At 68.6% G+C, this 108,797-nt stretch carries 131 protein-coding genes, 1 tRNA gene, 4 pseudogenes and 1 riboswitch (2 of these 137 only partly in view); of the genes and pseudogenes, 98 read left to right on the top strand and 38 right to left on the bottom strand.

Features of this window, described 5'->3' with window-relative positions:
• The 3 genes from OC490_RS22650 to OC490_RS22640 all read left to right on the top strand — a co-directional run.
• Window positions 1-1,112 carry the 3' portion of a sensor histidine kinase gene (locus OC490_RS22650; RefSeq protein WP_262059798.1) on the top strand. 79 nt of this gene lie to the left of the window's left edge, so 1,112 of the gene's 1,191 nt are visible here — the last part of the coding sequence; its start codon lies off the left edge, out of view; the stop codon is at window positions 1,110-1,112.
• Entirely contained in the window at window positions 1,109-1,774 is a 666-nt protein-coding gene (locus tag OC490_RS22645) for a response regulator (RefSeq protein WP_262059797.1), read from the top strand. Before OC490_RS22650 ends, OC490_RS22645 begins: the two co-directional genes overlap by 4 nt.
• Before the next feature lie 87 nt (window positions 1,775-1,861).
• A complete protein-coding gene (locus tag OC490_RS22640) occupies window positions 1,862-2,068 on the top strand; it encodes a hypothetical protein (protein WP_262059831.1) in 207 nt (68 codons plus the stop codon).
• 291 nt (window positions 2,069-2,359) lie between these two features.
• Here OC490_RS22640 and add read toward each other — a convergent pair whose 3' ends face one another.
• From add to OC490_RS22620, 4 genes are all read right to left on the bottom strand, one after another.
• Entirely contained in the window at window positions 2,360-3,370 is a 1,011-nt protein-coding gene (gene add / locus OC490_RS22635) for an adenosine deaminase (RefSeq protein ID WP_262059796.1), read from the bottom strand.
• 62 nt (window positions 3,371-3,432) lie between these two features.
• Entirely contained in the window at window positions 3,433-4,386 is a 954-nt protein-coding gene (locus OC490_RS22630) for a nucleoside hydrolase (protein WP_262059795.1), read from the bottom strand.
• Between the two features lie 84 nt (window positions 4,387-4,470).
• Window positions 4,471-4,851, bottom strand: a complete 381-nt coding sequence (locus tag OC490_RS22625) for a hypothetical protein (protein WP_262059794.1) — start codon at window positions 4,849-4,851, stop codon at window positions 4,471-4,473.
• A 358-nt stretch (window positions 4,852-5,209) separates the two neighbouring features.
• A complete protein-coding gene (locus OC490_RS22620; protein WP_262059793.1) occupies window positions 5,210-6,598 on the bottom strand; it encodes an MFS transporter in 1,389 nt (462 codons plus the stop codon).
• 172 nt (window positions 6,599-6,770) lie between these two features.
• Here OC490_RS22620 and OC490_RS22615 point away from each other — a divergent pair, with 172 nt between their 5' ends.
• Window positions 6,771-7,580, top strand: coding sequence for a GntR family transcriptional regulator (locus OC490_RS22615; protein ID WP_262059792.1), 810 nt, complete (start codon window positions 6,771-6,773; stop codon window positions 7,578-7,580).
• Between the two features lie 230 nt (window positions 7,581-7,810).
• On the opposite strand, the gene OC490_RS22610 is transcribed toward OC490_RS22615, so the two are convergent.
• Window positions 7,811-8,062, bottom strand: coding sequence for a pectinesterase family protein (locus tag OC490_RS22610; RefSeq protein ID WP_262059791.1), 252 nt, complete (start codon window positions 8,060-8,062; stop codon window positions 7,811-7,813).
• A 329-nt stretch (window positions 8,063-8,391) separates the two neighbouring features.
• Window positions 8,392-9,051: a TetR/AcrR family transcriptional regulator C-terminal domain-containing protein gene (locus OC490_RS22605; RefSeq protein ID WP_262059790.1), complete on the bottom strand. Its 660-nt coding sequence runs from the start codon at window positions 9,049-9,051 to the stop codon at window positions 8,392-8,394.
• Window positions 9,052-9,576: 525 nt separating this feature from the next.
• Here OC490_RS22605 and OC490_RS22600 point away from each other — a divergent pair.
• Window positions 9,577-10,854 (top strand): SNG1 family protein, encoded by a 1,278-nt coding sequence (locus tag OC490_RS22600; RefSeq protein ID WP_262059789.1) that lies wholly within the window; start codon window positions 9,577-9,579, stop codon window positions 10,852-10,854.
• Between the two features lie 351 nt (window positions 10,855-11,205).
• On the opposite strand, the gene OC490_RS22595 is transcribed toward OC490_RS22600, so the two are convergent.
• The 3 genes from OC490_RS22595 to OC490_RS22585 all read right to left on the bottom strand — a co-directional run bounded on the left by OC490_RS22595 (window position 11,206) and on the right by OC490_RS22585 (window position 14,140).
• A complete protein-coding gene (locus OC490_RS22595; RefSeq protein WP_262059788.1) occupies window positions 11,206-12,156 on the bottom strand; it encodes an ornithine cyclodeaminase family protein in 951 nt (316 codons plus the stop codon).
• A 713-nt stretch (window positions 12,157-12,869) separates the two neighbouring features.
• On the bottom strand, window positions 12,870-13,280 hold the full coding sequence (locus OC490_RS22590) for a RidA family protein (RefSeq protein ID WP_262059787.1): 411 nt from the start codon (window positions 13,278-13,280) through the stop codon (window positions 12,870-12,872).
• A complete protein-coding gene (locus OC490_RS22585; RefSeq protein WP_262059786.1) occupies window positions 13,277-14,140 on the bottom strand; it encodes a pyrroline-5-carboxylate reductase family protein in 864 nt (287 codons plus the stop codon). Before OC490_RS22585 ends, OC490_RS22590 begins: the two co-directional genes overlap by 4 nt.
• Window positions 14,141-14,315: 175 nt before the next feature.
• Between OC490_RS22585 and OC490_RS22580 the strand changes: the two genes are divergently transcribed.
• The 4 genes from OC490_RS22580 (at window position 14,316) to OC490_RS22565 (ending at window position 19,128) form a co-directional block, all read left to right on the top strand.
• Entirely contained in the window at window positions 14,316-14,771 is a 456-nt protein-coding gene (locus OC490_RS22580; RefSeq protein WP_262059785.1) for a nuclear transport factor 2 family protein, read from the top strand.
• Window positions 14,768-16,051: a metal-dependent hydrolase family protein gene (locus OC490_RS22575; protein ID WP_262059784.1), complete on the top strand. Its 1,284-nt coding sequence runs from the start codon at window positions 14,768-14,770 to the stop codon at window positions 16,049-16,051. The genes OC490_RS22580 and OC490_RS22575 overlap by 4 nt, the downstream gene beginning before the upstream one ends.
• Complete coding sequence (locus tag OC490_RS22570) at window positions 16,048-17,175, top strand: mandelate racemase/muconate lactonizing enzyme family protein (protein WP_262059783.1); 1,128 nt, start codon at window positions 16,048-16,050, stop codon at window positions 17,173-17,175. Before OC490_RS22575 ends, OC490_RS22570 begins: the two co-directional genes overlap by 4 nt.
• Window positions 17,176-18,372: 1,197 nt before the next feature.
• Window positions 18,373-19,128: an SDR family NAD(P)-dependent oxidoreductase gene (locus tag OC490_RS22565; RefSeq protein WP_262059782.1), complete on the top strand. Its 756-nt coding sequence runs from the start codon at window positions 18,373-18,375 to the stop codon at window positions 19,126-19,128.
• Window positions 19,129-19,237: 109 nt separating this feature from the next.
• Here OC490_RS22565 and OC490_RS22560 read toward each other — a convergent pair whose 3' ends face one another.
• Both OC490_RS22560 and OC490_RS22555 read right to left on the bottom strand, forming a co-directional pair.
• Window positions 19,238-19,780 carry a transposase gene (locus tag OC490_RS22560; RefSeq protein ID WP_262059829.1) on the bottom strand — a complete coding sequence of 181 codons (543 nt, stop codon included), beginning with the start codon at window positions 19,778-19,780 and terminating at the stop codon, window positions 19,238-19,240.
• 53 nt (window positions 19,781-19,833) lie between these two features.
• Window positions 19,834-20,196 (bottom strand): helix-turn-helix domain-containing protein, encoded by a 363-nt coding sequence (locus OC490_RS22555; RefSeq protein WP_262059828.1) that lies wholly within the window; start codon window positions 20,194-20,196, stop codon window positions 19,834-19,836.
• 823 nt (window positions 20,197-21,019) lie between these two features.
• On the opposite strand from OC490_RS22555, the gene OC490_RS22550 reads away from it, so the two are divergent.
• Entirely contained in the window at window positions 21,020-21,781 is a 762-nt protein-coding gene (locus OC490_RS22550) for an SGNH/GDSL hydrolase family protein (protein ID WP_262059781.1), read from the top strand.
• A 128-nt stretch (window positions 21,782-21,909) separates the two neighbouring features.
• Here the strand turns inward: OC490_RS22550 and OC490_RS49570 are convergent, their stop codons facing one another.
• On the bottom strand, window positions 21,910-22,095 hold the full coding sequence (locus tag OC490_RS49570) for a DUF4334 domain-containing protein (RefSeq protein WP_410098836.1): 186 nt from the start codon (window positions 22,093-22,095) through the stop codon (window positions 21,910-21,912).
• Window positions 22,058-22,366 (bottom strand): GXWXG domain-containing protein, encoded by a 309-nt coding sequence (locus tag OC490_RS49565; protein ID WP_410098847.1) that lies wholly within the window; start codon window positions 22,364-22,366, stop codon window positions 22,058-22,060. The genes OC490_RS49570 and OC490_RS49565 overlap by 38 nt, the downstream gene beginning before the upstream one ends.
• Before the next feature lie 323 nt (window positions 22,367-22,689).
• Between OC490_RS49565 and OC490_RS22535 the strand changes: the two genes are divergently transcribed.
• Both OC490_RS22535 and OC490_RS22530 read left to right on the top strand, forming a co-directional pair.
• Window positions 22,690-23,418: a hypothetical protein gene (locus OC490_RS22535; RefSeq protein ID WP_262059780.1), complete on the top strand. Its 729-nt coding sequence runs from the start codon at window positions 22,690-22,692 to the stop codon at window positions 23,416-23,418.
• Window positions 23,419-23,459: 41 nt separating this feature from the next.
• On the top strand, window positions 23,460-23,675 hold the full coding sequence (locus OC490_RS22530; protein ID WP_262059830.1) for a hypothetical protein: 216 nt from the start codon (window positions 23,460-23,462) through the stop codon (window positions 23,673-23,675).
• Here OC490_RS22530 and OC490_RS22525 read toward each other — a convergent pair.
• Window positions 23,659-23,805, bottom strand: a pseudogene (locus OC490_RS22525) (dihydrodipicolinate synthase family protein); the annotation flags it as partial. The gene OC490_RS22530 and the pseudogene OC490_RS22525 sit on opposite strands and share 17 nt — an antisense overlap.
• Before the next feature lie 202 nt (window positions 23,806-24,007).
• Here OC490_RS22525 and OC490_RS22520 point away from each other — a divergent pair.
• Entirely contained in the window at window positions 24,008-24,985 is a 978-nt protein-coding gene (locus OC490_RS22520) for an ornithine cyclodeaminase family protein (protein WP_262059779.1), read from the top strand.
• 622 nt (window positions 24,986-25,607) lie between these two features.
• Here OC490_RS22520 and OC490_RS22515 read toward each other — a convergent pair.
• The gene (locus OC490_RS22515) at window positions 25,608-26,081 is read right to left on the bottom strand and encodes a hypothetical protein (protein ID WP_262059778.1); all 474 of its coding nucleotides are present in this window, start codon (window positions 26,079-26,081) and stop codon (window positions 25,608-25,610) included.
• A 781-nt stretch (window positions 26,082-26,862) separates the two neighbouring features.
• Between OC490_RS22515 and OC490_RS22510 the strand changes: the two genes are divergently transcribed.
• From OC490_RS22510 to OC490_RS22460, 11 genes and pseudogenes are all read left to right on the top strand, one after another.
• Window positions 26,863-28,425, top strand: coding sequence for an ABC transporter substrate-binding protein (locus tag OC490_RS22510; protein WP_262059777.1), 1,563 nt, complete (start codon window positions 26,863-26,865; stop codon window positions 28,423-28,425).
• Window positions 28,388-29,464, top strand: a complete 1,077-nt coding sequence (locus OC490_RS22505) for an ABC transporter permease (protein WP_315986693.1) — start codon at window positions 28,388-28,390, stop codon at window positions 29,462-29,464. The genes OC490_RS22510 and OC490_RS22505 overlap by 38 nt, the downstream gene beginning before the upstream one ends.
• 62 nt (window positions 29,465-29,526) lie before the next feature.
• Window positions 29,527-30,333, top strand: coding sequence for an ABC transporter permease (locus OC490_RS22500; RefSeq protein WP_262059775.1), 807 nt, complete (start codon window positions 29,527-29,529; stop codon window positions 30,331-30,333).
• A 1-nt stretch (window position 30,334) separates the two neighbouring features.
• A complete protein-coding gene (locus OC490_RS22495) occupies window positions 30,335-32,110 on the top strand; it encodes an ABC transporter ATP-binding protein (protein ID WP_262059774.1) in 1,776 nt (591 codons plus the stop codon).
• 8 nt (window positions 32,111-32,118) lie between these two features.
• Window positions 32,119-34,302 carry a hydantoinase/oxoprolinase family protein gene (locus OC490_RS22490; protein ID WP_262059773.1) on the top strand — a complete coding sequence of 728 codons (2,184 nt, stop codon included), beginning with the start codon at window positions 32,119-32,121 and terminating at the stop codon, window positions 34,300-34,302.
• Between the two features lies 1 nt (window position 34,303).
• Entirely contained in the window at window positions 34,304-36,181 is a 1,878-nt protein-coding gene (locus OC490_RS22485; RefSeq protein ID WP_315986692.1) for a hydantoinase B/oxoprolinase family protein, read from the top strand.
• Window positions 36,171-36,755, top strand: coding sequence for a TetR/AcrR family transcriptional regulator (locus OC490_RS22480; protein ID WP_262059772.1), 585 nt, complete (start codon window positions 36,171-36,173; stop codon window positions 36,753-36,755). Before OC490_RS22485 ends, OC490_RS22480 begins: the two co-directional genes overlap by 11 nt.
• A gap of 779 nt (window positions 36,756-37,534) precedes the next feature.
• A pseudogene (locus OC490_RS22475) lies at window positions 37,535-38,647 on the top strand (tyrosine-type recombinase/integrase).
• A complete protein-coding gene (locus OC490_RS22470) occupies window positions 38,644-38,970 on the top strand; it encodes a helix-turn-helix domain-containing protein (protein WP_016325359.1) in 327 nt (108 codons plus the stop codon). Before OC490_RS22475 ends, OC490_RS22470 begins: the two are co-directional and overlap by 4 nt.
• Entirely contained in the window at window positions 38,967-41,057 is a 2,091-nt protein-coding gene (locus tag OC490_RS22465) for an XRE family transcriptional regulator (protein ID WP_262059771.1), read from the top strand. Before OC490_RS22470 ends, OC490_RS22465 begins: the two co-directional genes overlap by 4 nt.
• Window positions 41,058-41,124: 67 nt before the next feature.
• Window positions 41,125-41,256, top strand: a complete 132-nt coding sequence (locus tag OC490_RS22460) for a hypothetical protein (RefSeq protein ID WP_262059770.1) — start codon at window positions 41,125-41,127, stop codon at window positions 41,254-41,256.
• 102 nt (window positions 41,257-41,358) lie between these two features.
• Here OC490_RS22460 and OC490_RS22455 read toward each other — a convergent pair whose 3' ends face one another.
• Window positions 41,359-41,691 (bottom strand): ArsR/SmtB family transcription factor, encoded by a 333-nt coding sequence (locus OC490_RS22455; RefSeq protein WP_262059769.1) that lies wholly within the window; start codon window positions 41,689-41,691, stop codon window positions 41,359-41,361.
• Window positions 41,692-41,790: 99 nt separating this feature from the next.
• Window positions 41,791-42,132: a hypothetical protein gene (locus OC490_RS22450; protein WP_262059768.1), complete on the bottom strand. Its 342-nt coding sequence runs from the start codon at window positions 42,130-42,132 to the stop codon at window positions 41,791-41,793.
• Window positions 42,133-42,729: 597 nt separating this feature from the next.
• Between OC490_RS22450 and OC490_RS22445 the strand changes: the two genes are divergently transcribed.
• The 4 genes from OC490_RS22445 (at window position 42,730) to OC490_RS22430 (ending at window position 47,786) form a co-directional block, all read left to right on the top strand.
• Window positions 42,730-43,767 (top strand): LLM class flavin-dependent oxidoreductase, encoded by a 1,038-nt coding sequence (locus OC490_RS22445; RefSeq protein ID WP_262059767.1) that lies wholly within the window; start codon window positions 42,730-42,732, stop codon window positions 43,765-43,767.
• Between the two features lie 181 nt (window positions 43,768-43,948).
• Window positions 43,949-45,094: an FAD-dependent monooxygenase gene (locus OC490_RS22440; RefSeq protein WP_262059766.1), complete on the top strand. Its 1,146-nt coding sequence runs from the start codon at window positions 43,949-43,951 to the stop codon at window positions 45,092-45,094.
• A 485-nt stretch (window positions 45,095-45,579) separates the two neighbouring features.
• Window positions 45,580-46,935 (top strand): MFS transporter, encoded by a 1,356-nt coding sequence (locus OC490_RS22435; RefSeq protein WP_262059765.1) that lies wholly within the window; start codon window positions 45,580-45,582, stop codon window positions 46,933-46,935.
• A 218-nt stretch (window positions 46,936-47,153) separates the two neighbouring features.
• Window positions 47,154-47,786 (top strand): ester cyclase, encoded by a 633-nt coding sequence (locus tag OC490_RS22430; RefSeq protein WP_262059764.1) that lies wholly within the window; start codon window positions 47,154-47,156, stop codon window positions 47,784-47,786.
• Window positions 47,787-47,986: 200 nt separating this feature from the next.
• Here the strand turns inward: OC490_RS22430 and OC490_RS22425 are convergent, their stop codons facing one another.
• Both OC490_RS22425 and OC490_RS22420 read right to left on the bottom strand, forming a co-directional pair.
• Entirely contained in the window at window positions 47,987-48,307 is a 321-nt protein-coding gene (locus OC490_RS22425; protein ID WP_262059826.1) for a TetR-like C-terminal domain-containing protein, read from the bottom strand.
• Window positions 48,308-48,646 carry a TetR/AcrR family transcriptional regulator gene (locus OC490_RS22420; RefSeq protein WP_262059763.1) on the bottom strand — a complete coding sequence of 113 codons (339 nt, stop codon included), beginning with the start codon at window positions 48,644-48,646 and terminating at the stop codon, window positions 48,308-48,310.
• 88 nt (window positions 48,647-48,734) lie between these two features.
• On the opposite strand from OC490_RS22420, the gene OC490_RS22415 reads away from it, so the two are divergent.
• Both OC490_RS22415 and OC490_RS22410 read left to right on the top strand, forming a co-directional pair.
• Window positions 48,735-49,031 carry a hypothetical protein gene (locus tag OC490_RS22415; RefSeq protein WP_262059762.1) on the top strand — a complete coding sequence of 99 codons (297 nt, stop codon included), beginning with the start codon at window positions 48,735-48,737 and terminating at the stop codon, window positions 49,029-49,031.
• A complete protein-coding gene (locus OC490_RS22410) occupies window positions 48,931-49,548 on the top strand; it encodes a GntR family transcriptional regulator (protein ID WP_262059825.1) in 618 nt (205 codons plus the stop codon). Before OC490_RS22415 ends, OC490_RS22410 begins: the two co-directional genes overlap by 101 nt.
• A gap of 61 nt (window positions 49,549-49,609) precedes the next feature.
• Here OC490_RS22410 and OC490_RS22405 read toward each other — a convergent pair whose 3' ends face one another.
• Window positions 49,610-50,851 (bottom strand): FAD-dependent monooxygenase, encoded by a 1,242-nt coding sequence (locus OC490_RS22405; RefSeq protein ID WP_262059761.1) that lies wholly within the window; start codon window positions 50,849-50,851, stop codon window positions 49,610-49,612.
• Window positions 50,852-51,022: 171 nt separating this feature from the next.
• Between OC490_RS22405 and OC490_RS22400 the strand changes: the two genes are divergently transcribed.
• On the top strand, window positions 51,023-51,358 hold the full coding sequence (locus tag OC490_RS22400) for an ArsR/SmtB family transcription factor (protein WP_262059760.1): 336 nt from the start codon (window positions 51,023-51,025) through the stop codon (window positions 51,356-51,358).
• Window positions 51,359-51,650: 292 nt separating this feature from the next.
• Here OC490_RS22400 and OC490_RS22390 read toward each other — a convergent pair whose 3' ends face one another.
• Window positions 51,651-52,046, bottom strand: a complete 396-nt coding sequence (locus OC490_RS22390; RefSeq protein WP_262059759.1) for a substrate-binding domain-containing protein — start codon at window positions 52,044-52,046, stop codon at window positions 51,651-51,653.
• A gap of 47 nt (window positions 52,047-52,093) precedes the next feature.
• On the opposite strand from OC490_RS22390, the gene OC490_RS22385 reads away from it, so the two are divergent.
• From OC490_RS22385 to OC490_RS22365, 5 genes and pseudogenes are all read left to right on the top strand, one after another.
• Window positions 52,094-53,185 (top strand): integrase core domain-containing protein, encoded by a 1,092-nt coding sequence (locus OC490_RS22385; protein ID WP_262059758.1) that lies wholly within the window; start codon window positions 52,094-52,096, stop codon window positions 53,183-53,185.
• 41 nt (window positions 53,186-53,226) lie between these two features.
• Complete coding sequence (locus tag OC490_RS22380; RefSeq protein ID WP_262059757.1) at window positions 53,227-53,907, top strand: ATP-binding protein; 681 nt, start codon at window positions 53,227-53,229, stop codon at window positions 53,905-53,907.
• Window positions 53,825-54,544 carry a transposase domain-containing protein gene (locus OC490_RS22375; RefSeq protein ID WP_315986691.1) on the top strand — a complete coding sequence of 240 codons (720 nt, stop codon included), beginning with the start codon at window positions 53,825-53,827 and terminating at the stop codon, window positions 54,542-54,544. The genes OC490_RS22380 and OC490_RS22375 overlap by 83 nt, the downstream gene beginning before the upstream one ends.
• Window positions 54,499-55,086 (top strand): annotated as a pseudogene (locus OC490_RS22370) (IS3 family transposase); the annotation flags it as partial. The gene OC490_RS22375 and the pseudogene OC490_RS22370, both read left to right, overlap by 46 nt.
• Window positions 55,087-55,613: 527 nt before the next feature.
• Complete coding sequence (locus OC490_RS22365; RefSeq protein ID WP_262059755.1) at window positions 55,614-57,623, top strand: recombinase family protein; 2,010 nt, start codon at window positions 55,614-55,616, stop codon at window positions 57,621-57,623.
• Here OC490_RS22365 and OC490_RS22360 read toward each other — a convergent pair.
• Both OC490_RS22360 and OC490_RS22355 read right to left on the bottom strand, forming a co-directional pair.
• Window positions 57,592-58,413 (bottom strand): annotated as a pseudogene (locus tag OC490_RS22360) (ABC transporter permease); the annotation flags it as partial. The gene OC490_RS22365 and the pseudogene OC490_RS22360 sit on opposite strands and share 32 nt — an antisense overlap.
• 4 nt (window positions 58,414-58,417) lie before the next feature.
• Window positions 58,418-59,278 carry an ABC transporter ATP-binding protein gene (locus tag OC490_RS22355; protein ID WP_262059754.1) on the bottom strand — a complete coding sequence of 287 codons (861 nt, stop codon included), beginning with the start codon at window positions 59,276-59,278 and terminating at the stop codon, window positions 58,418-58,420.
• Between the two features lie 209 nt (window positions 59,279-59,487).
• Between OC490_RS22355 and OC490_RS22350 the strand changes: the two genes are divergently transcribed.
• Together OC490_RS22350 and OC490_RS22345 are read left to right on the top strand one after the other, a co-directional pair.
• Window positions 59,488-59,727, top strand: coding sequence for a hypothetical protein (locus OC490_RS22350; RefSeq protein WP_033278219.1), 240 nt, complete (start codon window positions 59,488-59,490; stop codon window positions 59,725-59,727).
• A 4-nt stretch (window positions 59,728-59,731) separates the two neighbouring features.
• Entirely contained in the window at window positions 59,732-60,106 is a 375-nt protein-coding gene (locus OC490_RS22345; RefSeq protein ID WP_019070960.1) for a hypothetical protein, read from the top strand.
• Here the strand turns inward: OC490_RS22345 and OC490_RS22340 are convergent, their stop codons facing one another.
• Window positions 60,107-60,802, bottom strand: a complete 696-nt coding sequence (locus tag OC490_RS22340) for a class I SAM-dependent methyltransferase (RefSeq protein ID WP_262059753.1) — start codon at window positions 60,800-60,802, stop codon at window positions 60,107-60,109.
• Window positions 60,803-60,907: 105 nt separating this feature from the next.
• The gene (locus tag OC490_RS22335) at window positions 60,908-61,594 is read right to left on the bottom strand and encodes an esterase/lipase family protein (protein WP_262059752.1); all 687 of its coding nucleotides are present in this window, start codon (window positions 61,592-61,594) and stop codon (window positions 60,908-60,910) included.
• A gap of 117 nt (window positions 61,595-61,711) precedes the next feature.
• Between OC490_RS22335 and OC490_RS22330 the strand changes: the two genes are divergently transcribed.
• Window positions 61,712-63,982 carry a LuxR C-terminal-related transcriptional regulator gene (locus OC490_RS22330; RefSeq protein WP_410098845.1) on the top strand — a complete coding sequence of 757 codons (2,271 nt, stop codon included), beginning with the start codon at window positions 61,712-61,714 and terminating at the stop codon, window positions 63,980-63,982.
• Here the strand turns inward: OC490_RS22330 and bioD are convergent.
• Genes bioD through bioB form a run of 3 tightly spaced genes read right to left on the bottom strand, consistent with a single transcriptional unit; the run spans window position 63,979 to window position 67,211 of the window.
• Window positions 63,979-64,719 (bottom strand): dethiobiotin synthase, encoded by a 741-nt coding sequence (gene bioD, locus OC490_RS22325; RefSeq protein ID WP_262059751.1) that lies wholly within the window; start codon window positions 64,717-64,719, stop codon window positions 63,979-63,981. The genes OC490_RS22330 and bioD overlap by 4 nt on opposite strands.
• Before the next feature lies 1 nt (window position 64,720).
• The gene (locus OC490_RS22320) at window positions 64,721-66,010 is read right to left on the bottom strand and encodes an adenosylmethionine--8-amino-7-oxononanoate transaminase (protein ID WP_262059750.1); all 1,290 of its coding nucleotides are present in this window, start codon (window positions 66,008-66,010) and stop codon (window positions 64,721-64,723) included.
• Window positions 66,003-67,211 (bottom strand): biotin synthase BioB, encoded by a 1,209-nt coding sequence (gene bioB, locus OC490_RS22315; protein WP_262059749.1) that lies wholly within the window; start codon window positions 67,209-67,211, stop codon window positions 66,003-66,005. The genes OC490_RS22320 and bioB overlap by 8 nt, the downstream gene beginning before the upstream one ends.
• A 146-nt stretch (window positions 67,212-67,357) precedes the next feature.
• Between bioB and OC490_RS22310 the strand changes: the two genes are divergently transcribed.
• The gene (locus OC490_RS22310) at window positions 67,358-68,485 is read left to right on the top strand and encodes an 8-amino-7-oxononanoate synthase (RefSeq protein WP_262059748.1); all 1,128 of its coding nucleotides are present in this window, start codon (window positions 67,358-67,360) and stop codon (window positions 68,483-68,485) included.
• A gap of 42 nt (window positions 68,486-68,527) precedes the next feature.
• Here the strand turns inward: OC490_RS22310 and OC490_RS22305 are convergent, their stop codons facing one another.
• Together OC490_RS22305 and OC490_RS22300 are read right to left on the bottom strand one after the other, a co-directional pair.
• Window positions 68,528-68,752: a DUF397 domain-containing protein gene (locus OC490_RS22305; RefSeq protein ID WP_019070950.1), complete on the bottom strand. Its 225-nt coding sequence runs from the start codon at window positions 68,750-68,752 to the stop codon at window positions 68,528-68,530.
• Between the two features lie 9 nt (window positions 68,753-68,761).
• Window positions 68,762-69,631, bottom strand: coding sequence for a helix-turn-helix domain-containing protein (locus OC490_RS22300; RefSeq protein WP_262059747.1), 870 nt, complete (start codon window positions 69,629-69,631; stop codon window positions 68,762-68,764).
• Between the two features lie 212 nt (window positions 69,632-69,843).
• On the opposite strand from OC490_RS22300, the gene OC490_RS22295 reads away from it, so the two are divergent.
• The gene (locus tag OC490_RS22295; RefSeq protein WP_262059746.1) at window positions 69,844-70,302 is read left to right on the top strand and encodes an ATP-binding protein; all 459 of its coding nucleotides are present in this window, start codon (window positions 69,844-69,846) and stop codon (window positions 70,300-70,302) included.
• Between the two features lie 82 nt (window positions 70,303-70,384).
• Here OC490_RS22295 and OC490_RS22290 read toward each other — a convergent pair whose 3' ends face one another.
• From OC490_RS22290 to OC490_RS22265, 6 genes are all read right to left on the bottom strand, one after another.
• Entirely contained in the window at window positions 70,385-70,858 is a 474-nt protein-coding gene (locus tag OC490_RS22290; protein WP_200716611.1) for a C40 family peptidase, read from the bottom strand.
• A gap of 3 nt (window positions 70,859-70,861) precedes the next feature.
• Window positions 70,862-71,063: riboswitch (cyclic di-AMP (ydaO/yuaA leader) on the bottom strand.
• A gap of 316 nt (window positions 71,064-71,379) precedes the next feature.
• The gene (locus OC490_RS22285) at window positions 71,380-71,688 is read right to left on the bottom strand and encodes a hypothetical protein (RefSeq protein WP_262059745.1); all 309 of its coding nucleotides are present in this window, start codon (window positions 71,686-71,688) and stop codon (window positions 71,380-71,382) included.
• A 7-nt stretch (window positions 71,689-71,695) separates the two neighbouring features.
• Complete coding sequence (locus OC490_RS22280) at window positions 71,696-72,331, bottom strand: ATP-dependent Clp protease proteolytic subunit (RefSeq protein WP_262059744.1); 636 nt, start codon at window positions 72,329-72,331, stop codon at window positions 71,696-71,698.
• A 153-nt stretch (window positions 72,332-72,484) separates the two neighbouring features.
• Window positions 72,485-73,723: a tyrosine-type recombinase/integrase gene (locus tag OC490_RS22275; RefSeq protein ID WP_262059743.1), complete on the bottom strand. Its 1,239-nt coding sequence runs from the start codon at window positions 73,721-73,723 to the stop codon at window positions 72,485-72,487.
• A gap of 20 nt (window positions 73,724-73,743) precedes the next feature.
• Window positions 73,744-74,583 (bottom strand): hypothetical protein, encoded by an 840-nt coding sequence (locus tag OC490_RS22270; protein ID WP_262059742.1) that lies wholly within the window; start codon window positions 74,581-74,583, stop codon window positions 73,744-73,746.
• Between the two features lie 137 nt (window positions 74,584-74,720).
• Window positions 74,721-75,257, bottom strand: coding sequence for a helix-turn-helix domain-containing protein (locus tag OC490_RS22265; RefSeq protein ID WP_262059741.1), 537 nt, complete (start codon window positions 75,255-75,257; stop codon window positions 74,721-74,723).
• Between the two features lie 170 nt (window positions 75,258-75,427).
• Between OC490_RS22265 and OC490_RS22260 the strand changes: the two genes are divergently transcribed.
• From OC490_RS22260 to OC490_RS22100, 33 genes are all read left to right on the top strand, one after another.
• Complete coding sequence (locus OC490_RS22260; protein ID WP_262059740.1) at window positions 75,428-75,649, top strand: helix-turn-helix domain-containing protein; 222 nt, start codon at window positions 75,428-75,430, stop codon at window positions 75,647-75,649.
• Window positions 75,649-75,867: a DNA-binding protein gene (locus tag OC490_RS22255; protein WP_262059739.1), complete on the top strand. Its 219-nt coding sequence runs from the start codon at window positions 75,649-75,651 to the stop codon at window positions 75,865-75,867. Before OC490_RS22260 ends, OC490_RS22255 begins: the two co-directional genes overlap by 1 nt.
• Before the next feature lie 187 nt (window positions 75,868-76,054).
• Window positions 76,055-76,423 (top strand): hypothetical protein, encoded by a 369-nt coding sequence (locus OC490_RS22250; protein ID WP_262059738.1) that lies wholly within the window; start codon window positions 76,055-76,057, stop codon window positions 76,421-76,423.
• Complete coding sequence (locus tag OC490_RS22245; RefSeq protein ID WP_262059737.1) at window positions 76,416-76,718, top strand: hypothetical protein; 303 nt, start codon at window positions 76,416-76,418, stop codon at window positions 76,716-76,718. The genes OC490_RS22250 and OC490_RS22245 overlap by 8 nt, the downstream gene beginning before the upstream one ends.
• A complete protein-coding gene (locus tag OC490_RS22240) occupies window positions 76,711-77,478 on the top strand; it encodes a helix-turn-helix transcriptional regulator (RefSeq protein ID WP_262059736.1) in 768 nt (255 codons plus the stop codon). The genes OC490_RS22245 and OC490_RS22240 overlap by 8 nt, the downstream gene beginning before the upstream one ends.
• Entirely contained in the window at window positions 77,478-77,954 is a 477-nt protein-coding gene (locus OC490_RS22235; protein ID WP_262059735.1) for a hypothetical protein, read from the top strand. Before OC490_RS22240 ends, OC490_RS22235 begins: the two co-directional genes overlap by 1 nt.
• Before the next feature lie 89 nt (window positions 77,955-78,043).
• Complete coding sequence (locus tag OC490_RS22230; RefSeq protein WP_262059734.1) at window positions 78,044-79,153, top strand: YqaJ viral recombinase family protein; 1,110 nt, start codon at window positions 78,044-78,046, stop codon at window positions 79,151-79,153.
• Window positions 79,154-79,155: 2 nt separating this feature from the next.
• Window positions 79,156-80,049 carry a RecT family recombinase gene (locus OC490_RS22225; RefSeq protein WP_262059733.1) on the top strand — a complete coding sequence of 298 codons (894 nt, stop codon included), beginning with the start codon at window positions 79,156-79,158 and terminating at the stop codon, window positions 80,047-80,049.
• The gene (locus OC490_RS22220) at window positions 80,046-80,405 is read left to right on the top strand and encodes a hypothetical protein (RefSeq protein ID WP_262059732.1); all 360 of its coding nucleotides are present in this window, start codon (window positions 80,046-80,048) and stop codon (window positions 80,403-80,405) included. The genes OC490_RS22225 and OC490_RS22220 overlap by 4 nt, the downstream gene beginning before the upstream one ends.
• Entirely contained in the window at window positions 80,402-80,920 is a 519-nt protein-coding gene (locus OC490_RS22215) for a hypothetical protein (RefSeq protein ID WP_262059731.1), read from the top strand. Before OC490_RS22220 ends, OC490_RS22215 begins: the two co-directional genes overlap by 4 nt.
• Window positions 80,921-80,987: 67 nt before the next feature.
• Window positions 80,988-82,160: a hypothetical protein gene (locus OC490_RS22210; protein WP_262059730.1), complete on the top strand. Its 1,173-nt coding sequence runs from the start codon at window positions 80,988-80,990 to the stop codon at window positions 82,158-82,160.
• On the top strand, window positions 82,157-82,462 hold the full coding sequence (locus OC490_RS22205; protein WP_262059729.1) for a hypothetical protein: 306 nt from the start codon (window positions 82,157-82,159) through the stop codon (window positions 82,460-82,462). Before OC490_RS22210 ends, OC490_RS22205 begins: the two co-directional genes overlap by 4 nt.
• A gap of 21 nt (window positions 82,463-82,483) precedes the next feature.
• The gene (locus tag OC490_RS22200; RefSeq protein WP_262059728.1) at window positions 82,484-82,900 is read left to right on the top strand and encodes a hypothetical protein; all 417 of its coding nucleotides are present in this window, start codon (window positions 82,484-82,486) and stop codon (window positions 82,898-82,900) included.
• Window positions 82,897-83,244 carry a hypothetical protein gene (locus tag OC490_RS22195; protein ID WP_262059727.1) on the top strand — a complete coding sequence of 116 codons (348 nt, stop codon included), beginning with the start codon at window positions 82,897-82,899 and terminating at the stop codon, window positions 83,242-83,244. The genes OC490_RS22200 and OC490_RS22195 overlap by 4 nt, the downstream gene beginning before the upstream one ends.
• The gene (locus tag OC490_RS22190; RefSeq protein ID WP_262059726.1) at window positions 83,238-83,489 is read left to right on the top strand and encodes a hypothetical protein; all 252 of its coding nucleotides are present in this window, start codon (window positions 83,238-83,240) and stop codon (window positions 83,487-83,489) included. Before OC490_RS22195 ends, OC490_RS22190 begins: the two co-directional genes overlap by 7 nt.
• Entirely contained in the window at window positions 83,489-83,938 is a 450-nt protein-coding gene (locus OC490_RS22185) for a hypothetical protein (RefSeq protein WP_262059725.1), read from the top strand. Before OC490_RS22190 ends, OC490_RS22185 begins: the two co-directional genes overlap by 1 nt.
• 85 nt (window positions 83,939-84,023) lie before the next feature.
• Window positions 84,024-84,590: a TerD family protein gene (locus tag OC490_RS22180; protein ID WP_262059724.1), complete on the top strand. Its 567-nt coding sequence runs from the start codon at window positions 84,024-84,026 to the stop codon at window positions 84,588-84,590.
• A gap of 139 nt (window positions 84,591-84,729) precedes the next feature.
• Complete coding sequence (locus OC490_RS22175) at window positions 84,730-85,113, top strand: HU family DNA-binding protein (protein ID WP_262059723.1); 384 nt, start codon at window positions 84,730-84,732, stop codon at window positions 85,111-85,113.
• Between the two features lie 57 nt (window positions 85,114-85,170).
• Window positions 85,171-85,794 (top strand): WhiB family transcriptional regulator, encoded by a 624-nt coding sequence (locus OC490_RS22170; RefSeq protein WP_262059823.1) that lies wholly within the window; start codon window positions 85,171-85,173, stop codon window positions 85,792-85,794.
• A complete protein-coding gene (locus OC490_RS22165; protein WP_262059722.1) occupies window positions 85,791-86,807 on the top strand; it encodes a hypothetical protein in 1,017 nt (338 codons plus the stop codon). The genes OC490_RS22170 and OC490_RS22165 overlap by 4 nt, the downstream gene beginning before the upstream one ends.
• Window positions 86,808-86,870: 63 nt before the next feature.
• The gene (locus OC490_RS22160; protein ID WP_262059721.1) at window positions 86,871-87,113 is read left to right on the top strand and encodes a hypothetical protein; all 243 of its coding nucleotides are present in this window, start codon (window positions 86,871-86,873) and stop codon (window positions 87,111-87,113) included.
• The gene (locus OC490_RS22155) at window positions 87,110-87,319 is read left to right on the top strand and encodes a hypothetical protein (RefSeq protein ID WP_262059720.1); all 210 of its coding nucleotides are present in this window, start codon (window positions 87,110-87,112) and stop codon (window positions 87,317-87,319) included. The genes OC490_RS22160 and OC490_RS22155 overlap by 4 nt, the downstream gene beginning before the upstream one ends.
• A 4-nt stretch (window positions 87,320-87,323) precedes the next feature.
• Entirely contained in the window at window positions 87,324-87,497 is a 174-nt protein-coding gene (locus tag OC490_RS22150) for a DUF4381 domain-containing protein (protein WP_262059719.1), read from the top strand.
• A gap of 38 nt (window positions 87,498-87,535) precedes the next feature.
• Window positions 87,536-89,041, top strand: a complete 1,506-nt coding sequence (locus OC490_RS22145) for a glycosyltransferase family 2 protein (RefSeq protein WP_262059718.1) — start codon at window positions 87,536-87,538, stop codon at window positions 89,039-89,041.
• A complete protein-coding gene (locus OC490_RS22140; protein ID WP_262059717.1) occupies window positions 89,038-90,333 on the top strand; it encodes a hypothetical protein in 1,296 nt (431 codons plus the stop codon). The genes OC490_RS22145 and OC490_RS22140 overlap by 4 nt, the downstream gene beginning before the upstream one ends.
• 104 nt (window positions 90,334-90,437) lie before the next feature.
• Window positions 90,438-90,803 (top strand): hypothetical protein, encoded by a 366-nt coding sequence (locus OC490_RS22135; RefSeq protein ID WP_262059716.1) that lies wholly within the window; start codon window positions 90,438-90,440, stop codon window positions 90,801-90,803.
• The gene (locus OC490_RS22130) at window positions 90,803-91,372 is read left to right on the top strand and encodes a hypothetical protein (protein ID WP_262059715.1); all 570 of its coding nucleotides are present in this window, start codon (window positions 90,803-90,805) and stop codon (window positions 91,370-91,372) included. Before OC490_RS22135 ends, OC490_RS22130 begins: the two co-directional genes overlap by 1 nt.
• 2 nt (window positions 91,373-91,374) lie before the next feature.
• Window positions 91,375-91,641: a hypothetical protein gene (locus OC490_RS22125; protein ID WP_262059714.1), complete on the top strand. Its 267-nt coding sequence runs from the start codon at window positions 91,375-91,377 to the stop codon at window positions 91,639-91,641.
• Window positions 91,638-91,841: a hypothetical protein gene (locus OC490_RS22120; protein ID WP_262059713.1), complete on the top strand. Its 204-nt coding sequence runs from the start codon at window positions 91,638-91,640 to the stop codon at window positions 91,839-91,841. The genes OC490_RS22125 and OC490_RS22120 overlap by 4 nt, the downstream gene beginning before the upstream one ends.
• 84 nt (window positions 91,842-91,925) lie before the next feature.
• The gene (locus OC490_RS22115) at window positions 91,926-92,075 is read left to right on the top strand and encodes a hypothetical protein (protein WP_262059712.1); all 150 of its coding nucleotides are present in this window, start codon (window positions 91,926-91,928) and stop codon (window positions 92,073-92,075) included.
• On the top strand, window positions 92,072-92,533 hold the full coding sequence (locus OC490_RS22110) for a hypothetical protein (protein ID WP_262059711.1): 462 nt from the start codon (window positions 92,072-92,074) through the stop codon (window positions 92,531-92,533). Before OC490_RS22115 ends, OC490_RS22110 begins: the two co-directional genes overlap by 4 nt.
• The gene (locus OC490_RS22105; RefSeq protein ID WP_262059710.1) at window positions 92,526-93,044 is read left to right on the top strand and encodes a hypothetical protein; all 519 of its coding nucleotides are present in this window, start codon (window positions 92,526-92,528) and stop codon (window positions 93,042-93,044) included. The genes OC490_RS22110 and OC490_RS22105 overlap by 8 nt, the downstream gene beginning before the upstream one ends.
• Window positions 93,041-93,613 (top strand): hypothetical protein, encoded by a 573-nt coding sequence (locus tag OC490_RS22100; RefSeq protein WP_262059709.1) that lies wholly within the window; start codon window positions 93,041-93,043, stop codon window positions 93,611-93,613. Before OC490_RS22105 ends, OC490_RS22100 begins: the two co-directional genes overlap by 4 nt.
• Here the strand turns inward: OC490_RS22100 and OC490_RS22095 are convergent.
• Complete coding sequence (locus tag OC490_RS22095; protein WP_262059708.1) at window positions 93,600-93,857, bottom strand: hypothetical protein; 258 nt, start codon at window positions 93,855-93,857, stop codon at window positions 93,600-93,602. The two genes, OC490_RS22100 and OC490_RS22095, sit on opposite strands and share 14 nt — an antisense overlap.
• A gap of 180 nt (window positions 93,858-94,037) precedes the next feature.
• Between OC490_RS22095 and OC490_RS22090 the strand changes: the two genes are divergently transcribed.
• The 17 genes from OC490_RS22090 to OC490_RS22010 all read left to right on the top strand — a co-directional run bounded on the left by OC490_RS22090 (window position 94,038) and on the right by OC490_RS22010 (window position 103,446).
• The gene (locus OC490_RS22090; protein ID WP_262059707.1) at window positions 94,038-95,246 is read left to right on the top strand and encodes a DUF932 domain-containing protein; all 1,209 of its coding nucleotides are present in this window, start codon (window positions 94,038-94,040) and stop codon (window positions 95,244-95,246) included.
• Between the two features lie 111 nt (window positions 95,247-95,357).
• A tRNA-Ile gene (locus OC490_RS22085) sits at window positions 95,358-95,430 on the top strand.
• A gap of 33 nt (window positions 95,431-95,463) precedes the next feature.
• On the top strand, window positions 95,464-95,970 hold the full coding sequence (locus OC490_RS22080; RefSeq protein WP_262059706.1) for a hypothetical protein: 507 nt from the start codon (window positions 95,464-95,466) through the stop codon (window positions 95,968-95,970).
• Between the two features lie 90 nt (window positions 95,971-96,060).
• On the top strand, window positions 96,061-96,435 hold the full coding sequence (locus tag OC490_RS22075; protein ID WP_262059705.1) for a hypothetical protein: 375 nt from the start codon (window positions 96,061-96,063) through the stop codon (window positions 96,433-96,435).
• Window positions 96,436-96,469: 34 nt separating this feature from the next.
• On the top strand, window positions 96,470-97,024 hold the full coding sequence (locus tag OC490_RS22070; RefSeq protein WP_262059704.1) for a hypothetical protein: 555 nt from the start codon (window positions 96,470-96,472) through the stop codon (window positions 97,022-97,024).
• A complete protein-coding gene (locus OC490_RS22065) occupies window positions 97,024-97,287 on the top strand; it encodes a hypothetical protein (protein WP_262059703.1) in 264 nt (87 codons plus the stop codon). Before OC490_RS22070 ends, OC490_RS22065 begins: the two co-directional genes overlap by 1 nt.
• Window positions 97,287-97,718 carry a hypothetical protein gene (locus tag OC490_RS22060; protein WP_262059702.1) on the top strand — a complete coding sequence of 144 codons (432 nt, stop codon included), beginning with the start codon at window positions 97,287-97,289 and terminating at the stop codon, window positions 97,716-97,718. The genes OC490_RS22065 and OC490_RS22060 overlap by 1 nt, the downstream gene beginning before the upstream one ends.
• Window positions 97,718-98,272, top strand: coding sequence for a hypothetical protein (locus OC490_RS22055; RefSeq protein ID WP_262059701.1), 555 nt, complete (start codon window positions 97,718-97,720; stop codon window positions 98,270-98,272). The genes OC490_RS22060 and OC490_RS22055 overlap by 1 nt, the downstream gene beginning before the upstream one ends.
• A 14-nt stretch (window positions 98,273-98,286) precedes the next feature.
• Entirely contained in the window at window positions 98,287-98,742 is a 456-nt protein-coding gene (locus OC490_RS22050; protein WP_262059700.1) for a helix-turn-helix domain-containing protein, read from the top strand.
• Window positions 98,739-99,362: a hypothetical protein gene (locus OC490_RS22045; protein WP_262059699.1), complete on the top strand. Its 624-nt coding sequence runs from the start codon at window positions 98,739-98,741 to the stop codon at window positions 99,360-99,362. The genes OC490_RS22050 and OC490_RS22045 overlap by 4 nt, the downstream gene beginning before the upstream one ends.
• Complete coding sequence (locus OC490_RS22040) at window positions 99,359-99,712, top strand: hypothetical protein (protein ID WP_262059698.1); 354 nt, start codon at window positions 99,359-99,361, stop codon at window positions 99,710-99,712. Before OC490_RS22045 ends, OC490_RS22040 begins: the two co-directional genes overlap by 4 nt.
• Entirely contained in the window at window positions 99,709-100,479 is a 771-nt protein-coding gene (locus OC490_RS22035; RefSeq protein ID WP_262059697.1) for a hypothetical protein, read from the top strand. Before OC490_RS22040 ends, OC490_RS22035 begins: the two co-directional genes overlap by 4 nt.
• Window positions 100,476-100,691, top strand: a complete 216-nt coding sequence (locus tag OC490_RS22030) for a hypothetical protein (RefSeq protein ID WP_262059696.1) — start codon at window positions 100,476-100,478, stop codon at window positions 100,689-100,691. Before OC490_RS22035 ends, OC490_RS22030 begins: the two co-directional genes overlap by 4 nt.
• A gap of 328 nt (window positions 100,692-101,019) precedes the next feature.
• Window positions 101,020-101,241 (top strand): hypothetical protein, encoded by a 222-nt coding sequence (locus OC490_RS22025; RefSeq protein ID WP_262059695.1) that lies wholly within the window; start codon window positions 101,020-101,022, stop codon window positions 101,239-101,241.
• Complete coding sequence (locus OC490_RS22020; protein WP_262059694.1) at window positions 101,238-101,657, top strand: hypothetical protein; 420 nt, start codon at window positions 101,238-101,240, stop codon at window positions 101,655-101,657. Before OC490_RS22025 ends, OC490_RS22020 begins: the two co-directional genes overlap by 4 nt.
• A complete protein-coding gene (locus OC490_RS22015; RefSeq protein ID WP_262059693.1) occupies window positions 101,654-102,358 on the top strand; it encodes a nucleotidyltransferase domain-containing protein in 705 nt (234 codons plus the stop codon). Before OC490_RS22020 ends, OC490_RS22015 begins: the two co-directional genes overlap by 4 nt.
• Window positions 102,358-103,446: a hypothetical protein gene (locus OC490_RS22010; protein WP_262059692.1), complete on the top strand. Its 1,089-nt coding sequence runs from the start codon at window positions 102,358-102,360 to the stop codon at window positions 103,444-103,446. The genes OC490_RS22015 and OC490_RS22010 overlap by 1 nt, the downstream gene beginning before the upstream one ends.
• A gap of 6 nt (window positions 103,447-103,452) precedes the next feature.
• Here the strand turns inward: OC490_RS22010 and OC490_RS22005 are convergent, their stop codons facing one another.
• The gene (locus tag OC490_RS22005; RefSeq protein WP_262059691.1) at window positions 103,453-103,725 is read right to left on the bottom strand and encodes a hypothetical protein; all 273 of its coding nucleotides are present in this window, start codon (window positions 103,723-103,725) and stop codon (window positions 103,453-103,455) included.
• A 241-nt stretch (window positions 103,726-103,966) separates the two neighbouring features.
• Here OC490_RS22005 and OC490_RS22000 point away from each other — a divergent pair, with 241 nt between their 5' ends.
• The 7 genes from OC490_RS22000 to OC490_RS21965 form a co-directional block, all read left to right on the top strand.
• Entirely contained in the window at window positions 103,967-104,191 is a 225-nt protein-coding gene (locus tag OC490_RS22000) for a hypothetical protein (protein WP_262059690.1), read from the top strand.
• Window positions 104,188-104,514, top strand: coding sequence for a hypothetical protein (locus tag OC490_RS21995; protein WP_262059689.1), 327 nt, complete (start codon window positions 104,188-104,190; stop codon window positions 104,512-104,514). The genes OC490_RS22000 and OC490_RS21995 overlap by 4 nt, the downstream gene beginning before the upstream one ends.
• Window positions 104,515-104,528: 14 nt before the next feature.
• A complete protein-coding gene (locus OC490_RS21990) occupies window positions 104,529-104,765 on the top strand; it encodes a hypothetical protein (RefSeq protein ID WP_262059688.1) in 237 nt (78 codons plus the stop codon).
• A 2-nt stretch (window positions 104,766-104,767) separates the two neighbouring features.
• The gene (locus tag OC490_RS21985) at window positions 104,768-105,103 is read left to right on the top strand and encodes a DUF6257 family protein (protein ID WP_262059687.1); all 336 of its coding nucleotides are present in this window, start codon (window positions 104,768-104,770) and stop codon (window positions 105,101-105,103) included.
• An 85-nt stretch (window positions 105,104-105,188) separates the two neighbouring features.
• Window positions 105,189-107,270, top strand: a complete 2,082-nt coding sequence (locus tag OC490_RS21980; RefSeq protein ID WP_262059686.1) for a cell division protein FtsK — start codon at window positions 105,189-105,191, stop codon at window positions 107,268-107,270.
• Between the two features lie 558 nt (window positions 107,271-107,828).
• Window positions 107,829-108,035, top strand: a complete 207-nt coding sequence (locus tag OC490_RS21970) for a hypothetical protein (RefSeq protein ID WP_262059684.1) — start codon at window positions 107,829-107,831, stop codon at window positions 108,033-108,035.
• 229 nt (window positions 108,036-108,264) lie between these two features.
• A protein-coding gene (locus OC490_RS21965) for a hypothetical protein (protein WP_262059683.1) crosses the window boundary here: on the top strand, window positions 108,265-108,797 show its 5' portion. 217 nt of this gene lie beyond the right edge of the window; only the first 533 of its 750 coding nucleotides appear in the window; the start codon lies at window positions 108,265-108,267; its stop codon lies beyond the right edge, outside the window.

Here is a 108,797-nt window from a genome sequence, read left to right as displayed (position 1 = left end):
CTGTTCAGACCAGGGAGAACCTGGCACTGAGTCCGGCGTTCGGGGCCGGCACCTGGTCGTTCGACATACTGAGCTTCTCGTCGCCGCTGCTGCTCGGTTTCACATGGGTGGTGAACCCGGTCTCACTGGTGGCCGCAGGAGCGCTGTGGTGGCGCAGGCGATGGCCGGCCACTGTCGCCGTCGTGGCCGTGGCGGCCGCGGTCGTCACCCCGGCCGTGGTGCCTCTGGTCGTGGCGCTCTTCACGGTCGCCGTTCTCAGGCCACCGCGCACCGTCCTGACCGTCGCCCTGATGGGACTGCTGCCGATCCCCGTCTACTTCCTGACGTACCCCTACCTCTCCGGGACGCTGATCGCGAACGCGGTGATCCTGGCGGTTCTGATCGCCGCCGCGGTCGGCTGGGGGCTGTTCGTACGGTCCCTGAACGACCGCACCGAACGGGCGGAGGCGGAGGCGGTGCTCCGTGTCCGGCGCGCCCAGCGCGAGGCCAGGGAGGACGTCGCCCGGGAGATGCACGACGTCCTGGCCCACCGGCTCTCCCTGCTGAGCGTCCACGCGGGTGCGCTGGAGTTCAACTCCGGGGCGTCCGCGCGGGACACCGCCCGCGCCGCCGCCGTGATCAGGGAGAGCGCACACCAGGCGCTCGATGATCTGCAGGTGGTGCTGCGGGTTCTGCGTTCACCGGCCGAGGACCCCGGCATGGACGGCACACGACCCCGGCAGACCGGTCTCGCCGACGTACCCGGCCTGGTTAAGGAGTCACAGGACGTCGGCATGCGGGTCGACCTCGACACACGCCTCGTCGAGCCGGGCGGTCCTACGGGTATCGCCGGACTCACCGCCTACCGGATCGTCCAGGAAGGACTGACGAACGCCAGGAAGCACGCCTACGGCTCGCCGGTGTGGATCACGGTGGAAGGCCGCCCCGGTGACGGGCTCAGCCTGGAGCTGGCCAATCCGGCCGGCCCGAGCGCGACGCGTGACGGCATCCCTGGAGCTGGCCAGGGGCTGATCGGCCTCGCGGAACGCGTCGCGCTGGCGGGCGGCAGGTTCAGTCACGGCAGGGACGGAGCGGACTACGTGCTGCGGGCCTGGCTACCCTGGCCCGCATGATCCGTGTGCTGCTCGTCGACGACGACCCGCTGGTCCGCTCAGGACTCCGCCTCATGCTCAGCGGCGCCGACGACATCGAGGTCGTGGCCGAGGCGGCGGACGGTGGCGAGGTGCCCGCCCTGGTCGACGAGCACACCCCCGACCTGGTGCTCATGGACATCCGGATGCCCGGCGTGGACGGCCTGAAGGCGACCGAGCTGCTGCGGGCCCGGCCCGGCGCACCGGCCGTCGTGATGCTGACGACCTTCAAGGACGACGAGCAGGTCCTCGGTGCGCTGCGCGCGGGCGCGGCCGGTTTTCTGCTCAAGCACACCCCGCCCGCCGAGATCGTCGCGGCGGTACGCCGGGTGAAGGCGGGCGAGCCGGTGCTCTCCCCCGCGGTGACCGAGCAGCTCATCGCCCGGGTCACCCAGGGCGGCGACACGACGGGCCCGCGCCGGCCGGAGACCGCCGAGGCCCGTATCCGCCTCGACCGGCTGGGCGACCGGGAACGCGAGGTCGCCGTGGCCGTCGGCCGGGGCAGGACCAACGCGGAGATCGCGGCCGAGCTGTACATGAGCGTGGCCACCGTCAAGGCCCATGTCTCGCACATCCTCACCAAGCTGGAACACACCAACCGGGTCCAGATCGCCCTGACCGTTCACCACGCCGGTCTGGCCTGACGGCACTCGTCCGGGCCCGGAGTCCACTGTCGTCGCTCACGGCGATCCGTCATACGCGTCGCCCGGTCGGGACAGGAACGGGGCAAGGTGATTGATCCCGGCCGCGCAGTGGTGCGGCTCCTGACGCTCACGGGCGTGGGTTGCGTGGGCGAGACGAGCCTCGCGTTGGAAGCCGCCCGCGCGTCCGGGAAGTCTTTTCCCGACGGAGCGTGGCTGGTGGATCTGGCCCCGGTGCGCGATCCGTCGGCGGTGACGGCCATCGCTGCGGCCACCCTGAGGATGCCCGTTACCTGATGCGCGAGATCGTCGGCGTGATCCTCTGCCAGGGCCGGACCGGCTGCCAGTGGGCGTCGAGGTGGACATCGTCGAGCGCAACCCCGGCCGGAAGGGCTTCGTTCCGCAGCCGATCCGCCGGCGGGTGGAGCAGGCCAACGGGAATCGTGGTGCTGCACCGCCGACTGGTCCGCGCGTACGAACACAGCACCACCTCCTCGGAGTCCCCGGTGTACTGCGCCATAAGCGATGTCATAGCCCGTCGGCTGACCGGCACCCCCACGCCGGCCTGAGGATGAGACCGGCATGGATTCACTTACCGCCTTTCTGAGGTTGGGGTGACGTGGTGCGCTCGGATGCCAGGTGGGTGTGGAGGCAGGCGCGTACGGAGGGTTCCGCGAAGGAGGCGGCAACGCTGGCGGTGTCGAGGGCAGCGCGTGCGACTTCGTCGAATCCGAGGGAGGTGCTGAGGAGGGCGGCCTCGGCGCTGAGAGGGGAGCGGGTCTGCATGGGGTTGTCGTCACCGAGTACGAGGGGCACTCCAGCGGCCAGAAAGTGTGGGGCGGGGTGTGTGTCAATCGTTTTTGTGGCTCCGGTGTACCAGTTGGAGGTTGGACAGATTTCCACCACCAAGCCGTTGTCAGCCGCCCACTGGAGGGTCTCGGGGTCGTCGGCGATGTGGGTGCCATGGCCGATGCGTGTGACGCCGAGGAGTTCTGCGGCCTGGCGGGCGGCGCGGGCCGGGCCGGCCTCAGCGGCGTGGCACGTGGCGCCGAGGCCGGCCGCTCGGGCGATGGCGAAGGCATCGGCATAGGCGGCTATGTCGGGGTAGATGAGTTCGTCGCCTGCGAGGTCGAAGCCGACCACACCGTCGCCAGCGCGCTTGGCTGCGGCGCGGGCCACCCGCTCATTGAGCGCCGTGTCGTGATGCCGCAGAGCAGCCACGACGATGTCGGCCGGCATTCCGCTGCTTCGGACGCCTTCATGCAGGCCCTCGAGGACCGCTGCAATCACGTCGTCGAGAGTGAAGCCGGGACGTGTGTGAGTGGCGGGTCCAAAGCGCAGTTCCAGATAGTCCTGCCCGTCGGCCGCGGCGTCCTCTACTGCTTCCCGGGTGATACGGGCGAGGTTCTCTCCGGTCCCGAGGAAGCCGTAGGTGCTGGACACCTTGGCGAGGTAGGTGGTCAGGTCTGCTGGGCGGCTCAGCTGGATGGCTTCTTGCCAACCGTTCGGCGGTTCGGGCAGCCGGCTGCGTGCCGCGATCTCGGCAGCTGTGGAGGGCCGGACCCGTCCCTCAAGATGGGTGTGGAGGTTGATCAGCATCGGGGCCCTTGTGTGTTGTGCGGTGGTTGACGGCATCACGGCAGGCGTGGAGGTTCTGCCGGTCAGAGAGTGAGGAGTCGCTCGACCAGGTGCGCGGGTGCGCTGGGATCGGCCTCTAGGACGACTCGGCAGTGGGCGCCTGGTTGGGCGGGGTAGTCGAGGTATCGTCCGCGCAGGTCGCAGATGGTCTGGCCCCGCCCGGGGCCGTGGGTGGCGTCGACGACCACATCCACGACGGGGGCAAGTGTGGGTTTGACGCCGCCGACTGCGATGGCGGCGGCGAGCGGGTCGTGGATCGCGCAGCAGCGGCGGCCGTACGTACTGCGGTAGAAGTCGAAGTAGAGGTTGAGCATGTCTCCGAGGGCCCGGGGCAGGGGGCTGGTGGAGTCCAGGAGGGTCTGTCTGTCTGTCTCTTCCAAGGTGTGGGAGAGGGTGACGTCGAGGGGTACGAGGGTGATGGGCCATGGGGCTGCGAGGACCTCGGCTGCGGCCTCGGGGTCGTTGCCGATGTTCGCCTCGGCGACGGGGCTGATGTTGCCGGTCTGCAGGGCGGCGCCACCCATGATGGTGATGTCCCTGATGCGCGTGGGCAGTTCGGGTTCCAGCCGCAGTGCTTCGGCGATGTTGGTCAGCGGGCCGGTGGTGAGGATACGAAGGTTTCCATGGTGCTGACGTGCGAGGCTGATGATGAGTTCGGCGGCGCGCTGTTCGGCCGCGGAATGGGCGGAGTCCGGCACGGTGATGTCGCCGATGCCGTTGTGTCCGTGAATGTGGGGCACGGCTCCGGTGTAGGTACCGGCCTGGGGATCTGCGGCGCCGACTGCGACAGGCACGGCAGGGTGGCCGGCCAGGGCGAGGAGGGCGAGAGTGTTGCGGGCGGCCTGGGCGGAGGTGACGTTTCCGCTGACGGTTCCGATCCCGACGAGTTCTATCTCCGGTGAGGCGAGCAGGTAGGCGAGGGCGAGTGAGTCGTCGATGCCGGTGTCGCAGTCGTAGTACAGCGGCTGGGGTGTCATGAGCGTCTGTCTCCTTGTGTGGGATGAGCTGGGGCGCTGCGGGTCTGGACGAGTGAGTCCGATGTGATCAGTGGTCGTACGCGATCAGGGATCGGGTGGCCGGGGGTTCGGTCTTGCGGGTGTGCCAGATGGCGGCGGCCATCGCGGGGATGCTGCGCTGGGCAACCGGATGGCGACGCCGTCGGAGGTCCGACCGCCGTGTTGGTCCAGGTAGAGCTGGTCCTTGAGGGTGTCGTTGACCGATTCGATGAGCTGGCGGGCCGTCTCCCGCTTGCGGGACGGCCGCAGCAACTGGACACCCTGTCCGGCTAGTTCCTTCTCGAAGGCCTTGCCCGCGAAGCCCTTGTCGGAGATGAGCGGGACGCCGGTGCGGTTGGCGACCAGGCCGGCGTCGATCTCCAGCATCGCGGCCAGGACTTCGCGTTCGCCGATCTTCGGGTTGGCCGGCGCCCACAGCATCGGCATGCCGGTCGGTGTGCACACCAGGTACAGGCACGGGCCCCGGAAGAACCGCGAGCGGGAGGCGCAGCGGCCGCCAGGGCCTCGGCCGGCTCCACCGGAGCGATCACCCGGCGCTCCAACACCGCCTCGGCCACACCGGGATCGGCCAGGACCCGACCCGCTTCCCTCTGGAGCTCCTCCACGGCCGCCCGGGCAGCAGTCTCCTGTTCCTCCGGCAGGCCCAACACCGGCGCCACCGGCCACCTCCCCATCACCGAGAACGAACTGAACGTCCGATCCCTCTCTCGGCGACACCGAACGCCATGCCCGATCAGCGGAAACTCGGCGATCACAACCGGAAGGACAGCGGCTTTTCACTTGTCTAGCTTTCGCGCGGCTTGATGCAGAAGCTGGCGGCGAGGGCGAGCGTCGTGATGCCGCAGGAGATCCAGAGGGAGGTAGTGAAGCCGCTGACGGTTCCCTGTGCTGCGAAGGGTGCGACGATGCCGATGCCGAGGCCTGCGCCGATTCCGAACGCGGCTCCGTTGAGGCCGGGGAGGGCGGCGGGGGCTTCCTCGGGAGACTGGATGACGCCAAGGCCGTTGACGGTGGTCAGGACGAGGCCGTTGTAGACGACGCCGAGCGCGGCGATCGCAGCGAAGACACTCCAGCGGTTCGTGGGGTAGAGCGCGATCACGGCCAGCGGGACGATGTTGAGGGCGAGCCCGATTCTGAGGATCTTGATCCAGCCGGCTTTGCCGGCGAGCCATCCGGCGGCTGGGGCCGCGAAGACGCCGATGACGGCTGCGGGGGCCAGGTAGAGCAGCGCGGAGCGTGAGGCGGACAGCCCGAAGCCGATGTCGGAGTTCTGGCTGAGGATGACGACAGTGAAGTTGATGACGGCGAAGACGCCCGCCAGGACAGTGATGGTCGTGGCTACGACGGGCCAGACCTGGCGAGAGCGCAGGTGTCTGACGGCGATCAGCGGGGTCGTGGTCCGTCTTTCGACAAGGACGAAGGCCACGAAGGACAAGACCGTACCCACCAGATACCCGAGAGCGGTCGGCGCTGTCCATCCGTCCGACGAGCCGTAGGAGACGAAGTAGGTTACGCAGATCAAGCCGATGGACAAGGCGGCAGAGCCCCACCAGTCCATGTGTCCGCTGGCCGCGGGTCGGGCGGTGTCGGGCAGGAACAGGGCGACACAGCCAATCGCGGCGATACAGACCAGGAGGATGACGACGAAGATCGAGCGGTAGCCGAGGGTGTCGGACAGGCGGCCTCCGAGATAGCCGTCAAGGCCGCCGACTCCGCCGTTGATCGAGGTGATCACGCCGAGCGCGGTTCCGAACACCTTGGCGCTGAGCCGCTCGTTGAGGATGACGTAGGCGAGCTGGAAGGCGGCGCTGGACGCGCCCTGCAGTACGCGGCCGGCCAGCAGTGTCGGCAGGTTGGGTGCGAAGACGCACAGGATGGTTCCTACGGAGGTTGCCGCGAGGACGGCGAGGAGCATTCTCTTGCGGCCCGTGAAGTCGCTGAATCGGGAGAAGACCACTCCGGCGACGGCTCCGGCCAGGAAGAACAGGGACGAGACCTGTGCGATGTCCTTGACGCTTGTGCCGAGTTCGCGCGCCATGTCCGGCAGAGCCGGGGTGATCATGCTGGCGTTCAGCGCGTAGGCGATGACACCCAGCACCAGGACAGCGACGAGGCTGACGGCCTTGCTGTCCGCGCCGGGATCGGCGCGCGTCCCGGATTTCCGTTCGTCCAACCACCGAGCATGAGCACTGCTTGTGTTCATTTGCGGCCCCACTGTTACCTAGAGTGAAACTCCGGTCTGATGTCAGATGTTATACCTCTCGGTCTGACATGTGTCTAGCAGTTGATTTCCTGGTTTGATAGAGGAACCTTCCGTTGGCTGAATCGTCAGAAGCGAGGCCTCTGTGACCATCACCCTCGACGAGTTCCTTGCTACCCCCCTGTCCGTCCCCGTAGGGCAGCCGCTACGGGTGGCCGTCTACTCGCGCATGGCGCACGGGATTCGTTCGCACGTCTTCGGTCTGGGCTCGGCCCTGCCAAGGGAGAGCGAACTGGGCGAACGGCTGAATGTCAGCCGCACCGTCGTGCGCGAAGCGCTCATGCTGCTTGAGGAGGACGGGCTCATCCGGACGCGCCGAGGAGTGGGGCGCTTCGTCGTCCCCGCCCTGCCGCGACCGGGACTTGAGCAACTGCACCCGTTCGAGAGCATCCTGTCGGCACCGGGCCATCCCATCCAGGTCGAGCGCCTGGAGATGACCCTTCAGCGACCCACGGACTTTGTCATGCAGGGTCTCGGGCTCGACGAGGACAGCAACGCGTGGTTCTGCGAAAGCCGTCTGAGCCTGGACGGCGAACCTGTAGCCCTGGTCCAGGAGCACATCCCCGCCGGTATTTACCTTCGCGCCATCAGCCAAGTCGCTGCTGACCGGATCCAAGAGCTGCAAGTCGGATCGCACACGCTGCTGAGCGGGCTGGCCGACATGCTCGGCCCCGTCTTCGGCCCGGGGCAATGCCGGATCACGGCCGGAATCGCCGGCGTCACGCGGGCCAAGCTCTTGAATCTGCAGCCGTGCGACCCTCTCCTCGTCCTGACCCAGACCGCCGGGCTCTCCGGAAAGGCCGCCTACCTCGCCAAATACGTCGTAGTCCCCGGAATCGAACAACTCTCCATCCAGCAGGCACCGCAGCCCGCAGCCACCATCACAGGTCCGTGACCTTTCACGGTCGTGGGGTACCGCGTGACCGCCGCTGCCGGCACTTCGTCGGGAAAGTCGAGGAGCGTCTTGCGGGTGATCGCGATGTGGTCGGCGGCCAGGGTGAGCCCGGCAGCAGTGCGCTGATCTGCACGATCTGCTCATGGGCGGCCTCCGTCTCCGCGGTGGTCTGCTTCTCCCGGGCCTCCAGGCGGACCAGCGGGGCACCGGGGTCTGCTGCTGGTCGCCGCTCACGCGCCGCTCCAGTCCGGTGTGGAGGTGCCGGTCAGCCGACGGGCCTCACCGGTCTGTGGTGATGACGACCCCGGAGGCATTGCTGCTGGCCCCCTGATCAGCAGGTTCGCCTTGCTCGCGGGGACGGTGATCGCCTCGGGGTAGGTGCCGGGCTCGATCTCGATGGTGTACTGGAGTCCGTCCGAGGGGATGGCGTCGATCGCGGCCTGCCCGGTGTCGTAGTCGCCGGAGCCGTCGGCGGCGACCACCGCCGCGGTGTTGTCCTCCGGTGAGGCGGCGGCGCTTGGAGTATCCGGGGCAGCCGTTGGCGAGCATCATGACGCGTGCGTAGCCGCGTGCGAGGTTGAGCGCCGGCTCCACGACGTCACCGAAGCCGTTGCGGAACCAGCCGGTCAGCGGGATGGGGGCTGGTCGCTGCCGGTGAGCCGCACCTGACGGATCCGTTCGCTCAGCGAACCCTGCCTTCCTTCTTCGACGACTTCACAGCCGCCGTGAGCTTCCTGACCCGCAAGACGGAACGCCCGGAGTCGTCCCGGCCGGGCATGGGCCAATGAGCCGGTTCCTGGCTGCCCAGGGCTCAGCCCGCCGGGGTGACGCGGCGGCGCACCCCGTCGAGGATGAGTTCGAGCCCGAACTCCATCTCCGCCTCGTGGTCGCAGACCGCCAGTTCGCCCGCCACGGCGGCCATGGCCGGCAACCCGCTCCGGGCGAGATCCCGCTCCCGGTCGGCGACAACTTCCGGGATGGCACCGGCATATGTAGGCGCCGAGCCGACCTCCCGCGCCAGTGTCCCGATCAGGAACGCGATGAAGGCGCGCAGGACGTGCACGGCGGCGGCGCCTTCCAGGCCGGCCCGGTTCAGTACGCGCAGTGCGGTCTCGATGACCGGCATAGCGGCGGAGGCCTTCAGGTCCCGCGTCAGTACCAGGGTCGCGGAATGCGGGTACCTCAGGGCTGCGGTGCGGAAGGCACGGGCGAGGCCACGCAGTCCGTCCTGCCAGGACATCCCGTCCACGTCGGGGATCACGATGCCCTTCAGGATCACGTCCGCCATGGCGTCGAGCACGTCGGTCTTGTCGTCGACGTGGTTGTACAGCGACATGGTCCGCACCCCGACCGCCGTCGCGATCTTGTGGAGCGACAGCTTCTCCACGCCCTCGGCCTCCGCCAGTTCCAGGGCACGGCTGACGATCTCCTCCCTGGTCAGCGGCCCACGGCGGGTCAGTCTCTGGGCCATCACCCCTCCCTCCGCCGGTGGCGGTGCATCCGGATCGAACGTGCAGCGTAAGCCCTGGCGGAGAACCGCCCTGCTCCCGGAGTGCGGGCTTGACTGGACTTATGCCGTAAGTCTATCTTCGGGAACGTGGACTTACGGCATAAGTTCGACGGAGGTCCACAGCCGAACAGCACCGTGTGCGCCCCTGTGGGCGTCACCGTCAACCAGGCGGACCTCCACATGTTCCAAGGCATCTGCACCCCGCGAACGAAGACCAACGGTCCGGTCGCTGCCGGGCCCGAGTTCGTCGGTGCGGACGTGCAGGCCGCTGCCGTTCGTGAACGAAGTGTTGCCTTTCGGCGAGGCGGGAGCGCCCGCTGGAAGGGCGATCCCGGCTGCCAGGTGCTGCGCCTCTGAGCAGCCGGATCGACCTACTCCGACGGGGCGGTACGGCGAGGCGCCGCTTGCTCGCCCCGCCTCCTCCTCATTGCTGCGGGGCGGCCTTCCGCCCCGTGCCCCGCCCTGCACCAGACACGACGGAGAACCATGACCACCGACGGCATGACCCCCGACAACGGCCCGCAGGAACGCGCCGCCACGCTCCTGCGCCGCCCCAGGCTGTGGCTGATGCCCACGGTCCTCAGCGGGCTGCTCGCCCTGCTGCTGTCACTGCTCTACATGGGCGGCATCGTCAACCCGCAGGGCGACCTGCACGACCTGCCGATTGCGCTCGTCAACGCCGACCAGGGGGAGCCGCTGCCCGGGCAGCAGGAGAACCTCGGCACACAGATAACCCGGACCATCCTTTCCGACACCTCCAGCGACAAGGCCGAGTGGCGTGCCCTCACGCTCCGGCAGGCCCAGGACGAGCTGGACTCCGGCAAGGTCTACGGCGCCCTGGTCGTCCCCGCGGGCTTCACCGACTCCGTCGCCGCGCTCACCACCGCGAGCGCCACCGCCCGCCCGACGCTGACGGTGCTGACCAACCCGGGCAAGGGCAGCCTGGGCTCCTCCATGGCCGGCCAGATCACCACGGCCGCCGCCCACCAGGCGTCCCAGACCATCGGCAAGCAGCTGACAGCCACCGCGGGAGCGGACTCCGCACATAAGCTGCTGCTCGCCGATCCGGTCGGCGTCACCGCCCAGGTCGGCCACCCCCTCGGCAGCCGCAGCGGTCTCGGCCTGAGCGCCTTCTACTACACCCTGCTGCTCGTGCTCGCCGGGTTCATGGGAGCCAATGTCATCAGCAACGGCGTCGACACCTCCCTCGGCTACGCCGACAACGAGATCGGCCCCTGGCACACCCGACGGCTCACGGTCCCCGTCAACCGCGCCCAGACACTGCTGCTGAAGATGGTCATGACGGCCGCGATCACGGTCTTCAGCGTCTCCTTCGTGATGCTGGCCTGCATCAGCATCCTCGGGATGGACGCGACCCACATCCCGCTGCTGTGGATCTACTCCTACTGCGCGGCCCTCGCCGTCGGCCTCGGCGTCCAGGCCATCAACGCCGCGTTTGGCGGGGTCGGCCAACTGGTGTCCATGTTCGTGTTCATCGTCCTGGGCCTGCCGTCCTCCGACGCGACCGTCCCCCTCCAGGCCGTCCCCGGCTTCTACCGCTTCCTCTCCCACTTCGAGCCCATGCGCCAACTCAGCGACGGCGTAAGGGCGATCCTCTACTTCGACGCCCGCGGCGACGCCGGCCTCACCCGGGCCTGGATCATGATCGCGCTCGGTGCCGTCCTGGCTCTGCTCTTCGGCTTCGCGATGACCATGTACTACGACCGGAAGGGCCTCAAGCGCCTGACTCCGCAGCCCGCTTGATCCGGCCGCCGGTGTCGGCGAGCCGGGAGTCACTCCGGCCGGCTGGGGCCCCGGGTCTCGCCGGCCGGGCAGACCGGCGGGGTGAGCGCTCGCAGATCGCCGAGCGGAGCGGACTCGTCGGACACGACACCGCGTCGCAGGGGGTGTGCTCCGGTGCCGACCGAGACCGGGCAAGGCGGCTGGACCGGCGGCAGGCGGGCCGTCGCCGGGCTTGGTGCGCGGAGAGGGAAGGCGATCTCGGCCCTGTCGTGTCTCCCTCCGCGCGCAAGGCTGTCACGCAACAACGACCAACCATGTGCATGGTCAACCTCCAAGTCCTGCCGGGCGTACGCAAGATCGAGGCCAGTGAGATCAGCCCGCCACGAGACCCTCGTGCGCCCGTAGGACCTCCGTGGCGACAACCAGATCTTGCCAGGCCATCCCGGAACTCTTGAAGACCGTTGGCACCCCACCGCTGAGCAGCGCCTTGCCGGTCACGATGTCTGCCATCTCGACCAGGTCGGACTCCGCGAGCTTCCTCTCCTCGATCGCCAGGATCACATCGCCGGCTTCCCTGAGGGCGGTGGGCACGTCCTCGACGATGACCTGTGCCCGCGCCATCAGCGTTCCGTCGATCTCCCGTACGTCGACCTCGTGCGAGCCGACCGCGATGACGACGGCGTCGTTCTTCGGCAGGCCGCCGGAGAACAGCGGCTCGCGGGCGCTGGTGGCGCAGACAATCACATCCGCTTCGGCCACCGCGTCGGCGACTTCGGCGGAGCCGGTCCTGAGGACCGTGGACTGCGCCGGCAGCGAAGCGACCGCTCGGTCCCGGTCGCGCGCGACCCAGGTGATCGACGCGAGCGGATCCTCGACGACATCGGACAGCGTCCGCACGTGTGCGCGTCCCTGTGGGCCACAGCCGAAACTGACAACCTTGAGCGGGTGGCGCGCGAGGCGGAGGACCGGGCGGACCGCCGCGATGGAGACCGCCGGCGTGCGGAGATTGGTCAGCGCAACCCCGTCCATGGTGGCGATCAGCGAGAGCGTCTCGGCGTCGAAGAGCAAATACGTGGCCTGAATCCGTGGGCGCCCACGACGCGGATTCTCCGGGGCCACTGTCGCAACCTTCACTCCGGCGAAGGCGCCGACCTCCGACGGCATGAGCAGGAATTGACCGTGCGAGACATCCGCGATCTGTCTGGCCGGACCACGCCCGGTTTCAAGCCCACCTCGCAGAGCTCGCTCGACGGATTCCACTGCCTGACGCGGACGAACCAGCGTGAGAATCCGGTCGTGATCGAAGTGTGTGAACGCGGTCACCGAGTCGCCGTCCTCATGGTCTCGTCCGTCCGTACGACCTTGCCGTTCATGTACCTGCGCTGCGCGAGGAGTACCGCGAGACGTGTGCAGCCCTCGGGAGGAACCGGCCTCTGAGGGAACGGCACATTCGCGGTCGGCATCAGGCTCTCGTGGCGGCGCGGGCCGGGAGCAAACGATGTCGAGGCCACCCCTCTCCACCGTGGCCGGGTCCGTGACATCGACCGTCACGAATGGCACTCCGTCGACCTGGGGAACCGCGAAGGCCGCGCCGTCAGGGTCATGGCTCACAACGCGTGCGCCGTGCGGAGCCAGGTATGCCGCCGTCGTGGCACCGCGGCCGGAGGCCGTGCCTGCGGCAACTGCCGTAGTTCGTTTGAGCTGCATTGTTCTCCGTCTCGGACGTCCGTGACCGCGCCGGGGTGCTGCCTCGCGGCACGCACTGTCGGTGCCGCGAACGGATCGCGTCTTTCGGTGGTGGTCGGTCGGTGACCGTGCTGCGCAGCAGGCGACTTCCGTATCGACGACGAACCGACCGGTGCCACCGTCGGACAGCGGCCCTTCGATGCGAGGCGAGCGCTGGACGATGCCGAGGCCGATCAAGGAGACGATCCCGCAGACGACGGAACGCCGGTAGTCGTACCCCGGCTGACGCCGCTTCCGGAGCATGGACACAGATGGCGGCGTTCCCCGGGCGAACGCCGCCACAAGCGAATTCAGATGGACCGTGGAACCGCGACGTACGCGTCGATCTCCACACTCGCTCCGAGCGGCAGCATGGCCACGCCGAACGTGACACGTGCCGGTGGGGTCGCGTCGCCGAACCACCGACCGTAGGCCTCGTTGACGATCGGCCAGTCCCTGTCGAGGTTCGCGACATAGATCGTCGTCCGCAACCCGTACTCGCGGAGATCGGTGCCGGCGGACGCCGCGACGGCATTCAGATTGTCCAGGCACTGAGTCACCTGACCGGCGACGTCGCCGGCGTGCAGCAAGAGGTTCGATACGGGATCGAGGGCGATCTGCCCTGAGCAGAACAGGGTCCCGCGGGAGATCACACCGTGGCTGTACGGTCCGGCGGCAGCCGGTGCCTCGGGGGAGTGGACCGTGATCTTGACGTCACTCATACCGGCTCCGCGTTCTCGTCGTTCGTGGACTTGGACTGTTGGCGATCGAGCTCGGACTGCGAAGCGAGTTCTCTGCCGCGCGCGTGGGCAGCCGCCACGGCGTCGAAGAGGGCGTCGCGCACGTTGTGGCGCTCAAGTTCGCGGAACGCGGCGATCGTCTGGCCCCCACGGCTCATCACGTCTTCGCGCAGTTGGGCGGGGTGGCGACCCGAGGCACGCATCATCTCGCCCGCGCCGACCGCGGCCTGGATGAGAAGGTCCCGAGCAAGGTCGACGGGAAGGCCTTCCTTGACGCCTGCCTGCGTCATCACTTCGACCAGGAAGTAGAAGTAGGCGATCCCGCCGCCGGAGATTCCTGACACGGCGTCGAGGTAGTCCTCGGGTGCCTCGACCGACGTTCCCACGGCGGTGAGCAGCGAGTTCACGACACTCATGTGGTCCGGGGTCGCGTGCGCGCCGCCGGCGGCGACGCTCGCGCCGCAGCCGAGTTCGATGGCGAGTGTCGTCATCACCCGCACGACCGGTCTTCCGGCGCCGAGTCGCGCCTCGAACCATTGAGTGGTCAATCCGCTGACGAAGGACACGACGACGGCGTTCGGTCGCAGGTCGTCCCGGATCTCGTCGAGGAGGGCTGCGGTGTCCTGCGGCTTGGTGCAGATGAACGCGTAGTCGGCACGTGTGGCCCCGTCGGCATTCGAAACGAGGGACAACCCTTCGGTACGGGCTGAAGGCGCTCCCGACCTGGTGGTGACGAAGACGTCGGCATCGCACTCGGCGGCCTCGGCGATTCCGCGGGCCAGGGAGCTACCGATGCGGCCGGCTCCGAAGACGACGATGCCAGTGCCGCTGGGCGAGGTCATGGAGCTCCATTCGGATGGACAGGCACCTGCTGGAGGGCGAGATTAGGCGCGACAAATCGGCCTTGTCAAATGTAAAGCCGCATGCCATGATCCCCGTACTTTCCAAACGGCCAGCAAGGGCTTGAGCGTTCGCCGATCGCCCGCTGAGCTTCGCCCTGACCGGATCCGGAGTCACATGCCCGAGACGCCTGCTTCCAAGAGCATCGCCATCGCCAGACGCGCGATGTCCTACCTCGAACTTCCCCGGGACCAGCGTGCACCCGGCTACCAGGAGGTCTACTTCGACAGCCTGAGTGACGACGTGGAACTGAGGTTCGCGGTACCCGGGGACATGTTCCTGTGGGGCGAGGTGCGTCGCGGCAAAGGCGCGGTGCGGGCCTTCTTCAACGAGACCCCGTGGCACGAGATCATGGAAGCGCGCGGGTTCCAGAGCGAGCCCGAGTACCTCGCGAACGAGGACGGTTCGCGTGTGGTCATGCTCGCCACAGAGGGCTGGCAGCTCATCAAGACCGGCACCGAAGTCGAAAGCTGCGAGTTCGCCCAGGTGATGGACATCCAGAACGGGCTGATCACCCGGATCCTCGTGATCCAGGATCAGTCCGACTGGACCTACGCCTACCCGCGCGCATGAGCGGCCTGATCGTCCACGACGTCCACGTTCTGGACGAAGGCGGCAGCTTCGACTCCGCCGCCGTCGACGTGGTCGTACGCGACGGACTCGTCACGTACGTCGGCGCGAATGCCCCGGCCGATGCCGACGCGGTGCACCACGACGGTCGCGGTCGCTGGCTGATCCCGGGAATCGTGGACTGCCACGCTCACGTCACCAGCCTCTCCCTCGACATGCTCGAACTGATGGAGATGCCGGTGACCCGGTGGGCGATCGAGGCCGGTCGCAACGTCGAAGCCATGCTGCGGGCAGGCGTCACCACCGCTCGTGACGCCGGTGGTGCCGATGCGGGGATCAGGGACTCCATCGCCGCCGGTGTCGTCCTCGGCCCCGACCTGCTCATCTCCTGCACCATGCTCAGCGAGACCGGAGGCCACGGCGACGGGTTCCTCGCCGGACCCGGGCTCGACTGCACCGCGGGCTACGTCGTCCCCGACTTCCCCAGCATGCCGTCCAGCCTGGTCGACGGCCCGGACGAGATGCGGCGGAAGGTGCGCCAGATCATCCGCGCGGGGGGCGACTGGATCAAGCTCGCCATCAGCGGCGGTGTGCTTTCGGGTCATGACGAGCCGGACCACCCGCAGTTCGGCTACGAGGAGATCTCGGTCGCTGTCGAAGAGGCACGTCGCAAGGGGCGCCGAGTGATGGCGCACGCGGTCGCCGGTCCGGGCATCGACGATGCCGTCCGGGCCGGGGTCCGGTCGATCGAGCACGGCGTCAACCTGACCGAGGAACAGGCGGCGAGCATGGCCGAGGCGGGCTGCTACCTGGTCCCGACCCTCACGGTCCTGAACCAGATGGTCGAGCGAGCGCGGAACGGCGGTCTTCCGCCGGTCAGCGCACGCAAGGCGCTCGAACTCGAACCGAGCGTCGGCAAGTGCGTCGAGATCGCGAAGGGCTACGGCGTCCCGATCGCCCTGGGGTCGGACTTCATGACCCGCGACCAGCACGGGATGAACCTCTCCGAGATCGACTCGCTACGGCGTGCGGGCCTGACCGCGGCCGAGGCGCTGCTCGCCGCGACGCGCACCGGGCAGGAGCTCTGTGAGCGCGGTGGGACTCACGGACGGATCGCTGCCGGATATGTCTTCGACGCCGTCCTGCTCGGCGCGGACCCGAGCGACACCACCATCTTCAACGACTCCGCCGCGGTGGTGTCCGTGTACCGCCGCGGTCATCTGGTGCACAGCACCGACGGCGAACCGGCAACGACCGACTCCACGGAAGGAGCGCACCTGTGAACGCGGTGTCGAAGGAGACGCGCATCGAGCGCGTCGAGATCTACGGGTACGACGTCAACTACGCGCACGGCACCTACATCATGTCGGGTGACCGGCGGATCACCTCGCTGCCCAGCACCATCGTGCGGGTGATCACGGCCGGCGGTGCGGAGGGGTTCGGCGAGGTCTGCCCGCTCGGCCCGGCGTACCTGCCGGCGTTCGGCGGCGGTGCTCGCGCAGCCATGGAGCTCCTGGGCCCCGCGGTGATCGGCCAGGACGTTGCCGACCACTCCGGTCTGAACGCACGGATGGACGACGCCTTGATGGGCCATGGCTACGCGAAATCCGCGGTCGACATCGCCTCATGGGACGCACTCGGCCGGCACAGCGGTCTGTCGGTCGCCGCGCTGCTCGGTGGAGAACGACAGACCCGCTTCCCGCTGTACTACGCCGTTCCGCTGGGTCCGGTCGACGAGATGGCGGCGTATGTCGAGGACCGGCGCTCCGAGGGCATCCACAACTTCCAGTTGAAGCTCGGCGACGATCCACGCCAGGACGCCGAACGGGTCCGGGTGGTCGCGGAGCGCGCGAGTGAGGGCGACACCGTCGTCGCCGACGCCAACTGCGGCTGGCGGAGCCAGGACGCGGTGATCGCAGCCCGTCTGCTGGAGGACCTCGACCACGTCCTCTACGAGCAGCCGTGCCCGACGATCGAGGAGTGCCTCCTCGTACGCGAGCGCACGACGCTGCCGATGGTCCTCGACGAGGTCATCGTGGATGTCGCGGCGCTGCTACGCGCTCATGCCGCGAACGCGATGGAGCAGATCAACCTCAAGATCGGGCGCGTCGGAGGGCTCACCAAGGCCAAGCAGATCCGCGACCTCTGCGAGACCCTCGGGCTCCGGATGACGATCGAGGACACCTGGGGTGGCGACGTCACGACCGCCGCTGTCGCCCACCTCGCGGGCAGCACCGCTCCTGAGGCATTCTTCGCCGCGTCCTTCATGAACGACTGGGTTCTGGAGCGGGTAGCGGGACACCAGCCGCACTCGGACAACGGCTACGGGGTTCTCCCCAAAGGACCTGGGCTCGGGATCGAGGTCGACCTCAGCCTGCTCGGCTCTCCGATCTCCACCTTCGTGTGACCCGAGGACAGCTTCGGTGATGGCGATTCCTGTAGGCGGCTCTCGCCGAGGTTCCAGATGCTCTGTTGGTGGTCTCCAGGCCGTCAGTCTCTGGCAGAGCCGCCGGACACGGGTGGGTAGTCGTGCCGGGGAAGTGGTTGTGGCGCCGGGCGGAAGCCTGCGTTCGGTCGTGTCCCGCTTCGTGGTCTGAGCGACTTCGCTCGACGCGTTCCGGTAGGCCGCGCGTCGGCCGCCCCATGGGACAGGGCACCAGGGTCGCCAAGCGGCTGACCTGCCGTCAGCGGCATGCGCGGTCCCGATCCGCGCCGATGCGGTGATGACCTGCGGATTCCGGCGCCTTGATCCGCTGCCTCACCTGGCGGGACACCACCCAGTCGGGCCGGAGACAGGTCACGCGGCCCATCGGCCGCATACGAGTCGGCGGACTCAGCCTCCGTGAACAAGCCGTCCAGCCGATCCCGCACCCACATCGCGGTCGCGCCCCGTGGATCGCTCGCCCGCGCCATCCACGCGTTCAGCAGCGGGATCAGCCGCCCCGCCCTCCGAGCCCATCGCCACCGCGGCCACTCCTCCGACGGCCGGGACTGCCCCGCTCCCACCGGCGCAGCAGCATCAGGACATCCCTGCAGCCTCAACGAGTGAAGATCGCCAACAGCATCCGGAACTGCAGCCGGAGACGTCTTCGAGAATCGCCTTCGCCGACGGCACGGCGCAGGGCGGCGACTGTCGGCGGCGGGTGAATCGTGGCTCAGCCAAGATTTCCGTGCAGCCGATCAGCGAGCTCTCTGGTTCGTGACTCTGTGTTGTCGGCGGTCGGCGGTCGGCGGTCGGCGTGCCCCGCAGCTTGTACTCGGGGCTGAAAGTGCGGCGCTTCGGCCGGGGCGCCGGGTCGGTCCGGCGGGCGTGGTGCTGGTCATGAGGGGGTGTTTCTCCTGTCGTGCCCTCTTAGGCCGACCAGACAAAGCGGGGCGTCTCACCACAGGCTGACAGAGCGGGCCCGAGCCGCGATGAGGCCGATCGAGCCCGAACACTGTCCGCACTGGCCTGCCGAGTCGGGGTGGGGCTCCGCGTGTTGGCGAAGACATCCCCTTCGCTCCTGCAGGCCATACATCTCGCCCACCACGAGGGAGACCAGCCACAGCCGTCGGATCACCCCCGACTGACCAGCTAGGCAAGCCCTGCCGCTAGGCTTCCGTCATGCCCACAGCCTTGGTCACTGGAGCGACGGCCGGAATCGGAGCCGCGTTCGTCCGGCGGCTCGCCGCTGACGGCTTCGACCTGGTCCTGCTCGCCCGGGACACCGAGCGCCTCGAACAGACCGCCGAGAAACTTCGGACCGCCCACGCTGTGAGAGTGGAGGTCCTCTCCGCGGACCTCGCCACCGAGACAGGCCTCGCGACGGCGGAGCAACGGGCCGCACGCGACGTGGACTTGGTGGTCAACAACGCCGGGTTCGGCCAGCGCGGTGACTTCCTCGACACCGAACTGTCCGAGGAACTGGCCATGTTGCGGGTGCACTGCGAAGCCGTACTGCGACTTACCCGCACTGCTCTGCCCGGCATGGTGGAACGTGGACGCGGTGGCGTCATCAACGTCGCCTCGGTCGCGGCGTTCTTCCCGCGCGGAACGTACAGCGCGTCCAAGGCCTGGGTGGTGACCTTCAGCGAAAGCGCGTGCCAACAGGTGGGCGGCAGCGGCGCCCACGTCATGGCCCTGTGTCCCGGGTGGGTACGCACCGAGTTCCACAAGCGGTCGGACATGGACACCTCGGGGATTCCGGACGCGTTGTGGATCGACGCGGACCAACTCGTCGACAGTGCGATCCGCGACTTCCGCAGGCGCGTCCCGGTGAGCGTGCCCGACAATCGCTACAAGGCCATGGTCGGTCTCGGTCGCGTCCTGCCCCGCCAACTCGTCGCCTACCTGTCCGCGCGGGCGGGCAGCCGACACTAGGACCTGTGCGGCTGGGCTGATCTCGGCGTACAGAGATGTGGAAGTCAAGGTTTCGCCGAAGCCCTGGCCGTTCAGCGGTCGATGCGCTCCACGCCCAGTTGGCGCAGGCTTACTGACCTTGAATGCGTAATGTCGTCATGGTGAGGCCGGTGCCGGTGAGGCAGCCGTCGAGGACGTCGTGGCGGTGTTGGAGCTGGCGCAAGCCGCGCCGGACGGTGGTGATCAGGTCGTGCGGGTCGGCGAAGGCGCGGTTGGCCGTGGTGGTGCGCCGCAGTACCGACCAGATGCCTTCGACCGGGTTGAGGTCGGTTGAGCAGGGCGGGAGTTGGTAGACGGTGAGCCAGTCCCGTTCGGCGAGGTAGCGGCGCATCCCGGCCGTCAGATGAGTGTTCAGGTTGTCCCGCACGAGCACCATCGGGCTGCCGAGCTGCTGGTGCGCGGTCTGGATCAGGTCGCGGTAGTCCTGCCAGGAGAAGCATTTACGTCCGTCGGGCCGGGCGTCCGGGCAGGGCCGGTAGATCAGCCGGGAGCGTTCACCGGGCTTGTGGCAGGCCAGGGCGGCGACGGATAAGCGTCGGCGGGAGCATCCCCGTACGCGCACGACGGGAGTGCGGCCGCGGCGGGACCAGGTACGGACGGTCGGCGGTGTCATCGAGAAGCCGGCCTTGTCCTCGAAGACCAGCCAGGCGTCGGGCGCCGCCGCGGTCATTCCACGTGCGGCCAGGTCTCCTTCACCCAGCCGGCCACCGCTGTCTCATCGCGTTCCAGGGCCCGGCGGGCGGGGAGCCGGCAGGTCCAGCCGTGCCGTTTGAGCAGGGCCGCGACGCCCTGGATCGTGTAGCTCCTGTGGAACCGGCGCCCGATCAGGGTCTTGATCCGTACCAGAGTCCAGGCCTGGTCGGCCCAGCCGTGCGCGAGGGGGCACTTGCCCAACTCCCGCTCCAGGACCGCGAACAGCTCATCGCTCGGCAGAGGCAGAGACGCCGGTCCCTTCGACGCAAGAGCCCGCGTCCCACCCTCGGCCCACGCTCTGCGCCAGCGCTGCACCGAGCGGACAGCGACCCGCAGGTCATGAGCGACAACGGCGGTGTCGTCACCGCGCGCGAATCACTCGGCCGCCTCTGCCCGAAGCCGCTCCCGAAACGCCCGACGCTCGGCAGTCGGCCCGCCACCCTGCGTGTACCTCATGAAGACGGCCTACCGCCGGGACCACCACCTGTCAGCCCTCACGACACCACGCGTTGAAGGTCAGTAGTTCGGTCTGCTGCCGCAGGTATTCGGGTCGGCCCAGGAGCACCTCCCTCGCCAAGAAGGTCGCCGAAAAGACCATCATGAGGCGGGAAAAGGTGGCCACATCCCCTTCTTCACAACAACAACACCGCCGCTGCCCGCGAACTGGAGCCGGCGGCGCTCTCCACCGCGGGGGAGGCCAGGCCAGACGCAAAGGCCGGAGGCCCGGTCGCGAAGCCATGAAACGACAATGGAAGGAGGCTTCCGGTCAGGCGACGCACCACCGTGTCTTGGAGTCAGGCGCCGGGATCGGCAAGGTCACTCTCATCGGTCTCTGAGCACCGACTCCGCCTTGTGATCATCGACACAGGGCAGGCTTCGAACTTTCTCCCTGTCGCTGCCCTCTTGTCTGCGAAACAACCGGCCCGTCGTCGCTGCCCAGCGGATCCGCACCGCACTGCACCGCATCGCGCAGCACCGTCGGGCCGCCGTCACCGTGCGGAAAACGAAAGGCGAAGGGCGAAAGATGCAAAGAGAACAGACACAGCGAAGGGGCAGGGTGGGCCGCCGAGCTGCCGCAGGCGGCCTCCTGGCCCTGGCCTGTGTTGTCGCAACGGCCACGGCGGGAAGCGCCTCCCCCCTGCACACCAGGACACAGGGCGTGCCGTACGTCGCACTCGGGGACTCCTCGGCCTCCGGGCCGCTGATCCCCGACCAGGTCGACGCCAACTGCCTTCGGTCGAACCACAACTACCCGTCGCTCGTGGCCACCGCGCTCGACGACAAACTGACCGATGTCAGCTGCTCCAGCGCGACGACCGCGAACATGACGGCGCCTCAGGGCACCGCGCCACCCCAGTTCGACGCGCTCAACCGTTCGACGAAGCTCGTCACCCTGACCATCGGGGGCAATGACATCGACTTCACCTCGATCATCGGGACGTGCGCGTCACTCGGGGCCACCGATCCGACGGGAGCACCCTGCAAGGCCCACTACAACTCGGGAGGCACCGACCAGATCAAGGCGGTGATCCAGCAGACGGCGCCCAAGGTCGCCCGGGTGCTGCGCGGGATCAAGAAGCGTGCCCCGCATGCCCGCGTACTCGTCGTGGGCTATGTGGACCTCTTCCCCGACGACGGAAGCTCCTGCACGAGCGCGACCGCGCCGTTCGCCGCCGGCGACTTCACCTGGATGCGCGACCGCGAGCTCACCCTCAACTCCATGCTGGCCACCCAGGCCCGCCGAGCCGGTGCCACCTACGTGGACACCTACACCCCCACCATCGGACACGACATGTGCGCACCCGCCGCGGAACGCTGGGTAGAGGACCTGGTTCCCGTACACCCCGCATTCCCCGTCCACGCGAACGCGCAGGGCCACGAGGCCGAGGCGACAGCGGTCGAGCACGCCCTTCATAGGTAGGAACACGACACGAAGCATGCCGTCGCTCGGCCCGCAGTGGGCCGAGCGACGGGGTAGGCGTAGCCGCAGCTCGCCCGATGTTCACCTATGCCTTCATGCGCGTGGAGGGGGGAGCTTCGGAGGCAAGCTCAGGCTGCGTACTCAAGGATGAAGCAGAAGAAGGGCCCGTCTTCGGGGAACTCCTTGCCATTCATGATCCCCATCAGGGTCGTGTCGTCGACGCGCTTGAAATGGTCGAATATCGGCTGCCCGTCGTAGACCATCGTCGCGGTGACCTCACCGCGGACCTTCGACGTTCCACAGGCCGGGCTCACCCTTGCCGGGCTCAATGGTGGAGAACAGCTCACCTCTGGCATCGCGGCAGATCAGCGGCTTCACATCCGTCACGCTCACAAACCTCTTACCGTGCCACCTGATTTGCTCCAGCTGACCGTTCAGGGGATGTCCGGTAGCGTAAGACTTGCAAGTTCGAGTTTCGTATGACTCGAACTTTCGAGACTGTGCCGTTTTGGCGGGTTCTGTAGCCTGCGCCTCGGTGTCGGCGACGGGGGAAGATCCGGCACTCGTCGAGCCGGCCGGCGCCACCCGCAAGGCATGGCGGCTTCTTCGAGAACTGTGGTGCTCGACCACCCGGATCACCGAGCTTGTCCAGGCCGTCTTCACTCTGTCCACCTCGGAGCGAGGGTGGAAAAGACTCAAGGTCAGTAGCCGTTGTCGTGCCGATCTTGGGGTTTGTCGACCGAACGGGAGTCCCGATTGGGTGGTCGCGAGGTGCTCGGCGCATACGAGCAGGGCCTCCCGAACAGCTCGTTGGTGTCGAATCACCGATCCCGGTGAACTGCGCCAAGGGCTCGCAGAAGAACAACATGCGGGCGCATGGCGCGCCGACCTGCGAGGGTAAGTCTCAAATGGCGCAAGTCTGCACGATCACGCCGGGCGGCGCGATCACCAACGGTGGTGACAATCCTGCCCAGTTGGTGACGAAGGCGTTCACCTACGGGCGCTGGGGCCAGGCCGCCACGGTCGCGGCGACGGCGAACGGCGTCACCCGCGCCACCGTGTCCGCCTGCGACATCGCCGGCCGTCCCCTCTCGACGACCGTGACCGGCGGCGCGGGCGCCCTGCCCGCCACCACGATGTCGTACAACGACTCGGGACTGGAGACCGAGGTCACCTCCGGAGGCAAGACGATCACCTCGACGATCGACCGCCTCGGCCGCGAGATCTCCTACGACGACGGAGCCGGCAACACGACGAAGACCACCTACGTCAACCTGAACCGGGCGCTCCAGATCTCCGACTCGGCCCCGTCCACCACGACGTACGCCTACGACACCACCGCCGATCCTCGCGGGCTGCCGACCTCGGTCACCGACTCGGTCGCGGGCAGGTTCGGCGCCACGTACGACGGAGACGGACAAATCGTCAAGGAGACCCTGCCGGGCGGCCCCGCACTCGCGATCGACTACGACTCCAGCGGCCGTGAGACCGCCCGCGAGTACACCGACGCGAACCACGCCAAGATCCTCGCCGGCACCGGCGACTACACCGTCTCCGGCCAACTGGCCGGGCACGCGCAGACCGACGGCGGCACGGTCGTCGGTCAGTACGGCTACGACAACGAGGGCCACCTCTGACGTCCGCACGGACCGACACCGGTTCGACGTGCTCGACCCGTGTGTACGCCTTCGGCGACAGCCGCAGCAACCGTCCCGGCCTGACGGCCACCGCGTCCGACGCACCCTGCGACACCGCCGCCGCAACCACCACCGACCGGACCGACTACATCTACGACAGCGCGGACCGGCTGATCACTGCCACCCACGCCGACACCACCGTTAAGGCGGTGTACGACACCTTCGGGCGCCGCACCACCGGTCCATCGACAGTTTGACGCTCTGGACGAATTCAGTCCGAGAGTCCCAGCGCACCAGTGGGTGCAGCGCGCGGCAGAGCGGGAGCGTGGTCTCCAGGTCACCGGCCACCGCCGCGTTGAACGGCTTGGCGCAGTCAGCGGGTGCCGCCCGGTGGCTGGAGATCGCATGTTGCCGCAGAACTCCTGGACGCCGACGACGAGGCGTCCCCGTGAACCTCTCCGTGAAGCCGCGCCCGCACTTCGGATACGGGTTCGTTGGCTCGCGCCTGGCGACTTTTGCACCGACGCGGGCACCGGATGCCCGCGACTTTACACTTGACAAGGGCATGGGGGCGCCCTAGTTTCAGCCAATGGATTCGACCGTTCGTAGCACTGACGGCGACCGCGGAGTGCTGCTTCTCGGTGACGCCGACGTCAAGCGCTCACTGGCCTATCCCGAACTCATCACTGAGCTTCGCGTTGCCTTCATTGATCTGAGTTCTGGTCGCGCGCACGCGCCGGCGCCCGCTATTGCCGAAACGGACGCGGGTGACCTGGAAGCGCTGCCTGCCGCCACAAGCGGGGCGCTGGCGGTGAAGGCGATCACGGTCTTCCCGGGCAACCACAACCTCGGACTGCCCTCCCACGACGGGTTGGTCGTGCTCTTCGACCGGTCGACCGGAACCCCCATCGCGGTGATAGGGGCCGGCGCGCTGACCGCTCGCCGGACCGCGGCTACCACAGCGATGGCGACCGACCGTCTGAGGCCGGCGGGGGCACGCGTACTGACCATCGTCGGTGCGGGTGTGCAGGCGCACTCGCATCTCGCCGCCCTTACCGAGATGTATGACTACGAAGAGATTCGAGTGGTCGACCAACACCCGCAGGCGGCGGATCGGCTCGCCGCGGAGCACGCCGGCGCCCGGGTGGTTCTCTCGCGGGAGGCTGCGGTCCGAGGGGCAGATGTCATCTGCCTGTGCACGAGCACCGACCGACCGATCATTGATCGTTCCTGGTTGACCGGGCCGGTTCACGTCAACTCGATCGGGTTCGGGGCGGGACCCGAGGTCGACGCCGCCACGATCCGCGACGCGCGCATCTTCGTCGAGTCCCGGGCCCGTGCCCTGCTGCCGCCGCCTTCCGGTGCCCATGAGCTGGTCGGCGTAGACCCGAAGGAGGTCACCGAACTGGGTGAGGTCATGTCCGACCCGACCCCGGGAGGCCGCTGCGGACCCGAGGAGCTGACCGTCTTCAAATCGACCGGTAACGCGATCGAAGACGCGACCGCGGCGAACATCGTCTACCGCAACGCGCTGGCGCTCGGCCTCGGCGCCCGCTGGGCGCGGTGACCGGCCCGTGACTGGCGGCGGGAACACCGCGATGTCGGCCGGCGTGGCCGCACCGCCACTACGGGCCTACGGCTTGGCCGGCTGCCCCCGAGAGCGGGGTGCGGGTAAGTGCCCGCCTTCTGGTCGGCGCGAGCTGGACACGCGACGTGGACAGCAGACCATGTTGCCCGATTCGGGGTGTCAGACGAGTCCACTTGCAGGAATGGCGGATGCCCCGTGCTCTCGGACGGCGCCACATCGTGTCCGTCCCGGGGCTGAACGAGGAACTCGCCGCCACTGCTGTCCAGGGCGGCCGGATCGGCTTTCCGCCACGGGGGGCAACTCGCGACGGGGTCGTTGGCTCTGGGTGAGGGAAGGGTCCAGTCATCGACCGGGGCACCAATTCGTCGTGGCACCTCAATCGCCGGATATCGGCCTCAGTGCCGGCACGGTACTCCTGGTTGGTGACGACCAGGCGGCGTGTGTCGCTTCTTCGCCCCAACGGCTGTCCGGCTCCGGATTTCCTTATTTCGCGGGCATTGCAGGCCCTTTTCGTGAGTGTGAAATGCATTGAAGGTCGGTTCGAATTTCAATGGACTTTACGATTGACAAGGCCATCCGTGACGTTTACTCTCATAGCATCTCAAAGCAATCCATAACCAATGGCCTCCCGCCTGATGTATGGCTTGCATGAGCGTCCGAGGAGGGCTGGCCGTTGACCGCCAAGGGGCAGCAGGACGAGTGCGATCAGGTTGTCGTGGTGCCTGAAGTCGAAGGCCATCCCGGTGATCAACCGGATGCTGGTGTTCGCACTCTCGACGAGGGCGCTGTCCGCGGGGGTTCGGCGGGCGGGGTTCCACACCTGGTGGCGGGCCCCGGCAAGTGTGGCGGTGGCCCAGAAGACCACGTGGGACGGCTCGGCGACGTCGGTCGACACATGCGTGAGCTGCTGGGACCTGTCCGGGCCGAGGGTGAGGTGGCGGTGGCCCTCGCGGTAGGAGACTTCATCGATCACGATCCGTCGTGCACTCGCCATCGGGTCGACGACCTGCACGTTGTCGTTCCGGACCCGGGAGACGATGACGCGCTCGGCTCGGTGAGCGAGGCCTTGGAACACGCCACCGCCGGCCGTGCGCTCGTGTCGTCGAGGGAGTGGGTGTGGTGGATGTCGTTTCGCGTCAATGGCACCGCCGCGACCAGTGCCTCACACGTCGGGCAGCCGATACGTGGGGTGCCGCCTTCCAGTAACGCCCGTAGTCCCAGAGCCCGCCACCGGCGGCCGCCCCGCCTGTCGTCTTGCTTACCGTTACCTACCGCACTTCATGCAGTGGAACGCCCGCCGCGGCGTCCCACCCCAGTGGGGCCGAGCGTGGCTGACGACCTGCATCTCGTCGTCGAACTGCGCCTCCTGCGCTGAGCCGTCGACCAACTCGATCTTCTGCGTCACCGTGCCGGTCAGTGCCCCAACACCTCTTTCGATGTCTTGGCCTTGAGTGCGTCGTTCCTCCTGCTCACGGCATTGATGTCACCGTGAGGAAGCGCGGAGGGCGTGCGAGTGTCCTTCCACGGCCAGGAACCGACACACCGGCCCGGCGGATGAGGCAGCCCCTCGCCTTCTGCCCGCACGGGACCCACCCGAGCCCGTACGTAGAGCGGGCGGCACCCTCACGCGGCGGCTTCTCTCTTCAGTCAAGAGCGCAAGCGTCGGTGAGCACCTTCATCTCGACCAGGCCCCGCCCAGGGCCGGTACCTACCCGCACATGCAACAGAAGAGCCCCAACTGATAGCCGAGGACTGCGCCCATGACGAACAACGGCGGTACTAGCGATGCGGGACGGCCCGCACCGAGCCGGAGGGACCTCCTTCGGTGGGGTGCCATCAGTGCAGGTGCAGTCGGTGTGAGTGGCCTGCTCACAGCGTGCGCCTCTGATTCGTCCGCCGGGAAAGGCGGAACCGGCAAGACACTGACCACTGCCCTCCAGGGCGGGACGCCGGTCAGTGGCGGAACCCTGCGGGTCGGAACCATCACCGGTGGGGCGAGCGAGACTCTCGACCCGCTCTACGGTCTCTCGATCCAAGACTCACTGCGGGCACTGCAGTTGTACGACGGCCTTTTCACCATCGGCAGCTCGGCGGGCGAGGTCGTACCCGCGCTCGCGACGAGCGCTGAGCGCAACGCGGACGGATCGGTCTGGACGCTTCACCTTCGTGACGGTGTTGTGTGGCACGACGGCCGCACTCTCGACGCCGCCGACGTCATCTACTCGATCCGGCGGTGGGCAGACCCGACGAGCCCGCTGCTGGCGGCAGTCGCGGGCATCGACGTGGCACACCTGCGCAGGACGGGCGCGCTCACCGTCCAGGTTCCGATGAAGGCCCCGACGGCGGATCTGCCGGCGCTGCTCGCGCTGCCGGTCCTGACCGGAGTCGTACAGGCCGGTGCCACGACGAAGAGCCTTCAAGCGAAGCCGATCGGGACCGGACCCTTCAAGTACAGCTCTTTCCAGCCGGGGTCGCGCAGTGAGTTCGTGGCCAACAAGGACTACTGGCAGAAAAACGGTCCGCATTTCGCGTCGGTCGAGATCAATTCGAGCTTCTCGGACGAGAACGCCCGGGTGAACGCGCTCCTCTCGGGTGCGGTCGATCTCGTTCCGCAGGCAAGCTATCTGATTGCCCGTCAGCAGATGGCGGCTGGGAAGGTGCATGTCTTCGGAGCCGAGACTTCGACGCTCTGGAACTTCCCCATGCGCGTGGACAAGGGGGCGCTTGCCGACGTGCGTGTCAGACAGGCGCTCCGGATGGTCGCTGACCGGCAGGCACTGATCGACGGCGCGCTCGGCGGGTTCGGCACGCCGGGCAACGATCTGCTCGGCGCCGGCGTGAAGTACTACGCCACGGACCTGAAGCGGGTGCAGGACATAGACCAGGCCAAGTCGCTGCTCAAGCAGGCAGGGCACTCGGATCTGCGGGTCACGTTGCAGACGTCCGGAGTCGCCGACGGGTTCACCCAGGCGGCAACCCTGTTCGCTCAGCAGGCGAAGCGCGCCGGAATCACCGTCAAGGTCGATGTGGTGGCACCGGAGACGTACTTCACTCCGGCGGGTGGCTATCTGAGCGCCCCGTTCCGCACGACCTTCTACTCGCCTGCCGCATCACTCGAAGGTTCATACCGATCGTTCCTCACCCCTGGTGGCCAGAACGACTCCGGGTGGGGTCTCCAGTCGGGCGGCGCCGGCATTCTCAGCAACCTCCGCCGGGCGTGCGCCGAAACCGATTCGGCGCGTGCGCAGGAGCGCTGGGCCGCGATCCAGAAGCAGCAGTTCGACGAAGGCGGACTCCTCGGATACGCCAACGCGTCAGTCGTGAACCTCGCCGGCGACAAGCTGCGGGGTCTTCGTGAGGGACCGGTCGGGTTCGTGAACAATGGACGGTTGCGTGATGGCTGGTTCGCCGCCAACTGAGTCCGTCCGGCCGGAGCCTGAGCCGGCGGACGCACTCGGGGTACATGCCCGGCACGGAGGCCCGTGGGGCCTGGCAACGTTTGTCGTGCGTCGAGTCGCTCAGGGGCTCCTGACGTTGGCACTGCTCTCGGTTCTCATCTTCCTGGCCACGAACGCCCTACCGGGTGACGCGGCCCAGACGGCGCTCGGCAAGGACGCGACACCGGCCCGGCTGGCAGAACTCCGTTCGGAACTGGGGCTGGATCACAACATCGCTGTCCGTTACGGGCACTGGGTGGGCGATGCCCTGCACGGTGACCTCGGGAAGTCCACCCACGCGGTTGCCCAGGGGGCGAAGGATCCGTCGGTACGACACCTGGTCACAGCACCGTTCCGGAACACGATGATCCTGTGGTTCGTCATCGCCGTCCTCCTGGTTCCCCTCACCATCTTCCTGGGCACCTTCGCCGCGATGTACGAGGGCCGAGCCGTCGACAACGCCATCTCGTACGGCACTCTCTTCCTCGGTTCCCTGCCTGAGTTCGTGCTCGGGACGGTCCTCGTCTTCGTCTTCTTCACGACTCTCGGCTGGTTCGAGCCCGTGGCGTTGTTCGACGTCGACTCCAACCCGTTGCGACACCTCGGCGGTCTCGTGCTTCCGGTGGTCACGCTCCTCGCCGTCTCCGGCGCGTTCGCGACGCGCCAGATCAGAGCGGGAGTCAGGGAGGCGCTCCACTCGGAGCACGTGACCTCGGCGCGGCTGAACGGACTTCCGGAGGGCAGGGTGCTCCGTCGGTATGCCCTGCGGACGGCGGTGGCGCCAGGCATCCAGTCGACCGCCCAGAGTCTGCAACTGCTCTTCAGCGGCCTGATCGTGGTCGAGGCTCTCTTCGCCTACCCGGGTATCGGCCAGGTCCTGGTGACGTCGGTCCAGTCGCAGGACACCTCGGTGGTCCAGTCGATCGTCCTGGTCCTGGCGGCACTCTTCCTGATCATCAACATCGTGGCCGACCTGCTTGTCGTGCTCGTCGTGCCGAAGCTACGGACGGCGGTCGCATGACGCTCGCACGGACGACCCCGGCCGCGCCGAGGACACGTCGACTCAAAGCTCGTTGGCCGGTCATGCTGACCACCGTGCGCGGTGTCGTGGGCGCGGTGCTGCTGATCGTCGTTCTCACCGGTGCGTTTCTCGGTCCGCTCCTCGCTCCTCACGCGATCGACGAACCCGTCGGAATCCCGGGATCGGCGCCCGGCGGCGGTACGGTCCTCGGGACCGACTTCCTCGGCCGTGACGTCCTGAGCCGGTTCCTCCACGGCGGAAGTCCGCTCATCCTCGTCACCCTGGCCGCGCTCGCGCTGACGTACTCCGTCGGGATCACGGTCGGCATCTACACGGCCCTGGCCACCAAGCGCGTCGACGGGCTGATCCTCCGCTCGGTGGACCTGCTGCTGACCTTTCCGCCGTTGCTCGTCCTCCTCGTCCTGGTGGCCGGTGCCGGCCGCGGCGCGACCGTGCTGGTCGTCGGCATCTCCCTTGTCCTGATCCCGGGGGTGGTCCGCGTTGTCCGGACCATGGCGCTGGAGGTAGCGCACAAGGGATATGTCGAGGCGGCCCTGGCTCGTGGCGAAAGCACGGTTGCCATCCTCCGTCGCGAGGTGCTTCCGAACATCGTTCCGGGTCTGGTCGCCGACGCGGGTGCCCGCATGCTCGGCGCCATCTTCCTCAGCGCCAGCATGAGCTTCCTCGGCCTGGCCGCCGCACCCCCGGCCGCCAACTGGGCGCTGATGATCGCCGAGAACCGCACTGTGCTGGCCACCAACGTCTGGTCCGTGCTGGCGCCGGCATGCGCGATCGCCGCACTGACCGTGTCGGTCAATCTGCTTGGGGACGCGTGCGTCCACACGCGTTCTTCGTCGAGAGGTCGCTGAAGTGGATGTGAGTGGCAAGGCCTTCCGGCTCAGCGGCCTGACGATCGGAATCGTCGACGGCCCCGAGATCGTCTCCGAGGTCGACCTCAGCGTGCGGCGCGGAGAGATCCTCGCGGTCGTCGGCGAGTCCGGCTCGGGCAAGACGACGACCGCGCTGTCGCTTCTGGGCTACTGCGGCGAAGGCGCCGAGATCCGTTCGGGATCACTTGAGATCGATGGACAGATCCTGCCTGTCGGACGTGAGCTCCACGCCTTGCGCGGCAAGCAGATCTCCTACGTCCCGCAGAACCCGGGACGTTCCTTGAACCCGACCCTCCGGGTGAAGGACGCCATCGGGGACCTGCTCGACCACCACCTGGGAAAGGCATCGCCCCAGCGGGTCGGCGAGCTTTTGGAGGCTGTCGGGCTGGGCGGCGTACCCGGCGTCCTTCGCCGCTACCCGCATCAACTGTCCGGCGGTCAGCAGCAGCGGGTCTGTATCGCGATGGCTCTCGCGTGCGATCCCTCCCTGATCGTGCTCGACGAGCCCACGACGGGCCTGGACGTCGGCACCCAGGACCAGATCCTCAGCGAGCTGAGTCGCCTGCGGGAGGAGCGCGGCGTTTCCATGGTCTACATCACCCATGACCTCGCGGTCGTGGCCGGTCTCGCCGACAGGGTGGCCGTGATGTACGCCGGGCGTGTCATCGAGGAAGGAGCGACGGCGGCGATCCTCGGAAGTCCACAGCACCCGTACACGCGTGGCCTGCTCATGGCCACGCCCGACCACCTGGAGCCGCGCGGACTGCTTCCGATCCGTGGTGTCCAACCCCCTCCGACCGAGCGTGCCGCGGGTTGTGCGTTCGCGAGGCGATGTGACTTCGCGAGCCCGGCGTGCACGGATCACCCCGTCGAGCTGCGGTCGGTGCTGGTCGACAGACAGGTCCGATGCGAGCTGTGGCCGGTCTCGTTCTCGAACGCGAAGACCGAGGGACCGACCCCCGCGCACTCGGCGGCCGACACGGTGGAGAAGATCCTTGAGCTCCGCGGGGTCGGAGTCCGCTACGAAGGCAGCCGTCTCGCCGCGGCCCAGGACATCGACGTCGCCATCGAACGGGGAACGTGCCTTGCGCTGGTAGGTGAGTCGGGGAGCGGGAAGACAACCATCGCCAGAGCCGTGGCAGGCCTGCATCCGCCGACGGCCGGCGAGATCCTGTTGCACGGCGCGCCTCTTGCCGCGCGGGTCCAGAAGAGGTCGATCGAACAGCGACGTCAGATCCAGATGGTGTTCCAGAACTCCGCGGAGGCACTGAACCCACGACACCGGATCAGGGAGTCCATTGCCCGGCCCGCGAAAGTGCTTCGCGGCCTGGCAGGTGAACAACTCGACCGGGAAGTGGACCGGTTGCTGGACCTGGTGCGACTGCCGTCACGTGCCGGAGACCTCTACCCGTCGGAGATGTCGGGCGGCGAGAAGCAGCGAGCGGCCATCGCCCGCGCCCTCGCGGCAGGGCCCGAGCTGATCCTGTGCGACGAGGTCACCTCAGCACTCGACGTCTCCGTGCAAGCGGCGGTGCTCGCGGTGCTCGCGGAACTCCGGGACGAGCTCGGGCTCTCGTTGTTGTTCATCACCCATGACTTCGGCGTCGTCTCGGCTCTCGCCGAGCGCACGGTTGTTCTGAAAAACGGAGTCGTCTGCGAGCAGGGGAGTACCCAGGAGTTGCTCTCCTCGCCGGCTCATGAGTACACCCGCCGGCTGCTGTCTCAGGCGCCGAGCCTGAGCCAGGCCAGTTTCTGACTTTACATTTGACAAGGGCGCTCGCCCTGAGGTTCAGTCATCCGCAACCGGCTATCCAAATGGAAAGTACGAGGCGAAACATCGTGGCATCCGAAACCGATGAACGCTCGTCCGAGGGCGAGGATTTCAGTACCGAACAGGTGGGGATCGTCGCCGGCATCGACATCGGGGGAACCTTCACGGACGCGGTGGTGATGAATCCCGCCACCGGTGAACTCTCCGTCGCCAAGGCGACGACGACGCCGCGGGCGCCTGTGGAGGGCCTGCTCGACGCGCTCGCCCGGACCGGTGTGGAGTTGAGCCAGGTGACCCGCCTCTTCCACGGTACGACGCTGGGCCTGAACACCGCCCTTGAGCGTTCCGGTGCGACCGTGGGGCTGATCACCAGTGAGGGCTCGCGCGACGTCCTGGAGATCGGACGCATGTCGTGGCCGATGTACTCGCTCCACTCTGTACAGGCGGCGCCGCTCGTGCCCCGTTACCTGCGCCGTGAGATCCCGGAGCGAGTGACCGCGCACGGGACGGTTGTCACCGACTTCACCGACGCCGACGTGATTGCCGCTGTTCGTGAACTGCTCGCGGAAGGCGCCGAACTCGTCGCCGTGAGCCTGCTGCATTCCTACGCACACGCGCACAACGAGAAAAGGGTCGGAGCGATCATCGAGTCGGAGTTCCCGGGCCTGGGTTACTCGTTGTCGCACGAAGTGGCTTGCGAATACCGGGAGTTCGAGCGCACGGTGACCACGGTCGTCGAGGCGACGACCAAGCCGAAGCTCGGCAAGTACTTCGAAGACCTCCGCGACAACCTGGTCCAGCGCGGTTTCACCGGGGAACTCTTCATCACGCGGTCCGACGGAGGGCTGATGAGCGTCGCGGAGGCGCGCAACAGCTGCGTCCAGACACTCGTCTCCGGCCCGGCGAGCGGTATCGCCGGAGCCGCCGATCTCGGAAACAGGATCGGCAGCGGGGACGTGCTCACGATCGATGTCGGCGGCACCAGCTTCGACGCCGCACTCATCAGGGACGGCAAACCGGTTCTGCAGGCGATGACGGACATCACCGGCCTGCCTCGCCTGTTGATGCCGTCGATCGAGATCGCGACCATCGGCGCCGGCGGCGGCAGCATCGCGTTCATCGACGCCGCCGGCACACTGAACGTCGGACCCCGGAGCGCCAACGCGGAACCCGGGCCGGTCTGTTACGGCCGCGGAGGCACCGAGCCGACCTTCACGGACGCGGCCCTGGTCTCGGGGCTGCTCGACGCGGCGTCGTTCCTCGGTGGACGGATGCCGTTGGACGAGGCGGCTGCCAGAGAGGCGATTCGCGTCAAGATCGCCGAGCCGCTCGGCCTCGGCATCGAAGAGGCGGCCAGCGGCATCGTCGCGATCGCCGAGGTGAAGATGGCGCACAAGCTCGACGAGATCACCATCGAAAAGGGGATCGACCCGCGAGAGCTGACGATGGTCGCCTATGGCGGCGGTGGTCCCTTGGCCGCAGACGCGCTCGCATCGCGTGTCGGGGTGAAGCGTGTCGTCGTACCGCAGTCACCGGGCATGTTCTCCGCCGGTGGCGCCCTGACGCTCGACGTCACGCACACGTACTCCCAGACCGTCATCCACCCGCTCGACACCGGTGGGCTCGAACTCCTCAAGAAGACCATCGGGCAGCTCGCGACGGACGCGCACACCAAGCTCGACGAGGACGAGATCGAACCGTCCCGCCAGCGGTTCTTCGCAAGTGCGGATCTCCGGTACGACCTCCAGGAGCACGCTCTGACGATCGCGATCGACGGCGATGTCGACCAACTGGGCATCGGATGGCTCGAATCGGCGTTCCACGAGGCGCACGAGGCGCACTACGGGTACCGGCTGACCGAACCGGTCGAGCTGGTCGCGTGTCGGGTCCGCGGCCTCGGTCTGCTCGACAAGGCGTCGATCGACGAGTTCGAGCCCGAAGGGACGGACTCCACGCACGCCTTCCTGGGCACCCGCAGCGGGGTGCACCGAGAGAGCGGCGGGGCCGTGGAGTTCTCCGTCTTCGATCGCCGGGTCCTCCGGCCCGGGAACGTCCTCGTGGGGCCGGCTCTCATCGAGGAGGACTCGACGACGACGCTCGTCTCGCCTGGTCGTCAGGTGACTGTCGACAGCTTCGCCAACCTCGTCATCACCGACGCCACGACCTCCGGGAACTGACATGACCGACCAGATGGACCCGATCACTCTCACCGTGATCCGCCGGGGCGTGCTCGCCGCCGCCGAAGAGATGCGTTCGATGTTCAAGCGCGCGGCAACGCTCGCGATCCTGTACGAGTTCAACGACTACGGGATCTCGATCCTGGACGACGAGTTCAACCTGCTCGCAGACGCACCGGGCATCCCGATCTTCCTCGGATCGCTGGACACCTGCCTTGAGGCGACGGTGGCCGAGATGGGCGGTGTGGAGGCGCTCAAGCCCGGTGAGGTCATCCTCAACAACCATCCGTACCTCACGGCCGGTCAGCCGCCGGACGCCGTCGTGGCCGAACCGATTTTCGTCGATGGCAAGGTCATCGGCTACTGCGCGCTTCGAGCGCACATGGGCGACGTCGGCGGGAAGGGCATGTATCCGGTCGACACGACGGAACTCTTCCAGGAGGGGACCATCTTCCCCGGAGTGAAGATCGTGCACGACGGCGAGATCGACAACACCATTCTGCGCATCCTCCGGGCGAACTCGCGGCTGCCGTCCGAGACCGTCGGCAACGTCCTCGCGGCGGTGTCCGCGGTCAACGCGGGCACGAAGCGCATCCTCGGCCTCGTCGAGCGCTACGGCCTCGACGCCTATCGCGCCGCGATCGCGAAGTCGCTCGACGACAGCGAACTGATCGCCCGCAAGGCGATCGAGGCGATACCCGACGGGACCTACTCGATCACCGACTACCTCGACAACAACGGTGTCGAGAGCGATCCGGTCAAGATCGGGGTGGACGTCACCATCGCCGGGAGCGAGATCACCGTCGACCTCAGCAGGTCCGCCGGCGTCCAGAAGGGTCCGATCAACTGCCCCTGGGGCTACACGCTCGCGACGGTCCGCCTCGCACTCAAGCGGGTGCTCTGCCCCGACGCGTCGCCGACATCGGGTGAGCACCGTCCGATGACGGTGGTCGCGCCGCTGGGATCGCTGTTCAATCCCGAGAGCCCTGCGCCGTGCTTCATCGGCGCGTGGTCCTCGGTCCGGATGGGAGACATGCTCGTCCTGGCGCTGGCGCAAGCTCTGCCGGGCAGGATTCCCGCCGGTTGTGGTGGGGACCTCGTCCAGTGCGACGTGTGGATGACGAACCCGGAGACGAACCGCACGCACATATTCGGTGACACCGGCGGCATCGGCACGGGTGGCTTCGAAGGACACGACGGCATGAACGGCGTGATCCACAACATCATCGCCGGCTGCGAGATCATCCCGGCCGAGATGATCGAGACCCGCATTCCCATCCTGCGCAGGCGGATGGAGTTCGTCACTGACTCAGGCGGCGCGGGCACGTTCCGCGGAGGTCTTGGCGTTGTCACCGAGCAGGAGTTCCTGGGCGACGGGTTCGCCAACGTCGTCGCCGAGAAGACCAATCCTGACTCGCCGGTACCTGGTCTCAACGGGGGTGCCGATGCTCCGTACAACAACTCGATCACTCTGTTCCCGGAGACCGAGCGCGAGCTTCGGTTGGGTAAGAAGGCGCCCGTGGACGTGTCGTCCGGAGACCGGATGATCGTGTCTGCGGCAGGTGGCGGCGGCTACGGCAGTCCACTTGACCGTAGCCCGCTGTCCGTCGTCTCGGATGTCCGAAACGGATATGTCTCAGCCGAGGCAGCCGACGGAATCTACGGCGTTGTCTTCGACTCGTCGACCTGGACGGTGGACGAGGACGCCACTGTCGAACGGCGGAAGACTCTGGCCGGCTCGGGGGACCGTCAGCCGGCGCGGGGCGGGAGCGCCCGCGAACAGGGTTCACCCGCGGGTCACGGCGGATCGGATCGCACACCGCGTGATCATTTCCCGACGATACGCGCTGGCCACTACAGTGACGTCCGTGACAGCTGACGGCATGAGCGGCAACAACGCGACCCCGAGCCCGGGCCGACAAGCGCTGCTCGACGCTGCGATCTCGGTCGTGGCGAAGAAGGGTTTGCGCGGACTCACCTACCGGTCTGTCGCCGAGGAAGCAGGGGTCACGCACGCATTGGTGACCCACTACTTCGGTTCACGTGACGCATTCATCCTTGAGGCTCTCCAATCGACGATCGCCGAGGCCGAGCGCGGCGTCTTCGCCGAAGACCAGACGCTCGACCAGTTCGCCTCACCTCTCTCCGAGTTCATCTCCAGAGAGCGTGAGCTCCTCGTATTCCAATACGAGTTGGTGCTTGAGTCGCTCCGCCGCCCCGAGTTGGTAGAGCCGATCCACAAGATGTACGAGGACGTTCAGCGTTCGACGGGCGAGCAGCTTTCCCGGCTGAAAGTCTCGGACGAGGACGGCGCGTTGGTACGTCTCGTGGTCGCCGCGTTGGACGGTCTGTTCCTCCGGCACCTGGTGGACGGCGACAGGGAGAGCACCGAAGCGAGCGTTGCCGTACTGCGCGAACTGCTCAAGCGCAGCGATTCGGCGTTGGATCGCTGAGGGCGTCTGTGCAGCGCTGTTCCGGGCCACTGCCGGCGGGATGACTACGGGTGGGAGTTGGCAGCCGGTGGTGAACAGTTCCCGGAGGGCGCCGAGTTCGCCCATGTCTCGTTCCGCCGTGCTGGAGAGGGCAGGAGCGCATGAGCGCGAACTCGGGACCTGTGTGCGGTTTTCGTCGGCAGCCTCCTGACGGAAGGCCCGCCAGCTCCGTGGCGGCGGTTCAGGAGCCGCAGCTCCAGCCGCGTCCGTCACCGTGTGCGATTGAGTGGTTCGACCCGGACCCGGGCCCGGAAGGATTTCACCATCGCTTTGTCCACGTAGTCCACGATGGAGCCCGCCGAGGGCAACAGGCCGGAGGCCCTCGCGCGCTGGGTGAACGCCCAGGACCCGAGTACACATCGGACCAATTCCGTTACTGCATAAGGGAGTTGGGTTCGCGACAGAGGTGTGTGCGCACTTGATCATGTTTTGGCAACGCCGCAGAGAGTTTCTGGGCCCTGACCAAGGAGGAGAGCGGAACATGAACCTGGCCTGACCGGGCCACCGCCCGCGCAGAGGCCCTCAACTCTATCGAGACCTTCTACAATCGCCGTCGCCTGCGCAGGCACAAGATCTTAAACAGGATGAATTGCATTGGCTGCAACAGTTCGTAAAGCCCTGCCTCGGACGTTCCCACTGATCAGAGATGCTCTCTCGGGAGCGTCCTGAGCATCCTTCGGTAGCTGACCAGCACCGCTGGATCTGGACGCAACAATGATGCGTTTGATACAACGGCGGGCATGGTCGCTGAGGCACCCGGTTCGGTGCGTCTTTCCCTGGCCCCGAACGTTGTCCTTCTGGACCCGGAGCCAGCGGTTTCCTCTGCAATGAAGGAGGGATGGGCCCGGCAGCAGTCCGCGCGGTTTCTCCAGGCTTCGACGATCCAGCCCCGGCTACGTCTGCTTCAACGGTTCGAGGAGTTCACGGGGTTGTACCCGTGGCAGTGGGCGCCCGCCGATGGCGAGGCGTTCATTGTCCACCTTCGCAGCGGGGCCAAGCCGATCCAGTTGTCTACGGCTCGGTCTTACGAGGTGGTCATCGAGCTGTTCGTGGAGTATTTGCTGGACCGTCGGTACGGGTGGGTGGAGACCTGCCAGGAACGGTTCGGCCTGTCACCGTAGGTGATCTTCCACGAAGGCAACTCTGTCCTGCACTCGGTGGAGTACGAGGGCGATCCCCGGCGTCGGCCTCTGACCTACGACGAGGTCCAGGCGCTGTTCGACGCTGCCGATGCCCGACCTCGACGCATTCACGGGCAGGGCCGCAAGGGCACGCTCACCGCACTGCGTGATGCTGCCGCACTCAAGACGATCTACGCGTACGGCACCCGGCGGACCGAGTCCTCGAAGGTGGACCTGGTGGATCTGCGACGTCATAGGAAGGCGCCGCAGTTCGGGCAGGCCGGCAGCATGGCCGTCCGGTACGGGAAGTCCTCCAAGGGCGCACCGCCGAGGCGACGGACCGTGCTTCTGGTCCCGGAGATGGACTGGGTAGTCGACGTCCTCGACGAGTGGGTGCACGAGGTTCGCCCGCGGCTCTCGCCGGACCGGCACCCGGCCTTGTGGGTGACCGAGCGGGTCGGCCGCATGTCTCCGCGCTCGATCAACGAGGCGTTCGTGACGGCACGCCAGGACGCCGGCCTCGACGAGGACCTCGACCTGCACTGTCTGCGCCACAGCTACATCACGCATCTGACCGAGTTCGGCTACCCTGCCCGCTTCGTTCAAGAGCAGGTGGGCCATACCCACGCTTCTACGACGGCCATCTACATGGGCGTTTCTGACGAGTACCGGAACCAGCTCCTGGAAGCTTCGCTGAAGCGCCGGCTGGGTGACGACTGGGACCTTAAATGATCAAGAAGATGGGCTATGAGTGGTGTCTGCGGGCCACGATGGCCGAGCACCAGATGTTCCAGACATCGGACCTGGTGCCGCTCCTGGCAGAACGTGGCGTGACCCTGTCGCGTGAGCAGGTCTACCGCTTGGTGACACAGCCGCCCCAGCGGATGAGCATGGACACCCTGGTCGCACTGTGCGACATCTTCGAGTGCACGCCGAACGATCTCATCAAGCCGAAGGTGGTCAACGCCCAGGTCAAGAAGACCGCGGATGGACAGGCCGAGCCACTGCCGCTGAAGGAGCGGCGGACCACGATCCGGCGCCCGGGTCAGCCGTGAGGCCGCTGACACCGGACCAGATCCGCTTACGCGCCGAGCTCGCTGCCGCCCAGGAGCAGATCGTCGCCCTGCTGCAGCTAGCGGTGGGCGATTCCCTTGCCCCCGAACAGGCTCAGGCCGTGGCGGAGGAGGCTCGGGCATGGCGTGGTGCGAACGCCTTCCGCCTGGTGCACTATCTGTCCGGCAGGCTCGACGCCTTGCGCATGCCCAGTAGCGACTGCCCGACCTGCGTGGTGCGTTTGGTGGCAGCACTCACCGCCGCCGGGCACGGTAACAAGGTCACCCTGGTGGCCTGTGGCGACTGCGGACGGACCGAACCTCTTCCCACCAACAACGGACCGGAGGGGCGACTGTGTTCACGCTGCGCCGGCCGACGTTCCAAGAAGCCGTGCGCCCGCTGCGGCAAAGTGGCCAGCATCTACGCCCGCCGACCGGAGGGCGGCATCTGCAATCCGTGCAGGAACAAGGAGCCGGATGCCAAAGAAGAATGCGCCGACTGCCACCGGATGATGATCTCGTACCGGCGCCTGCCCGACGGCACCAGCCTCTGTCAGACCTGTGCTCCCAAGAACACTCAGACCTGCTGCCGTTGCGGACGACTACGCCGGGTCAACGCGCTGACCTCCGACGGGCCGGTCTGCGGCAGCTGCTACTCCAGCCCTGCCCGCCCGTGCGGTGTCTGCGGCCAGACCGTTGCCATCGTCGCCCGGGCCGACGGCACCAAGCCGGACACCTGCGACCGGTGCTACAAGCGACACGAGAAGACCTGCGCCATCTGTGAAGAGGTCCGCCCAGGCCACCACATCAACGGTGGCCGGGGCCCGTTCCACTGCGACACGTGCCGCCCTCGCGAAGAGTGCGCCTGTGCCCTGTGCGGCCAAATCGCGAAGATCAAGGTCTTCTGGCCGCGAGGGCCGGTGTGCAACTCCTGCTACCGAGCAGCTCTGTCGACCCCTGCGCCGTGCGCCTCGTGCAGTCGACATCGCATCCTGATCGGTCAGACGGCCGAGGGAACCCTCCTGTGCAAGACATGCACCTTCCCCGACGAACCGGTCGAGCGGTGTTCGGCCTGCGGTGAACCGGCGGACCTCTACTCCGGCCACCACTGTCCCCGCTGCACCCTGACCGCCCGGGTGACCGACCTGCTCTCCGCCGACGGCACAAGCGTGGCGCAGCTACTCCAACCCCTCGCCGTCGTTCTGACCGGCGCGGAAAACCCCTGCCGCGTCCTGCAGTGGCTGCGCCGAAGCCCCGCCGCCAGTCTCTTGGGGCGCCTGGCCCTCGATCCTGGAGCGCTGAACCATGAATCCCTCGACACGCTTCCCCAACGGGCTGCCACCGCCTACGTGCGCGGGTTGCTCGTCACCGCTGGCATCCTGCCGCCACGCGATGAGAATCTCGCTTTGCTCACCAACTGGGTCGCACGGACCGTGGCCGAACTCCCTGCGCGGCAAGCCAATCTCATTCGTCCGTTCGCCGAGTGGCACATCATCCGCGACGCCCGCCGGCGCTCAGCCCGAGGCCGTTACACCTACGCCGCGCACAAAGGCGACTGCAGCAACGTGCTTGCCGCCATTGACTTCGTGAACTGGCTCGACTCCCAGCACCTGAACCTCCGCCGACTCCAGCAGGCGCATCTGGACACTTGGGCGACCGGCAGGCCAACGCTGCGCTCCCGTTCCATCCCCTTCCTCCGCTGGAGCACCGCACGACGCCTCTGCCCGCCCGGTCTGAGCATCGAGCACCGAGCCTCGCAACTCCCCGGCTACTTCCAAGCCGAGGACGATGCCCGAAACGAGCTATTGCGCTGTTTCAACGACACCGCATTGCCCTTGGACGTCCGCGTCGCGGCTGCTCTAGTCCGTCTCTATGCACTTTCCCTGACCCGCATCGTCGAGCTCACCGAGGACCACATCAGCCGGGACCTGGAGCACACCTACCTGGCGGTCAACCAGCACCTCCTTCGTCCTTCCGCCGAAGCTCGCTCGTCTTATCGACGATCAGCTCCGACACAGCACGCCCCGGCACAGCACCACGGCCAGACGCAGGTACCTCTTGCCCGGCCAAAGCCCTGGCTGTCCGCGTAACCCCCTCGGCCTCGCCGACACACTGAGACACCACGGTCTGCCCGCCCGCGCAGCCCGGAATACCGCCATGATGGACGCCCTGGCCGACCTGCCGCCCATGGTCATCGCCGACCTGCTCGGTATCCACCCCAAGACAGCCGAACGCTGGGCCACGCTCGCCAGCGAGAACTGGTCCGAATACGTGTCGTCGCTGACGTGACCGGGCCGGGCTACGGGGCTGCTCACCCTGCGGGCGAATACCGGCCTCGGGACCGGTGAACTCGCATGTTGAGGTGTCGCGTATTCCGGACGGATGCGGGCGTCAGCGATCCTCACGGCTTCCGGAGTCGGCGACGAACAGGTCGAGCAGTCCCGGGAATCGTCGGTTGATCTCCGCCCTGCGCAACCTGACCCCCTTCTTGTTCCCGTAGTTGATCTCGCAGATGAGGCCGGCGTCACGCAAGGTCCGGAAGTGGTACGAGCGAGTCTGCTTACTCACCGGGAGGTTGAACGAATGGCAGGTGCGCTCGCCGTCGCTCTGGTCCACGGCCAGTTCCGTGATCACTGCGCGGCGGTGTTCGTCGGCGAGGGCGCGCAGGACCACGCCCAGGTCCAAGACGTCCGTGCCTACCGGCGCCAGGGCCGTCTCTGACATAGCCACCTCCCTTGGTACGACTTGTATCGTACCTCAGTGACACCCCCCCCGGGGCGTGACGGTGTTTGCGCACTCGATCACGGGATGGTTGCTGCGCCGCTACTCGTCCGCCGCGGCGTACGGCGCGGAGAGGCTGGCCAGCAAGCTCAGCGAGGCCTCGGTGCGGCTGCCGCGGGCGGCTCGGTAGACCACGAGCTGCTGCCCGTCGGAGCCCGGACGTCGAACGCCTGATAGGTCAATTCCAGAGCGCCGACGACGGGGTGCTGGAAACGCTTCGCCTCGCAGGTCCGCCCCCGGGTAGAAGGTGGCCCCTGCGGGGTCGGCGAACGTCATGAGGGCGAGGTTCGTGGGATCTTCGAATCCTGAGTGCATTGCCACGGCAAGGCGGTTGCCCGCCAGGACGTCCAGGGTCTCGCTGAAGACCATGGCCGGAGTGGTCATCCACTCGGATGGCGGCTCGATGGGTCCTTACCGCCGAAGCGCCGACGGGGGACATCCCGCACGGTGAGGGCGGAGGCATCCAGACCACGTCGCCGGCCGGGCAGAACCCGGCCCAGCCTGGCGTGCGCCCCGCCGGAAGGATGCGCCGCGCGGTGCCTCGTGGGCTCCGGACAGCCCACCCTGGAGAGATCTGCACTCATCGGCCGCAGCGTCCCCCCTCGCGACCGCGCCCGACTTTCACTCGATGACGTCACTCCCCGCAACTCGGTCGCCAGCCACCCCTCCGCTGCCGGGCGCCCTGACTCTGCGGTCACGGCTCGGGCGGGATGTGTCGATCCGGGCACGCAATCCGATGCTCGGATCGATACCGCCGACGCCTTCGCCCCCCCCGTGCGCCCATCGGCGGATCCGCCCCTCAGGTACGACTTGAATCGTACCTGAGCGCGTGCTCTACTTAGGTACGAGAGAATTCGTACCTAAGGACGGTCAATGGCTTTGCTTACCGCAAAGCGCACACCCCCGTGTTCCCTCTGCGTAATCACACCCGTCCCCGTCGTGCACGCCGAGGCGTAGCACGCGTCAGAGCAAGGCAGGAACGTGCTAAAGCGACTTGGTTTCCTCTCCTTCGGCCACCACCCCCATCTGCCCGGCTCACAAGCCGACGCGGCGGCCGCTTCCCTGACTCAGCACCTGGACATCGCCGTCGGCGCCGAACAGCTCGGCTTCGACGGCGCCTGGATCCGGGTGCACCATTACCAGAGGCAGTTCGCCAGCCCCTGGGCGCTGCTGTCCGCGACGGCGGCGCGCACCCGGCGTATCGAATTGGGCACCGCTGTCATCGACATGCGGTACGAGAACCCGCTCATGATGGCCGAACTCGCCGCCGCCGCAGACCTCATCAGCGGAGGTCGCCTGCAACTCGGCCTGAGCCGGGGGTCGCAGGAGCCCGCCCTGCGCGGCTACGAGTCCTTCGGTCATGTCCCCGGCCCCGAGGACAGTGCCAGGGCGGCGGAGCTGGCGAGGCAGCACACCGACCGTTTCAGGGCGGCGATCGCCGGAGCCCCCATGGCCATGAGCGACCCCGCCGAAACCGGTGTGCAGGTTCCGCTGCCGATCGAACCGCATTCACGCACGCTGCCTCAGCGGATCTGGTGGGGGTCGGCCACACGCCAGAGTGCGCGGTGGGCCGGAGAGCAGGGCATGCACCTGCTGAGCAGCACCCTCCTCTCCGAGGATACCGGCGTCGCGTTTGCGCAGTCGCAGGCGGAACAGATCCATACCTTCCGGGATGCCTGGCACGACGCCGGTCACGAGGGAGCGCCGAGGGTGGCCGTCGTGCGCAGCATCCTGCCCATCGTTTCCGACCGCGACCGTGCCCTGTTCGGATCTTCGGCGGCACAGGCCTCCAGGGAACAGGTCGGCGTTCTCGGTGGCGCCGTGTCGCGCTTCGGCAAGAGTTTCGTCGGAGAACCCGACGCCGTCACGGAGGAGTTGTCGAAGGACGAGGCAGTCGGTTTGGCGGACACCCTCTTGGTGACCATTCCCAACTACCTCGGACCGGTCGAGAACCTTCAGATCCTGAACAACGTCGCTGAGCACATCGCCCCGGCTCTCGGCTGGAACAGCAATCACTGACGCTTTCGAGCAGGGGCCCGTGCGGACCACGCGCGTGGTCGCAGCCGGCCGCGCCATGGGGCCTGTCGGCGCTGCGTCTCGGCGCGGACGCCGGTGCCCCACCTGGTCCCTGACCATCGCGGAGCAGGCATGCGCACAGGCCGATGCCTGCCGTCCCCTCCACGTGAAAGGTTGAACCTTCATGCCTTCTCGCAGTGTTCTGATCCTCGGTGCCGGTATCGCCGGCCCCGCACTGGCTTATTGGCTGGCCAGGCACGGCTACAGGCCCACGGTCGTGGAGCAGGCCAGGGAACTGCGTTCCGGCGGCAGCGCCGTCGTCGTCAAGGAGCCGGCCACGGCAGTGGCCGAGAGAATGGGCATCCTGGGGCAGTTGCGTGAGGTGGCCACCAGCGCCGGTTCTCTCGCCCTCCTCGACGCGAGCGGTCGGCAGGTCCTGCACGTCCCGACGACGTCCGAACGGTCCGTCGAGGTGACGCGCGCCGATCTTTCCGCCGTACTCCATCAGGCCGCGGCGAACGAGGCGGAGTTCGTCTTCGACGACACCGTCACCGACATCAGGCAGGACACCGCGGGCGTCGATGTCACCTTCCGCCGGTGCCCACCGCGTCGCTTCGATCTGCTGATCGGCGCCGACGGGGTTCATTCAACGGTGCGCCGACTGGTCTTCGGGCCAGCCGAACGCTTCACCACCGACCTCGGTATGTACGGGGCGACCGTGCCCTTGGAGCCCAGCGCGCTCGACGACCCTGCGGCCATGGTCATGTTGACCGCACCCGGTCGGATGCTGACGGTCCATCCGTCGCGCGGCAACCCTCTTGCGATGTTCACGTTCCGCGGTCGGCGCGTGCCCGGGTACGACCGCCGCGACACCGCGCTCCACAAGCGCATGGTCACCGAGGCCTATGCAGGAGTGGGCTGGCGGGCAGCTGAGCTGGTTCAGGCCTACCAGAACCATCCGGCTCCCTTCTTCGATCCGCTCAGCAACATTCGGATGGACACGTGGTCGCGCGGCCGAGTCGCGCTGCTCGGTGACGCGGCCTCAGCCGTCGCGCTGTTCGGCGACGGCTCCAGCATGGCGATGGCCGGCGCGCATACACTCGCCCAGGCCCTCGCCTCGCACCCCGGTGACCACGCCCGCGCCCTCCAGGTCTACGAGGCGCGGCACCGGCGCCAGGTGGACCCGCGCCACCGCCGCGTCGGACTGATCGCCGCACTCCTGGTCCCGCGCACCCGCCAGGTGCTCGGTGCACGCAACGCCGTCGCGCGCGCCGTTCACCAGGTCACGCACGCGTGGGCCACGGCGCCTCGCGCGGGCGCGCGCGTCTGACGTCGAAGGGGCCGTCCGTCACGAACGGCTGCGTCGCGGTCGGCTCACCGCAAACCCTTGTCGGTCGGTTGAGTTGCGGCTGCTCGATGCGTGTCCACCTTCGCGGCCGTGCCGCGTGATCAGGCCGTTCGCCGACGGCCGCAGCCACGCCGTGGGCAGCCCGTGGCCACTGCCCTGGAACATCCTCTCGGCCGACGACCGGGAATCGCTGGGAGATGCACTGTCCGGTCGTCGGCCGAGAAGTGCACAGTGCCGTCTGCTGTGGCGTTCGGAGAGCAAGCCCGAACGCCACAGCGGCCTGGGCTCCTTTCCCCTTCGTCCTTGCGTCACCGACTCGATCGACTGGCTTGAAGTCGCGCTCCACGTTGTGTCGGGGCCGAAGGTCTTCGCCTGCCCCCGAACGCACCAAGGTACGACTTGCGTCGTACCTGAACCTTCTGTTTAACTCTAGGTATGAATTTCTTCGTACCTAGAGGAGCGGGCCGGTGACCAGTACCGCCAAGCACACCGATGAGGCAGCGAAGCCGACATGGCTCCTGATGCCCGTGATCCTCCTCGCACTGTTCGTCCTGCCCATCAGCATCGCGGGAACCGCGATCGCGCTGCCCGACATCTCGCAGGACCTCGGCGACTCCCCCACCGCCCTGCAGTGGGTCGTCAACGGATTCAACGCTTCGTTCGCTCTGTTCACCCTTGTATGGGGAGCGGTCTCCGACCGCATCGGGCACAAGCGCACCTTCATGATCGGCTCCGCCATCATCCTGATCGCGTCGGCGATCAGCATGGCCGCGACCAACCTGTACGTACTCGACGCCGGGCGTCTGCTCGCCGGTATGGGCGGCGCGGCAGTGGCCATCGGTGGCTCCGCCGTGCTCTCCAACACGTACAGCGGGGCTCAGCGCGCTCGAGCGTTCGCCCTCCTGGGCACCACCATCGGGCTCGGGCTGGCCGCTGGCCCGACCATCTCCGGTGGGCTCGTCACCGCGGTGGGATGGCAGGGCGTCTTCGCTGCCGGCGGGGTCATCTCGATCGTGGCTCTCCTCGCCGGCAGCATTCTGCCCCGCGACGTCAGGCAGCCTGCGCAAGAAGGCCGCAAGCTGGTCGACTTCTCCCCCGTCCGTAACAGGTACTTCCTGGCGGTCATCCTGGTCCCGGTCGCCGGCGCCTTTGGCTACGTGACCCTTCTGACCTACCTGCCCGTCGCTCTGAGCGCGGTCGTCGGCATGAGCGCCGGCCAGGCCGGCCTGTTCATGCTTCCGCTGACGCTGCCGGTGCTCATCGCGCCGATGCTGGCAACAACGCTTGTGCACCGCGTGCGACGGATCACCCCCATGGTGATCATCAATGTCTCACTCGGCGTCCTCGTGCTCGGCGACCTCGGCATGCTGCTGCTCACTCCCGACGTCCCGCTGTGGCTTCTGGTGATCCCCATGGCGCTCCTGGGGTTCGGCTGGGGACTGCCGATCGGTCTCATCGACGGGGAGGCGCTGGCCGCCGTTCCCACCCGCACCGCGGGCGCCGCCGCCGGCGTCCTGAACTTCGTGCGTCTGGGCAGTGAGGCGATTGCCGTGGGCGCCTACGCCGCCGTCACCGCCGCCCTGCTGGCGGCCCGCATCAGCAACCCACACCTCGCTCAGCGCGCAGCGGCAGGAGGCAGCGGGGCCGGCGCGGCGTATACCGAGGTCTTCCACCTGCTGATGATCGCTCTGGCGATTCTGACTGTGCTCCTGGCCGTAGTCATCAACATGCTCCATCGAGCGCACAAGCGGCCGGTGGAGATCGACGTCGCCGCCACAACCGACGAAACGCACGACAATGCCGCCCAGCTCAGCGCGCGCTGAACACTCGTTGCCTGGTGCGTGACCGGAGCACACGGAGGCCGCACCACAGCGTCCGGCGCCGACGTCAGACGGAACCGCACAGCAAAGCCGCCCGCACCCGCAGGCCCGTTGGGGGCTGCGGTGCGGCGGCAACGGCCGATGGATGGCATTGCAGTTGTTAGCTCCAGACGTAAGTTTGCATCTGTAAACGTAGTGTCTATGAACCCCGAGGAACCCTCATGACCACGCATGCGCGCCGCGCCCGGACCACCGTCACCGCCATGGCGATCGCGGCAGCGGCCGTAGCCGGAGTGACCGTCACCGGTCTTTCGCACGCCGGTGCTCAGGCGGACGCTCCGATTTCCAAGACCGTGAAAACAGTGAATGAAGGAGAGACGCAGCCAGTGACTTACCACCCCCATGACACCCGGCTTCCCCGTATGGTCGCCGCCTGGGCTGACGCCTGGAACACCGCCAGCCCGCGAAAGATGGCCGCCTTGTTCACCGAGGACGGCGTCTACCAGGACAACGCCTTCCAGGTCGCCATGACCGGCCCGGCCGGCGCGGCCCAGTGGGTGACCATCACCGAACAGAGCATCAAGAACGCACACGTGGACGTCGTTGACGCTTTCCGCGAGGGCAACAAGATCGCCGTTCGCTGGAACTTCTCCGGCGCCGACACGGGAGCATTCGCCAAGGACCGGTCCGCCACCGGCAAGTCCTTCAAGGTTCCCGTCACCACCGTGATGGACCTCGACGGCGGCAAGATCCAACACCTCACCGACTACTACAACCTCGCCGATCTCCTTCGTCAGGTCGGCCTTCCCGCCGGCGTCTGGACCCCGCCCGGCACTACGGCGCCGACCGCTTGACCTGCCGCCGAAGAACCCTCTCGACTGGCCCTGCGGCGCCCGCCCGGCACGCCACAGTTGAAGGCTGGTAGTCACCCTGGCCGTGGGCGGCTGCCGTCGGGGCCCGCCTGGATTGTCGGCGAGGCTGCTCGAGCGGTGCAAGGCATGGCGCATCCGTCCTTGGCTGCTGTCACGTCCACGGTTCGGCCTGCGGGGCAGACCTATGCGTCGTCGAGGTGGGCGAGCGTGGTGATGATGCGTTCGGCGATGTCCGGCGGCCACGGAAAGGCAACGGTTGCCGACCGCTGGTGGGCGAGCCCGTGCAGGCCGAGCCACAGGGCGACGGCGTCGGCGGTCAGGTCGGTACTGGTCGCGCAGCCCGCAGAGACGCAGTCGCCAAGGGTGTCCGCGAGAGGCGCCAAGCTCGCGCTGCCGAGCGAGGACACATCGCTGCCGGTGACCGACCCGTTGTCGAGGTCGGGCATCCAGACTCCACCGAACATCGTGCGGTAGCGCCCGGGATACTTGTCCGCGAAGCCCAGCTAGGCGCCGCACACGGCAAACAGCCGTTCCCTGGCACCTCCGTCGGCGGCGTCCAGGGCGCTGCGCAACTCGGTTTCAAGCATCGCGAAAGCCTGCTGCACAACGGCCAGCATGATGCTCGGCTGGTCGGGGAAGTGGCGGTAGATCGAGGGGGCGGCGACTCCCACACGGCGGGCGATGGAGCGCAGAGTGACGCTGCTTTCGTCGCCGGTCTCCTCGAGCAGCTCGACCGCCGCGGCCACGATGTCGTCGCGCAGGCGGCCCCCCTCCCCCCTGCGGTTACGGGCCCGGGCGGTCCCCGGCGGAGGCGAGGTCGGCGTCGGGGCGCCTTCTCCCATGGCGTCATCTTACGCAGAAAAACTTACATGTGTTCTCGTTTGCGACAGGAGAGTTAACATATGCATCCTTACGGATGTTAGGTAATTGATGGACTCGGTGCGTGACGCATTCGTGGCGCTGTCGGCAGGCGAGTTCGAGATGCCGATCCGTACGGCATTGCGCGACGGACAGTTCCTCGGCATGTCCGCCCATCACCGTCCCTCGGGAACGGCGATGTTCAAGACGCTCAGCCTGAACTTCGCCGGCCGGCAGCCGGCAATCGCGGGAACAGGTCTCGGCCGCGCTGCGTGCCGCGCTGATCGCGGGGCAGCTGCGTCCTGGCATCGTCTACTCGGCACCGACGCTCGGCGAGATGTTCGGGGTGTCGGCGACCCCGGTGCGTGAGGCGATCCTCGACCTCGTCCGTGAGGGACTGGTCGAGGTGCAGCGCAACAAGGGCTTCCGCGTGACCGACCTGAGCGAAGAACAGCTCGACGAGTTCGCGCAGGTCCGGTTGATGCTAGAGGTGCCGACGATGGGGCTCGTCGCGTCCTTGGCCCGGGACTCGGCAGTCGCGGCGAATCTCGAGGGGCTGCGCCCCGGAGCCGAGGGGATCGTCCGAGCGGCCGCCGCGAGCGACCTCGTCAGATTCATCGAGCTCGACACTGAGTTCCACGCCCACTTCCTGTCACTGGCCGGCAACTCCGAGGTCGTTCGCATCGTCCGGGACCTTCGCAACCGGAGTCGGCTCTACGGTCTCGATGCCGTCGCGCGCGCGGGCATTCTGGGTCGGAACGCCGAAGAACACAGCGAGATGATCGACCTGGCGCTGTCGGGAGATCGCGAGAAATTGGAAGCTCTCGTCGCGCGGCACATCGGGCACGTCAGGAACCTCTGGGCCGGCGTCGCGGACAAGTCGTAGTCACGGACTTGCGGGTGGAGACCCCCCAGTTCAAGCGACTCCCCGCATCGGCGATGACCTACTACGCCGAGCCGGGCTCGTCGGACATGGCGGCGCCGACCCGGCTGAGAGCTACCGCGGAGCTGCGCACCGACCGGTGACCGGCCGGTGCGGACTCGGTCCACCGGTTCGCGGCTTCGCGAGAGGCGATCCGGTTCGTGCGACCGACCGCGCGGCCCACCGCGTTGCGCGCCGCGAGGCCCGGCCGGGTGCGGGGCACCATGAGCCTGGAGAGCAGACCGACGCGTCGCTGCCGCGGACCTACCTCACGGCGGAGCCGCGACTCGTAGGCGGCGAAGGCGCGGGCGTGATCACCGGGATGGGTGGCGAGCTCTTCTGCAAGGGCGTACGCGCCCGCCATCGCCATGCTGGACCCGTCACCCAGCAGGGCTGTCGCCGCCGCGTCCCCGAGCAGTACGACCCGTCCGCGGGACCACGAGGGCACCCGGATGGTGGTCAGGGGGTCGAGGAACGGAGCCGGGTGGTCGAGGAACGCCGCCACGAGTTCCGGTGCCCGCCACCACCGCACGTCGGCGTAGGCGTCGGCCACGGTCTGCTTGTGAAGGGCGATGTTCTTGCGGTCGTGGGGCGCCGGCTGTGCGGCCCGGAAGGTGAAGATCGCGAGCGGAGTGGTCCGCGAGGGGTGGACGACCAGCATGCGGTTCGGCACAGTCAGCATCGTCATCTCGCTCGGGCCCTCGATGGTGTTGGGTTCCAGCGGCACGGTCGCGCCGTACAGGCCCAGGTCGCTCACGAACTGCCGCTCGGGTCCGAATACCAGGCGCCGTACGGTGGAGTGCATCCCGTCGGCACCGACTACCAAGTCGAAGCGCCGCGGCGCGGACCGCCGGAAGGTGACGTCGACCCCATCTCCGTCCTGGTCGAGAGCGGTGACCGTGTCGTCGAACAAGAACTCGGCCTCGGTCTGCGTCGACCGGTGGAGCACCTCGGACAGGTCGGCTCGGGTCACCTCGACCGTCGGCGTCTCGTCCGAGGTAAGCGGGAGTTGCAGGATTCGCCTGCCGCTGGGGTCGAGCAGGGTCAGTGACCGATTGCGGGTGGCGAGCCCGCGGAGCTGCGGGAGGATGCCCATGCGGTCGGCGACCGGGATCGCGGGCCCCTTCACGACGATCGGGCCACCACCGGAGCGCAATTGCCGGGCATGTTCGACGACCGTCGGCCGGTAGCCATTCCGGGAGAGCCAGTACGCGAGTGCGGGCCCTGCGATTCCGGCACCGACTATCAGCACCTCGGGCTTCTTCATGACGATGACCTCTCGGAGTGTCGATGACCAGATCCCCGGCGAGTGCCGGGGACGGGTCTCAGGGCGCGGCGGCACGGGGCAGCGCAATCGAACCAAGGTACGAAATATTTCGTACCTTGGTGGAGCGCATCCTTAAGGTATGATGCAAGTCGTACCTGAAGGGGGTGCCGCGTGACCGGGAAGAACCTGGTCGGCCCGGAGGCCGATGCGCTCGATCTGGGTGCGGTGTTTCGCGCCCTCGCCGACGAGCACCGTCGTTCGGTGTTGACGCAGTTGGCCGCCGACCGCAGCGACAATGAGCGGGGCTGCAACTCGTTCGATCTTCCGATCTCGAAGCAGACCCAGACCCACCACTTCCGTGTCCTGCGCGAGGCAGGTCTCATTGACGAGATCGACTACGGCAACCGCAAGGGCATCCGTCTACGACGCGCGGACATCGAGAAGAGATTCCCCGGGCTGCTCGCCCTCCTGGGAGCAGAGCCTCCGGGTGATACAGCTCCTCGCTAACCACAGGTGCGCACAAGTGTTCGCCCTGTGGTCCCTCGGCTCCGGGATTGCGTGCTTGATCCGTCTTCGCGCAGACAGCGCCTGTTACGGCGAGAGTCGTACGCCTTGTCACCGCTGACGTGACCGGGCGGGATGCGGGCCTGCTCGCCCTGCGGGCGAATACTGCAACTCTCGAATACCGACACTCCACCAGTGCGACTGCCGAACCCAACCGGGACCAGGCAACGGCATCAACACGCCCTCGCGGCGAAACTTGTCGAGTGTCCAAGATCACGGGGAAACATACGCGGGTTTATCCGGATTCTCGGACGATCACCCGAGCCGGTCGCGACGCGGTGTCCGCCGGCGGCAGGCCCAGCGCGGTGCGTGCGGCGTCGCGGCCGATGGCCTCCGCGTCGATGTGCACGGTGGTGAGAGCGGGCGAGAAGAGCGCTCCGTGCGGGGTGTCGTCGAACCCGATGACGGCGAGGTCGTCCGGTGCCCGCAGTCCGAGGCGCCGCATCGCGGCGAGCGTGACGAGGGCGAGGTCGTCGTTGTAGGCGAGGACGGCTGTGACGTTGGGGTGTTCGGTACGGAACGCCCGTAGCCGCTCCTCGGCGGTGTCGAGGGTGCCGGGCAGGACGAGTGTCGAGCAGTCGGGCAGGCCCGCGGCTTGCGTGGCCCGCCGGATCAGCCTGTAGGGTGCCATAACTAACGTACCGCTCCTGAGCAGGCATTTTGTGAGTACAGTCGATCATGGCAAGCTCGGGCTGCGTGGCTCTGCGCATGCTCTACCTGGTCTTCCTCAGGCTCCTTGGACTGCTCCTGTGGCTGTCGCGATCGGAGGACGCCAAGGACGTCGAGTTGCTGGCACTGCGCCATGAGAACACGGTGCTGCGCCGTCGGCTCGGCGTTCGGCCGCGGCTGACCTGGCCGGAGCGCGCCGTGCTTGCCGCACTCGCCCGGCACCTGCCGGGCCCGCTGCGCCGACACCGCCTGGTCACCCCCGCCACGCTGCTGTCCTGGCACCGCCGACTGGTGCGCTGGAAGTGGAGGCAGAAGCCCGCGCGCACGGGCCGGCCGCCTGTCCCCGAGGAGATCACCGGCCTGATCCTGCGCCTGGCCCGGGAGAACCCGGTCTGGGGCTCGACCCGCATCCAGGGCGAGCTGCGACGCCTCGGGCACCGCGTCGGCGCGTCCACCGTCCGCCGCATCCTGCGCAGCGCCGGTCTCGGCCCCGCACCCCGGCGAAGCCGAGGCGCCCCGACCTGGCGCGAGTTCGTGCGTGCCCAGGCCGGCGGTCTGCTCGCCGCCGACTTCTTCCATGTGGACACCGCGGGCCTGAGCAGGCTGTACGCCTTCTTCGTCATGGAGGTCGGCAGCCGCACCGTGTACATCCTCGGTGTCACCGCCCACCCGACCGCGGCCTGGGCCACCCAGCTCGCCCGCAACCTCCTCGCCGGCCTCGGCGAACGGGCGTCCGGCTTCCGATACCTCCTTCGCGACCGCGACAGCCGCTACACCCAGGCCTTCGATGCCGTCTTCACCGTCGACGGCATCGAGATCCTCAAGACCGCGCCACAGGCACCGAAGATGAACGCCCACGCCGAGAGGTTCATACGCAGCGTGCGAGCCGAGTGCACCGACCGGATACTTCTCTACAACGAGCAGCACGCCCGGCACGTGCTCATCGAGTACGGCGCGCACTACAACACCGGCAGGCCCCACCGGGCACTGTACCTGCGCGCCCCCGCCGACGACCCCGACGTTATTCCCTTCCCTGCCCAGCGCGTCCATCGCCACAAGGTCCTCGGCGGACTCATCCACGAGTACCGCAACACCGCTTGAAGAAGAACACGACAGGTGGCGAACGCCCAGCTCACTGCCCCGTGCGGGGCTTTTGGAACCCCACCCGGGCCTGCGCCGAGTTGACGAGGGCGCTGCTGTCGGCCGTCCCCGAGCTGTATGTCCTGGCGACGAGGCGTCACGCGCTGGACATCACGGGTGAGCATGTCCTCGCGGTTCCTCCGCTCTCTCTGGAGGAGGCGGTGAGCCTGTTGCAGGATCGGGCCGTCGCGGTCCGGCCGGGGTTCCAGGTCAGCGAGGCGAATCGGGAGCGGGTCCGTCGGCTGTGCGCCGATCTGGACGGGCTGTCGCTGGCGATCGAGCTCGCCGCGTCCCGGTTGCGTGCCCTCACCGGCGATCAGTTGGCGGACCGGGTGGGGGACCGGTTCGCGTTGCTCACCAGCCGGGGTCCGGCCGCGTTGCCGTATCAGCGCACGCTGCGCGGGACGATCGACTGGAGTTATGAGCTGTGTACCCCGGGCGAGCGGTTGCTGTGGAACAGGCTGTCCGTCTGCGCCGGAGGCTTCGCACTGGACGCAGTCGAGGGTGTCTGCGTGGGGGACGGGATCGTCGAGGGCGAGGTGCTCGATCGGCTGGTCGTCCAGTCCGTCGTCCTGACGACGGACGCATGCAACCTCATCTGTGTCGCCGGCTGGATCGCCGACCCGACACCCGCCCGACGCCGATCAACACGCTTCCACGCCCTCTGCACCGCCACCGCATAGGCACACAAGATCACCAACAGAGTCATGCCGTTGCGCTAGCTTGCGGGCGTACGCTGCTGTGCAGTGTCCCGGGGGGGCTGCAAGTGTCTCTGAGTTATCGGTTTTAGGCCTGCTGACCTGGGTGTATCCGCCAGGTCTGGTGGATCGGGTGGTGGCTGCGTGCGGTCGTGCGGAGCTACGCAAGCGCCTGCTCCCGGCCCGGCTGGTGGTGTATTTCGTGCTGGGGCTGGCCTTGTTCTCGCCGGCTCCGTATCTGGACGTGATGCGGCATCTGGTCGAGGGACTGCGGGGCCTGGGACTGCTGGGCGCCTGGCGTGTCCCGGCGAAGTCGTCGCTGTTCAGGGCCCGGCAGCGGCTGGGTCCAGACCCGCTGCGGGTGCTGTTCACCACGACCGCGAAACCGATGGGTGGCGAAGCCACCCCGGGCTCCTTCTGGCGCGGGCTGCGACTGCTGGCGGTGGACGGGACCTGCTGGGACGTCGCCGACAGTCCGGCCAATGAGGCTGCCTTCGCACGCCCCGGAAACAGCCGCGGCCCCGGCAAGAGCTCCTTTCCCCAGGTGCGGATGGCCTGCCTGGTGGAGGTCGGCACCGCACCACCGTCCGCGACCCGGCCGCGGCCAGGGCTCCGGACCTGATCGGCCGCAACTTCACCGCCTATACCCCGAACACGAAGTACATCGGCGACATCACCTACCTGCCCATCGACGGCGGGAAGTTCTGCTACCTGGCGACCGTCGTCGACCTCGCTTCGCGCCGCCTGGCCGGCTGGGCGATCGCCGACCACATGCGCGCGGACCTCGTCACTGATGCTCTGGCCGCAGGGCTCCGCACCCGTGGCAGCCTCGCCGGATCGATCATGCATACCGACCACGGAGCCCGGTACACGAGCAGGGCATTCGCCGAAGCATGCAGGCCAGCAGGGATACGGAGGAGCATGAGCGCGGTCTGGTCCGGCGCGGACAACGTACTCGCCGAGTCCTTCAACGCGACCTTCAAACGCGAGACGCTCCAAGGCCGAAAGAGCTGGCCGGACGAGCACCAGGCCCGACTCGACCCTTTTCGGCGGCTCAACCGCTACAACACGCGACGCCGCCACTCCCGCCTCGGACAAAGCAGTCCCATCGCCTACGAGGCAACCCTCGACACGACATCAACTACCCTGGCCCAAGCCGCATAGCCCGTGTCCAACATTCCGGGTCAAGGCCCCTCTGACCAGGGCGTGGTCGCGCCAACGGCGGAAGAAGGCATACGTCCGGTCCCACGGTGGGAAGCCGGCCGGCACGCCCACTTGATGCCGTTGTCCACGAGGTAGCGGATCGCGTCCAGCAGCGTGTGGTGGCAGTATCCCTCCGGCCGGCCGGCCGCCCCGCCCGCGCATCCAGCCCGGTACCGGCAGCAGCGGCTGGACCTCGGCCCACTCCGCGTCCGACATGTCCGTCGGGTACCGGCGCTGACGTTCGGGCCGGTCGGCGGCGTTGCCGTACACGTGCGCGAGGCAATCACACGTTGGAGCGGCCGAGTTGGACCGCCCAGCCATCGACACGGAAGACTGCAGCACACAGGCCTTCTGTTGCTCTATGGATTCGACACCCACGAGCTGTTCAGGAGGCCCCGACTTCATGCCCTGGCCACGAAAGGATCACCCGACCGGGAATCCGCGTTCGACCGCCACCGCTCAAGATCGAAAAGAAAACAGCTTCTGACATGCATCAGGTTCTCACGAACCCGGACAACAGTGAGCTTCAGGCAATCTTGGACGAGATCGGTGTGGTCTTCCAGGTGCCAAGTCCCGGGCAGCTGCGGGCCGTGGCCTACCTCCGGGTGTCCACCGAGGACCAGAAGAAAGGATACGGCCTGTCGTACACCCTCAAGCGAGTCCTGAAGCACCTCGCGAAGAAGGGGCACGCCCTCGTCGGGATCTACGCCGACGGCGGCTTCAGCGGAAGCCTGGAGGCGCACGAGCGTCCTGACCTGGCTCGCCTCATGGAGGCGGGCCGACGGCGTGATACACCCTTTGACCTTGTGTGCGTCGCCGAAGCGCGAGCCATCGGCCGCCGGGACCGGGCCTTCTGGCCCTGGGTCTGGGAACTTGAGGACCTGGGCGTATACACCAGCGTGGTCAAGGGGGACTACGACAACAGCACGGCCGAAGGCCGGTCCAGGATGCGCAAGGACGCGGACAAGGCCGAAGACGAGCGCGAGACGATCCGCGATCGCACCCAGGCTGGTCTCCAGGAAAAGGCCGAAGACGGCGGCTACACCGGAGGCTTCGTCCCCACGGGGTATGAGGTGCTGAATCAGGGCGTCAAGGGAGAGTCCCGACTCGGTCTCAAGGCGGCAGACCTCCCGACCCTTCGACGCGGACGCAAGGTCTTTGTTCAGCAACTGAATTGGTCGGACACGGCGGCCATCCTCAACGGAGAGGGGCTCTTCACCAAGAGCGGCAAGCGCTGGACGGGCGAGAACCTTCAGCACGTCTTGCTTGGGGACGCGGTTCTCAGGTCGCGCATCGTCTTTCGGAAGACATCCAAGGCGAAGCTCGACCGTGACGGCAACCCGATGTACGGCGAGTCCGTCGTGATTGAGCTGCCCCCCGTCTTCACGCCGGAGGAAGTCGCAGAGCTGGAGGCAGCGGTAGACCTCGCCAAAAAAGGCCCTCCCGTCAGTCGGGGGCGCGTGTACTTGCTGAGTGGGCGCATGATCTCACTGTGCGGACATCACTACACCGGTCACCTGTCCAACGGCAGGACTGCGGGATACCGGTGCAATGGGTCCGCCTCGGCCGGAGGTCCTGGCTGCACGTGCAACTTCCTTGAGGCCGAGGTCACCGAGGCGGCGATGTGGAGCACGTTCTCTGCCGCATTGGGTGACAAGGAGCACCTGCGCAAGGTGGCTTCCGACTGGATAAGTATCAACCAGGGCAAGAATATCGACCACGCTGAGCGGATTGCTGATCTGGAGAGGCGGATCACGGCGCTTCGGCGTGCGAAGAACCTCACCATGTCCATGGCCATCCGTGAGGCCATCGCCGAGGGTGCGAGCGACGCGGACGCGGAGCAGGCCGCTGCTGCGGCAGTCCGGTCTATGAACCGGGAGCTGACCAGCCTGGAGAGGCTGAAGGCAGAGACGGCCGCGGGGCAGGCGGAATGCGAGGCTGCCGGCCATCGGGCGCGGGACCTCATGGAGATGGCGGAACGGGCACACAGGCAGATGGTGGGGAACCTGTCGCCGACGCAGAAGCGTCGGCTTCTGGAGCTGCTGGATACCACGGTGACGGTCACCGAGGAGGCCCCCAACGGGCGGCAGGGTGCACCCTGCACCTTGGCCGCCTGGTTCCGGGAACGGGAGAGGCCCGTTCCCGTCCTGACCGATGACGGGTGGGAGTCTGTTGCCCATCTCTTCCCCCGGCTGCGCAAGAGCGAGCCCCGCACGGTGGTGGAAGCACTGCTGCACAAGGCGTGTGCCGGGCTTCAGTGGTCGCAGATGCCCGACGTGTACGGACCTCAGACGCTCATCCGGAACCACTGGAACCGCTGGAGCAGGAACGGGTTGTGGGAGCAGGCCATGGGCGTGCTGGCCGATGCCGAAGGCAGGGAGGCCTTCCGTCCCTGGAGGGCGCCGTCCATGTCCATCAGGACGTGGGTCATCCCGGAACTGCTTCTGGGGGCAGAACAGAACTCAAGATCTTCGGTAAGCCCAACATCACGTATTTGATGACGTCGAGGAAGCCGCCCAGGTCGGCGGCGGCCGACTTGGCCTGCTCGTCGGCGGTCTTGATGTCGTAGGAGCCGGACGAACCGATCGCGGCGGCCACCCGCTGCTTGAGTACGGCGTCGTCGACACCCTTCGCCGCGTCCACCGAGATGCTCGTGGCGCGGTCGGAGGCGCCCAGCAGCTGGGACTTCGCGGTGGCGGGGTCGAGGAAGACCAGCGCGGCACCGGGGTTGGTGGTGGTGAAGGTGGCGATGCCGACGATCTCGACCTTGAAGCTGCCGGGCTGCGCTTGCACGGTCAGCGTGTCGCCGATCTTCACGTGCTTGTTGTCGGCGGTGTCCGCGTCCAGGAGGGCCTGGCCGGCGCCCTGCGGGGCGTGGCCCGAGGTCAGTTTCACCGGGCTGCGGTCGGTGAGGTACCAGTCGGTGGCGATGGTGGGCGCGCCCGTGGTCGGCCCGACCGACTTGTCCTTGCTGTCGACGACCACGATGTTCTGCACGGACACGTCGGCGTGCGTCGCGGCGACGCCGGCCACCTTCGCCACCTGTCCGGCCAGCGCGGCGGGCACGGTCTCGGTCGCGCCGGTGGGCACCGAGGACTTGAGGTCCTGCTTCGGTTCCACGGTCACATCGGCGGACGTGGACGCGAAGAGCCGGTCGAAGGTGCTGGTCACCGTGTCGGAGAAGATCAGGCTGCCGGCCACGAACGCGACGGACAGCACGACGGCCAGGGCCGACAGCAGCAGCCTTCCCTTGTGCGCGAGGAAGCTCCGGAGGGTCGCCTTCAGCACGGGTTCAGTCCTTGTCGAGGGATACGTCGGTCCCGGCCGGGGAGGGGCCGTCGAATGGGCCGCGGGCCAGGTCGGAGCCGGGGGTCTGGGGGTCTCCCCCGGAGAAGAGGCGCATGCGCTCCAGCACACCCTCCGCCGTGGGCCGCTCCATCTCGTCCACGATCCGCCCGTCCGCGAGGAAGAGCACCAGGTCGGAGTGGGCGGCGGCGCCGGGGTCATGAGTGACCATGACCACGCTCTGCCCCAGGCTGTCGACCGCGTCACGCAGGAAGCCGAGCACCTCCAGACCGGCCCGCGAGTCGAGGTTGCCGGTCGGCTCGTCCGCGAAGATCAGCTCGGGCCGGGAGGCGAGCGCCCGCGCGCAGGCCACCCGCTGCTGCTGGCCGCCGGACAGCTGCGACGGCCGGTGCTTGAGCCGGTCCCGCAGCCCCAGCGTGTCGATGACCTGGTCCAGCCACTTCTGGTCCGGCTTCTGCCCGGCGATGTCCATGGGCAGCGTGATGTTCTCGGCCGCGTTGAGGGTCGGGATGAGGTTGAACGACTGGAACATGAACCCGATCCGGTCCCGGCGCAGCCGGGTCAGCTCGCGGTCCTTCAGACCCGTTATCTCGGTGTCGCCGAGCCACACCTGCCCGGCCGACACGGTGTCGAGGCCCGCCAGGCAGTGCATCAGCGTCGATTTCCCGGAGCCCGAGGGCCCCATGACGGCGGTGAACCGGCCGCGTGCGATGTCCACGTCCACCGCGTCCAGGGCGAGCACGGTCGTCTCGCCCGAGCCGTACGCCTTGGTCAGACCGCGGGCGCGGGCCGCGGTCCGGTCGGCCGAGGCCTGACCCGGGGCGTGCTCCGCTGCAGGTGTGGACAAGACGGCCTCCTGGAGTTCCCTCGCTCGCGGACGTGCCCGACTCCGTGCTCCCGGCCGAGCCTAGTGTGACACGGCGCACACCCGACATCCTCCGTGCGGCCGAGGTGGTCTCCGCCCCAGGTCGAGCCCCCGATACCGGTGTAAGGGGCACTCTCCACCCACCGGACGAGCCCTTGCCTCTGCTAGCAATTCGGCGCTAGCGTCTAGGTATGGCGAAGACCCAGCTGAACGTACGCGTGGACGAGGGCACCGCCCGCGCGGCGCGTGAACGTGCCCTGGCCCGTGGCATGAGCGTCAACCGCTACATAGAAGAGCTGGTCAGACAGGACACCGGGGAGGTCGGCCACACCTTCGTCGAGGCCGCCGCCGACTTCATGAAGCAGTACGAGTCCGTCTTCGCAGACGAGTTCGGCGCCGACGGGAAGAGCACCCGCGAAGGTCGCCGCTGATCCCTTGAACAACCTCAGGATCGACCTCGCCTGGCTGCTGATGCTCGCCGAACACAACACACCCGGAGACCCCCAGGTCACCGACTGGGGCGCGCTCGTCGCCGCCGTCGCCCGCCACCAGGCCGACATATTCGACGTCCCCGTCTACGACAGCCCGCACGCGCGCGCCGCCGCCTTACTCCAACTCCTCATCCACGTCCCCGCGTTGGAGCGCTCCAACGCCCTCTTCGCCTCGGCCGTCGCCTACGCGTACCTCGTCGCCAGCGGCCTGAAGGTCATCACCTCGCCCGAACAGGTCCGGGATCTGGCCCGGTTGGTGAAGAGCGGCGAGGCGTCGGTCGACGACATCGCCCACGAACTGCGCCAGTGGAGCCTGTGATCACCCGTCCGCGACCGGGCGCCAGGCCGTACCCAGCACGCAGTACGACGTCGGCAGCGCGGGCCCCTTCTCCGGGATCAACACCCGCCGGTACGGACCGAGTTCGAACCCCGCGTCGCGCAGTGCGGCCACCGGGTCGCGGGCCAGATGGCAGCCTCCGTTCAGCGGCGGCCACAGCGTGCGGTCCAGGGCGCGCTGGGTGAACGCCATCGCCGGTCCGCCGCCCCGGCCGTGCTCGAAGAACCGCACGACTCCGCCGGGCCGCAGCACCCGCCGTGCCTCCGCGAGCGCCCGTGGCACATCGCGCACACTGCACAGCACCAGCGAGAGCACGACCGCGTCGAAGGCCTCGCTCTTGACGGGCAGCTTCTCCGCCGCGCCCGGCACCACGTCGACGGGCACCCCGGAGCGGAGCGCGGACTCCACGGCCAGCTGCCGCAGAGTCCGCTCGGGCTCGATCGCGACGACCTCGGAGACGGCGCTCGGATAGTGCGCGAAGTTCAGCCCGTTCCCGGCACCGATCTCGATCACCCGCCCGGAGAGCCCGGCGAGCAGCCTCTCCCGCATCCCGGCCAGGCCGAACCGTGACTCGGCGCGCACGCTGAAACGGGCGTAGTAGCGGGCGAACAGCGGGTGGTGGACGGCGTCCCGCGGCACAGTGCCGACTGTGCCGGAGCCTGCGGACCGTAGCGGCATGGCGACCTCCCGGGCAGGACCGGACCGGAACCGGCCCCTACCGGGATTGTCCCCCCTGCCGCCCTTGACCACCCCCGCTGCCGCCGGGGAAGGAGCGGGGCCGGGTCAGGAGATGAAGTCCCGGACCTGCTCGTAGACGCCGTGGTCGTTGTTCATGTCGGTGTGCGAGATGCATCCGACGTCGACGTTGGTCGCGCCGCTCAGTTCGGCCGAGGTGTCCGGGTTGATCGCCTCGTCGCAGTCCGACCAGTAGGCCGCGTACGACACGCTGCCGGGCGTCTCGTCACCGGAGTTGAGCGCGGTGAGGAAGGAACTCCCGGTCTGCATCTCCTTGCAGGACGTGTAGAGCCAGCCGCACAGCGAGGCGATGGAGGTGCCGTGGTTGACCCCGGCGACGGACACGAAGTGGTCCACGTACGACGTACCGCTCAGGTTCTTCAGGAAGTAGCGGGAGCTGAGCGTCCCCATGGAGTGACCGACGATGTCGACCTTCGACGCCCCGGTCTGCGCGAGCACGCTCTTGACCTCGGTGGCCAGCTGCGAGGCGGTCGTGACGTTCGACTGCGTCCAGTCGTACGACCACGCGAACAGCTCGGACGAGGAGTAGCCGTCGGCCTCGAAGTCCGCGACCCAGTCGTCCCAGCCGCTCGCCGAACCGCTCAGGCCGTGCACGAAGACGATGGGATCGTGGCTCGCCGCGTGAGCGGGCGTCGAGGCCAGGGAGAGTGACAGAAGGAGCGAGGTGGTCACGGCCGACAAGGCCGTGGCGATGCGACGCTTGTGGCGCTGCATGATGCCTCCTGATACGGGTGGGGTTGTCAGGAGTGTCAGCGGGGTCTACGCGCGCCGCATCGGCGAAATCGCCGGTCTTTACGAGTGAATTAACTCGCCAGTAACGTCAGTTGTGTGGTGACACCAGTGAACCCCCCACCTCTGGACCGCACTTGGCCACCGTCACGCACCGACGTGTGGCGAACGCCCGATCCCGCGCTCCCCGAAGGCGTCCGCATCCGCCTGCTCCGCGCGGCCTACGGCGACCCCCGCGCCGCCGCCGAACTCCGCTCGCGACTGACCCCACGCCAGGCCTCGGGACTCGACCCCCTCCCCACCGAACCGGCATCCCTGGCACCGGAGTTGCTGAGCCGGCACCGCCGGGAGATCCGGTCCCTGCCCGACGACACCCGCCTGCTCCTGCTGCTCGCCGCGGCCGACCAGTACCCCGTCCCCACCCACGCCTTCCTCCGTGCCGTCGCGGCGGGCCGCCTCGACACCCGACCCCTGGAAGCCGCCGAGACGGCAGGGGTCGCACAGGCGACGGCAGGCGGGGTCGTGTTCCGCGACGCGTGGACGAGGATCGCCGCATACGAGACCGGGTCCCCTGCGGACCGGCGGGACGTCCACCGGTTGCTGGCACGGGTGTTGCGCGCGGCGGGCGAGACGCCCCGCCGCTCCTGGCACCGGGGCGCGGGCGCGCTCGGCCCCAGCGTGCGCCTCACCGCGGAACTCGGAGCGGCGGCGCGGAAGGCACGCGAGACGGGCGAACACGCCCTCGCCTGCGCCCTGGTGGAACGCGCCGCCGCCCTCTCCCGCGACCCCCGCGAACAGTCCCGCCTCCTCGACCGCGCCGCCGGTGACGCCTGGCAGTCCGGCGAGGGCGACCGCGCCCGAAGACTCGCCGCCGCGACGGACAGCGACGCGCTGAACGGGGTGTTCGCGCTGCGGGCCGGCAACGCGGCGGAGGCGTTCGACGCGTTGCTGATCGCGGTGGCACGACGGGGAGTCGAGACGCCGGTGGTTCGAGGGGAGGCCGAGGAGTCAGTGGCGGGGACCCACTTGAGCAGGACACCCCGAACTCCCGCCCCGGACCACACGGTTCACCTCCTCGCCCGAGCCACCGAGGCCGCCGTCTACACCGGGGACCTGAGACGCTGCCGGGAGGCGGCTGCCGTCGCCTCCCGGCTCGGGATCGTGCCGCACGGGACGCTCGGGGGACTGGCCGCCGCCTTCGAGGGGCGCTACGAGGACGCGCGGGACCTGCTGAAAGCCGCCGCCGGGCGGTGCGGTCCCGGCGGCGACCCCACCCTCCTCATCCACGCAGGCATCGCCGCCCTGATGCTCGGCGACCACACCCGCGCCACCACCGCCACCGTGCGGGCGGCGGCCTCGGCCCGGGCGCGCGGCGCGACGGTGATCGTGGCGCAGGCGATGGAATTCCGGGCGTACGCCGAGTTCTGGACCGGGCACCCACGAGCCGCCGAGACGGCGGCGACGGACGCCCTGTGGCAGGCCCACGCCACCGGCCAGGACAACGGCGCCTGCCATCTGCAGGCCGCGCTCGCCATGTTCGCGGCGCTCACCGGCGACGCCGACCTGTGCCGGGAACGCGCCGCCGCCGCCCGCTCGTACGCCCTCGGCCGCGGCCTGGGACTGCCCGCCGCGCTCGCCCAGTGGGCGCTCGCCTACCTCGACCTCAGCAGCGGACGCTTCGCCGCCGCGGCGGCCCGGCTGCGCGCGCTCGCCGGGTTCGGCCCGGGCCACGGCCACCGGGCGATACGGCACCTCGCCACCCCGCACTACGTCGAGGCCGCCGCCCGCAGCGGTGACACCCGTATCGCCCGCGCCGCGCACGCCGACTACGACCGCTGGGCACGTGCGGTCCGCAGCCCCGACGACCTTGCCCTGAGCGCCCGTTGCCGGGCCCTGCTCGCTCCGGGCGCCGAGGCCGTCGAGCACTACCGCACCGCCCTCGACCTGCACGCACACGGCACCCGCGACTTCGAACGGGCCCGCACCGAGCTGCTGTTGGGCGGCGCGCTGCGCCGACTGCGCCGACGCACCGAGGCCCGCGACCGGCTGCACACCTCGCTGGAGGCCTTCGAGTCCTTCGGCGCCCCGCACTGCGCCGCCCAGGCACGGGCCGAACTCCGCGCCCTCGGCACACCGGTGGGCGTAACGACCCTCCCCGCACCCGGAGCCCTCGCCCCCACCACCCGCCTGACCGCCCAGCAACTGATGGTCGCCCGCATGGCCGCCGACGGCGCCACCAACCGCGAGATCGCCGTCCGCCTCGCCCTCAGCCCCCGCACGATCGACCACCATCTGCGCGGCGTCTTCAGCCGGTTGGGCATCCGGTCCCGAATCGAACTGGTACGACTGCTGGCGGAGGGGGAAGCGTCCTAGACCGCGCCGCCGTCCCAGGAAGGCGCCGCAGCCCGCCCCTGGAACCCCTCCGCATCCCACGTCCCGTCAAGCCGCGGCGCCAGCCAACTCGGTGCCGCAGTGCGGAAGTCGGCCGGGGTCAGAGAGCCGGCCCCCTCCGGCAGTGCGCCCAGCAACGGGGACCCCGCCACCTCCGGCAGGTCGGCCACATTGCAACGGGACGCCAGATCAGGGGTGGTGGGCCAGCTGCCGATCACCACGCCCAGCAAGTCGAGCCGCTGGGAACGGAGTTCACGGGCCGTCAGTTCCGTCGTGTTCAAGGTGCCCAGACCTGCCGAGGCCACCACCAGGACCGGAGCGGCCAGCAACCGCGCCACGTCCGCCAGCGTGCCACCCTCCGCGTCGAAGCGTACGAGCAGCCCGCCCGCGCCCTCGACCAGCACGAGATCGTGCTCGGTGGCCAACTTCTGCGCGGCTTCCGCGACTTCCTGCGGGTGGACCGGAGTCATACCGGCCCTGCGTGCCGCCGTGCCCGGGGCCAACGGCTCGGGGTAGCGGGCGAGTTCGGCCGCTGTGACGCTGCCCGCGAGCCTCGCGACCTCGTCGGCGTCCCCGCGCTCGTCCGGCCGTAGACCCGTCTGGGCGGGCTTGAGGACAGCCACCGTGCGGCCGGCCGCGAGCGCCGCTGCGGCTACCGCGGCCGTGGTGATCGTCTTGCCGACCTCCGTGCCCGTGCCCGTGATCACCAGTACCGGCATGTCATCCCTCCCGCGCCGCCGCGCACACCGCACGGGCGATCCGAGCCAGGTCGGCGTCGCCCGTGACGTACGGCGGCATCGTGTAGACGAGGTCGCGGAACGGCCGTAGCCACACGCCCTCGCGTACGGCCGCGTCCGTGGCGGCCTTCATGTCCACGTCGTGGTCGAGCTGGACCACGCCGATGGCGCCGAGGACGCGGACGTCCCGGACGCCGGGGATGCGGGATGCCGGGGCCAGGCCCTCCCGCAGGCCCGCCTCGATGCGCTTGACCTCCGCCGACCAGTCCTGGTTCAGGAGGAGTTCGAGCGACGCGCAGGCCACGGCCGCTGCCAGCGGGTTGCCCATGAAGGTCGGGCCGTGGGCCAGGACCGGCACCTCGCCGCGCGAGATGCCGTCCGCGACGCGTGACGTGCACAGTGTCGCCGCCATCGTCATATAGCCGCCGGTCAGCGCCTTGCCCACGCACATCACGTCGGGCGTCACGGCTGCGTGGTCCGCCGCGAACAGGGCCCCTGTGCGGCCGAAACCCGTCGCGATCTCGTCGAACACCAGCAGCACGTCGTGCGCGTCGCACGCCTCACGCAGCACCCGCAGATACGCGGGGGAGTGGAACCGCATCCCGCCCGCGCCCTGCACCACCGGCTCCACGATCACCGCGGCCAGTTCGTGCGCGTGCCGTTCGATCAGCTCGCGCAGATGCTCGGCGTACGAATCCTCGTACTCGGCTGGAGGCGCATCCGCGAAAACCTGTCGGGGCAGCACTCCTGCCCACAACTCGTGCATCCCGCCCTCGGGGTCGCACACCGACATCGGCTGCCAGGTGTCGCCGTGGTAGCCGCCGCGCCAGGTCAGCAGGCGCTGTTTCGCAGGGCGGCCGAGCGAGCGCGAGTACTGCAGGCACATCTTCACCGCGACCTCGACCGACACCGAACCGGAGTCGGCCAGGAATACGTGCTCCAGGCCCTCGGGAGACATGTCGACAAGGAGCTTCGCCAGCCGTACGGCGGGCTCGTGCGTGAGCCCGCCGAACATCACGTGGCTCATCCGGCCGAGCTGCTCGTGCGCGGCCTCGTTGAGCACGGGGTGGTTGTAGCCGTGGATCGCCGACCACCAGGACGACATCCCGTCGATCAACTCGCCCGACCCGTCCGCCAGTCGGAGGCGGACCCCGCTCGCCGATTCCACGACGAGCGGTTCGGCGCGGCCGGGCATCGGGCCGTACGGATGCCAGACGTGCCGCCGGTCCAGTTCCAGCAGCTCCGGGACGGGCAGGGCGGTCGGGTCAGGCATTGGGCGCGAGATCCGTTCCGGCACCTCGACGGCGTACGGAGACCAGGTCCCGACGGACCTCGTCGACCTGCGGCGCGGGCGTGGACGCGGGAGCCGACCCACAGACACCGGCACCCTCGTGGGACCCGCACCCGGCACCCTCGTGCGACCCGCAGCCCGCATCGGCCTCCCCGTGCGACCCGCAGCCGCCCGCCGTCACCCGGTGCTCCGGCAGCGTCACCTCGCCCGCGCCCTCCACCTCGAACCCCGCGTCCGCGATCATCTCCAGGTCGGCGTGGCCGGCCTGGCCCTCACTGGTGAGGTAGTCGCCGAGGAAGATCGAGTTGGCGAGGTTCAGTGCGAGGGGCTGCATCGTGCGCAGGTGGACCTCACGGCCGCCCGCGATCCGCACCTCGACGTCCGGGCACACGAACCGCACCATCGCGAGGATGCGCAGACACCGCTGCGGGGTGAGGTGCCACTCCTGGGCGAGCGGGGTGCCCTCCATCGGGATCAGGAAGTTCACCGGCACCGAGTCCGGGTCGAGATCGCGGAGCGAGAAGACGACGTCGACCAGGTCCTCGTCGGTCTCGCCCATGCCGGCGATCAGGCCGGAGCAGGCGGACAGTCCCGCCGCGTGCGCCTTCTGCACGGTGTCGACGCGGTCGGCGTACGTGTGGGTGGTCGTGATGTCGCCGTACGTCGACTCGGACGTGTTGAGGTTGTGGTTGTAGGCGTCCGCGCCCGCGTCGCGCAGCCGGTCGGCCTGGCCGTCGGAGAGCAGGCCGAGGCAGGCGCACACCTCGACGCCCTCGTTCTGGTCCTTGATCGCCTTGATGGTGCCCGCGACCCGGTCCACGTCCCGGTCGGTCGGACCCCGGCCGGAGGCCACCAGACAGACCCGCTTGGCGCCACCCGCCACACCGGCCGCCGCGGCCTTCGAGGCATCGTCGGGTTTCAGCCACGTGTACTTCAGGATGTCGGCCTTTGAACCGAGCCGCTGCGAGCAGTACGAGCAGTCCTCGGGGCACAGGCCGGACTTCAGGTTGACGAGATAGTTGAGCTTCACCCGTCGGCCGAACCAGTGCCGGCGCACCTTTCCGGCCGCGGCCACGACATCCAGCAGGTCGTCGTCGGAGGTGGCGAGGACGGCGAGTGCTTCGGCGCGGGTCGGCAGCTCGCGCCGAAGCCCCTTGTCCACGAGCGTGTTCAGCAGGTCCATGAGTCCCGATCCTGTCCTACGGGACCGCCCGCGGCCAAGGAGAGATTGCACAAGACATGGGGCCGGCGGTGTGGGTATCACCACACCATGGGCGGCAGGCCGTCCGATTAGTGTCTGTGCACTGCCTACAAAAGCCCGGAGGAACCATGGCGTTCGGCTGGATCGACGACCAGGCGGAGCTGCGCCGCCGCGCCGGGCTCGTACGGACCCTGCGCCCGCGCCCCGCCGACTCGCCGCTCCTCGATCTCGCGAGCAACGACTACCTGGGGCTCGCCCACCATCCCGAGGTCGTCGAGGGGGCCGCGTCGGCCGCGCGGACCTGGGGCGGCGGGGCCACCGGGTCGCGGCTCGTCACCGGTACGACCGAGCTGCACGCCCAACTGGAGCGCGAGCTGGCCGAGTTCACCGGGTTCGAGGCCGCCCTCGTCTTCTCCTCGGGCTATGCGGCCAACCTCGCCGCGGTCACCACCCTCGCGCCGCACGGCTCGCTGATCGTCTCCGACGCGGGCAACCACGCCTCGCTGATCGACGGCTGCCGGCTGGCCCGGGGCGCCACCCAGGTCGTAGGACACGCCGATCCGGACGGGGTGCGGAAGGCGCTGCGGACGCACGACGGGCAGGCCGTGGTCGTGTCCGACTCGGTGTTCTCCGTGGACGGGGACGCGGCTCCGGTGGGGGCGCTCGCCGAGGTGTGCCGGGAGGTCGGGGCGGGGCTGCTGCTCGACGACGCGCACGGGCTCGGGGTGCTGGGCGACGGAGGGCGCGGGGCGCCGTACGCGGCGGGGCTCGCGGGGGCCGAGGACGTGGTCGTGACGGTGACTCTGTCCAAGTCGCTGGGGAGTCAGGGCGGTGCCGTGCTCGGGCCGGCCCGGGTGATCGACCACCTGGTCAACGCGGCACGGACGTTCATCTTCGACACGGGGCTTGCGCCCGCGGCTGCGGGCGCGGCCCTGGCGGCGCTCACCCTGTTGCGGCGCGAGCCCGAGCGGGCCGTCCGGGCGCGCGCTGTGGCGGGCGAGCTGCACGCACGGTTCACCGCCGCGGGTCTGGAAGCGGTACGTCCGGACGCCGCGGTGGTGTCGGTGCGGGCACCGTCCCCGGAGGCGGCCGTGCAATGGGCGGCCGACTGCCGTACGGCAGGGCTGGCCGTGGGCTGCTTCCGTCCTCCTTCCGTGCCCGACGGCATCTCACGGCTCAGGCTGACCGCCCGAGCGGACCTCTCCGGGGCCGAGATGGAACGCGCTGTACGTGTGATCGGCGAGACGCGACCATGAGTCGGCGTGACACGGTCGTGCGTCGCTGACGGGGCGAACCGATCAGTGGAAGGCGCCGAGGAATCCCGTCCAGCTCTCGGGGGAGAAGAGCAGAGCGGGTCCCTGCGGGTCCTTGGAGTCGCGTACGGCGAGCAGGCCCGCGCGGGGGCCCGAGTGCGGACGGGCCGCCTCGACGCAGTTGTTCGCTCCCGTGCTGTAGCTGCTGCGCAGCCACCGCACTCCGGACAGATCGGTACTGGAAGGTACGTTCCGAGGCAGTGCAGACATGGTGCCTCCTTACACGCCGTCACGTATCCCGGCGATGTAATCCAACGAATCCTCGGGCGAAAGAGCGTGGAACTGAAGGGTGTTGAAGGCCTCGCTGTAGGCCTCTAGGTCTTCTTTCCGTTCGAGGTAGAGGCTACTCGTCAAGTGGTCTAGAACAACCACATCCAGATCAGAAGTGCTCGGAAAGGAGAACATAACGAAAGGGCCGGTGATGCCGATGTGCGCTCCTGCGGCGAACGGCAAGACCTGAAGCCGGACTTGGGGCAACTGGGCCGCTTCGATGAGCCGCTCCAGCTGCCGTGCCATCACACCCGGCCCGCCGACCTCCCGGCGTACCACCGCCTCGTCGAGGACCGCGCTCAGTTCGAGTGGGGGATCCGCCCGCAGGATGTCCTGCCGGGCCAGCCGCACCTGCACCAGCGCGTCGAGCCGCTCGGGGCCGTCGTTGTCGAGGCCTCCCACGGCGGCCCGGGTCACTGCCCGGGCGTACTCGGGTGTCTGCAGCAGCCCGGGGACCACCGAGGTCTCCAGGGTGCGGATCGTGCTCGCCTGTGACTCCAGGCTGATGAAGTCCCGGTAGGCGGGCGGCAGTACACCACGGTAGGCGTGCCACCAGTGGTGCCGGCCGCCCCTGTCGTCGGAGCCCGCCAACACGAGCAGCATGTCCCGGAGTTGTGCGTCGCCGACCTCGTAGGCGTCCAGAAGTAACCGGACGTCGGGCGGTTTCACGCCACTCGCGCCGGTCTCGATGCGGCTCACCTTCGACTGGTGCCAGCCGACCAGCCGGGCCGCCTCACCGCTGGTGAGCCCCGCATCCGCACGCAACGCGCGGAGTTCGGCGCCCAGTTTCCGGCGGCGCACCGCGGGACCGTACTGCATGGGTTTCTCCTTACTCCTTTCGGGCCGCCCAAATACGGTCTGGGGTCGCAGAGTTCACCGCTTTGAGCGACAGATATATGCATATCTTGGTGGATCGGCACCTTTGGCGACGCGGTAATGGCAGTCTGGCGAAGAAGCACCAGTCCGGGACCGTACTCGAACCATCCGCTCCGTGTCGGACACCGGTCCCGCGGGAAAGGGACGACCGCGCCATGGCAGACCATCTGGAAGCATCCGTCACTCTGCCGAGCGATCCCGCCTCGGTCTCCACCGCCCGCTCCTACGTGGTCGGGACCCTCGTGGAATGGGGACTGCCGGCGGACACGGAGGTCGCCGACACCATCCGCCTCATCGTCTCCGAACTCGCCACCAACGCCGTACAGCACACCTTCGGACAGTCACCCACCTTCACGGTGGACATCGAGCTGGAGCGTGACGAACAGCTGCGCATCGGAGTCACCGACAGCCATCCCCGCTTCCCGAAACGACTGCCGGCCGCCGTCCAGCAGGACAACGGCCGTGGCATGGTGATCATCCGCTGGCTGACCGCGGAGTGCGGCGGCAAACTCAGGGTCCGGCCGACCCTGGAGGGCGGCAAGACGGTCTCCATCGAGGTGCCGTGGACGGTACCGGCCCGCCCGGTGACCGCGGGGGGCCAGCAGGAGCCGTAGAGACATGTCGAACGCCTCTGGACACCCGAGGGGGTGGCGGTCCGTCAGGAGACCGCCACCCCCTCGGGAGTTTCAGCACGGATCAACTGACCCGGCCGTACCAGACGCTCTTGGTCCAGATCTTCTGCAACCGCACCACGTCCCCGGTCTTCGGGGCGTGCCAGATCTTTCCCCCGCCGGCGTAGATGCCGACGTGGTAGACGCTGGAGCCCGAGTGGAAGAAGACGAGGTCCCCGGCCTTGCGGCTACCGGCCGAGATGTGGTGGGTCTTGTTGTACTGCTGGGCCGCCGTACGGGGCAGCTTCTTGCCTGCCTTCTTGTACGAGTACAGCGTGAGCCCGGAGCAGTCGAAGCGGCCCGGTCCGGTGGCCCCGTACCTGTACGGGGCACCCTTCTTGGACGCCGCGACCTGGAGCGCCTTCGTCGCGGGTGTCGCGGCCGCGGCGTCGGATGCGACGCCCGGTATCACGACGGAACCGCCTACGGCGGCGATGGCGAAGGCCGAGGCCGTACCGGCCCGGACCATCAGCGACGGGACACGATTGAGCGCAGTCATGCGCAACCCTTCGTCAGCCGCCTGTGAAGGATGACCTGTCGGATTCGGGCTGACAAAGTTGCCCGGCCGCTGACGCGGCTTCACCCCAAGGGCTGCTCGACCCGGTCATGGCGTGACCGTCCCGGCGACCCGTCGTGCCTGGGTCCTCCACTCCTGCCGATGCAATCCTGTCGACCTGTCATCCGGGTGGCGGCAGGACTCGGCGTCCGCCCGGATCGCCCCGCCGCTGCGGCGGGGTCTTGTCGTCAGACAGGGATCTTCACCTATGAATGTCCGAAAAGCCCAACGGAATCGGGGATTTGTGGGGTTACTCACCACTCACCCGTTCGGCTGAACGCATCGGTGTTCGAAGGCGTGCCGAGAGGGTGTGACGCTCGGACCAGCACCGGAACACCTCTCCCGGCCCTCGAACCACGCGTGTTGCGTGCCCCGGACGGCCGTACCGACGGAGCGGCGACTACGTCGATCGGGGGTACGTCGTTCGGCCCGTTTCACCCCCGGTCCGGACGGCCGCGCGCCCCTCAACTGTCGGAGGGCGCGGGGATGGTGACGCGAGACGTGCGGCGCTCCCCGTCCAGCACGCGCAGCGCCCGCGCGAGCGTGGGGGCGTGCAGTTCGGTCTCGCCCCGTTGGTGCATCAGGGCCAGCGCGTCCCGCAGTTCGGTGGCCTTGGCCACCAGTGCCTGCGCGGCCCTCAGCCCACGGTACGTGTCCCCGTGGTGCGCCGGGTTGATACGGCCCAGCAGGTCGGCCACATCCAGATAACGGTCGATCAACTCGCCCTCGGCACGCGTCAGTGCGGGCAGCGGCGGCAGCTCCGGCGGCAGCATGGTGGGCTCACTCCCCGCCGTGCTCGGTGAGCGAGGTCTTGCGGGTCGACACGATCCGGTCCACCAGGCCGTATTCCAGGGCCTGTTCGGCGTCCATGATCCGGTCCCGCTCGATGTCCTGGCTCACCTCTTCTACCGTCCGGCCCGTGTGCAGGGCTAGCACGGCCTCCAGTTGGGACCGGGTGCGCGCCAACTCCTCGGCCTGGATGGCGAGATCACTCGCCTGACCCTGGACCGGCTCGGGCAGCGAGGGCTGGCGGAGCACCACCCGCGCGCCCGGCAGCGCCGACCGCTTGCCCGGCGTGCCCGCCGCCAGCAGCACCGCCGCGCTGGTGCCGGCCTGGCCGAGGCAGATCGTCTCCACGTCACAGGTGACGAACCGCAGCGTGTCGTAGATCGCCGACATCGCGGTGAACGAGCCGCCGGGCGAGTTGATGTACAGCGAGATGTCCCGGTCCGGCGCCAGGTACTCCAGGTGCATGAACTGGGCCATCACATCGTTCGCCGAGATGTCGTCGATCGGCGTCCCGAGGAAGACGATCCGCTCCTCCAGCAGCTTCGAGTACGGATCGAGGGTCCGGTACCCGGAGCTGGTGCGCTCGGTGAATTCGGGCAGGACGTGGCGGGCGAACGGTCGGGTCATGGTGCCCCTCCTTCGGTATCTGTAAGAAATGTACAGGACGTACATGACGTTATGATGGGGGTATGTTCTAGTGATCACCAGGAAGCGCCAGGTCAGAGCCGCTATTGCCCGTTCTCTGAGAGCTGATATCTCACAAAATCTCACCGCACGGAATCAGGCGGCGTCTTTCTCGAATCCGAGCAGGACCGTCAGATGGTCGGAGGCGGACCTGAGGTCCTCGGGGCTCGGGTGGACGTACACACGCTTAGTGAAGCTCGCGCTGACGTGACCGGCCCATGCCGCCAGAACGGTGTCCGGAACGCCGTTGACGGCGAGGTAGGTCAGGCAGGAGTGGCGCGCGTCGTACAGGCGCACCTTGCGCAGCTCCAGCCGCTTCATGACCGAGTAGGAGTGCTCCCGCAAGTGCCGGGTCGTCAGGGGTTCGCCGAGGTGGTCGACGAACATGTAACCCGACGGCTGGTAGTACGTGCCCATCGACATCTGCTCGATTTCTTGCAGGGCCTTGAAGGCGAGCAACGCCTGACGTACGGGTTCCGGCAGGGGGAGGGCGCGCTCGCCTGCCTCCGTCTTGGTGTCCTTCTCCAGCACTGTCGCGTTCCCGATCATCGTGCGCGTGATGTCGATGGCGAGCGTTCCGCCGTCCAGGTCGATGTCCGTCCATCGCAGGCCGGCGACCTCGGCCGGCCGCAGACCCATGAGGCTGAGCATGAGTGGGCCGAACATCCGGTCGTTGCGGATGCCGAGGAGGAAGTCTTTGACCTCCAGCACGTTCCAGGGCGCCACTCGCTTGTTGTTCCGGCGGTCCTCCTTCCATGCCCGCTTCGGTACGTGCACGTACAACGCGACGTTGGCGTACACGTACTTGCGGATCACGGCCCAGTTGAGGGCCTCCTTGAGCCGGGAGAGCACGCCCTGGGCTGTGCTCGGCCGGAGGCCGGTTCCGGGCTTTCCGCCGCGTCGGCGGGCCGCGACGACTAACCATGCGGCCATGGACAGCACATGGTCCTCGGTCAGTTTCTGCACCCTCAGATGCCCGAGGTACTCGTACACGTGGCACAAGGCGTTGCGGTAGCCCTGGATGGTGCTTTCCTCCAGGTCGCCCGCCTTCCTCTCCAGCCAGGCGTCGAGCAGGTGCGTGACGGTCATCTCGTTGGGGGGAACGAAGGTGCCGCTGGCCTGCTCGTTGATGATTCTGGCCAGCTCGCGTTTGGCCTCGGGCAGGGTATTCCTGGTGACGGTCAGCTGCTTTCGCTTCATCACCGGTTCGCCGGTCGCCTCGTTGATGATGGCGTCGCCGGAGGCTTTGTCCTTCTTGGGCTCATAGCCGACGTCGACCACAAAGCGGTACCTCACGGCACCGCCTTGCAGGACGATCTTCTTGATCTCGGGCACGATCTCCTTCTCTCGCGAGGTCAGCCGTCGCCGCCCCCGAGTAGACAGGCCTGGACGTCGAGCACCGCAACGCTGAGGCCGGTGCACGCAGTCGAGGAGGTAGGGGAGCTCGACGATTGGGTCGGGTTTTCCGTGGGAGCCGCGGTGACGGCCTGCGTCGGGGACTCCACTGGCGTTGTGCCTGCCGACGGGGTCGGCGAAGGCGCGGCGCTGTCGTCGACGGGCGTTAGCCGGCCGCCGACTGCGGCGAGGAGCGATTGGTCGGACGACGGGCCGCCTGTCCGCCTCGGACCGATAGTGCTCGCCAACGACGGATTGGTGGTGGAGCTGCCGGGAGCCGTATGGCCGGGGTCCGGGAATGCTGTCAGGGCGACCGACGGCACCGCGGGCGGCGGATCGATGTCCGAGCCGTCCACCCAGGGCGTGAGCGTGAGGACGGTAACGGTCGTCGTGGTGGCTGCCGCTGCTGCCAGAATGCCGAGAGCGCTCTGGCGGCGGTGGATCCGTAACGCCTCTCGTGCGGCTCTGGCGAGCGCTGTCACCACCATGGCCATGGCCCCGCCGATGTAGAGGCCCAAGTGGCCCTTGCGGCGGATCGGTTGAAGCTGGGGCGGCGGCGCCTCCGGTTCGCTTTCGGCGCCGATCGCCAGCGCTATCGCCTCAGTCGGTTCTTGTTCACCTCCTGCTCTTCCCTGAGTGTCGGTCAGTTGCCTGATCACGCGGTCGCGGGTGATCTCGACGCGTATCGCAGTGACCTGCCGACTGAGGCTCTGTGCCAGGTCTTGCCTCAGTCGTCGGAAGAGCAGGAGCACGATGACGGTATTTGCGCCGAGTGCTGCCGCGAGAATGAAAAAGATCATCCTCGTCCCCTATTGGGCGGTTGCACACGGGTCGCTTATCGGTCTTTGCGCGTAGCGTGGGGGGTTTCACACATTGCGCCTCAAGTGACCGCCGGTCATGCATATTTGCACCTCGTGACCGAACCGTAATCATTCAACTACCCTGTGCGACGGGGGTGTTGACCTTTGGCCGGAGGTTCCTGGTTTCCGCGCTGCCGCTCCTCGACTTGGATTCGCAGATTCCTGCTGTACCGCTCCAGGAGTTCGAGCTTTTCCTCGTCGGAGGCGTACGGCGCCAGGGCGGCGTCAATGATCCGCTCGGCCTGCTCCATCGAATAGGCGCTCGCGACGAGGGGGTCCGGCGGGTTCTCCGCTGCGACTTCTGCGGGAACGCCCCCTTCCTGGAGCTCGATCTCGCGCAAGATCTTCGCCGCGTCAGGGCGCACGCCTTCGAGTCGCGCAGCGGTGAGGCCGACGGCGCGGGCCATCTGGGCGAGGGTGGGTGCCGGCGCCTCGACGCCTTTGCCGGTGTCGGTTCTGTAGCCCCGCTCGATCTGTCGCCAGCGTGATCCACCGAACCGCATCGCCATCCGGGCGGCGGCTGACTCGGGGCTGAGTCCGGCGGCTTCGCGTGCGAGCCGGATGAGAGCCGCTTCCGCCGGCGGTGAGGGTTGCGCCGAGGCCGGTGAGCTCATGACCGTCCCTTCAGGGCTTTGACTTTCTTGAACTGTATCGAACCGTCACGGGGCGTCGACTAGGGCTCCACACACAACCTTCACAACCGGCCAGCACGGGTACGAGAAAGTCAAAGCTACTCACCAGTACAGGCTTGTACTGTTTCGCACATCCCTTTACTGTTCGTCACATGGGAACCAAGACCGAACTTGACCGAAGGCGCCTGAGGCGCAGGCGGGTCGAGGCGGGGCTCAATATGACGCAGCTGGCGGAACGGGCCGGCGTCACCAAGCAGCACGTGTCGATGGCCGAGAAGGGCACCGCGAACTTCTCGCCCGCCAATCTCAGCAAGATCGCCGAGGTTCTGGGCTGCACGGTCGCCGATCTGCTGCCGGACGAGGTCGTGGCCTGATGGCAACCAGCGCCCCGACCCTCGACGAGATCCGCGCGTGGCCCGCCACGGTCAGCGTGCCGCAGGCCGCCATCGCGCTCGGTGTCTCCAAGAGCTACCTGCACGGGCTGATCAAGACCGGCCAGTCGCCGGTCAAGGTCTTGCCCTTGGAGGGCCGCCACCGCGTCATCACCGCCGCCCTCGTACGCCTCCTGGAAGACGCCGAGTGCGACACCTGATCGACATCGTCTGCCGCTGGATCTGCGACACCTGCGGACACCGCAACCCGGTCCTGCGGATGGCCTGCCGACGCTGCCGGACTGCCCGCCCCCTCGGCTCCTGAACGTACTGAGGGCCCGTCGGACGCCCCCGACGAGCCCTCGGCCCACCAGCCCGAAACCGTAAGAGAGGAACGAGGTGGACCCGATGCTCTCCAGCATCCCACACCCCACTCCTGGTCCCCGAGGTCTCGAAGAGGCGCAGGAGGACCGTGCGCGGGTTCAGCGCGACGACCTGCTCGACCTGCTCCGAGTCATCCGCGACGCGCTCGACGTCCCATCCGGGGCCTCCCACCAGGGGCTGCGCGACGCGCGCACTCGGATGGTGCACAACACCGTGCACAACGTCCTCACGGGTGCGCTGCTCGGGGTCGCCTGGGAAACCGAGCAGCTGTGCCAGGAAATCGCCGACGAGAGCCCGCGCGTCGCCTTCGGGGAGACGCGGGTCGTGATGGGCCAGGGGCCCGCCGGCCTGTGGTCGCGCTTTGCCCCGGCGAGTGAGGGTCACCATGCCTGAGCCGCTGTCCGACGAGTACCTGTCCCACACCCAGAAGATCATCATCGGCCTGCCCAAGGGGCCGTGGCCGGTCCAGCCGAGCGAGCACGGCCTTCCCGATCAGGTCGGCCCGATCTGCTTCCTGGAGACCTGGTCCGACACCGAGCGCATCCCGGTCGTCGAGTTCATCAGCTTCGCCCGCGAGGCGGTGCCGGCCCTCTTCGGTGAAGTGGCCCGCCAGCGAGACGAGATCGCGGTCCTGAAGCGGCACCTGCGCATGTTGCAAAAGGCGGACGGCGGTGTCGTCCGTGGCTGACTCCTTCACTTTCCCGTGGGCCCGCGAGTTCGACGCCGACCAACTCGCCGAGTTCATCGAGAGCTTGTGGGGCGCCGCCTCGGGTGAGAACGGCCTCCCCACCCTCGACGCCATCGAGAAGGTCATCGCCAACCACCGCCCGCCCACGGCCGGTGAATCGCTGCTGGACGAGTCCTTGATCGAGACCATCGCCCAGAAGGTCACCACGGAAGTGTTCCTGGCCGCGGCCGGACGGACGGCGGCACCGTGCCCGTTGTCGAAGCGTGAGCTGGAGTGCCTGATCGAGCTGGCCCGCGGCGCGCCTCACGAGGGGGTCGGGCACGCCCTCGGCCTGAGCGTCCAGACCGTCAAGACCCATCTCCGGAACGCCTACCAGACCCTCCGCGCGGGGAATGCAGCCCGCGCCGTCGCCATTGCGGTCCACCACGGCTGGATCTCCGCCCCGGACCTCCGTCTCCACGCTCCGCCCGCACCGGCGGAGCATCGGGCGCCGCGCGACTGGGCGATCATCTACCGCGAACGCGTCGCCGCACTCCGCGACAACCCCGGCACGTGGCACCGCATTTCCTTGTACTCCAGTCCGTCCAACGCCCGGCGGCCCGCGAGGAGCATGTGCGAAGGCACGTACGTCCAGTTCCGGCCGCCCGGCACTTTCGACGCCGAAGTCTGCGACAGCGAACAGGGCCAGTGGCCCGTCCGTGCGCGCTACACAGGCGCCCGAGTTGCCATCAGCACACCTCACCCGGGCGGAGAAGCCTGATGAGCCACCTGCTGCTCACCGCGGACGGTGAACTCAGCCGCCGGGACGGCGACGTCGACTGGCCGGCGGCAGTCGGGCCCGAGGGGCACGCCCGGGTATCGCTCATGCCGTCGCTCGCGCTGGCCGCCTACGTCAACGACTGCGGGCACGCCTTCCCGGACCGGTACCCGCGCAACATCGTCGGCTCGTGCCTGCTCGCCGCACTGGGCGCCGCACAGCACCCGTACGCCGGAACCATCGTGTTCGTCGGCTGGAACGCGGCGAACACCGCGCGCGGCCTGATCGAGATCGTGCCGCTACAGGACGCTCTCGCCGACGCCGTGACCGACGTCCACTCCGACGTCCGCCGGGCCCTCGCCGGAGACGCGCCGCGCGAGCTGTCGCCCAGCTGGGGCGAGCAGATGCGCGAGATCGCCGAGCACGCCCGCACCGCCCCGGCACCGGCCCTCACCGTGCGGACGGTGGCGCGGCCATGAAGACGACCCGTACGGCGTCAACGTCACCTGCTGCCGTTCTGCGCGTGGTGGCTGCTGGAGCGAAGGCGGGAGAGGGGACTCCTGAACTCTTGCCCCCACTGACCCCGCCTGCGCCGTGCGGGACGGCCGGCCCGGAGGCGGCGTCCCCCGTCTCCGGGCCGGTTCCCCTCAGCTTTCCGACCGCCCGGGTCCTTCTCCCCGCCGGGGCCCCGGCGGAGGACTGGCTCGCCGTACGCCGAACCGGCATCGGCGGCTCGGACGTTTCCGCGATCCTCGGCCTGGACACCCACGGCGGCGCCCTCCGCGTCTGGCAGGACAAGGTCGGCATCCCCCGTGAGACGGACTCCCGCCTGGAGAGGTCTGCACGCCGGGGCCACCGGCTGGAGGGCCTCACCGCCGAGTTCTTCTCCGAGGAGAGCGGTCTGCTCATCCTCGACGCGCCCGGCACACTCCAGCATGTCGACCACCCTCACTGGCTCGCCAACCCCGACCGCATCACCCTGTGGCCCGACGATGTCCAGGCTGCCGATCCCGGGATCCTGGAATGCAAGTCGCGCACCTGGCGCTCGGCTCGCGCTGAGGGGTGGCGCGGCGACGAGGCGCCCGACGGGCCCGCACTGCAAGCGCACTGGTACCTGACCGTCACCGGCTACCAGCACGCCCACGTCGCCGGGCTCATCGACGACGAACTCGTCTGGTGGCAGCTGCAGCGCGACGACGAGCTGTGCCAGATGCTCGCCGAAGCCGTCGACCGCTTCTGGACCGACCACGTTCTCCCCGGTGTCCCTCCGGTCGCCGACGGCTCGCAGGCCACCGCCGAACTGCTCGCCCGGCTGTGGACCGCGCGGGAGGAAGCCACGGTCGAGGTCGACCCGGTCGAGGCCATGCTCCTCAACCAGCGGCGCCGCGAGCTGAAGGAACGGCAGGCCTCGCTGGAGACCGACCTCACCGAGGTCGAGAACCGCATGCGGCAGCTCGCCGGGGACGCCGAGGTCGCCACCGTCGGCGGCAAGCCCGTCTTCACCTGGCGGCAGAACGGCCAGTTCGCCCACCGCCGCTTCCGCCAGGCCGAACCCGAACTCGCCGCCGAATACACGCACTTGGTCTCCGCCGTCGACATCACCCGGCTGGCCAAGGACCACCCCGAGATCCACCGCAAGTACCGGGCCCGCGTCCTGCGCACGCCCTCGGAAGGATGACCATGCCCGACACCCTGAAGGACCGCGTGAAGCAGGCCGCTTCGGAAGAGCCGCCGGAGCAGTCGGCGGTGACCGACCTCGCGCTCAACGACAGCGCCATGGCGTGGCTCCAGAGCAGGTCGACGTACTTCACGGACGCACTGCCCCGGCACGTCGACCGGGCCCACTTCATGTCCGTCGCCCGCGCGATCATGCCGAACCTGGCGAAGTGCACGGACTACAGCATCACCAGCGCGCTGCTGGCCTGCGCACGGTTCGGCCTGGAGCCCGACGGCCGCCAGGCCGCGGTCATCCCGTACGGCGACACTGCGACCTTCCAGCCGATGTACGAGGGCTACATCGAGCTGATGTACCGGCATCCCCGCGTGGACAGCGTGCATTTCAACTGGGTGCGCGAGGCAGACCAGTGGGACTTCACGCCGACCGAGCCGTCCCCGCGCGACTTCTTCCACAAGCCGCGCGTCGACCGCACCGAGGAGGAGCGGGGCAAGGTCATCCTCGCGTACGCCTTCGCGTGGATCGACGGCCGCCGCTCCCAGGTGATCATCCTCAACCGGCCGCAGGCCGAAGCGATCCGCGACAAGTACAGCCACGCGTACAAGAAGGCCGAGCGCAACCAGAAGCACGACAGCGCCTGGCACACCGACTTCGACGCGATGTGGGCCAAGAGCGCCGTCCGCCGCCTCGTGAAGGTCGTCCCCACCTCGCACGAACTCGCCGATCTGGTCCAGGCCGACGACGACGCCGACGACACCAGCGCGGCACCGGCCGTCATCCGGGGAACGGTCGTCGCCCGCGACGACCAGGACGCCGGCGGGGACGGAGCCGAGCGGCAGGCGTGGCCGACGGCCGCCGAGCCCGGCTCCGGCGTCCGCGAGGGCGGTGAGCAGGAGTGACCGCCGAGTTCCGCGAGGCTGTCGCCCGCAAACTGACCGAGCAGGGCCGGCGCGCATTCACGTCCGAGACCTACTCGCGCGAGGCCGTATTCGCCGCTCTCCGTGAGATCCGGTACAGCCAGGACGGAGACCCCGACAACGACGTGCTCGGCAAGCTCGCGCGTGGGTTCGCCGAGGACCTCGCCGGTGTGGTCGACGTCCCGCCGCGCGACATCGCCAGCGTCCTGATGGCTGCCGGGGGAGCGGTCGGAGTGCTCGCCGAGCTGAGGGGGCTGGACGCAACGACCCTCGCAGGACTCCTGCAGTACGCCGCTGACGAACTGGACCAGCGTGCCCGGGCCGGTGAGACGTCATGACGAATCTCAAGTTCGACGCGAAGGTCAGCGCATCGGCACAGGAGGCGCTGGAGCCGCACGTCAGGCCGATGTACAGCTCCCTCGGTTCCAGCCGCATGGCCATCATCGAGTTCCGCAGCCTGGAGCGCACTGAGCCTGCGCCCGGCACGGAGAAGGAAGCGTCCGTTCGGGTCCGCATCGTCGGCCTGGAGCTGCCGAACCCTGAGCAGGAGGGTGCGGTACGGGAAGCGCAGCGCTTCCTTCACCTTCAGCGGACCGCGCGCGGAACGCTCGATGACGACGGGCAGCTGGAGCTGGACGAATCGACGCTCCGGCTCACCGGCGGCCAGCTCGCCTGGCTCGAAAGCGCACGGCTGCGGGCCGGGCTCGGCTACTGGGCGCGCTACGCCGAGCGCCTGGTCCACGGACCCGACCTCACGGTCACCGAGGTCCGGCACGAGATGCAGGCCCTCGCCGAAGGACTCTCCGCCGTCCTGAACACCGCAACCGACCACAGCAGCGACGACGACACCTGACGCCCATGACGCGCCCCTGAGGCGCGCATGAACCCATCCCGACCACGCCCGGAAGGAGGTGACCCCCATGCAGCGCGTCCGTGTTCCGCTGCGAGTCGTCGTCGGCTACTACGCCGACGCCGTCCTGCCCGTCTACGTGAAGATCGCGGCCCTGTCCCGGCGCGAATCCGGATGCGAGGCCGGGGTCGCCTACCTGTCCGGGCTGCTCGGCCTGTCCCGCTCCAGCGTCGAGCGGGCCCTGACACAGCTCATGCGGCCAGCCCCGGACGACGACATTGCCGAGGTCACCAGCTACCGGCGCACCCACCAGGGCGGTCGCGGCCACACCGCCGTACGCCGCGTCAGGGTCGCGAGCCGCGCCGAGCACGGGGCATGGGTACCCACGCGGGCCGCCGAAGGGCTCAGCCCGCGCCAGCTGCGCGCGTACGCAGCGCTGTCGTACGCCACGGCGACCGGACACCACCTCAGCCTCGCCGAACTCGGTCACGTCCTGCGCCACCGGTCCGGGAAGAAGGCCAGCGAACCGCTCGACCCCCGGTCGGTGCGTCGCATCCTCCGCGCCCTGGAGGATCTCGGCTGGATCAGCGTGGACCGGAGGGCCGGATACCGCGGCCGTCACCTCTACACCGTCCACGACGAGCCGGTGCAGGCTCCACTGACTGCGGATCTTGATGAGGGATCGGGTGCGGATCTTGGTGGGGGATCCCTCGCGACAGTGGAAGACCAAGAGATTGACTCACCCGATGATTCGCCCCCTGCCGCCTTGGACATCCGCCGTAGGCGAGAACAGGTAGTAGCGCGAGGCCCTGTGGAAAACCCCGCCGGTCCTCCGCTTCCGTCGACGTTCCGCCGCCCGTACGCCGGGCCCGATCTGAGTCTCGCTCCGCGGATCTGGGACGTGCTCGAACCGGTGAAGGTGCTGCTGGCCGGGCTGTCGCCGTACGTGGTGCGCCAGGCCGCCCGCGAAATCGGACGGCAGCTGAACGCCGGCGCGGACAGCGAACGGCTGCGTGCCCGCCTGGAGTTCCGCTTCGCTTCGACCGAGACGATCCGGGATCCCGCGCGGTGGCTGCTCGGCGCGGCCCTGAAGCCTCCGGAGCGGCACCCGTCCCGGTGCGGCCTCGCCGGCTGCGACCGGGGAGTCATGCGCTTCACGGACGCCCCGTGCAAGGCCTGCGCCGAACTCGCTGCCGGGCATCCTCCGCATCGGCCCCCCGAGTTGCTCGGGAGGCCGACGTGACCGATGTCCCCTGCCCGGCCACGCACCAGCTGCTCGCGCTCGCCGAGGCCGCCCGGCCGGACTGGTCCATCGACCTGCTGCGCGACGTGCTCGCACAGGTCCGATGCCGCGAGGACGTCAGCTTTGGACGCCTCGTCGTCGCGGTCGCGCAGCTGATCGCAGACCCGGACGCCGAACCCCCAGACCTCCTCCCCGGACTGCCGGATCCGTGGCGACAGCGTCGCCGCCCCCCGGAGCCCGACACCGCACACCGCGGGGCCGCCGCAGCACGCGCCGCCCTGCACCAACCCGAAACCGACTGAACCCGAAGGGAGGCGATGGCGATGACCGCAACCGTGCACGTCGCCCGTCGCACCGCCCCGCACCACCCGCTCACTGCGCTCCGCGCCCGCTGGAACGCCCTCCAGCTGCGTTACTCCCGGCGCGCCCTGGAGATGTACTTCGAGCGCGCCCGCCTGCTGCGTCCCGTTAGCGACCCGAACCGGCACGCCTGGGAGTCACCGGCCATCGAGGACGCCTTCGCCCTCCTGGCCGCCGGCCACCCGGAGACCGTTACCCCAGCCGACGGCGGCATCGCCGCCCGCGACACGGACCGCGAGCAGCTGCTGCTCGCCGCCTGCGACGTCTGGTTCCGCGACATCCACGGACCCGAGCACTCCTGGAGCCCCCGCACGATCGCCTCGTACGGACAGCTGCTGGCCGGAGTCCGCGACTGCTTCCACCCCGGCGGTGCAGCATGAGCAACGTCAAGAGCATCGCCCGCACAGCGAGCAGGCCTGCCCGCGACCGACTGTGGCGCCGGCTGCGGGACATCACCGGACGCGACGTCATCGAAGTCCGTGTCACCCCGGCCGCATACGGCGAGGGCACTGTCTGGTGCGCGATGGCCATCGACAGCAACCGCCGCGAAATCCCGTTGCCCGGCAGCACCAAGGAGGTCGCCGGCCTGATCCGGCGTGCGTTCGTGGACGCCGACTGGCACCGGGCCCACGACTACGACGTCACCACGGGCGCCCTTACCGAGCATGCGATCGCCATGCCCGGATGCCTGCTCGGTGACGCCACGCGGAGGGGCCGATGCTGACCTTCGCCAAGGGGCCGACGGCACGAGAGCAGCGCCTCAAAGCCGAGAACCGGGCCCTCCGCAGTCAACTCAGCGCGCTCACCGACCGGTTGGCCGACCTCCAGAACGCGAACGAGGGCGCCTACCGCGAGCTGTCCTCCGCGACTGGCGGCCCTCGCTTCGACCCCCAACAGCCCTTCCCGGCGGACCCCCCGCGCCGACTCGGACAGCTGCCCCGGCTGTGGCCGTCGAGAAGGGAATCGTGATGGAGTACGCGGCCCTCACGGTCGCCGTAGTCGGCACTGCGGCCGTCCTCTACTACGTCGCACCAGCCGGACGCGGGCTGCACCGCCTGACCTGGACCCGAGTCCGGCTCCGCGCCGACGTCGCCCGGCTGGACACGGAGAACGACAAGCTCGCGTGCACCCTGGCCCGCTGTCTCATCGAGCGGCAGCAGGCGCTTCGGGAGCGGGACGCCGCGTGGACGCTTCTCCGTCAGGCCGAGGTCCTGGTCGCGAACCTCGACGAGCAGCTCGGAGAACAGCAGCTCATACACGCCGAGAACCTTCAGTTGCGCTCCGACCTGGCCAATGCGACCGCTGTGGGCCAGCTGTCCCGGGGGCCGAGCCCCGCGGAGCTGGCCAGCGGCGCCCTGCCGGACGACGTGCAGGAGTTCGTCAACGCGACCGCTACCGCCTGGCGCGCCAGCGCCTGACAGAGCCCCGTTCCGCCGCCGGGATGACGTTGGCCCGGCGGCGGAACGGCACCACTAAACCGATCAGGAGAACACCTTGCTGAACATGAAGAAGGACCAGGCCGAAGGTCTCACCGGTGTGAGCGTGCTGCAGGTAGGAGTCGCCTGGAAGACCTCCGGCGGCGGACAGAAGGGCCTCATGGGCCGCCTCCGCCGAGCCGTCGGAACCGATCTCGATCTGACCGCCGTGGCGCTGGCGGACGGCCGTCCGAAGAGGCTGTGCTGGTTTGACAACACGGACGCCTTCGACAACGGCTCGCTGATCACTCTCGGCGACAACCGGACAGGCAAGGCCAACGGCGATGACGAGACAATCATCGCCCGTTTCAACCAGCTCCCGACCAGCATCGACACCCTCGTCTTCATCGTGACTGCCTTCAAGGACGGCGTGTCCTTCGCGAATGTCGAGGGCGTCACGCTGAACGTCTACGACGGCGGCCCGGGTGGCCAGCGCATCGGCCAGTACATGCCGGATATCGACTCACGCAGCGACGCCTGCGTGATGGCCAAGGCCGTACGAGCAGGCGACGGATGGACCATCACCGTCATCAACGAGATGGGCCGCGCCAGCACCCGCGACCAACTCCTCCAGCTCGCCAAGCAGTACGCCTGATGAGCCGGCGAGCGGCGGCAGCCGCCGCGCTCGCCCTGACCTCCTGTGAGCCATCCGGAACGCACGGCACCGGCATCGGCGACAAGTACTGAGCCGCGCGGGGCCAGTTACTGCCCCGCGACGAATTCTGGAGCATCCTGTGAAGAAGCCCGTCCGTATCACCGCCCCACTGAACACGACCGGACTGGTCGATGTCGTGGCGGCAGACCTCGACATCTCCCAAGCGCAGGCCCACGACGCCGTGATGGCCGTGTTCGGTGCCATCACCCGCGCCACGGCATCCGGCCACAAGGTGGCCATCACCAACTTCGGCACGTGGCTGCCCTCCCGGGCGAAGCCGCGGATCTTCCGGAACCCGCAGACCGGTGAGGCCATCACGGTCGAGGCCCACCAGGTCGTCAGGTTCCGGGTCTCGCCCGGCTTGGCCGACGCAGTACGCCGCCGCGACCGTCACGCCGACATCCGCAAGCAGCCCCGGAGCACCAAGACGCCCGCGGCTGCGGCCACGCCCACCGCGGAGTGAACCGTGGGCACCTACTTCGGATCTGTGCCCGAAACGGCCGCTCGCCGCCGCGACTGGATGGACCGCACCGCCTGCCGCGAAGAGGACCCAGACCTGTTCTCCGACAAGACCAAAGTCCACGAGGCCCGGCTCGTGTGCGTAGTCCGATGTCCCGTACGAAAGGAATGCCTCGCCAGCGTGAAGGAGGTCGAGCACGGCAGAGGCAGGGACTCCCGCGACGGTGTCGTGGCCGGCCTCGTGCACAACGAGCGATACCGGCTGGACCCCCACGTCCCCAGAGGCGAAGACGACTCACCCCTGCTCGAACTGGACGGCACGGAGCGGTGCGGGACGTACAACGCACTGCTGGGGCACCTCTGGCGGGGCGAGCGCATCGACGCGGAGTGCTGGAGCGCGCAGGCGCGCCGCGAACGCCTGGCTGTCGCAGCCACTGCGGCCAAGCGGCAGGCATCCACCTCCGCACCGGCGGCCCCCGCAGCACCGCACGCCCCAGCGGTGCTCCCTGCGGAGCCGGGCACGAAGGTCATAACGCTCAAGGAGCGCCACGTCTACCGGCTCTGGGCGTGCGGCCTCCCGGACCTGAAGATCGCCCGCCGCGCCGATCTGAGCACGCCCGCCGTACGCCGAATCCGCGAAGGGCTCCGCCTGCCGCCCAACGCGCAGGAGAGGAAGGGGCCGTGAGCCCGTACGTTCCGCGCAGCGACATCGTCGCCGAGCTCCGCAACGGCCTGTCCAACGCTGCCATCGCGCAAGCACTCGGCTGCGACCGTCACCGCGTCGGCGACATCCGGAAAGAACTCGGCCTGCCCAACGTCGTCCGGCACGTGCTCACGGCTCGCCAGAAGTGGCAGACGCTGACCAGGCCGCTGGAGGGTGGCCACCTGGAGTGGACCGGCGAGCACGTCGGAGCCTCCCGCACGCCCGTCATGCGGCACAAGGAGATGTCGTACAGCCCGGCGGCGATTGCCTTCGAGATCCAGCACGGGCGTCCTGCGCAGGGCTACGTGATCGCCGACTGCGGACGCGATCACTGCATCGCCCCCGGGCACGTAGCGGACGAGGCCGGCCGCCAGGCCAAGCGCCTGGAGCTTCGTCGTGCCAAGAAGCTCGGCGACCGCCCGGACACCTGCCGATACGGCCACGACCAGACCGTCAACGGACGTCTGGAGAGGGACGGACGCCCGTACTGCGAAGCCTGCAAGCGCGCAGCGAAAGCAGTGCCGCAGACGCAGCGCGAAGCGACGGCCGCCGCCCGGGAGGCCGTCCGGCGAGACATCGAAGAGCGGCTTCGGAAAGGCATCCCGCAGGTGCACATCGCCAGCGAGCTCGGCGTTTCCCAGGCGGCCGTACGACGCACCCGTGAGGCGCTCGGCCTGTCGGTGCCGCGTTCCGGTCGGCGCGAGCGGTACGGCTCTCTCGCGGAAGGGTTCCGTGCCAACACCGAACCGTCCGACGGCGGTCATCTTCGCTGGACAGGGCGTGCCGAGCGATACGTGTACTTCCGCAAGCAGCGGATCACGGCCGCCCGCCTCTCCTTCGAACTCCACTTCGGCCGCCCTCCGGTCGGGCAGGCAACGGCGAGCTGCGGCATGGCCGACTGCCTTGCAGGCGCCCACCTCGCGGACCGCCCGATGCGGCAGGCCAACCGGAGGGCCGACGCCGCCTTCACCGCGATCTTCGGGCTGGCGTCATGAACGCCCGCGCCAACCTGCCCGCGTCCAGGGCCGCCCTCGGCCCCTCGAATCTGAAGGATGCTGATGTCCCTGCTCAGTTGGGCCGCGATCGCGGTCGCACTGGCCGCCTTCATCGGCGCGTTCTTCGCGCTGCCCGACCGCTGGTTCTGCGGGCTGCTCGCCCTGGCGTGCATGCTCGGCGGAGCGGACTCCGTCTACCGCGAACTCACCATGTGGGCCATCGCATTCCTCATCTGCGGCGTGCTGTTCTCCGGCGCAGCCGCGCACGCCGTGTACGCCGACGCACGCGGCCGGAGACAGCGATGACGTCCGGGCAGACCCTCGTCGTCGCCGCGCTCGGCGGCCTGTTCGCGGTCATCGCCCTGATCGTCTTCATCGCCCTCGCCGTAGGCGTCTACATGCTCTCCAGCCGCCTCACCGAACTCCGTGAGCAGCGCCGCGAAGAGCGCCAGAACCTCAAGACCTGCCGCGCCATCGACGCGCTCGGCACCACCAACCACCCCAAGGGATAACCCTGTGTCCGACAAGTCCCAACTCGCTCACACCGGTACCGTCGCCGGAGCCATCGTCGTCGGCGGAGCCGTCATCACCGGCTGGTGGCTTCTCGCAATCGCCGTAGGTCTCGTCGCCGTCGGCGCCCTGGCCGTCCGTCTCGGCTTCCGCCGCCACAAGACGGCAGGCGAACGATGACGAGACCACCTCTCTCCGCACGCGTGCACCGTTCCCGCATGGTGCTGTCCGCTGCAGTCACCCTCCTGGCCGGCGCATCGTGGGCCGCCCAACATGCGGTCCAGGCCGCCGACTACGGCGGCGCAACAGGGTCCCGGCTGGCCGCCGTGTGGGCCGTCACGTTCGTGCTGCTGCTCGGACAGACGCTCATGTACCACGCCGAGCGCCCGGCCCGGCCGTCGCCCCGCGCGCGCCGCCGGCTCAACGAACTCCACGTCGCTGTCCTGCTGCCCGTCTACAACGAAGACGAGGGCTACCTCAGGCTCGCCCTGGAATCGATGCTCGCCCAGACCCGGCTGCCGGACAGTGTGCACGTCGTCGACGACGGATCCGGCATCCGTGACGACGAGCGGAACATCGTCGAGGTCATCGACTACGCGGCCGTCAGGCAGTGGTGGGAGGCGGCCACGGCGGCCTCCGGCATCGCGACGACCTGGCACCGCCAGCCCAACGCGGGCAAGCGGCACGCCCAGGCCGCCGGCGTCCACGCCAGCCCGGACGCGGACGTGTACATCACCGTCGACTCGGACTCCTGCCTCGCACCGACCGCCATCGAGGAGATCCTGCTGCCGCTCGCCCGGCATCGGGTGCAGTCGGTCGCCGGGATCGTCCTCGCAACGAACCACCGGACGAACCTCCTCACCCGGGTCACGGACCTCTGGTTCACCACCGGGCAGCTCACCGACCGCTCGGCGCTGTCCGCGATGGGCAGCGTCCTCGTCAACAGCGGCCCCCTCGCCGCCTACCGGGCCGCAGTGATCCGGGACAACCTCGACAGCTACCTCAACGAGACGTTCCGGGGCCGCCCCGTCATGTTCTCCGACGACTCGCTGCTGACCCTGTATGCGCTGCTGCGCGGCCGGACCGTCCAGCAGCACACCGCGATCGTCTTCACCGCGCTGCCCGAGCGCGCCAGCCACTTCGCCCGCATGTACATGCGGTGGATGCGCGGCTCGACGATCAGATCGCTCTGGAGGCTGCGCTACCTCCCGGTCACCGGCTACGCGTACTGGGCGCACGTCACCCGCTGGTTCACCGTCGCCCTGTCCACCACGGTCCTGGGCTGGCTGCTCCTCGTCGAACCCCTCCGGTACGGGAACCGGCCCTCGGCCACATTCCTCGTCGTGCTGCTCCTCATCGGCTGGGCGCAGGCGCTGCGCTACCTCGGCGTCATCCGCAGCGACGAGCGCATCCGCGAGCGCGCCGTGACCTGGCTGCTGATGCCGCTGGCCGTCCTCGGCTCGTGGACCGTCCTGCGCGCCATGCGCTGGTACGGCATGGCCACCTGCGCCCGAACCGGCTGGGGAACTCGCCAGGACGGCGCCGAAGTCTCCCTCGACGGCGTCGTCAACACCATCGTGCCCTTGCCGGACGACGACACCTTGCAGATCCCGCGCATTCCCGTCGCGAAGCTCCTCGACCCCGTAACCGAGACGACGCTCACGCTGCCCATCCCGCGCCCGCGCGAGGCGTGGTCGCCCCTGCCCGAAGGAACTCCGCGATGAGCGACAGCGCACACCCGACCCTCGCGACGTTCCGCGTCGTCCGCGACCAGGACGTCTCCGGGATCTCCGGTACAGGCGTCGTCGCCGAAGGGGTGCAGTTCTCCGACGGCTGGGTCGTTACCCACTGGCTCGACCAGGCGCCCATGTGGGAGCCGAAGACCGACGTCTGGCACCACAAGGGCACCCGCCCCATTACGAAGATCCACGGCCACGACGGAGCAACCCGCATCGTGTGGACCGCGGACCAGGAGTCCGCAGACGCAGAGCTGCGCGCCGACATCGCCGCGGCCTTCGACGTACCTGGCTGGATAGCCGGCGGCGAAGCAGAGCGGGTGTCCCTGCGCCGGCAGGTCTGCCACGCGCTCCAGCAGCAGTTCGTTCACGAACGGCTCCCCGACGAAGACGAGCGGCAGGGCATCGACGAACTGACCGACATCGTCATGCCCGTCGTCGACCAGTGCCTGGGCGAGCGCGACCGCTGGCGAAACATGGCTGGCCGGGCATTCGCGCTCGCCTACTGCTGGCAGGGCGCCCACGGATCGTCGCTGTTCCTCGTACGGTCCGCCGGGGCCGAACTGCTGGAGGCTCTCAACAACCCCGAGGCGTGCGTGTCCGAGAACGCACAGGACTGCACGCTGCCCGGGTGGGCCGACTCCGACGAGGTCGTGCCTTCCACCGAGTGCTCCGCGCAGTACCACGGCCACCAGGCCCCCCGGCTGTGCATCCGGGCCGGTCGGCACCACGGCGACCACATCGACGAGCGCGGCTTCCACTGGTCGGACACCGTCGCCCTGTACCCGATGGTCGACGGCGAAGTGAAGTACGGCCGAGTTCCGGCGCCGAACTGCACGAACCCCGATCACGCCTGCAGCACGTGCGGGAACTGTGTGAACCAGCACCCGGGAGAAGGCGGCTGCTACGACCAAGGCCCCTCGAACCAGGGCCCGTTGACTGGGGTCGAGGTACGGGACCCGTGCCCGTACTGCGAGAGCTGCGCGCTTGTCCCGCGCCACCTCATGGACGACCACGTTCGCGAGCACCACCCCGAGGTGCGCACGGGAGGCCCCGACATCCCGGTGCCGCCAGCCGAGTCGGAGGGCGCCGACCTCACCCCTCGACAGCGCGCCTACAAGGCCGTCAATGAGTACGTAGCGACCCTCCGCGGGGCTTGGCCGACCACCCAGTCTGCGCGCACAGCACACATCTGGCTCGCCGTGAACCGTGCCCTCGAAGCTGTCGGTCACCCCGCCGAACCAGAGACGCGCCGCCTTGCCCGCGCGACGGAGGTCTGAGGGTGCGTACGGGCCTCCAGCCGGACGCCACCCCGGAAGAAGTGCGGGACCAACTCTCGTGGACTCGTGGGGAATTGGCCAGTGCGCGCCACACGATCCAGCACATGTGCCGCTCGATGGGCTGGATCGCCGGCCACGACCGCCAAGGCCTCGACCACCTCGACGAGGCGATGCGAGCGGCCCGAGCCCGCGAACGCGCCGTGGAACAGGCCAGAGCGTGGGCACAGAGAGCCAAGGCTGCCGACAGCACCATCGACAAGGTTCGCGCCCTGTGTGACCAGCTGCGGGAAATGCCTGGAGAACGATGGCTCGCCGACCGCCTGGACGCCATCCTCGACCCGCCTCAACCGCCATCCTGCGCGCGCTGCAAGGACCGCGGTTACGTCCCCGACTGGACGAACTGGAACCAGGCGTACGGAGAACCCCACCCGAAACCGTGCCCCGACTGCCAGAACAAGGAACAGAGCTGATGCGTAAGATCCCCACCCTCTTCGCCCGCGACCTGCGCCTGGGCCGCATCCGTACCGTGCTGCCCGTCGTCACACCTGGCTGCGAGTGGGTCATCAACGGTGAAGGCCTCGCGACCCGCAAGTGGGACGGCACCTGCACGATGCTCGACGAGCACGGAAACTGGTGGGCTCGCCGCGAGGTCAAGCCCCGCAGAGACATCCCGCCGGGCTACGTCGTCGAGGAGCACGACGAGACGACGGGGAAGCTCGTCGGCTGGGAGCCGATGGCGCAGTCGCCGTTCTCGAAGATCCACGCTGAGGCCGCAGCCCACCACGTGGACGGACCCGGGACATACGAGCTCGTGGGCCCGAAGATCAACGGCAACCCGGATGGATTCGACTGCCACGCCCTCATCCCGCACGGCTATGCACCGGCCGCCGAGCGCGCCGACATCGAGGCAGCGCCGCGCGACTACGACGGCCTCCGGGACTGGCTCCTCGACCGCGAGTACGAGGGCCTCGTCTGGCACCACCCCGACGGACGCATGGCGAAGATCAAGTCGCGCGACTTCGTTCCGAAGGAGCAGTGACCGTGGGACGCCTGATCAGGGCTTCGAGTGTCGACCGGTTCCTCGTCGACAAGGGGCACGAGCACTCCGAGTTCGAGGGCGGCGACTGGGACCCGGGCGTCCGCGTCGCGCAGTCCGGGCGCCGGATCGTGCACGTCTTCTGGGACGGCCCCGGTGAGGCGGATCAGCTCGCCGCGATCACCATCGAGCTCCGCGAGGCCGGCTATCACGTGCAGCCGCAGCAGATGCGCGGCGGCGGAAGGCGGCGCCTGGAGGTGACCCGGCCATGACCGCACTCGCACCCGAACCGGTAGTTGCCGATGCGGGCAGCGGCGACGACCTCATGCACGCAGCGTGCTCGTGCACCCCGGACATCGCGCTCTGCGGCACCGACGTCTCCAACCTGCCCTGGGGTGACGACTCCGACGAGACCACTTGTGTCGTCTGCCGCGAGCTCGAAGACCTCGCCTGTCCCAAGTGCAGCCGATGACCATGAAGGAAGGGATCAGCATGCGACCCAGCTTCACCCGCGGCTTCCGCCTGCACCTGGCGGACGATGCTCCGGAGGCCAGCGGTGCCTGACGAGATACCAGACCCGATCACCGAACTCGCCGCAGCCGCAGTCCAGCAACACGAGCTGTACCAGGCATGGATCGACGCCGGGTTCACCCGCACGGAGGCTCTGGAACTGCTGAAGACCGTCATCCTCGGCGGTACCACGTGATCGACGAATCCCTCCTGCTGGCCTTCAGGACGTACGCGGCCCGGTCCACGGTCGACGCCGGGCTGCTCCTCGACGCCGATATCTCGCTTCAGCACACCGTCTTCGACCGGCTGCTCTTCGAGATGCGCACCAAGGTGCTCGTCGACGAGCTACCACCCGAGCAGGTCGTGGCCCGACAGCGGGTCACGTACGAGGTGCCGGCATCGACGTGGCAGATGTGGAAGAAACGTCACGCCTCCAGCTGGTACGCGCGGCGGCTCGTCGCACGCTGGCCTGTCCAGTACGAGCCCGACCCGGACGGCCAGGGCGTTGACGCAGTGTGCACTCTCGACCTGGAGCGCTTCCGCGCATACCCGCGGGCCAAGGTCCGGCTGCCGCGCGACCAGTTCGGCCCCGAAGTCCTCTCCCACGTACTCCGCGGCCCGAACTGGCGCATCGGGGGCGACGGCGATGCCTGAAGAACAGTGCGACGGTTGCTGGATCGAGTCCACGCTCGACGACACAGGGAAAGCGGCCTGCCTTCTGAAATGGGGGCCGATCCGTGCCCTGCTGATGCCGCCCGTGGTACTCGCCACCGCCCGCGATCTCATGTCGGCAGCCATCTCCGCCGAGACGGACATCGCCCTCATCGGGGCATTTCGCGAGGAGTTCCGCGCGGACGACCAGATGTTGGGGACCGTACTCAAAGAGGTTCGCGAGCGGCGCCCTGTGCTTCCTACTCCGTCCGCGCTCCGCATCCACGCTGTGGCCGGCGCCCGAACTGGGAAGCCGCTCGTACATATCGGGCGCGGCTCCATGCGGGGCGAGCTGACCCCCGACGAGGCCCGCGAGATGGCCGTGCACTGGATCCAGACGGCGACGGCCGCACAGATCGACGTGCGCCTGCGGTACGCGCTCGGCGAATGGGGCCGCCTGAACGTCGTGGAGGTCGAGGAGCTGTTCGCCCTGATCCGGGGGGTGGGCCGATGATGAGCATCGACGACCTGGTGCGCGATCTGCTCGACCAGTATCGCGGCGACGACGAACATCCCGGCGACGGCGGCCCTGGCCTGCTCGACCGCCTCGACCACTTGCCCCTGCGTACGAGGCCGGCGCCGGACGGCGGACATGCGCCGCCCGGGTCGCGTCCGCCGACGTCCCTGGAGGCCCTGTCCTGGAGCCAGCGCATCAAGGCCGAGGCCGTCCGGCTCGATGCCGGGCTCCGCAACTCCGAGCACACGCAGTCGTGGTACCGGGCGCTGAAGGCCTTGGAGCCGGGCGCGCAGAACACCGACCGGGAGCCGGAGGTGCGTCGGACGGTGGCCCGCTGGCACGGCACCGTGCTGACGGTCCTCGGCCTGCGCGGGCCGTCCGTCCACTTCCGGCATGCGCTGTGCCTCGCCTGCGGTGAGCGGACCGTGTACGGGCGCGCGGACGACGACCGGCCAAGGGCCTGGTGCGTGAACGACGCCTGCACGGACGGCGATTCCGGCTCCCCGGCCCGCTACGAAGGCGATCGTCTGTATCTGCTGACGGAGAACAGGGTCAGTCGCTCGTGAGCCGGCCGCGGGTGGGAGGCCGGAGTCGTTCGATGCCGGCCTCCCGTCCCATGCGGCGGTACTTCTCGTCGTCGTAGCCGGTGAGGCGGGCGAGGTCGCCGATGGTGGCGCCGTTCTCGCGCATCTCGCGTACGGCCATCTCGCGGAGGGGCTCGCGGAGCTGGCGGAGGGTGTCGTGAGCCGCCTTGATCTGGGCGAAAAGGGCCGCTGCGTCGGCGGGAGGTTCGTAGTTGCTGCGGGCCATGGCGTCGATGATCGCATGGCCCGCAGGCCGATTGTGCGGTCTGGGCTGTGGTGTCATCCTGTACGAGCCTCCATCGCACTGTCTGATACTTTCTTTGACATTCCTCTTCCGTAGGACGCATTGTCGTCCTAAGATTGAAGGCGAAGCAAGGGCCGAAAAGCCCTCCAGGAGGGGTTCGCCATGAGCATTACCACCGACGTCAACACGGCATTCGCCGACGAGAAGACCGCCCAGATCGACGCCGCGCGCAGCCGAGAGCAGGCGTTCCAGGCCCGTATCGGCCGTGGAGAGATCCGCCCGGTCGGCGGCGACCAGTACGAGGTACTCACGGGATGGGATCGGGGCGAGGTCTTCACCGTCTCCCGCAACATCCAGGGCAACATTGACGCGATCATCGCGAACCACGGCCTCGACTCGCGCGCGGACGGCACGATCGCCCTCTACGCCTCGTCACCGGCGTGGCACGGCCTCGGCCAGGTCATCCCCGGCGGCACCACCGACATCGACACCGTGCTCACCGCCGGGGGCCTCGACTTCACTGTCACCACCGTGCCCGCCCTCTACCAGTGGGGCGGCGAACTGCACGAGCACGCCGACCAGTTCCACACCGTCCGCCGGGACACCGGAGCTCCCCTCGGCATCGTCGGCCGCCGCTACCAGCCGATCCAGAACCGGGAGGGCTTCGAGTTCCTTCAGGAACTCGTGGGCCGCTTCGACGTCGTCTGGGAGTCCGCCGGAGTCATCAGGGGCGGACGCCGCGTCTTCATCTCCATCCGGCTTCCCGAGACCGTCACGGTCGACGCCGACGGCATCAACGACGTGGTCTACCCGTACGTCGCCGTCATGAACGACCACTCCGGCAACGGCACATTCCAGTGCGTCGTCACCCCGTGGCGCCCCATCTGCGCGAACACCGAACGCTTCGCCGTCCGCGACGCCGTCACCCGCTGGGCAGTCCGGCACACCGCAGGCGCCACCGACCAGATCAAGGAAGCGCGGCGCACCCTCGGCCTGTCCGTCCAGTACTTCGAGCGGTTCGCCGACGAGGAGACCGCCCTCGCCCGCACGGACATCGCCGTCGACTCCTTCCGCAAGGTCATCGCCGACCTGTGGCCGCTGGAGGACGACGCCCCGGACCGCACGCGCACGAACCACGCCACTCGGCTCGGCGCCCTCGACAGCCTGTTCCGCACCGAGGCCGACCGTGTTGGCCCCACCGCCTACGCGGCCGAGCGCGCCATCACCGGCTACCTCGACCACGTCGCCCCCCGCCGCCCCGGCAAGACCATGACCGAAGAGATCGCCCGTGCCACCGCCGCCCTCGAAGGCAGCGACGACGAGACCAAGAGCAAGGCCCACCGACGCCTGCTCCTCCTCACCCGGGCCTGACCCAAGACCGGCGGCCGGGTTCATCCCCCTGGCCCGGCCGCCACCCAGGGCCGCGCCCCGAACTTCCCCCGGGCGGGGCGCGGCCCGCACCATCCACAACTCAACACCGGAGCGGCGTACCTCAGTTGGTAGAGGGCTGGCCTTATAAGCCACGAAGTCGCGGGTTCGAGTCCCGTCGCCGCCACTCAAACACCCATCATCAAAAGGGAGTTGAACAATGGCCGCGACCGTGACCGGAAAGGCCCTGCCCGGCACAGCAGCCGAAGTAGCAGCTGCCGTACTCGACGGCATCCAGAACTACCCCAACGCCTTCGACATGGATACCTGGGTGGGGCTGCGGGACATCGGGCAACTGGGACCCGAAGCGGAACCGATCTGCGGCACCACGATGTGCGCAGCCGGGTGGGTCGCGCACGTCACCGGCTGGACCCTGATCGACGCTCTCTACGAGAACGACGAGACCGATCAACTGGTCCTGATCACCTACTCCGACGGCGTCACCTGCTTCGAGTTCCGGCACGTGTACGCGTCGAAGGACGGCATCAACCGGCCCATCACCGACGTCGCCCGCGAAGCGCTCAGCCTCACCCATGACGAGACCTTCTGGTACGACGACGTGCGCACTGCCCTGATCCGGCTGCACCAGATCGCCGAACGCGACCGGGACCACTGCGAACCGGACATGGACGCGGGCACTGGCCACGGCGCCTACGAGTACCGGTAACCGCATCCCGTTTACCCGGCGGCCGGACACGCCACCGTGCGCTGCGCACTGACTCGCTTCCGCCGCCGGGCCTGCTGCCTGGAGACCTTCATGACCTCACCCGCCCGCCACCTGTCCAAGTGTGCCGAAGGCGTCCGCTCCTTCAACCACACCTCCAGGTCCGCCGCGAAGGACTGGGAGTTCCCCAGCCACTCGTACAGCGCGATCGGGAACCTTTCCCAGCTGGTCGGGACGCTGGACCAGGCCCTCTGGCAGGCCACCTATCCCGTCAGGCGTACGTACGAGCACGGCCGTGTCCGCATCGACAACGGCGGCGACGCGGACAAGAAGGTCGCCGAACTGCTGGCGGCTTACGAGGACGCCTCCCGCGCCGCCTCCGCGTTGACCGAAGCCGTCCAGCGGATGCACAACGCCACCTCCCCGATGGGCCTGGACACCACCGGACTGCCCGGCTTCGGGGACTGAAACCGAGAGTCGACCACCAAGGAGAGGGACCCTCATGACCATCCACGACATCCCCAGAGAGGCCGTCGACGAACGGCCCGCCGGCTACCGCGAGCCAGGCGAGCAGGCCACGATCCTTCAGGACGTCCTTGCCGCTGGCGGCGTCGACCTCGGCGAGTACGACCGCGACATCATCCACTGGGTGTCCTACTGGGACTGGTCCACCATCGCCGTCATCGCCTCCTGGGTGGCGCGCGCCGCCGCCAGCCGCCAGCCCACGCCGCCCATCGCGCTGCCCGGCCGGTTCGACGCCACCCCGGCCGAGGTCGACCAGCACCTGCGCCGGGTCCTCGCCGAGGGCCAGGTGCTGCTCTACCAGCAGGCCATCGGTCGCGCAGCCGTCGCCGAAGCCGCGCAGGACATGCGACTGGACGCCGACCCCGAGAGTCCGGACGTCCACGGTTGGAACGCTGCCAGTGACTTCCTGGACCCGGACAAGGGCGGCAACACCTACCCGTCGCAGCTCCAGTGCTCCCAACACGACGGCTTCGGCCCGTGCCCGGGCGCACCCCGCTGCACGCCGGCCGAGTCCGTGAAGGAAACCGTCTGATGGCCACCGGCCCTGAGCACTACCTCGAAGCCGAACACCTCGTCGAGCGCGCCCACCACTACACCTACGGGGACGGCGCCGACCCCGTCACCGGCGCCGCGCTGGCGGCCGAGGCGCAGGTCCACGCGACCCTCGCACTCGCCGCCGCAACGGCCCTGAACGACCACAGCCACTCCGAGGGCGGCATGCCCCTGGAGGACTACGACGCCTGGACCAAGACGGCCGGCGTCTGGCAGGCCAAGCCGAAGGCAGGTACCGACTGATGGCCTTCGACCCGAGCGACTACTGCTCGAACCCGAAGTGCGGAGGCACGGCCGATGCCTGTGGCTGCCCCGCCGACCACAACACTCAGGACAAAATGCGCTGCCCGGACTGCAAGGGCGAGTGGTGGCGTGCCCACGGCGACAAGTCCACCGTCTGCCTGCACCCCGAGTGCCGCCAGGAGGGCTCGGTGGTCGTGCGGGCCGCCAAGTACCCGCCGACTTACGGCGAGGACGGCGAGCCGCTGGACAGCGACAGCCCCGCCTCCGGTGAGCCGGCGGACTGCGGCGCCGTTGGCCCGGACGACGAGTGCGGGATGTGTGACGGCTGCCGCGAGTCCGCCGCCGCCGACATCGAGACGCAGCACGAGACCGGGGAGCTCACCTACGGCGAGGCCGTCGCCGCGCACGAGTTGAACGGGACGTGGAACTGATGAGCGCTTCCGAGGACGCGGTCACTTCGCTGGTGAACGGTGGCTACGCGCCGCAGATCGCCCGTGAGATCCTCGCCGCTGTCGCGGCCGAGGCCCGCTCGGAGACTGAGCGGCACTGGGCGGCGAAGATCCGCGAGGTCGGTACCGCGAAGGGTTGGTCGGTGTGGGCCTCGGCCTACATGGACCCCGACGTGCCCTTCACCGACATCGGCATGCCGTCGACCGAGACCATCGTGGCCGAACTGCGTCGCCTCGACCGCGTCGCAGTCCTGCGCGAGGCGGCTGACGCGATCACCGACGCCATCGAGGCGGATCGGGCCTACTCGCCCCGGCGCAGCAACGACCGAGCAGCCCTTGGCGGGGCACGGGAGATCGTTCTGGGCTTGATCGACAAGCCGCGCCGTACGGCTGACGACACCGGACGGGAGAAGGACACCAGCGACGACCACCAGACGCCCGCCGGCGAGTCCACTCCTGCCCCCCACGCCCTCAGGTCGTGCGCCACCGAATCCCTGGCGCGCGCCACCAACGACGGCAAGGGAACAACGCCGTGAGCCAGCCTCCCGCCATGACCATCGACGTGCGCCGCGCGCTCGTGCGCCAACTCCTCGCCAAGGACCCGACATTGAGCGCCAGAGCCATCGCACTTCAGATCGGTGTCGGCAAGGACACGATTCGCCGCGATCTCGAAGAGATCCGCCAGGAACAGAGCCAGCCTCCGCCTGAACCGGAAGCCCACGCGCCAGACGACGCGCCGGAGGCCTCACCTGTAGAGGAAGCCGATGCGCCGCGCGACCCGATGGATGAGCCACTGAGCAACTGGCTGACTCCTGAAGCGCGCGCCGACCTCGCAATCCTCCTGGAGGCTGGCCACCCTCTCGGCTTCGCGATACGCCGCGCGCTGGAAGTGCTCGCCGACGCCTACCGCGGCGCCTGGGAGAGCGGCATCTACCCGCGCGGCATCGCTCCCCAGATCACACACGTCAACGTCCGCACACGCCGCTCCGGAGGAACCCCCCTGTGATCAGCCCGACAACCATAGAGGCGATCAAGGCGCAGCTGACAGGGCATCTGCAGTCCCGCACGGTGTGGGACGAAGTGCCGGCGCTGTTCACGGTCCATCAGGGCATGCTTGAAAGCGCACGCCTGGCCGAGATGCCCGTACCGGAATGGGTATGGAGCACCGTCCAGCACCCGCCCACCGCAGTGGCAGCGTTGGCGGCCGGGATGGGCGGCATGCCGCGATTCCCGGACGGTTCGCACCTGATGGTGCGGCCGGGGTTCGGGCGGTTGATCGGCGTCGCGTTCCGGTACGAGGCCTACGCACTGTCGAGCGACTCCCCCCATCCGGCCGTCCAGGAAACCATCCGACGTCGACAGGCGCACGGGTCGGTGCCCAGGTACAAGGACATCCCGGGCAGGATCGAGCAGCGGTGCATCAGCGCGGTCGACCTCGACGGAGGCCGCTACATGGCCAGCAGCAACCGTCTCGACGAGTCGAGGTCGGAGGCCACCGACCCGTCGCTCCACTACCTCGCGTTCGACAACCCGAAGCGAGAGAGCCTGTCGGGCAACGTCATCGACGCCGTCATCCGACTCCTCAACGCCATCAAGCCCGTACCGGCCAAGGACGGCGCCCTGTGAACCCGCGCCCCGTCTCGTGCAGTTTCTACATCCGCACCCCGGCCGAGAACGGCCAGTTCTACTACGACCGCGTCAACATCGGCAGCCCGCACGCCGACGGCAAACTGCACACGTCGGACGTCCCGCAGATCGGCGACCTCCTGCACCTGTGGGACACGCTGAAGAAGCAGGGCGGCAAGTACGAGGTCGTCGCCCGGCAGTGGCTCCACTCCAGCTACGGATCAACCAACTGGCCCGTCCTGGAGCCTCAGCCCACCGTCGGCACGCTCCTGGAACTCGTCGTGGTACCCGCAGAGGACATCTTCCGTAACCAGGTGCTGCGCCCGGAAGAAGAGGACGACGACGCGTGAACTACCGCCCCTACCCGAGAGTCGACCGAGCACGCCACCAGGTGAAGCGCGGCCGGTGGCGTCCGTACCACTACATCCGGCAGCGGGCCGACGGCGTCATCGAGGAGACCTACATCCATTCCACGGACGCGCTCACCGAGTTCGCCCGCGGGATGAAGCGTCTGGAGTCCGACCTGGAGAAGCCGGACACGCGCCCACTCAGGGACGCGCTGCGGGCGCTCGCCGACCGCATGCCGACGAGCGCCAGCACGGCCAGCCAGGCACTCGCCCGGGCCGCAGCAGGTGCCGAGGCGGCCCGAGCGCGAGCGGAGGCAGCCGGAACGTTCCTGGACCACCCGCGCCGCACCGGGAAGACGGCCATCGTGGCGGCGATCGTTGACCAGGCCGTGAAGGACGGCGAGCACGTCCACGTCGCCACCATGAGCGGTGTGCGCTGCGCCGGGGGAGACTCGACCTGCCCGTTCCCCCGAAAGGGACGAGAACGTCCGCTTATCCTCGCCCGCGTCGTGCGAACCTGTACGACCACGCCCTCGCAGTGGGACGCGTGGACCATCGACGGCCAGTACCTCTACCTTCGCTACCGGTCGGGCATCGGAACCGTGGACGCATTCGACAGTCCCGATCCGGAAACGTGGCCTCACCTCACGGCTGGCCTCATCGCGCTGTTCGAGCACGGCGACTGGTACGCCGGCGAGATGACCCTCGCCGAGTTCTGCGAACGGGCCGGCCTCCAACTGGCCGATAACGCAGAGGTGACTGGGGAATGAGTAGCGCCCGCGTCCTCGGCGCGATTGCGGTAGTAGTGCCGGTCACCGGCGCGCTCGTGATGGCGCTCGGGTACCTCGCCTACCGGATCTTCGCTCGCCACGTCGCGCGACGGCTGCGCATCCGAGCCGACCTCTTCGCGAAGGCAGGAAAGATGCTGCATCTTGTCGCGGGCCTGCGCTATGCCGCCGACCAGATCGACCCAGCGAGGTGAGCGTCCCGGAGCGGACAGGACGCGCTTGCCCCGACCGAGGGTGCCGCTGGTGCGGACCGGACAAGGAGATCGTCAAGTTCGAGGTCCGCGACCCGGAGACAGGTGGCATCGGCAGCGAGGTCATGTGCTGCCTGTGCGGCCGACATCAGTGGCGGTGGGGCTGGGAGCGGCAGTTCTGGGCCCTCGAAAGGCAGCGGGAGATCCTCCGGGGCGTCCTGATCACCGCCTGGTTCGCGTCCCAGATCACCAAGCTCACAAGTCCGCAGCGGCCCGAACCTGTCGCGCTCGACCCCCAACCAGCACTCTTTCCAACGGAGTTGATAGCACCTTGAGCGCGCCACTTCAGGTCCGGACCGCCGACTTCCCACCGGTCGGCTTCAGCACGGAGCCGACCGTGCGCGCGTGGGCCGCCGCCTGCCGCCCCTGCGGAAGTGGTGGCGTGCCGCTGCTCGTCGCCCGCTCGGCCGCGATGGACCGCGCCGGCTGGCAGGCATGCATGACCGCCGCCCACCTGCACGTCGACCAGCACAAGGAAGGAGGCCGACTGTGATCACTTCGCGAGACCGCGTCGACGTCGTCCTGGACGTCTACACCGAGGACGACGCCTACCGCGTCCGGATGGTCGGCGTGTACCAGTCCGGCCAGCCCATACCGCCGGTTCCGCCAGGCGCGACCCGGAACGTCGTACAGACCTTCCTCGACCTGAAGACCGACGTGCGTGCCTTCTCTCTTGGCTACGGGCTCAGGGCCACGGGGCCGATCCGCAAGGGATCCGCCTGGGTGTGGGAGCCCCTGAAGCCAGAGGTCCGGCAGGACGTGCGTATCGCGGCCGTCGAACTGCGTGGAGGCGACTGGTGGGTCCAGACCGAGAACATCGGCGGAAAGAAGCCGGGCGCCCTCCACTGGAACGAGCTGGACCGGTTCGTCGAAGCGTGCGTGCTAGTCGAGCCAGCGGTAGGCGCATGATGGCCGCGACACCAGGTGCTCTTCTCCTCTCCGGCATCGTCGGTTCGACCGCGTACGGCCTCGACCGGACTGGCTCGGACATCGACAGGCTCGGCATCTTCGCTGTCCCCACCGAGCAACTGCACGGCCTCGGGCGGCCGACCGAATCGCACGTCACCACGGGCCCCGACCGCACCCTGCACGAGGCAGCGAAGTGGTGCCGTCTCGCGCTCGGCGGCAACCCCACCGTCATGGAGCTCGTCTGGCTCCCCGACGAGCTGTACGAGATCCGTACACCGCTCGGCGACGAACTGATCGGCCTCCGCAGCGCCTTTCTCTCCGCTCGCCGTGTCCGCGCCGCCTACCTCGGCTACGCAACCCAACAGTTCGAGCGGCTCCGCAACCGCGGCGACGGCTCGTTCTCCGCCGATACCCGCAAGCGGACCGCGAAGCACGCCCGGCACCTCATGCGGCTCTGCCACCAGGGCTTGGAGCTGTACACCACCGGCCGCCTGACCATCCGCGTCGACAACCCCGACGAGCACCACCAGTTCGGCGACCGCGTGGCCGCCGACGCCTCGGCCGCACTGCCGCTCCTCAACGCGCACGAGGCCGCCTTCGCAGCGAAGCCCACCGTGCTACCCGACGAGCCCGACGAAGCCGTTGTTGAGGCGTGGCTCCGGCGCGTCCGCGCCCACTACTACCAGCCGGAGGCGACCTGATGACCACCGACCTGGCAGGGCTGCGGGAACAGATCGCCAAGGTGCTGGCGCGCACGGAACTCAACCCGCCGTTCCCACATTGCCTGGCCATGGCCGACGCGGTGTTGGCCGTGCTGCCCGCGTCCGTCGACCGGGCCACCGTGCTCAACGAGGCCGCCGACGCGCTGGGTCGCATGGACTACGAAGCGGACAGCCAGGACTACGGCTACGACACGTTCCGCGACGCGTGGAACGGCGGAGTGATCGACGGCGCCGCCGAGCTGCGTCGCATGGCCGTCGAGGCGCAGCAGCAGACCGGTTCAGGCTCGCTTGAACTTCCTGGCCCGAAGTTCAAGGAAAACGCCGAAAGCTTGAATGGGGCCGTCGTGCTCAACGAGGCCGCGCGGACGATCGCCGCCGATGCCGCACTGCGCGAGACCGAGGGCGAGTACGCACTCGCCGAGTACGGGTACGAACTGGCGCGGCTCATCCGGCCGAAGGAGCTGCCCGCCGTTGTCCCGGGTGGGGCTGGCGAGGCACCGGCACACGAGACGCAGGCGCTCGCCGCCATGTTCGAAGGCCTGCACACCCTCCTCGCCACCAGCTCGCGTGACTGGCAGACCTATCGGGTCGACGCCTGGCTGTGGGCAATCCTCTGCGGCTGGGACTGCGAACAAGCCGAGCACGACGAGACATGCACGCACGGCGCACTGGAGGAGACCGCCGCCATCCACGGCTGGGACGACGCCACCGTGGCGAAGGCGCGCCGCTACCGGGCTGCCGTCCGGATCCTCACCGGGCCCGCTGGTGGGGCGCAGGCGAAGGAGGTGCGGCGTTGCGCCCACACCGATATCGTCTACGGCCGCTGCATGCTGCCCATGCCCGGCCACGACGGCCGCGAGTGCTTCCACGAGAAGCAGCCCGCCCGCGTCGACGAGGAAACCGACGAAGACAGCCTGTGCGGCAATGAGTACCCGGGCGACGGCAACTTCGTAGGCCAGCTCTGCGCCCTGCCCAAGGACCACTTCGGCGAGCACCGGTGCGACGAGTCGTTCGCGGGCGTCGCGTACACCGCGCTGCTGCGCTGGCCGAACCAAGATCGGCCATGAGCGTTGCTACGTGCCGTCTCGCTCCAGCCTGCGCAGGTGGCTGTCCCTGATGGAGCGCACCGTGGTGTGATGCAGCCCGATGTCGTCGCCCACGGTGCGCAGTGATGCGCCAGGGCGCGCGAGCAGCTCCACCACGACTTCGCCGCGCAGCTCGGCCAGCCCCTTGAGGCCGTCGAGGACGACGGTCATGGCCCGTGCCCGCTCGACAGGATCCGCGATCTGGTCGAGCCCCGCCATGGTGTCCAACACCCGCTGAGCCTCCTTCGGTACATCCGGCACACCCGATCCCTTCGCCGGGCGGGCTTTCCCTAACTGTAGGTACCCCCCTACAGTGGTGAGGGGCAGCCCGCGCTGTCTACGCACAACGGCCCCGACCGACAACCTCCACGCCGTCGGCCGGGGCCTCCCACCCTTCAACTCCCAAGTCACAAGGGCAGGACATGCTTGATCGTAGGAGCGACGCCCATGCGTCGCATAGCCCCGGCGCGCGCCACATGCGCCAGCTGGGGGAGTGGTAGCCGTGCGCTTCCTCCTCTGGGTGGTCGCGATCCTTCTGACCGTCGCCGCGTCCGTCTGGCCCGCCTTCGCCGTCGGCCTGGGACAGCTCGTCGCCATCACGACGATGTTCCTGCTGGCCGGTGTGGCGCATCTTCTGTCGCAGCCACCGCTCTTGGCGCTCGCCACCGTGGCCATCGTCGCCGTACGGCTGGCGCACTCCGGCTGGCGCTCCCAGGGGCGCCGGTGAGTGATCCGCTGTCCGAGGCCGCTCGCCAGGCGGTCGAGGCCGCAGACAACACGGCACAGCTGAAGCTCATCGCCGCCGCCCTGCACGTCCAGCAGCTGACCCGCTCCCAGCCGCCCGTCTGCCAACACCAGCCACCGCAGGCCGAGTTCAACGCGAAGAAGTGGTGGACGATCGGCTGCTTGGCCATCCTCGGCGGCTGCGTCGCCTGCTTCCTGGCCGTGGCCTTCGCCGTGGCGGCCGTCGCCGCCGCCGTCGGCGCGACCTGTGCCACCGCCTGCCTGCTCGTCCTGCGCTCGATGTGGCGCGACCTCACCCGACGCTGACCAGGGGGAATCCCATGCAGAACACCACCCAAGACCAGTACGTCCGCCTCGCGTGGAACGCCACCGCCCGGGCCGAGGCCCTCGCCCGGGACGCCGAGAGGTACGCCCGCGACGAGGACTTCCGACGCAAGGTCGAACCGCTCACCGCAGCCGGCCGCCTGTGGGCTGAAGTCGCGCAGTCCTACGCCGCCATCGCAGCCGTCCTCCCGGAGCCGCTGCCCGAACTGCCCACGGACGGAACGGTGTCCTGACCGTGCGCAGCTCGTACACCCGCGGCGAGAAGCTGCGCCTGGCCTACCTCGTCGTCAAGGCGGCGAAGCAGTCGTTCGCCGGCGACCGAAACGTCGACACCATCGATCCGCGGGTGAAGGCCGAGGCCGTCCGTATCGAGGAGCGGGCCGCCGAACGCGGCGAGCGCGAAGCCCAGGCGCTCCGCGAGCAGCTGGCGAAGACCCGCAGTGATGCCGCGAGCGCGAAGGCGGCCATGCGCGCCAGCAGGGGCAGCGCCCGTGCCGAGGCCCGCCGCGAGATGCACGCCCACGAGGCCGCCGCGCGCCGCCTCGAACGCGAGCTGAACACGTACCGGTAGCTGCGCCCCGGGCGCGGCCCTCGGCCCCCAAGCCGACGGCCGCGCCCGGGCCTCCCAGCCCCAGCAAGGAGCAGGAACCCCCAGCATGACCGAGACCATCGAACGGCCCGCGCAGGACACCGTCCCGTCAGCGGCCCCCGCGCCCGACGACGAGACGCCCGTCCCGGTACCGGTCGACAACCCGGCCCTCCCGGAGCCCGGCGTCACCACCGAGAAACGGCGCCCGATCCTCACGCCGTGGCTGCGCAGTCGCCGCGACTTCGCGGCCACCGTGTCCCGTGCGGCCGGCCACGCCTGGTACGCCACCGTCTACCACGGGCTGCGCACCCCCTGGTACGCCACGCAGCTCACCCTCATGGCGCCGCGCGGCGCCTGCCGCTTCGCCGCCGACACGAACCGCTGGCTGTGGGACCGCGAAGCCGCCCCGCTGCGGGACTTCGCCGTCCGCCAGGAGGACGTCGCCGAGTACATGACCCTGGCCCGGCTCCGCGCGAACCGGGTCAGGCTCCGCGGGCTCGTCACCGTCGTCGCCGCAGTGCTCGGCGTCGGCTTCGCCCTCTGGCTGTACGTCATGGCCCCCGTCTTCCTGTACGCGTTCGCGGCCGGAGGCGTCCTCGCCCTCGGCTACTTCGGCCAGCAGCCCGACGCGCCCGTCATCGGGCCGGCCGTGATGCGCACCGAGCTCCAGAAGCTCACCGGTTCGATCGTGCTGCGCGCCCTGGACGCGATCGGCAACCAGAAGATCTCCGCCGCCATCAAGAAGGGCGGCGACATGAACGGCATGCACTTCACCTCCGAGATCTGCCGCGACGGCCCCGGCTACCGGGCCGACCTCGACCTCCCTTACGGCGTCGTCCCCGAGGACGTCATGGAGGCCCGGCAGTCCCTCGCCTCCGGCCTGCGCCGCAAACTCGGCTGCGTGTGGCCGTCCGGTGACCCCGGCGAGCACGAGGGGCGCCTCATTCTGTGGGTCGGCGACCGGCCCATGAACGAGACCACGAAGCCGCCCTGGCCCCTCCTGAAGGACGGCCAGGTCGACCTCTTCAAGCCGGTCGTGTTCGGCAACGACCAGCGGATGAGGGACATCGTCGTCACGCTGATGTTCGCCTCCGTCGTCATCGGCTCCATCCCCCGCATGGGCAAGACGTTCCTGCTCCGCCTGCTGCTGCTCATCTCCGCCCTCGACCCGCGCTCGCAGATCCTCGCGTTCGACTTCAAGGGCACCGGCGACCTCGGCCCCCTCGAACCCGTCTCCCACCGCTACCGGTCCGGCGAGGACGACGAAGACATCGAGTACGTCCTGCACGCCCTGCGCGAGCTCAAGGAGGAACTCCGCCGCCGCGCCAAGGTGATCCGCAGCCTCCCGCGCTCTCGCTGCCCCGAGTCGAAGGTCACCCCGGCCCTCGCCAACGACAAGGCCCTCGGCCTGCACCCGATCGTCGTCGGCGCCGACGAGTGCCAGATCCCCTTCGAGCACGAGAAGTACGGGGCCGAACTGGAGTCCATCTGCACCGACATCACCAAGCGCGGCCCCGCCCTCGGCATCATCGGGATCTTCGCCACCCAGCGGCCCGACGCCAAGAGCCTGCCGCCCGGCATCTCCGCGAATGCCGTCCTCAGGTTCTGCCTCAAGGTCATGGGCCACACCGCCAACGACATGGTCCTCGGCACCGGCGCCTACAAGGCCGGGATCAGGGCGACGATGTTCTCCCGCTCTGACCGGGGCATCTGCTGGATGGCCGGCGAGGGCGACGACCCGCTCATCGTGGCGTCCGCGTTCGTCGACGGCCCGGCCGCCGAACTCGTCGTCGCCCGCGCCCGGAAACTCCGCGAGGACTACGGCAACATCACCGGCCACGCCATCGGCGAAGGACCCTCTGCGTCCCGGGGCATGGACATCCTCGGCGACGTCCTCAAGATCTTCCACCCCGACGAGGAACAGCTCTGGTGCGAACGCATCGCCACCCGCCTCGCCGCCTCCTGGCCCGACCTGTACGGCGAGTGGACCACCACCAGCGTCGCCCCCGCACTGAAGCCGTGGGGCATCGCCACCACCGATGTTTGGGCGCAGACCGACGACGGCGAGAGCACCACCCGCCGCGGAATCCGCCGCACCGACATCACCGCAGCGATCACACGCCGTGACGCCGACCGCATCGCCGCGTAGATCAAAAACAGGTGCTGGGCCTAGCACAGGCCCCTGCTAGGCCTAGCACCCCCGCTAGCGGCTGAAGACCGCTCCCACCTGCATACTCGTACCTAGCGGCAGCACTGCCCGGGGTACGGAAACCCCACCCCGGAAGGACACGACGCCCCGTGCTCCCCGCTTGCCTCATCCTCGCCACCACACCCATCTGCTACGCACTGTTATGCCTCACCCAGCCGTTCAGACGCTGCCGCCGATGCTCCGGCACTGGCAAGACCGAACACCGCGGCGTCACCGTCGTCTGCCCTCGCTGCAACGGCGAACGCTGGCAGCTCCGCCGCGGCCGACGACTCCACAACGCCTGGCGCCGCACCCACCATGAGGGCACCCGGCCGTCGCGCTTCGACGCCTGACCCTCCGTGGATGCGCCAGGCAGCGGCGTACGCTGACGCCGAGCCCTCGAAGAGGGCAGGCGTACCGGGCGGCCGTACACCGCCCGCGTTCCGGGCGGGCCGCGCGAACCCGTGCGCCCGGGAGGGGTAGAACCCCGGCCCGCCCACAAACACCGGGAGGATGCGCATGCCCAGCAATCCGACCTTCTGCGACGGCCGCCTGGTCGAGGAGACGTCGCGAGTCAACGTGGGTGGCGCCGAAACCAACTTCCGCGACCACTACATCCCCGGTAGATCACGCTGGCTGCTCGACGGCGAAGAGATCACGCCGATGCAGGCGGAGGAATTCCGCAGCACGTGGGAAGCTGAGCAGCACCCCGAGGATTCCCAATAAGGGGTGGCGCGAAGGGATGGGTTGCCGGACCGGCCCACGGGCCTACGAACCGGCGAGGCTGCGACAAGCCTGAAGAGTGGCCCCTGCTGCCCCGCTCACAGATAGACGAAGCCCCGCCACCGTGCGGGGCTTCGTCGCATCTCAACTACGCGATGCCTAGATCCATTTGACCCCCTATGAGGCCAGTGGGAGCATCCCGCCCAGCAGTAACACACCTGGGGGGAATCAGATGAGACGTACCGTCAGCTTGTCCGTCGCCGTGACGATCGGGGCCCTAGCGGTCGCCGGGTGCGGCAGCAGCGACAAACCGTCGGCCGCCAGCAGCGCGCTCAACAAGCCGAGCAAGGCCGCCGCCGCGACGGCGACCGTACAGCTGGCCTGGAGCCACACCGGCACCTTCTTCGACGAGCCGCAGGTCTGGTACGTCGCCCACGTCAAGAATCCTGGGAGCTCCGAAGCCTCCATCGCTCTGGACGCCCGCGCCCTCGACAAGACCGGCACCATCGTCGGCTCCAACCAGGCCGTCCTCCCGAACATCCCGGCCGGCGCCACCTTCGACTACTTCGGCTACCTGGGCGGCGGCGGAGCCTTCGACACCAAGCTGACCGGCACCCCGGTGAAGGTCCAGATCTCACAGGCGAAGAACGCCTTCGGACAGGCCGGCGCCGTCGACGAGCCGATGCTCAAGACCGGCGAACTCACGCTGAAGCAGGGCCACGAAGACACCAACACCGACGCCTCGGACTCCTACAACCTCACCGT

Origin of the sequence: Streptomyces sp. STR69 (assembly GCF_024519455.1) — a bacterium.
Classification (GTDB): domain Bacteria; phylum Actinomycetota; class Actinomycetes; order Streptomycetales; family Streptomycetaceae; genus Streptomyces.
Note: the sequence above shows the minus strand (reverse complement) of the source record. Positions and strands in the feature narration are given on the sequence as shown.

Coding starts and splice junctions, on each gene's coding strand:
- OC490_RS22255 (WP_262059739.1), top strand. CDS start 75,649: ATGGCAACCAGCGCCCCGACCCTCGACGAGATCCGCGCGTGGCCCGCC.
- OC490_RS22050 (WP_262059700.1), top strand. CDS start 98,287: ATGACCATCGACGTGCGCCGCGCGCTCGTGCGCCAACTCCTCGCCAAG.
- OC490_RS22415 (WP_262059762.1), top strand. CDS start 48,735: ATGGACTCGGTGCGTGACGCATTCGTGGCGCTGTCGGCAGGCGAGTTC.
- OC490_RS22030 (WP_262059696.1), top strand. CDS start 100,476: ATGAGTAGCGCCCGCGTCCTCGGCGCGATTGCGGTAGTAGTGCCGGTC.
- OC490_RS22305 (WP_019070950.1), bottom strand. CDS start 68,752: ATGTCTGCACTGCCTCGGAACGTACCTTCCAGTACCGATCTGTCCGGA.
- OC490_RS22590 (WP_262059787.1), bottom strand. CDS start 13,280: ATGAGTGACGTCAAGATCACGGTCCACTCCCCCGAGGCACCGGCTGCC.
- add (WP_262059796.1), bottom strand. CDS start 3,370: ATGCTGATCAACCTCCACACCCATCTTGAGGGACGGGTCCGGCCCTCC.
- OC490_RS22630 (WP_262059795.1), bottom strand. CDS start 4,386: ATGACACCCCAGCCGCTGTACTACGACTGCGACACCGGCATCGACGAC.
- OC490_RS22290 (WP_200716611.1), bottom strand. CDS start 70,858: ATGACTGCGCTCAATCGTGTCCCGTCGCTGATGGTCCGGGCCGGTACG.
- OC490_RS22100 (WP_262059709.1), top strand. CDS start 93,041: ATGATGAGCATCGACGACCTGGTGCGCGATCTGCTCGACCAGTATCGC.
- OC490_RS22625 (WP_262059794.1), bottom strand. CDS start 4,851: ATGCCGATGCTGTGGGCGCCGGCCAACCCGAAGATCGGCGAACGCGAA.
- OC490_RS22585 (WP_262059786.1), bottom strand. CDS start 14,140: ATGACCTCGCCCAGCGGCACTGGCATCGTCGTCTTCGGAGCCGGCCGC.
- OC490_RS22105 (WP_262059710.1), top strand. CDS start 92,526: ATGCCTGAAGAACAGTGCGACGGTTGCTGGATCGAGTCCACGCTCGAC.
- OC490_RS22365 (WP_262059755.1), top strand. CDS start 55,614: ATGCATCAGGTTCTCACGAACCCGGACAACAGTGAGCTTCAGGCAATC.
- OC490_RS22265 (WP_262059741.1), bottom strand. CDS start 75,257: ATGAGCTCACCGGCCTCGGCGCAACCCTCACCGCCGGCGGAAGCGGCT.
- OC490_RS22075 (WP_262059705.1), top strand. CDS start 96,061: ATGACCTCACCCGCCCGCCACCTGTCCAAGTGTGCCGAAGGCGTCCGC.
- OC490_RS22450 (WP_262059768.1), bottom strand. CDS start 42,132: ATGACCACTCCGGCCATGGTCTTCAGCGAGACCCTGGACGTCCTGGCG.
- OC490_RS22285 (WP_262059745.1), bottom strand. CDS start 71,688: ATGCTGCCGCCGGAGCTGCCGCCGCTGCCCGCACTGACGCGTGCCGAG.
- OC490_RS22190 (WP_262059726.1), top strand. CDS start 83,238: ATGCTGACCTTCGCCAAGGGGCCGACGGCACGAGAGCAGCGCCTCAAA.
- OC490_RS22260 (WP_262059740.1), top strand. CDS start 75,428: ATGGGAACCAAGACCGAACTTGACCGAAGGCGCCTGAGGCGCAGGCGG.
- OC490_RS22485 (WP_315986692.1), top strand. CDS start 34,304: ATGACCGACCAGATGGACCCGATCACTCTCACCGTGATCCGCCGGGGC.
- OC490_RS22390 (WP_262059759.1), bottom strand. CDS start 52,046: ATGGCACCCTACAGGCTGATCCGGCGGGCCACGCAAGCCGCGGGCCTG.
- OC490_RS22560 (WP_262059829.1), bottom strand. CDS start 19,780: ATGACACCGCCGACCGTCCGTACCTGGTCCCGCCGCGGCCGCACTCCC.
- OC490_RS22160 (WP_262059721.1), top strand. CDS start 86,871: ATGTCCCTGCTCAGTTGGGCCGCGATCGCGGTCGCACTGGCCGCCTTC.
- OC490_RS22195 (WP_262059727.1), top strand. CDS start 82,897: ATGAGCAACGTCAAGAGCATCGCCCGCACAGCGAGCAGGCCTGCCCGC.
- OC490_RS21980 (WP_262059686.1), top strand. CDS start 105,189: ATGACCGAGACCATCGAACGGCCCGCGCAGGACACCGTCCCGTCAGCG.
- OC490_RS21970 (WP_262059684.1), top strand. CDS start 107,829: ATGCCCAGCAATCCGACCTTCTGCGACGGCCGCCTGGTCGAGGAGACG.
- OC490_RS22235 (WP_262059735.1), top strand. CDS start 77,478: ATGAGCCACCTGCTGCTCACCGCGGACGGTGAACTCAGCCGCCGGGAC.
- OC490_RS22645 (WP_262059797.1), top strand. CDS start 1,109: ATGATCCGTGTGCTGCTCGTCGACGACGACCCGCTGGTCCGCTCAGGA.
- OC490_RS22565 (WP_262059782.1), top strand. CDS start 18,373: ATGCCCACAGCCTTGGTCACTGGAGCGACGGCCGGAATCGGAGCCGCG.
- OC490_RS22535 (WP_262059780.1), top strand. CDS start 22,690: ATGGCGCAAGTCTGCACGATCACGCCGGGCGGCGCGATCACCAACGGT.
- OC490_RS22405 (WP_262059761.1), bottom strand. CDS start 50,851: ATGAAGAAGCCCGAGGTGCTGATAGTCGGTGCCGGAATCGCAGGGCCC.
- OC490_RS22350 (WP_033278219.1), top strand. CDS start 59,488: ATGGCGAAGACCCAGCTGAACGTACGCGTGGACGAGGGCACCGCCCGC.
- OC490_RS22155 (WP_262059720.1), top strand. CDS start 87,110: ATGACGTCCGGGCAGACCCTCGTCGTCGCCGCGCTCGGCGGCCTGTTC.
- OC490_RS22015 (WP_262059693.1), top strand. CDS start 101,654: ATGATGGCCGCGACACCAGGTGCTCTTCTCCTCTCCGGCATCGTCGGT.
- OC490_RS22505 (WP_315986693.1), top strand. CDS start 28,388: ATGGACGGTTGCGTGATGGCTGGTTCGCCGCCAACTGAGTCCGTCCGG.
- OC490_RS22065 (WP_262059703.1), top strand. CDS start 97,024: ATGGCCACCGGCCCTGAGCACTACCTCGAAGCCGAACACCTCGTCGAG.
- OC490_RS22185 (WP_262059725.1), top strand. CDS start 83,489: ATGGAGTACGCGGCCCTCACGGTCGCCGTAGTCGGCACTGCGGCCGTC.
- OC490_RS22430 (WP_262059764.1), top strand. CDS start 47,154: ATGACCACGCATGCGCGCCGCGCCCGGACCACCGTCACCGCCATGGCG.
- OC490_RS22470 (WP_016325359.1), top strand. CDS start 38,644: ATGATCAAGAAGATGGGCTATGAGTGGTGTCTGCGGGCCACGATGGCC.
- OC490_RS22090 (WP_262059707.1), top strand. CDS start 94,038: ATGAGCATTACCACCGACGTCAACACGGCATTCGCCGACGAGAAGACC.
- OC490_RS22095 (WP_262059708.1), bottom strand. CDS start 93,857: ATGGCCCGCAGCAACTACGAACCTCCCGCCGACGCAGCGGCCCTTTTC.
- OC490_RS22055 (WP_262059701.1), top strand. CDS start 97,718: ATGAGCGCTTCCGAGGACGCGGTCACTTCGCTGGTGAACGGTGGCTAC.
- OC490_RS22270 (WP_262059742.1), bottom strand. CDS start 74,583: ATGATCTTTTTCATTCTCGCGGCAGCACTCGGCGCAAATACCGTCATC.
- OC490_RS22460 (WP_262059770.1), top strand. CDS start 41,125: ATGATGGACGCCCTGGCCGACCTGCCGCCCATGGTCATCGCCGACCTG.
- OC490_RS22145 (WP_262059718.1), top strand. CDS start 87,536: ATGGTGCTGTCCGCTGCAGTCACCCTCCTGGCCGGCGCATCGTGGGCC.
- OC490_RS22335 (WP_262059752.1), bottom strand. CDS start 61,594: ATGCAGCGCCACAAGCGTCGCATCGCCACGGCCTTGTCGGCCGTGACC.
- OC490_RS22130 (WP_262059715.1), top strand. CDS start 90,803: ATGCGTAAGATCCCCACCCTCTTCGCCCGCGACCTGCGCCTGGGCCGC.
- OC490_RS22295 (WP_262059746.1), top strand. CDS start 69,844: ATGGCAGACCATCTGGAAGCATCCGTCACTCTGCCGAGCGATCCCGCC.
- OC490_RS22580 (WP_262059785.1), top strand. CDS start 14,316: ATGCCCGAGACGCCTGCTTCCAAGAGCATCGCCATCGCCAGACGCGCG.
- OC490_RS22215 (WP_262059731.1), top strand. CDS start 80,402: ATGACGAATCTCAAGTTCGACGCGAAGGTCAGCGCATCGGCACAGGAG.
- bioD (WP_262059751.1), bottom strand. CDS start 64,719: ATGCCGGTACTGGTGATCACGGGCACGGGCACGGAGGTCGGCAAGACG.
- OC490_RS22140 (WP_262059717.1), top strand. CDS start 89,038: ATGAGCGACAGCGCACACCCGACCCTCGCGACGTTCCGCGTCGTCCGC.
- bioB (WP_262059749.1), bottom strand. CDS start 67,211: ATGGACCTGCTGAACACGCTCGTGGACAAGGGGCTTCGGCGCGAGCTG.
- OC490_RS22250 (WP_262059738.1), top strand. CDS start 76,055: ATGCTCTCCAGCATCCCACACCCCACTCCTGGTCCCCGAGGTCTCGAA.
- OC490_RS22180 (WP_262059724.1), top strand. CDS start 84,024: ATGAAGAAGGACCAGGCCGAAGGTCTCACCGGTGTGAGCGTGCTGCAG.
- OC490_RS22010 (WP_262059692.1), top strand. CDS start 102,358: ATGACCACCGACCTGGCAGGGCTGCGGGAACAGATCGCCAAGGTGCTG.
- OC490_RS22385 (WP_262059758.1), top strand. CDS start 52,094: ATGGCAAGCTCGGGCTGCGTGGCTCTGCGCATGCTCTACCTGGTCTTC.
- OC490_RS22280 (WP_262059744.1), bottom strand. CDS start 72,331: ATGACCCGACCGTTCGCCCGCCACGTCCTGCCCGAATTCACCGAGCGC.
- OC490_RS22310 (WP_262059748.1), top strand. CDS start 67,358: ATGGCGTTCGGCTGGATCGACGACCAGGCGGAGCTGCGCCGCCGCGCC.
- OC490_RS22170 (WP_262059823.1), top strand. CDS start 85,171: ATGGACCGCACCGCCTGCCGCGAAGAGGACCCAGACCTGTTCTCCGAC.
- OC490_RS22605 (WP_262059790.1), bottom strand. CDS start 9,051: ATGGCCCAGAGACTGACCCGCCGTGGGCCGCTGACCAGGGAGGAGATC.
- OC490_RS22070 (WP_262059704.1), top strand. CDS start 96,470: ATGACCATCCACGACATCCCCAGAGAGGCCGTCGACGAACGGCCCGCC.
- OC490_RS22455 (WP_262059769.1), bottom strand. CDS start 41,691: ATGTCAGAGACGGCCCTGGCGCCGGTAGGCACGGACGTCTTGGACCTG.
- OC490_RS22210 (WP_262059730.1), top strand. CDS start 80,988: ATGCAGCGCGTCCGTGTTCCGCTGCGAGTCGTCGTCGGCTACTACGCC.
- OC490_RS22060 (WP_262059702.1), top strand. CDS start 97,287: ATGGCCTTCGACCCGAGCGACTACTGCTCGAACCCGAAGTGCGGAGGC.
- OC490_RS22245 (WP_262059737.1), top strand. CDS start 76,416: ATGCCTGAGCCGCTGTCCGACGAGTACCTGTCCCACACCCAGAAGATC.
- OC490_RS22440 (WP_262059766.1), top strand. CDS start 43,949: ATGCCTTCTCGCAGTGTTCTGATCCTCGGTGCCGGTATCGCCGGCCCC.
- OC490_RS22520 (WP_262059779.1), top strand. CDS start 24,008: ATGGATTCGACCGTTCGTAGCACTGACGGCGACCGCGGAGTGCTGCTT.
- OC490_RS22500 (WP_262059775.1), top strand. CDS start 29,527: ATGCTGACCACCGTGCGCGGTGTCGTGGGCGCGGTGCTGCTGATCGTC.
- OC490_RS22080 (WP_262059706.1), top strand. CDS start 95,464: ATGGCCGCGACCGTGACCGGAAAGGCCCTGCCCGGCACAGCAGCCGAA.
- OC490_RS22600 (WP_262059789.1), top strand. CDS start 9,577: ATGACCACCGACGGCATGACCCCCGACAACGGCCCGCAGGAACGCGCC.
- OC490_RS22340 (WP_262059753.1), bottom strand. CDS start 60,802: ATGCCGCTACGGTCCGCAGGCTCCGGCACAGTCGGCACTGTGCCGCGG.
- OC490_RS22200 (WP_262059728.1), top strand. CDS start 82,484: ATGACCGCAACCGTGCACGTCGCCCGTCGCACCGCCCCGCACCACCCG.
- OC490_RS22135 (WP_262059716.1), top strand. CDS start 90,438: ATGTGCCGCTCGATGGGCTGGATCGCCGGCCACGACCGCCAAGGCCTC.
- OC490_RS22420 (WP_262059763.1), bottom strand. CDS start 48,646: ATGGGAGAAGGCGCCCCGACGCCGACCTCGCCTCCGCCGGGGACCGCC.
- OC490_RS21990 (WP_262059688.1), top strand. CDS start 104,529: ATGCAGAACACCACCCAAGACCAGTACGTCCGCCTCGCGTGGAACGCC.
- OC490_RS22300 (WP_262059747.1), bottom strand. CDS start 69,631: ATGCAGTACGGTCCCGCGGTGCGCCGCCGGAAACTGGGCGCCGAACTC.
- OC490_RS22320 (WP_262059750.1), bottom strand. CDS start 66,010: ATGCCTGACCCGACCGCCCTGCCCGTCCCGGAGCTGCTGGAACTGGAC.
- OC490_RS22120 (WP_262059713.1), top strand. CDS start 91,638: ATGACCGCACTCGCACCCGAACCGGTAGTTGCCGATGCGGGCAGCGGC.
- OC490_RS22225 (WP_262059733.1), top strand. CDS start 79,156: ATGCCCGACACCCTGAAGGACCGCGTGAAGCAGGCCGCTTCGGAAGAG.
- OC490_RS22575 (WP_262059784.1), top strand. CDS start 14,768: ATGAGCGGCCTGATCGTCCACGACGTCCACGTTCTGGACGAAGGCGGC.